This is a genomic window from Actinomadura pelletieri DSM 43383, assembly GCF_003634705.1.
Taxonomy (GTDB): domain Bacteria; phylum Actinomycetota; class Actinomycetes; order Streptosporangiales; family Streptosporangiaceae; genus Spirillospora; species Spirillospora pelletieri.
On the sequence record NZ_RBWU01000002.1, the window covers coordinates 1,312,661 to 1,427,290 of the forward strand.

The window sequence follows — 114,630 nt, forward strand, 5'->3', positions numbered from 1 at the left end:
TGGTGGTGCCCGAACCCCTGGAGGGCGCGCCGCAATGGGTCGTCGACGCGTATCCGGGCATTCCGGCGGCCGTCGGGTGCGCCACGCTGTTCACCGTCGTGAACACGGCGATCGTCGCGGTGGCGGCGCACGCGGCCAACCCCGAGAGCCGCTGGCGGGACGTCCTGTGGAACCGGGAGAGCCTCCTGCTGGACGTCGTGGAGCTGTGCGTCGGCAGCCTCGTGGCGATCACGAGCGCGCTGTCACTGGGCCTGCTGGCGTTGGCGCTCCCACCGGTGGTCCTTCTGCAGCGCAGCCTGATGCACCAGCAACTCCAGGCCGCCGCGCGGACGGACGCCAAGACCGGGCTGCTGAACGCGACGGCCTGGCAACGGGAGGCCGACACCGAACTGTCCCGGGCCCAGCGCACCAACGGCGCGGTCGCGCTCCTGCTGATCGACATCGACCACTTCAAGCGGGTCAACGACACACACGGCCATCTCATGGGCGACCAGGTGCTCGTCGGAGTGGCGAGCACACTCGGCCACCAGTTGCGCGACTACGACGTGGTGGGACGGTTCGGCGGCGAGGAGTTCGTGGTCCTCCTCCCCGGCGCCGACACCGTCGAGGCCTGCCGCGTGGCCGAACGGCTCCGCGGCCGGGTACGCCGCCTCGCCGTCCCCGCGGAGGAGGGAACGGTGACGGTCACGGTGTCCGTCGGCGTCGCGTTGTTCCGCACCCACGGCGATGACCTCCTGGAACTCCTCACCGCCGCCGATCTGGCCCTCTACCGCGCCAAGTCGTCCGGCCGCGACCGCGTCTGCCTACCGGCCCTGGACGGCCCCGCCACCCCCACCCCCTGAACCCGTTCCACCGCCGAGCATTGCCCAGAACACGCCTCGGGACCCTCTAGGCTTGAAATATGGCCGAGTACATCTACACGATGCAGCGTGTGCGCAAGGCACATGGCGACAAGGTCGTCCTGGACGACGTCACCCTGCACTTCCTTCCGGGCGCGAAGATCGGTGTCCTGGGACCGAACGGCACCGGTAAGTCGACGCTGCTGCGCATGATGGCCGGTCTGGAGCAGCCGTCCAACGGCGACGCGCGTCTCATGCCCGGGTTCACCGTCGGGATGTTGCAGCAGGAACCGCCGCTGAACGAGGAGAAGACCGTCCTCGGGAACGTGGAGGAGGGCGTCGCCGAGACCAAGGCGATGCTCGACCGGTTCAACGAGATCGCCGAGAAGATGGCGACGGACTACTCCGACGAGCTGATGGAGGAGATGGGCAAACTCCAGGAACAGCTCGACCACCGCAACGCCTGGGACCTCGACAGCCAGCTCGAACAGGCGATGGACGCGCTCCGCTGCCCGCCGGGCGACGCCGAGGTGGCGAAGCTGTCGGGTGGTGAGCGGCGCCGCGTGGCGCTGTGCAAGCTCCTGCTCGAAGCACCCGACCTGCTGCTGCTGGACGAGCCCACCAACCACCTCGACGCGGAGAGCGTCCAGTGGCTGGAGCAGTTCCTCGCCAAGTACGAGGGAACCGTCCTGGCCGTCACCCACGACCGGTACTTCCTCGACAACGTCGCCACGTGGATCCTGGAGCTCGACCGGGGCCGCTGCTTCCCGTACGAGGGGAACTACTCGACGTACCTGGAGAAGAAGGCCGACCGGCTGAAGGTCGAGGGCAACAAGGACGCCAAGCGCAAGAAGCGCCTCCAGGACGAACTGGAGTGGGTGCGGTCGAACCCGAAGGCGCGGCAGACGAAGAGCAAGGCCCGTCTGGAGCGGTACGAGGAGATGGCCGCCGAGGCCGCCAAGACCCGCAAGCTGGACTTCGAAGAGATCCAGATCCCGCCGGGCCCGCGCCTGGGCAACACGGTCATCGTCGCGGACAAGCTGACAAAGGGCTTCGGCGACCGGATCCTGATGGACGACCTGTCGTTCAACCTGCCGCCCAACGGCATCGTCGGCGTCATCGGCCCGAACGGCGTCGGCAAGACCACCCTCTTCCGCATGATCGTGGGCGAGGAGCAGCCGGACGCCGGCGAACTCCGGCTCGGCGAGACCGTCCAGGTCTCCTATGTCGACCAGGGCCGCGGCGGCATCGACCCGCAGCAGACGGTGTGGCAGGTCGTCTCCGACGGCCTTGATCACATCAAGGTCGGCCAGGTGGAGATGCCGTCCCGCGCCTACGTCGCCGCCTTCGGCTTCAAGGGCCCGGACCAGCAGAAACCGGCGGGCGTCCTGTCCGGCGGCGAGCGCAACCGGCTGAACCTGGCATTGACCCTCAAACTGGGCGGCAACGTCCTCCTGCTGGACGAGCCGACCAACGACCTCGACACCGAGACCCTCTCCAGCTTGGAGAACGCCCTCCTGGAGTTCCCCGGCTGCGCCGTGATCACGTCCCACGACCGGTGGTTCCTCGACCGCATCGCCACGCACATCCTCGCGTGGGAAGAGGGCTCGAACTGGTTCTGGTTCGAGGGCAACTTCGCCGACTACGAAAAGAACAAGATCGAACGCCTCGGCGCCGACGCCGCCCGACCCCACCGCGTAACCCACCGCAAACTCACCCGCGACTGATCTTTTGCAGGCCCGGCCCACTGCGCTCGCCTAGCGGCTCGCTGTGTTGATTGCAGGACCGGCCCACTTCGCTCGCCTTGCGGCTCGCTGCGTGACCGTTCCTGGGGCGAACGCGACATCGCTTCGCGATCCGCCCGGCTGCGCTCGCCTTCGGCGTTGCTGCGCCGGGCGGGTGACGCGTTCGCGTGCGGGCTGAGGCTGTGTCGAAACGGGCCTTACCCCCTGGCGGTCCGCCTCAGCCCCGCGGGCGGACCGCCGCCGGCCGTTCCATTCGGCTGGGCGGGCTGCTGCCCGGGTCGGCTGCGTCAGGGGGTGCGGGGTCAGTTGCGGTTGGTTGTCTGGTGGTCGCTTTACCGTTCCGGTTGGTCGGACGGTTGCTCGAATCGGCCGCGTCGTGTGGTGCGGGTTCAGGTGTGGCTGATTGTCGGGTGGTCCACCCCTCGTTCCGGTCGGGCGGGCTGTTGCCGGCCGTTCCGTTCGGTTGGGCGGGCTGCTGCCCGGGTTGGCCGCGTCAGGCGTTGCGGGTCGCTTGCGGTTGGTTGTCTGGTGGTCGCCTTACCCTTCCGGTTGGGTGGATCGCCGTTCGGTCGCGTGGCCCGATCGCGTTGCGTTGTGGTCTAGGGGTTTGCTCGCGACTGAGCGTCCGGCGGACCGCCGCTCTTTCCGGTTCGGCGGTTCGCCCTCCGCCTGCTCGGCGGGTGGGCTGTTGCACTGTTTCAGGTCAGCAGGGTGCCGTTCGGCTGTTGTGGTCCGGTTGGGTGGATCGCTGCCTGATCGCACCGTGTCATGCGCTGCGGGTTCGGTTGTGACTGATCGTTTGGGGTGCTGTTCGGGTGGGTGGGCCGCTGGTTCGTCTGTTCCGGCGTGGCGTTTCGGTCCGCGTTCCGGTGTGCTGGGCTGGGCGGGGGGATTGGCGGTCCGCCGTATCGTTTTGGAGCGGTGTGGCTTCCGTTCCGGCGGGGTCGAGGGGAGTGCGCTGAGGCGGTGTATCGGCGGCCGGTAGCATCGGACGGACGGATTCCCGTACCCCCCAGGCGAGGACATGCAGCAGACAGATCTGCCCGCGACCGACTACCGGCACGTCTACGAGTTCCATGTTCGGTTCGGTGACATCGACTCCCAGGGTCACGTGAACAACGTCAAGTTCCTCGGCTACCTGGAGGACGCGCGGCTGGAGATGTTCCACGGCGACCCGGTCCGCAAGGGGGAGCAGCCCGTCCGGGGGATGGTGATCTCCCGGCATGAGATCGACTACCGGCGGCCGTTGCTTCCGACCGTCTACCCGATCCGGGTGGAGTCTTGGGTGACGCAGGCCCGTGCCGCCTCGTTCACGCTGGCCTACGAGGTGCGGGACGACGAGAACGTCTACGCCGAGGCCGTTTCGACGCTGGTCGCGTTCGACCCGGAGAGGAACCGGGCGCGCCGGTTCACGCCGGAGGAACGGGAGTTCATCCGGCGTTACACGGCCCCGACGGCATGACGGCGCTCGCCGGTCCGCCCTCCCCCCTGAACGATCGCCTCCAGCCGGGGGTGCGGCTCCGAGTCGTCCAGATGGCGGACGCGGAGGCGCTCGCCGCGCTGTGCGAGGCGAACCGGGAGCATCTGCGTCCTTGGGAGCCGGAGCGCGACGAGGCGTACTTCACCGTGGACGGCCAGCGCGACAACCTGCATGCTCTGGTCGGGGCGTACGCGCTGGGGGAGATGTGGCCGGGCGTCATTCTGGTGGACGGTGACGTCGCCGGACGGATCACGTTGAACAACGTTCTACGTGGGCCACTGCAAAGCTGTTTCGTCGGCTACTGGGTGGCGCGGGCGCATACCGGGCGCGGTGTCGCGACCGAGGCGGTGCGGCAGGTGTTGGACGTGGCCTTCCACGACCTGGGGCTCCATCGGGTGGAAGCGTTCACGAGGATCGACAACCATGCGTCCCAGCGTGTTCTCGAGCGGAACGGCTTCACGGCCGTGGGAACGGCTCGGCGGCATATCCACGTTGATGGGCGCTGGCACGATGAGCGGCTCTTCGAACGTCTGGCCCCCTGGGACGACGGCATCGCCCTCGTCCCGCCCTCCTGACGCCAGCGCCACGCCTACTTCGTCGACGCGTTCCGCAACCATCAGATCCTCAAGGTGTGGAGACGGTCATTCCGACGTAGTGGGTCGCCTGCGTGTGTCCACGGTGTTCGTCGGTGGGTGGCTTGAGGTGGGAGTAGTAGGGATCATTCTTTCTGGGTATTACCGGAAAGAATGAGTCGCTCTCTTCAGGGAAACCTGTATGTCCCCCTATCTTGCTGCGTGGATCTTCTGGATCTTGATGTTCTTCGCCATTGAGCTGCCTGCCGTGTTCAACCGGCAGGCCGGTGACACGCTGTCCGAACTCGTCTGGAACGTGTTCGCCATTCGGGGCAAGCCCGTCGGGTGGCAGGTGCGTCGGCTGGCCCTCGTCGTGGGGCTCGGGTGGCTGGTCGCCCATTTTCTCACCGGTGGTGCCGTCTGACCCCGCGGTGACAACCGGGCAGTCACGGATGGGTAACAAGCGCAACAGCGATCCGTTTTTCGCCCACGTCTCGCTCTAGTGTCGCGACGCGAATGTGGAGAACCCACGTGAAAGGGGCATAAATGCGGCGCGTCTCACGAGGAGCGATGGCACTGCTGCTCGCCGCGGGGATGACCGGGACCGGGGCGCTGGCGGCGCAGGCGGGCACCGTGAACGGTGACATCCTTGAGCGGCTCAAGGCGATTCCCGGTATGGAGGTGACGGAGAAGACCTCGACACTGCCCGGCTACCGCTGGTTCTGGCTCGAGTACAGGCAGCCCGTCGACCACAAGAAGCCGAAGGGGCAGTGGTTCGAGCAGCGAATCATGCTGCAGCACAAGTCCACGGACCGGCCCATGGTGCTCTACACCAGTGGCTACAACACGCCGGAAGTGATGTTCACGTCCGAGCCGACCGCGCTCGTCGACGGTAACCAGATCTCGCTCGAGTACCGCTACTTCACGCCGTCCCGTCCGGAACCGGCCGACTGGACGAAGGACACGATCTGGCAGGCCGCCACCGACGAGCACCGGCTCATCCGGGAACTAAAGAAGATCTACGGCACCAAGTGGATTTCGACGGGGGCGAGCAAGGGCGGCATGACCGCCGTCTACCACAAGCGCTTCTACCCGCATGACGTCGACGGCAGCGTCGTGTACGTGGCGCCGAACGACTTCGACAACGACGACGATCGTGCGTACGACAAGTTCTTCAAGACGGTGGGGGACGATCCCAAGTGCCGCGCCCACCTTCAGGGGCTCGCGCGCAAGTTCCTCGAACGTCGGCCCGCGATGCTCGAACGGCTCAAGGCCGCCGCGGAGAAGGGCGGCTGGACGTTCGACATCCTGCGCACGGAGGACCGCGCGTTCGAGAACTCGGTGATGGACTACGAGTGGGCGTTCTGGCAGTACAGCCTGCAGTCCGACTGTGCGACCCTTCCGGCGTTGGACGCCTCGGACGACGAGCTGTACAAGTCGCTCGACACCATCGCCGGTCTGTCCTTCTACAGTGACCAGGGGCTCGCCCCGTACATTCCGTACTTCTACCAGGCGGGCACCCAGCTCGGCTGGCCGTCACCGAAGTTCAAGCACCTGCGTCCGCTGCTCCGGTACGAGAGCAGCTACCAGCCGCGCACCTATGTTCCGCGTGACATTCCGATGCGCTTCGACCGCGGCCACGCCATGCGCGACATCGACCGGTGGGTGCGCAAGAACGCGCGTCAGATGCTGTTCGTGTACGGCGAGAACGACCCGTGGGGCTCCAAGCCGTTCCGGCTGAGCAAGGGCAGCCGTGACTCGGCCGTCTACGTCGCCCCGGGCATGAACCACAGCGCTCGCCTCATCGACAAGCTGCCCCCCGCGGAGAAGGCCAAGTCGATCGAGTCCGTCAAGCGCTGGGCCGGTGTCGACCCCGCCGCGCCGACGCTCAAGACCGCTCCGGCCGCCGACGACCCGCTCCAGCTCCAGCGTCCGCCGCTGTAGCAGGACCCGCGGTGTGCCGGCCGTGCACTGACCCCTTGCACGGCCGGCACACCGTTGTCATGGGCGCCGACCGCTCGCCGCCGCCCGACCGCCTCCTAAGGTGCAGCTGGCACGCGGGGTGCCCTGACGACAGGCCGTTGGTCCACGCGATCGTCGCGTTCGGTCTGGCCGAACGGCAACGACGAACGGAAAGCGGCCGTTGTCATGGGGTGGTGAGCCAGGCGGCGGCGTTGGCGGGAAGGACCTCCCCGTGGAGCGGGGCGCTGGTCAGGATCGGGGTGCCGCCGGACGGTAGGCGGAGCGGGTTCTCACCGCAGTTGAGGACGCTGGTGAGCGGACCGCGTTTGAAGACGACCGCCGTGTCAGGGGAGTCGAGCCATTCCAGGTCGTCCGGGAGGTCGTCCAGTAGACGGCGGCGCAGCGACAGAGCCTTGCGGTAGAACACCAGCATGGAGGACGGGTCGGACGACTGCGCCTCGACGGTCATGGACGCCCACCGGTCCGGCATCGGCAACCAGGGGAGGACGCCGTCGGGGGAGAAGCCGTAGGGCGCGGTGGTGCCTGACCAGGGGAGCGGTACCCGGCAGCCGTCCCGGCCGGTCAGTTCCCCGTTCGTGCGCTTCCAGATCGGGTCCTGCCGTGCCTCCGCAGGAAGGTCGGTCACTTCGGGGAGCCCGAGTTCCTCTCCCTGGTACAGGTAGGCCGACCCGGGCAGTGCCAGAAGCATCAGGAGAGCCGCCTTGGCTCTCGCGTGGCCGACGCCCGGCACGCTTTCCTCATATCGGGTGACGTGTCGGACGGCGTCGTGGCTGGACAGAACCCAGGTCGGTGCGGTGACGGTATCGACCGCGGCCGTGATGACGTCGCGGAACGCGTCGGCCGACCAGGGAGCGAGTTGGAGGTCGAACTGGAACACCTGGTGCAGTTCGTCTGGACGCAGGTAGAGCGCGAGGTCATCTGGCCCGTCCGTCCACACCTCGCCTATGGCCATGCGGTCGCCGTCGTACTCGTCCAGGATCTGCCGCCACCTCCGGTACACGTCGTGGACCTCCGGCTGCCCGTACATGGGGCCGTTCAGGATGTGGCGGCCCCCTCCGCCGAGGTCGCGGAACGACTCGTCCTTGAACAGACCGGCCGCCACGTCGATGCGGAAACCGTCCACTCCCCGGTCGAGCCAGAACCGCAGGATCTCCTCGAACTCGCGCTGGACCTCCGGGTTGCGCCAGTTGAAGTCCGGCTGCTCGGGGGCGTACAGGTGGAGGTACCACTCGCCGTCGTCCGTACGTGTCCAGGCCGGGCCTCCGAACGCGGACGGCCAGTCGTTCGGTGGTACCTCCTGGCCGTCATGGCCTTCTGACTTGTCCGAGCGGAAGATGTAGCGGGCACGTTCGGGTGATCCGGGCGGTGCCGACAGTGCCTTCTGGAACCAGGGGTGCCGGTCGGACGAATGGTTCGGAACGATGTCGACGATCATCCGGAGGCCGTGGGCGTGCGCGTCCGCCAGCAGGGCGTCGAAGTCGTGGAGGGTGCCGAACCGCGGGTCGACGTCGCGGTAGTCGGCCACGTCGTACCCGCCGTCCGCCAGGGGAGAGGTGTAGAAGGGCGTCAGCCAGAGCGCGTCCACGCCCAGGTCGCGCAGGTGACCGAGACGGGACCGGATCCCCTGGAGGTCGCCCTCACCGTTCCCGTCGGCGTCGGCGAAGCTGCGCACGTAGATCTCGTACACGACGGCATTGCGCCACCAAGGGATTCGCGTCATACAGGGCGAACTACCCGGTTATGTCGGGGCGTTCACCAGACTCTGGGCGGCCATCGTGAAGTAGTCCCAGAGCTGCTTCTCCAGATGCTCGGGAAGCCCCAGCTCGTCCACCGCGACGCGCATGTGCCGCAGCCACGCGTCGCGCTCCGCCGAGCCGATGACGAAGGGGACGTGACGCATCCGCAGACGGGGATGCCCGCGGCGCTGACTGTAGGTGGTCGGGCCGCCCCAGTACTGGATCAGGAACAGCCGCAGCCTCTCCTCGGCGGGACCGAGGTCCTCCTCGGGGTAGAGGGCGCGAAGGTCGGGGTCGTCCGCGACGCCCTGGTAGAAGCGGTGCACCAGCCGGTGGAAGGTCTTCTCGCCGCCGACCGCTTCGTAGAAGGTCACCTTTTCAGCCATAGCGTCCCCACCCTATGCGAGAGCCCGATGTCCGCGCGCCCCGCCCGATCGGCTACGGGGCGGGGGTGGCGACCGTCACACCCGCCTCGTCGAACGCCCGCTTGACGCGCTCGCGCAGCTCGCGGGCGATGTCGCCCTGCTTGCCCGGGGCGGTCTTCAGCACGACGCGGATGACGAGGGCGTCCCCGGCGAGCGCCTGCACGCCCCATACCGACGGCGGCTCCAGGACGAGGTCCTTCCAGCTTTCGTCGGCGGCCAGCACGTCCGCGGTGGACTGCAGGATCTCCTTGACCTTCTCGGTGTTCTCGTTGATGTCGACGGGGATGTCGAGGACGGCCCGGCCCCAGTTCTGCGACTCGTTGCCGACCTTCTTGATCTCGCCGTTCGGGACGTACCAGACGACGCCGTCGACGTCCCGCATCCGGGTGACCCGCAGCGTCACGGCCTCGACCGTCCCCTTGGCGGAGCCCACGTCGATGAAGTCGCCGACGCCGTACTGGTCCTCCAGCAGCATGAACAACCCGGCGAGGAGGTCCTTGACGATGTTCTGCGCGCCGAAGCCGACCGCGACACCGATGACGCTCGCGCTGGCCAGGATCGGCGCGAGGTTCAGCCCGAGGGAGCCGAGGATGCTGAACGCCGCCGTCCCGAGGATCAGGACGGACGCGATGGAACGCAGCACCGAGCCGAGCGTCTGGGCGCGCTGGGCCCGGCGCTTGTTCAACACGGCGGGGGTGCCCTCGAAGACCGTCCGGGACCGCTCCCGGGCCCGTTCGGTCATCGTGCCCTCGGCCATCCGCACCGTCACATTGGTGATCATGCGGTGGACGATCCGCCGCAGGATCAGGGCGATCACGAACGTGATGACGACCAGGATGAGCGTGCTGATCGGCCGGTCGAGCCAGGTCGAGTAGAACCTGGTGAACCCGCTGTTGTGCGAGATGTTCCAGACGAGCCGGCACGACGTGCTGACGTGATCCCCGCAGACGGCCTCGGGGGTGCCCTCCTGCGCGGGCAGGCCGAACGAAGTGACGGCGAGCGACATGCGAGAAACCCTCCCCGGCCATTGAACCCTTTCACCCCGCCCGCCCGCAGCGGCATGGCACGTGCGCGTCGGACGGGAATGAAACCGTTCATTGTGGCGCCCCGGCACCTCGCCGTGGACCTGCGGCGGGGTCGAGCCGATCGTAGGGGACGTGTCCGACCGGTTCGTACGACCGCCCGCGAGGTGACGCGGCCGGCCGGGGAGGGCTGGTCCCGTGAGCGTGCCCCGCCTGGCCGGAACCGCCGCGCCGGTTCCGGACCACGGCGGGACACGCCCGGTTCACGGGGTACTCGCCCGGGGGTGCCTCAGCGGCGGAGCGGCTGGAGGACGTGCGCCAGTTTCAGGGCGGCGCCGCCGACATCGTCCACGCGGTGCATGCGTTCCCCCCAGGACCACCAGAAGTAGTGGTCCGCGCTCTCGGGAGCCGGGGCGCACGTGACGTCCTCGGCAAGGCTCCCGGCCTCGGGGTTCACGACGCGCAGGAACGCCGGACCCGAGCGGGTCCTGACGACACGGGCCACCAGGCCCCGCGTGTCCAGTTCATGCTCCAGTGCCTCCAGGTAGCCGACGCGTCTGTCGCTGACCACCTTCGCACCCCCTCCGTCGGCGAGTACTGGTCAACTGACCAACTCTGTGCGTCCGTTCGGTCACTCGCGGCGAGACTCGCAACTCTCACGGTGCCGGGTCAAGTGACCACCCGCCCACCGAAGAACCGGATTACCCCACCTCAGAGGAAGTCTTCACCCCTGCGGAGGAAGAATCTCTACCCGCGGTAGGTGGGTGGCATCCTGACCGCCGCTTCTTCCGCCGAATCGCTTGGCGGGCCATGTGACGAGGGTTACGCTGCGTGCGCAAGAGATTATCTGTCGTGGCCATGCCCAACCAGCGGTCGCCGTGGCAGGGGGCTTCCGTCCTTCCCCGGGGGACGGTGTCCCGGCCCGACGGTGAGGAGGCCGGAGTCCGATGTCGGATCCCCCCCGGAAAGAGACGGACGTGGCTCGCCGGATCCGCGCGGCCGGTCTGGCTCGGGGCCGCGCGCCCGTCGAGATCGCGCAGGAGATCCACGAACAGTGCGGCCCGCTGTTCGGCACCAGTCGGATCAAGGCGCACCGGTTGGCCCACGGCGTCGCACTGTCCGACATCGTCGCTCAGGTCAGGGCGCTCTACGAGGTGGACGGCAAACCGCCGCCCCGGCTCGGGGAGACGCTGCTGTCCGCCTACGAGAGCGGCTACAAGAGACCCGGCCCCGAATATCTGCACTATCTGTGCGCCGTGTACCGGGTGGAGCCGGACGCCCTCGACTACCAGAGCCCCTGCATCTGCGGGCGCGGCCACGCCGGTCGCCCCGCCGCCGCGGGCGTTCCGAAACCACGGCCGCCGGAACGCGGCACCGTGACCGGTCCCGACGCGATCGTCGGGGCGATCGTCCCCAGGTCCGACAGACGGGCCCGGGCAATCGTCAACGACCCACGGGGCCCGGACCGCGCCGACGGCCCTCTGAACATCGATGTGGGAGAGGAGGACATCGTGCTTCGTAGGACCCTTCTGCAGCTTCTGGCCGGAGCGGGCGTGACGCTCGACGGTCAGTTCCTCGGTGCGGTCGACAACCTTCGCCGCAAGATGGACGACACCCTCGTCGGCGCGACCGTCTCGCCGACCATGCTCGACCAGTGGGAGGAGACCACCTACGGCTACGGCCGGCAGTACCAGGCGACCCCCTCGCTTCGGATGCTGTGCGACGTCCTGTTGGACTTCAGCGAGGTGCGGCGCATGTGCGACAAGCGCCAGCCGATCGAACTCCAGGAACGGCTGTGCCGGATCGCGGCGCAGCTGTCCGGGTTGTCCGGTCTCATCATGATCAACCTTGGCGACCACCGGTTGGCCCGCTCGTTCTTCCGCACCGCGCGCACCGCCGCCGACGAGACCGGCGACCGCCAGTTGCGGGCCTGGGTGACCGTCCGGGAATCACTCGTCCCGATGTACTACGGCGATCCCCGCGAGGCGCTGCACCTGGCCCGCAAGGCCCAGGATCTCGCCGGCCGGACGCCCAGCGTCGCCGCGGCCATGGCGCCCGCCGTGGAGGCCCGCGCGCTCGGCATGCTCGCGCTGCGCGGACGCAGCGACGCCGCCCCGAGCGCCCGGCGCGCCCTCGTCCGCGGCCGGGCGGTGTTCGATCAGCTCTCCAAGACCGACACCGGCGACCTGGTGTACGGGTTCACCGACCGGCAGATGGCCTTCTACGAGGGCGACACCTTCACCAGCCTCGGCGACCACAAGCACGGCGACGAGGTGCTCAGCCACGCCCTGACCCTGTACTCGTCCACCGACCGCGTCGACCTGACCCTGGTGCGCCTCGACCGGGCGATGTGCAAGCTCCACGCCGGGCACCCGGACGCCGCGCTGGCCGCCGGGCAGGAGGCCATCCACGAACTTCCGCCCGACCACCGGTCCGACATCCTCGTGCACCGCGCCCGCCAGATCGGCGTGGCCGTCGCCGCCAAACACGGCGAGATAGCCGGGCTCAAGGAGTTCAACGAGGCCCTCGCCGGGCCATGGGTGACGAGCCCCACACAGGATCGTCCGTCCGTCCCTCCCTCCGAGCAGGTCTGACCCGGTATGGGCGCCCCCTGGCAGGACCATCCCGCCCGTGCCCTCGTCCGGCTCCAGGACGAGCCCCCCGTGTGGCGCTTCGGCCCCCTCCGGCTGCGCCGCTACCACGCCGCCGACCACGACACCGTCCTCGCCCTGCACCGCGAAGGCCTCGCGCAGGTCGGGCTGCGACCTGGTGACGGCGTCTACTACGACCACGACTTCTTCCGCATGGAGGACATCTACCTCCGCAACGACGGCGAGTTCATCGTCGGCGAACTCGACGGCCGGATCGTCGCGATGGGCGGTCTGCGTCGCGCCGACCTCGTCCCCGGCGGCCGGGCCCGCGCGTTCGGCGGCTACGCCCCCGGAAACCCCACCCTGGACGCCGCGGAGATGGTCCGGCTCCGCGTGCTGCCCGCCGCGCAACGCCGCGGCTTCGGCACCGCCGTCGTCCAGGCCCTCGAAGAACGCGCCGTGGAGTACGGCTACCGCATCCTGCGCGCCGACACCACCGAACTCCAGGCCCCCGCCCTCGCCCTCTACGGCAAGTTCGGGTGGACGGAGACCCGCCGCGAGACCATCGGCGGCATCGTCAACATCTACATCGAGAAACCACTCCGCTGAAAAGACACCCGAGCCGCGGGAGCGTCCCGCCGGTGGCGCGGCCCGGCGAGACCCCCGCGGCTCGGGGTTACGCATTCCCCGGTACAGCCCGGCCCGACTCCACCCGCCCGCCCGGCTCGGCCCGCCGGGCCCGCCCGGCTTGGCCCGCCCGGTCCGCCCGGCTCGGTCCGGCTCGGCTTGACCCGGCTTGGCCCGGGTCGGCCCGGTGGTCGAGCCGGTCGGGGGCGTTCGACCGGGCCGCCATGACGATCGGACATTCTCCGCAGGTATTCCGTTATGCGTTCCACCTCGTCCGGTGGGACGGGCGGGGGCACGGCGGGACGGTCGCCGTCCGGCCCCGCATGGTCGAAGATCCGCGTACGGCGCAGCCCGCCGGGGCGCGGGGGCGGCGGGGGCGGCGCGGCGGGCTTCGGCGGCTGGGTCGGGTTGCCGAGTCGGCTTTGGCCTGCCCGGCTTGACTTGGCCCGGCTTGGCTTGGCCCGGCTTGGCTTGGCCCGGCTTGGCTTGGCCCGGTTCGGTTCAGTCCGCGAGCAGTTCGCGCGGTCGGTCGTCGGAGATCGACAGGCCCGTGTGCGCGGCCATGAAGGCGAGGGTGTCGGCCATCAGGTCGGCGGAGCGGGACACCGAGCGGGACGAGTGGCCGACGTCCGACTCGTTGCGGAGCAGGACGGGCGCGTCCGACGCGGTGGCGTGCTGGAGTGCGGCGCACATCTTGCGGGCGTGCAGCGGGTCGACGCGGGTGTCGCTGCCGAAGGTGGTGAACAGGACGGCCGGGTAGGCGGTGCCCGCGTGGACGTGATGGTACGGGGAGTAGCCGATCAGCCAGCCGAACTCCTCCGGGTCGTCCGCGGTGCCGTACTCGTCGTTCCAGGTCTCGCCCAGCCCGAACCTCTCGTACCTGACCATGTCGAGCAGCGGCGCCGAGCACACGACCGCGCTGTACAGGTCGGGGCGCTGGGTCAGTGCCGCGCCGACCAGCAGGCCGCCGTTGGAACCGCCGGAGATCGCGAGTTGGGCCGGGGTCGTCAGGCCGTCCGCGATGAGCCGTTCCGCGGCGGCGTGGAAGTCGTCGAACACGTTCTGTTTACGGTCGCGCATCCCGGCGCGATGCCAGTCCTCGCCCTCCTCCGACCCGCCGCGCAGGTTCGCGACCGCGTAGACGCCGCCGGCCTCCACCCACGCCAGGATGCTCGCCGAGTAGCCCGGAGTGAGGGAGATGTTGAACCCGCCGTACCCGTACAGGATCGTGGGGCGTGGGCCGGTGAGATCAGGGCGGGACGCGACGAGCATCCGCACCTCGGTCCCGTCCCGGGAGGTGTAGGTCACCTGCCGGGTCTCGATCTCCGGGACGTCGACCGTTCCCGGAGCGGACGCCCATGGCGTCGTCTCCCCGGTGCGGGCGTCGTAGCGCAGGACCGAGGACGGGGTGACGTTGTCGGTGTAGCCGAACCACGCCTCATGGCCGCCCTCGGGCCGTTCGACGATCCCGCCGATGGAGCCAAGGCCGGGGGTGGGAACGGTCCCGAGCCGGTCCCCGGTCTGCAGGTCGTGGACGGTGATCTCGCTGATCGCGTGGCGTGTCCAGCCGGCCAGAAGGACGTCGTCAAGGAGCGCGTAGTCGGTGAGAACGGCCTCCGGGTCCTCAGGGATGATGTCCCGCCAGGTCTCGTAGGACGGGTCGGCGGGGTCGGTGACGCAGAGACGGGACCGGGGCGCGTCGCGGTCGGTGAACACGTAGGCGCGGCCGTCCCGCCCGACATGCAGGCCGGTACTGGCGTCCACACCCTCCTGGACGGCGCGGAGCCGAGGCGTCTCGAGCGACGAGGCGGCCAGGTCGGCGATCCACAGGTCGTTGCGCGGCGCGGTGCCCTGCGACGCCGAGATCGTGAGCCAACGCCCGTCCCGGCTGATCCCGACCCCGTAGTAGTTGGTCTTGTCCCGCCCGGCACCGAAGATCAGCACATCGTCGGTGTCGGGTTCGGTGCCGACGCGGTGCAGGTAGACCCGCCGGTGGTACTGCTCCTCGCTTTCCGGGACGTCCCGTGCCGCGAGGCGGCGGGTGTAGTAGTACGCCTCACCGCCCGGCAGCCAGGCGATGGAGGAGTACCGCGCCCGGTCGATGGGGCCCTCCACCCGTTCGCCGGTCGCGATGTCGAGGACGTACAGGAGCGACTCCTCGTCCCCTCCGGACGAGATCATGTACGCCAGCAGGCGGCCCTCCTTGTCGGGCTGCCAGCCGTCCAGCGTCGTCGTGCCGTTCGGGTCGAGGGCCATCGGGTCGAGGAGGACGCGCTCCGAACCGTCCGGGTCCACCGTGTACAGCACCGGATGCTCCTGGTCGGCGGCGCGGCGCGTGAAGAACCGGCGCTCGCCCCGCCATATCGGCGAGCCGACGCTGCCGGCGCGGAGGAGTTCGCCGAGCCGCCGCCGCAGCCCGTCCCGGCCCGGTAGCGCGTCCATGACCTTGTGGAACAGCCGGTCCTGTGCGGCGAGCCATTCCCGGGTGTCGTCGGTGTCGGCGTCCTCAAGCCAGCGGTACGGGTCCGCGACCCGGTGACCGTGCAGGTCCTCGACGATGTCCTGGCGCTGAGCAGGCGGATACGGCGTCATAGGTTGCACTGTATTGGCCGTTCCGGCCTGGCCGTCGCATACACTTCGAACCGCCGCGAACGGCTGTTTGCGTTCGATCGGCCGTCCGAGGGGGGATTATTGGGGGTAGCGGGCGGCCTCCTCCAGACGCCACACTGATCTGGGTCGGTTCGCCCCGGGGAGGTCCTCATGGCGAGTGCGCAGGTACCGGAGACAATAATCGGGCCTCGGTGCGAGGCGCGCCCAAGCGCGTCCACCGGGGCGAACGAACAACTGAAACCGGTGGAGGGCGTCTGAGATGCGACAGGTCCTCCTCCTGAACGCGACGTACGAACCACTCACCACGCTCCCGCTGCGGCGGGCGGTCTGCCTCGTGCTTCGGGAGAAGGCCGAGATCGTCCACCATGACACCTCGGGCGCGGTCCTGCACTCGGCCACGATGTCGGTCGAGGTCCCGTCCGTGATCCGCCTCCGCCGGTACGTGCGCATCCCGTACCGCACCCGCGTCCCCCTGACCCGCGCCGCGCTGATGCGCCGCGACAACTTCCGCTGTGTCTACTGCGGCCGCCGCGCCGAGACGATCGACCATGTCCATCCGCGCAGCCGCGGCGGCAAACACGTCTGGGAGAACTGCGTCGCGTCCTGCATGACCTGCAACCATCGCAAGGCCGACCGGCTTCTCGAGGAACTCGGCTGGACGCTCAGCGTCACGCCCGGCGTCCCCCGGGGAGCCCACTGGCGGCTCATCGGGCTGATCCACGACGGCGACCCCCAGTGGGCCGCCTACGTGTCCGAACCGGCCGCGTGACCGTATCCTGATGCCGTGCCTCGTTATGACTATCGTTGCCGCGCCTGCGGGTCGACCTTCGAGGTCTCCCGCTCGATGATCAACGCGTCGGATCCGGCGCCGTGCCCCGAGGGGCACGACGACACGGTCAAGCTGCTGTCCACCGTCGCCGTCACCGGCACGTCCCGGGGCGGTTCCCCGCCGCCTCCGACCGGAGGCGGCTGCTGCGGGGGCGGTTGCTGCTCCTGACCCAGGGCCGGGTGTTCATCCGGCCTGTGCCGCGCGCATGAGCGCGCCGGTCTCGGCGGGGTCGTAGTCTTCGGCGACGCCGTGCAGGAGCACCGCCGTGCCCGCCATGTTGTCGGTGCGCATCGGCAGGATCGCCTGGTAGGCGTCCGACCTGTACCAGTCGCGTGCCTTGTCGATGTCGGGGAACTCGATCAGGACGTAGGCGCCGTCGAGCGGGCCCTCCATCACCTCCGGGACGCTGCCGTGGACGAGGAACCGGCCGCCGAACGGGTCCAGGGTGGCCTGGATGCGCTCCATGTACACGAAGACGTCGTCGTGGACCGTCGGCTGCGGGTACAGGTGGGCCAGGGCGTAGGCGGTCATCGCGATCTCCTTCGATGGATGTCGTGCCTCCACCCTGGCGCAGGACGGGGAACGAAGGCGATTACCCGCCAGGTAATGCTCAGCCGTTGAGGCGATCGAGTTGGGAGACGTCCCGGGCGGCGCCGGTGGAGGCCGAGGTGGCCATGGCGGCGTACGCGCGGAGCGCGGCGCTGACGGGGCGGTGCCGGTCGCGGGGACGGTAGCCGCCGAGGTCGGCGAGGAGCTTCTCGCGCCGGACGTCGAGTTCGTCGGCCGGGACGTCGAGTTCGAGGACCCGGTTCGGGATGTCGATGACGACGCGGTCACCGTCCTCGACGAGGGCGATGATGCCGCCGCCCGCCGCCTCGGGGGAGGCGTGCCCGATGGACAGCCCGGACGTGCCACCGGAGAAGCGGCCGTCGGTGATCAGCGCGCACGCCTTGCCGAGGCCGCGGCCCTTGAGGAAGCTCGTCGGGTACAGCATCTCCTGCATACCGGGGCCGCCCTTGGGACCCTCGTAGCGGATCACGACGACGTCACCGGCCTTGACCTTGCCGCCGAGGATGCCCTCGACGGCGTCGTCCTGCGACTCGAAGACGACGGCGGGGCCGGTGAACGTCCACAGTTCCTCGTCCACCCCGGCGGTCTTGACGATGGCGCCGTCGGGGGCGATGTTGCCGCGCAGGACGGCGAGGCCGCCGTCGGCGGTGTAGGCGTGCTCGACGGAGCGGATGCAGCCGTTCTCGCGGTCGAGGTCGAGGGACTCCCAGCGGGCGCTCTGGCTGAACGCGGAGGTGCTGCGGACACCGCCGGGCGCCGCGTGGAACAGCTCCACGGCCTCCGGCAGGACGTCGGGGGAGCGGACGTCCCACTTCGCGACGAACTCGTCGACGGACGCGGAGTGGATGGAGTGGGCGGAGCCGTTGAGGAGCCCGGCGCGGTGCAGTTCGCCGAGGAGGGCGGGGATGCCGCCCGCGCGGTGGCAGTCCTCGATGTGGTACTTGCCGGTGGCGGGGGCGAGCTTGCAGACGCAGGGGACGCGCCGCGACACGGCGTCGATGTCGGACAGGCCGAAGTCGACGCCCGCCTCGGTGGCGGCGGCGAGCAGGTGCAGGATCGTGTTGGTGGAGCCGCCCATCGCCACGTCCAGGGTCATCGCGTTCGCGAACGCGTCGTGGGTGGCGATGCTCAGCGGCAGGACGGACGCGTCGTCCTCGTCGTAGTAGCGGTGGGCGACGTCCACGACGGTGCGGCCGGCGTCCTCGTACAGGCGGCGGCGGGCGGTGTGGGTGGCGAGGACGGTGCCGTTGCCGGGCAGCGCCAGCCCGAGCGCCTCGGTGAGGCAGTTCATCGAGTTGGCCGTGAACATGCCGGAGCAGGACCCGCAGGTGGGGCAGGCGCTCTCCTCCATCTCGAGGAGTTTGGCGTCGGAGAGCGACGCGTCGGCGGACGCGATGATCGGGTCGATCAGGTCGAGCTTGTTGCCGTTCAGCACGCCCTCGACGGGCTTGCCCGCCTCCATGGGGCCGCCGGACACGAACACGGTGGGGATGTTGAGCCGCAGCGCCGCCAGCAGCATCCCGGGCGTGATCTTGTCGCAGTTGGAGACGCAGACCAGGGCGTCGGCGCAGTGCGCGTTGACCATGTACTCGATGGCGTCGGCGATCACCTCGCGGGACGGCAGCGAGTACAGCATGCCGTCATGGCCCATGGCGATGCCGTCGTCCACGGCGATCGTGTTGAACTCGCGGGGCACCCCGCCCGCCTCCCGCACGGCTCCGGCGACGACCTTGCCGACCTCGTCGAGGTGGACGTGTCCGGGCACGAACTGGGTGAAGCTGTTGGCCACCGCGACGATCGGCTTGCCGAAGTCCTCGCGTTCGACGCCGCTGGCCCGCATGAGCGCGCGGGCGCCCGCCATGTTCCTGCCATGGGTGACGGTGCGTGACCTGAGCGGTGGCATGTGGGTGACCTCTCCAGATGGGGTGTGCCGTGACGGCGGTCGCCGACCCGCGCATGGTCCGGCGCGGCGGAGGACGAGACGCTTCGCGTGTGGGTGCAGCGGCGGATCGCGGCGCTGCCGTCGGCCCAGCGGAGGTCGCGCGTGTGCCGGCCGGTGCCCTCGATGCTACCAACCGCGCGGGACCACGACGGAAAGCCGGGACGTGAGGTCTGGTGAACGTCCCGGCTCCCGTGAGACGCCGGCCGGTCCGCCTACCGGTGTGCGGGGCGTACACCGGTCCGGGGCTGGTCGGCGAGCTGGGGGCGGCCCAGGGGAAGGTGGGGCCGCCCTTCGGGTGTTCAGGTGCAGGTGTTCAGTCGGGATACTTCGGCGGCAGGACCTTCTGGGCCGCCTGGAAGATGCGCTGGACGTCGCTGTCCGTCAGGATCTTCGGACGGCGCCGCAGGTAGGCGCGCGCCCGGTTGCCCGCGTAGACGTCGACGTCCCGCACCCGCATGACCTTCCACGGGATGGACGGCCCGTAGATCGCCACAGATGGCTGTACGGGCACGTCGAAACCGACCTGTTCGGCGAGGATGTTGCTCGCCATCTGGGCCTCCCAGCGCGCCTCGTCCAGGCGGTCCTTCTTGTTGAAGGGGCCGTGGAAGAGCTTGAGGTGGGACATGGTGCGCACGGGGAGACGCTTGTCCCACTTCTCGGAGTCGATGGCGTAGACACCGCTCGGCCCGATCACCAGGTGATCGATCCGCCCGTCGCTGACGCCCTCGTCGTCACGCGGGACGGCCCGCGCGTGCAGGACGAGGTAGCCGTTGCGCTGGAGGGACCTCAGCTGCTTCTCGGTGCGCCGTTCCGCGGCCGAGGACTTCTGCCATGCGGTGACGCTGGAGTCCTTACGGGACCGGCGGACGATGTCCACGACGACCGCCAGCACCGCGGCGGCGAGTCCGAGACGCCAGCCGGCCAGGATCCAGAACACGACGCCGGCGACGACGCCGGCGCCCGCGCGCTACAGCAGGCGGCGGGTCTTCGGATCGTCGAGCAGCGCCGCGACGGTGCCCTCTTCAGGTCGCTCCTTCACCGGGGACTGGTGATGGTGCTCACGCGCTTCCTCCGACTCCGTAGCGTTCGACTCGTCCTGGGGATGACCCCTGGTCCTTTGCGTGTTGCCCCGCTCCATGGTCGCCATAGGTGACGCTCCGTATTCCTTTCCCCTTGGGGGCATGATCCTCCGTGCGCAGAGTAATCATCCAGGGGGTTGGCGACTAGTCATGCCGGGTTAATAGTTTTGTCGCCTTCCGTGGGTGATTCACTGCCGTTCTGGGTGGGTACGTAAGTATTCTTCTCCCCTTCTGAGGCTCCGAACCGCCTGCCCGCTTTGATGGCCGTGTACACGGCGTCTAGCGTTCGGATACGTGACACGAACCCATGACCTCGGCGCCACCCGGATGGCGGCGGCCGTGCGCACCGGGGAAGTATCCCCGGTCGAACTCACCGAGCACTACCTGACCCGGATCGATCGGCTGAACGAGCAGGTCGGCGCCTACGTGACGGTCACCGCCGAGCGTGCGCTGGAGGAGGCGCGGCGGGCGGAGAAGGCCGTGCAGGACGCCACCGACCCGGCGGAGCTGCCGCCCCTGCACGGGGTCCCGGTCGCCGTCAAGGACCTGAACATGGTGGACGGCGTCCGCACCACCTACGGCACGGCCGTCTACGCCGACCTGATCGGGTTCGCGGACGACAGCGTGGTCGCCAAGCTGAGGAAGGCGGGGTCGGTGCTGCTCGGCAAGACCGCGGCACCCGAGTTCGGCCTGGCCTGCTACACCGAGGGTGACGTCGCGCCGCCCGCCCGGACCCCCTGGGACCTGACCCGGTCGGCGGGCGGTTCCAGCGGCGGCGCCGCGGCGGCGGTCGCGTCGGGGCTGGCCCCGGTCGCGCAGGGCAGCGACGGTGGCGGCTCCATCCGGATTCCGAGCAGCGTGTGCGGGCTCTTCGGGATCAAACCGACCCGCGGCCGGATCTCGCAGGGGCCGCTGCTCCCCGACCTGTTCGGCCTGTCCACCAACGGACCCATCGCCCGCACGGTCGGTGACGCGGCGCTCCTGCTGGACGTGATGTCGGGTCACATGCCCGGCGACCTGTACGCGGCGCCGCCCGTCGATGGAACGTTCGCCTCGTACGCCGAACGTCCGCCCGGCAGGCTGCGGATCGCGCGGAACCGGGAGCCCGCCGTGCCGGACGCCGTCGTGCACCCCGACTGCGTCGCCGCGTACGACGCGGCGTCCGAACTGCTGGAGGAACTGGGCCATGAGGTCGTGGAGATCCCCCGCGTGTTCGGCCCCGACCTCCTCGACCACTTCCTCACCCTCTGGGGCGTGATGTCGACGTTCACGCCCATCGCCCCGGAGAGCGAGCCCCTGCTCCAACCGCTGACCCGCTGGCTCCGGGCGCGCGGCGGGTCCGCGTCCGCGACGGAGCTCCTCCGGGCGCACTCCGCGTTGCAGGCGGGGCTGCGGGCGGCGTTCCCGGTGATGGACGAGTTCGACGCGATCCTGCACCCGACGCTGGCGGAGCCGCCCGTCCCCGTCGGGTACTTCCACGATGAGGAGCCCGCCGAGAACTTCGAGCGGCAGAAGCGCTTCACGCCGTTCTGCGCGATGTACAACATCTCCGGGCAGCCCGCGGTGAACGTCCCGCTGCACTGGAACGAGGCGGGACTGCCGATCGGGGTCATGCTCGCGGGACGGCTCGGCGGTGAGGGCACGCTGATCTCGCTGTCCGCGCAGCTCGAAGCCGCCCGCCCATGGATCGACCGCAAGCCGGACATCTGGACGGCGTGAGCCCGGCCCCGAACGGGGCATGGGCAGGGTCATGAGCAGGGGGCACACCGACGAGGACCTGACCGCGCTCGCGGAGTCGCACGGGGTCGCGACCCGGTACGCCGACTGGCGCGGACGCGAGGTGCGGGTCTCCCGCGACACGGTGATCGCGGTTCTGGGGGCGCTCGCCGTGGACGCGTCGTCCCCCGCCGCGATCCGCGCGGAGCTGGAACGGCACCGGGAGCCTCGGAGCACCCGGCCGCCGGTCGTGATCGTCCGCCGAACGCCCGGCGACCCGGTGCTCGACAAGATCCTCGACACCCTCCGGCGCCACCTGCGACCGGCGGGTGACATCGACGTGGACATCGACGTCGGTGCCGAGGAGGTCCTCGCCTGCCCGTCCCCGCCGTCCTTCCGGCCGCTGGCCGGGGTGGGGGAGCCGCCGCTCGGCTGGCACCGGCTGCGTGTCCGCTGGGACGGCGCGGAGGCCTTCACGGCGCTGCTGGTGGCCCCGGCGTCGCTGCCCCTCCCGCCCCGGACCTGGGGTTTCGCGGCACAGTTGTACTCGGTGCGCTCCTGCGGGTCATGGGGGCTCGGCGATCTGCGCGACCTGGCGGATCTCGCGGACTGGAGCGGCCGCGCGCTCGGCGCGGGATTCGTCCTGGTCAATCCGATGCACGCCACCGAGCCGGTCCCCCCGGTCGGGCCGTCCCCGTACGCGCCGATGAGCCGCCGCTTCCCCTCGCCGATCTACCTGCGGGTCGAGGACATGCCGGAGTACGCGGCCCTGCCCGCCGAGGAGCGGGAGCGGTTCGCCGCCATGGCCGCCGACCTGCGGGCCCGGCCCGGCGACCTGGACAGGGACGCGGTCTGGACGGCCAAACTCGCGGCGTTCGACGCGATGTACCGGCGGTGCGGTGACCGCAGGGAACCGGGGCTCGACGACTTCCGCGAACGTGAGGGCGAGGCGGTCGAGCTGTTCACGGCGTGGTGCGCCATCGCCGAGGAACAGGGCACCGCCGACTGGCGGCGCTGGCCGTCCCGGCTGCGCGTCCCCGGCGGCCGCACCGTCGCGGAGGACGCGCACCACCGCGCCCGCGCCCGGTTCTACGCGTGGCTGCTGTGGCGGCTGGACGAGCAGCTCACCGCGGCGCAGCGGACGGCCAAGGACGCCGGGATGCCGGTCGGGATCGTCCACGACCTGGCGGTCGGGGTGCCGCACGGCAGCGCGGACGCCTGGATGTTCGGCGGCGAACTCGCGCCCGGCATGAGCATCGGCGCGCCGCCCGACGAGTTCAACCAGCGCGGCCAGGACTGGGGGCTGCAGCCGTGGCGGCCACGCGATCCCGCCGTCGAGGACCACCGGCGGTTCCGGGAGACGGCGGCCGCCGCGCTCCGGTACGGCGGCGGCATCCGGCTCGACCACGCGATGCAGGTGTCGCGGCTCTGGTGGATCCCGGAGGGCGGCTCCCCGGCCGAGGGCACCTACGTCCGGCAGGACCGGGACGCCCTCCTGGCATGCCTGACCTGGGAGGCGACCCGCTTCGACGGCGTCCTGGTCGGGGAGGACCTCGGCACCGTCGAACCGGATCTGCGGGACGCGCTGGCCGACCACGGCGTGCTCGGCACGTCCCTCCTCTGGTTCGAACTCGACCGGGACGGACGGCCCAAGCCCGCGGAACGGTGGCGCGAACGGTCGCTCGCCACGGTCGGCACCCACGACATGCCGCCGATCACCGGTTTCGTCCACGGCGACCACATCGCGCTCCGCGACCGCCTCGGCCTCCTCACCCGCCCCCGCGCGGACGAGGAGGACGAGCATCGGGCGCGCCTGGCCGACTGGCTGGACGTGCTGCGCGCCGAGGGCCTCCTCACCGACCCACCGGCCGAGATCATGGCGGCGCTGGCGGACGGGTCCACCGCCTACGACGAGCAGATCGTGACGGCCCTGCACGACTTCCTGACCCGCACCCCGGCCCGCCTCATCGGCATCTCCCTCGCCGACGCGGTGGGCGAGCGTCGCACCCAGAACCAGCCCGGCACCGTCGACGAGTACCCGAACTGGCGGGTGCCGCTCGCCGACGCCGACGGCGTCCCCGTCCTGCTGGAGGACCTGCGGGCGGCCGACACCCTGCGGCTCTTCAGCCGAGGGCGGAGATGATGCGCCGCGTCACGTCGTGCAGGAGGGTGTCGGGACGCAGGTCCACCGCCGCGACCACCGAGAACAGGGCGGGCAGACCCGGGAGCGGGTAGGGGTCGTCGTCGGCGCTCGCCAGGGCCGCCTTGCCGAGCGGCTGGTGCGCGAGCGACCTGCGGGCACGGTCCCACGCCGACTGCACCTCCGCCGGGGACGGCACCCCGAAGCCGTGCCCGACCGGGGCGGCGTGCCGGAGTTTGACGAGGGCGCCGCCGGCGAAGTCGGCGGCCAGCCTGCACCGCTCGGACAGGTCGGCGCGGACGTGATCGTCCAGTCGGGTCACGACCGTGCACGGGGTTCGGCAGCGCGACGCGCAGTCGCCGAGCGCCGCCGCGACCTCGCTGTGGTGGCGGTCCAGGTAGGCGCGCCAGCCGCGCGGCGGCTCCGTGGCGACGCGGAGGGCCCGCTCGCAGGCGGAACGCTTCGGACGCGTGTGGTCGCAGGCCCGCGGTTCCCCCGGTTCGACCGGGACCCCGAACCGGCTGCCCTCACCCGAGACCGACGCGCCGATCAGGGCCGGGTCACCGGCGTGCCCGAGGACCGGTTCCCAGGCCAGCATGGGCAGGTACTCGCCCGCGATGTGGACGGCGGCGACGAGCGCGGCCATGTCGCGCCGGTACCAGCGGACCGCGATGACCTCCAGCAGGAGGGAGTAGGCGGGGCGCAGGCTCGCGAGCGCGCCGCGCGGTCGTTCTCTCGGCGCCTGCGGCATACGGCTGGCGCGGGCCCGGTCGAGCAGGTCCCGCGGGACGTCGCCGGCCGTCTCCGGCATCCCGAAGTCCTCGGCGTCCAGGTCGAGGACGCGCTGCCCGAACGCGCACAGGGCCGCGACGGCGCCGGAACGGTCCTCGGGGACGACCGTTCCGGCGCCGCCGTCCCGCGTGACCAGCGCCTCCAGGTCCGCGAAGGCGTAGCGCCGTGCCAGCGCCGTCAGCACGTCCCTCGCCGTCTCCACTCCGACTCCTCCCCGTGACCATGCAACGATCGCACGGTCACGGGGTTCGTGCACAGAGACGACGGAGACAGGGAGATACGGACTCAGCCGGACGCGGCGTCCTTCGCGCGGGCGCGCAGCGCGCGGGCGACGCCGTCCCGCCCCTCCGACAGCAGCCGCGCCAGCGCGGGCGGGGGCCGCTCGTCGGCCAGGTACGCCTCGGTGCGGTCGATCGTCGACTGCTCGATCACCAGGAAGGGGTAGGCGACCTCGGCGAACGTCTGGGACATGTCGCTGGTCCACTCCTTCCAGATCCGGCCGACCTCGGCGAAGTAGCGGTCGACGTACGGCACCAGCAGTTCGGCGTGGTCGGGTTCCACGAAGCCGCCGAGCGTCGCCCGGTACACGGCGTTCGGCAGGTCGCCGGACACGATCCGCTCCCACGCCGCGGCCTTCGCCTCGGCGGACGGGATCGCGGCCTTGCAGGCGGCGGCATGCCGTTCCCCGGCGGCGGTGCGGTCGCGCTCGTGCTCGGCGTCGATCTCCGCCTCGCCCGCCCGTCCGGTGACGACGAGGCGGCGCAGCAGCGACCAGCGCAGGTCGGTGTCGACGGTGAGGCCGACGAGCGTCTGTGAGCCGTCCAGCAGCCCCTGGACGAACGCCAGGTGCTCGTCGGACACGGCGGACGCGGTGAACGCCTGCGTGTAGGCGAGCTGGAGGTCCGAGCCGGGCTCGGCCTCGCGGGCCAGGTCGGCCAGGGTGCCGGCGAGCAGCGCCAGCCCCTCCTCGCGCCAGGCCGGGTCGGCGTACTGCTGGACGGCGGTGCGCGCCTGCCGCAGCAGCGTCTGCGTCACCGAGATGTCGGTGACGCCGCGGACGCCCTTGGCGACGAGCCGGACGTAGTCGCGGGTCGCCATCTCGGCGTCGCGGGTCATGTCCCACGCCGCCGACCAGCACAGGGCGCGCGGCAGGCTGTCGCGGACGTCGCCGATGTGCTCGATCAGCGTCCGCAGCGAGTGCTCCTCCAGCCGGATCTTGGCGTAGGTGAGGTCGTCGTCGTTGACCAGCACCAGGTCGGGCCGCTTGCGGCCGACGAGCTGCGGCACCTCGGTCCGGGCGCCGACCACGTCCAGCTCGACCCGCTCCCGCCGGACGATGCCGTCGGGCGTCCGGTCATAGAGACCGATGGCGAGCCGGTGCGAACGGAGTGTCGGGTAGTCGGCCTTGGCCTCCTGCAGGACGGCGAACGACGTGAAGTTCCCGTCGCCGTCCACCTCGTACTCGGGCCGCATGGTGTTGACACCGGCGGTCTCCAGCCACTCCCGCGACCACGAGGCCAGGTCACGTCCCGACGTCTCCTCCAGCGCGCCGAGCAGGTCCGTCAGGACCGTGTTGCCCCAGGCGTGCCGGTCGAAGTAGCGCCGCACCCCCTCCAGGAAGTTGTCAAGCCCGACATAGGCGACGAGCTGCTTCAGGACGGACGCGCCCTTGGCGTAGGTGATCCCGTCGAAGTTCACCTCCACCGCCCGGATGTCGGGAATGTCGGCGGCGATCGGGTGGGTGGACGGAAGCTGGTCCTGCCGGTACGCCCACGCCTTCTCCAGGTTCGCGAACGTCGTCCACGAACCCGTCCACTTCGTGGCCTCGGCCTGGCACAGCACGCTCATGTACGTGGCGAACGACTCGTTCAGCCACAGGTCGTCCCACCAGCGCATGGTGACGAGGTCGCCGAACCACATGTGGGCCATCTCGTGCAGGATCGTCTCGGCGCGCCGCTCGTAGGCCGCGTCGGTGACCCGCGACCGGAAGACGTAGTCCTCCAGGAACGTGACCGCGCCCGCGTTCTCCATCGCGCCCGCGTTGAACTCGGGCACGAACAGCTGGTCGTACTTGGCGAAGGGGTACGGACGGCCGAAGACCTTCTCGAAGTAGGCGAACCCCTGGCGCGTCACGTCCACGATCGCGGGCGCGTCCAAGTGCTCGGCCAGCGACGCCCGGCAATACACCCCGAGGGGGATGACGGTGCCGTCGTCGCGGCGGTACTCGTCCCGGACGACGTGGTACGGCCCCGCGATGAGCGCCGTGATGTACGTGGAGATCTCCGGGGTCGGCAGGAAATGCCACGTCCCGCCCTCGGCCGACTCGGCGGCCTCGTTCGTGACGACCTCCCAGTTCTCCGGCGCCCTGACGGTCAGCTCGAAGGTCGCCTTGAGGTCGGGCTGGTCGAAGCAGGCGTACATGCGGTGCGCGTCGGCCGTCTCGAACTGGGTGTAGAGGTACACGCCGTCGTCGACCGGGTCCACGAACCGGTGCAGGCCCTCACCCGAACGCGAGTAGGCGCAGTCGGCCTCGATCCGGAGTTCGTTCTGCGCGGCCAGGTCCGGCAGCGGCATCCGTCCCGCCTCCGCGTCGTAGGACGCCGCGTCCAGTGCCTTCCCGTTCAGCGTGACGGCGCGTACGTCGGCACCGTGCAGGTCGATGAACGTGGACGCGCCGGGCTCGGCGCACCCGAAACGCACCACCGTGGTGGAACCGAAGCGCGTTTCCTCACCCGTCGTCAGATCAAGCTCGACCATGTACGACTCGACGGTGAGGAGCCGGGCCCGTTCCCGCGCTTCGTCGCGCGTGAGGTTGCCTGCCACATGAACTCCTTGGTCGGTTAATCGTCTGCCGCCCCCATGTCTACCAACCGGAGGCCTGTACGGCCCGTCCGCCACGACCTCCGGAACCCTTCCCGCCGCCGGGGAATCAAGCCGGGCGGACCCGGGTTGTCGGGTGCGATACCCCGTCACGTGTCTAGGAGGCAACGTTGGCCGACAACGCTCTCACACCGGTGGACTTCTGGTTCGACCCTTTGTGCCCCTGGGCGTGGATCACTTCCCGCTGGATTCTGGAGGTTGAGGAACAGCGCCCGATCCAGGTGCGCTGGCATGTGATGAGCCTCAGCGTGCTCAACGAGGACAAGGACATCCCAGAGCAGTACAGGCAGGGACTCAAGGACGCCTGGGGCCCGGTTCGGGTGTGCATCGCCGCCGAGCAGAAGTACGGCCCCGAGGTCCTCGGCCGCCTCTACACCGAGATGGGCACGCGCCGCCACCATGAGCGGCAGGCCTTCGACCGCGCCTTCTTCGAGGCGTCGCTGACCGCGGCCGGCCTCGACCCGGCGCTCGCGGACGCCGCCGAGACCACCGACTTCGACGAGGCGCTGCGCGCGTCCCACAAGGACGGCATCGACCGTGTCGGCCAGGAGGTCGGCACCCCGGTGATCGAGGTCGAGGGCAGTGCCTTCTTCGGCCCGGTCGTGACCCCCATCCCGCGTGGTGAGGCCGCCGTGAAGCTGTGGGACGGTGTGGTCGCGGTCGCGAGCACACCCGGGTTCTTCGAGCTCAAGCGCACCCGTACGGAGGAGCCCGGCTTCGACTGAGCGGGGACGCGTCAGCGACGCGGCGACCGATCGGCGAGATCACCCCGGACGCGGTACGAGGGCCGGTACGAGGGGGCCAGTGCGACCTTGCTCACAAGTTAGTTCTAAGTTGCTATTGCGAGAATATTGCAATTGCACTACCCATGCCGACAAACTGGTCGTGCCAGCTACACACAGGTTCCCGCTGGCTGCACAGAGGTAGGGGTGATCCAGTCGTGCACGTACCGGACGGTTTCATCAATGCGCCGGTGTCCGTGGCGGCGGGGGTGGTCGCGGTGGCCGGAGTCGGGGTCGCGCTGCGCGGTGCCCGGCGCGAACTGGACGACCGGACCGCGCCGCTCGCGGGGCTCACGGCCGCGTTCGTGTTCGCCGCGCAGATGCTGAACTTCCCGGTGGCGTCCGGGACGAGCGGGCACCTGCTCGGGGGCACGTTGGCGGCGATCCTCGTCGGGCCCTACACGGGTGTCCTGTGCGTGTCGGTCGTCCTGCTCGTCCAGGCGCTGCTGTTCGCCGACGGCGGCCTCACCGCCCTCGGTGTCAACATCACCGTCATGGCGCTGGTGACGGTGCTGGTCGGGTACGGCCTGTTCCAGCTGGTGCTGCGCGTGCTGCCGAAGAACCGGTCGTCGGTCGGCGCGGCGGCGTTCGTCGCGGCCGTCGTCTCGGTGCCCGCCTCCGCCCTGGCGTTCACCGGGCTGTACGCCGTCGGCGGGACGACGGACGTGTCGATCGCGAAGGTCGCCGCGGCGATGGTCGGCGTCCATGTGCTGATCGGCATCGGGGAGGCGCTGATCACCGCGGTGACCGTGTCCAGCGTGCTCGCCGTCCGGCCCGACCTGGTGCACGGCGCGCGCGGGCTGATCGAGCCGCCGCGGCTGCGCACCGTCGAGGCGACCGAGCCGAAGGCGGGTCCCGGTGGGCCCGCGGAGCCGTCCAGGGCCTGAGAAGGAGCACGACATGACCACCAAGCGGTTCTTCATCGGGTTCCTGCTCGTCTCACTCGTCCTGGCGGGGATCGTCAGTTACTACGCCAGCGCCGATCCCGACGGTCTGGAGAAGGTCGCCGAGGACAAGGGCATCAACGCCGAGGAGAAGGACCACGGCCTGAAGGACTCCCCGCTCGGCGACTACGGCGTCAAGGGCGTCGACAACGCGCGGCTGTCCGGTGGGCTGTCCGGCGTCATCGGTGTCGGCGTCGTCCTGCTCGCCGGCGGTGGGCTGTTCTGGTTCGTCCGGCGGCGCGGTTCCTCCGACGCGGCGCCGCGGCGGGAGGAGAACGTGGCCTCCGGGACGTCCGGGACGGGCTGATGGGCGCGGGCCATGCCGCCGGGGCGGCGAGCCGGCTGTACGTTCCGGGCGCCTCGCCCGTGCACCGTCTCCCTCCCCAGTGCAAGCTCGTCGCCGTCCTCGCGTTCGTGCTGCTGGTCGTCGCGACGCCACGGGAACGGTTCTGGGCGTTCGGGCTGTACGCGTTGCTCCTGGCGGCCGTGGCGGCGACCGCGCGGATCCCGTTCGGCACGGTCGCGCGGCGGGTCGTCATCGAGGTCCCGTTCGTGGCGTTCGCGGTCCTCATGCCGTTCGTCGCGAGCGGCGAGAAGGTCGGCGTCCTGGGGCTCGAGCTGAGCGAGAACGGTCTGTGGGGCGCGTGGAACATCCTCGCCAAGGGAACGCTCGGCGTCGTCACCTCGATCCTGCTGGCCGCCACCACCGAGCCCCGGCTGCTGCTGCTCGGCATCGACCGGCTGCGGATGCCGCCGCTCCTCACGCAGATCGCCACGTTCATGCTCAGATACGGTGACGTCGTCGCGGCGGAACTCGGCCGGATGAAGGTGGCGCGGGCGTCCCGCGGCTTCGAGGGCCGCGACCTGCGCGCCACCCGCGTCCTCGCCAAATCGATCGGAGCGCTGTTCCTGCGCTCGTACGAACGGGGTGAGCGGGTGCACCTGGCGATGCTGAGCCGCGGCTACGACGGGCGCATGCCCGTCGTGCACGATGTCAGCGCGACGGCCGCGCAGTGGACGGCCGCCGCGGCCCTTCCGCTGGCCGCGGCGTGCGTGACGCTGGCCGCCTGGACGATGCCATGACCGCGGACCTCGGGCAGGCCCCCGCCGTGCCGTCCCTCGACGTCCGGGGCCTGGCCTACGCCTACCCGGACGGAACCCAGGCCCTCTACGGCGTCGACCTCACGATCGACCGGGGTGAGCGGGTCGCGCTGCTCGGGCCGAACGGCGCCGGAAAGACCACGCTCGTCCTGCACCTGAACGGCATCCTGCACGGCGGCCTCGGCGAGGTCAGGGTCGGCGGCCTCGCCGTCGACCCGAAGGACAGGCGGACGCTGCGCGAGATCCGCCGACGCGTCGGCATCGTCTTCCAGGACCCCGACGACCAGCTCTTCATGCCGACCGTCCGGGAGGACGTCGCGTTCGGGCCCGCCAACCTCGGGATCCGCGGCGCCGAACTCGACCTCCGGGTCCGAGACGCGTTGAACCGGGTCGGCATGCTGGGCGTGGCCGACCGTCCGCCGCAGCACCTCAGCTTCGGGCAGCGCCGTCGTGTCGCGGTCGCCACCGTCCTGGCGATGGAGCCCGAGATCCTGGTGCTGGACGAGCCGTCCTCCAACCTCGATCCGGCGAGCCGCCGCGAGCTGGCCGAGATCCTGTTGAGCCTGGACGTGACGGTTTTGATGGTCACGCACGATCTCCCGTACGCGGCGGAGCTGTGCCCACGGTCGGTGATCCTCTCGGGCGGGGTCATCGCCGCGGACGCGCCGACCCGCGACGTCCTGATGGACGGCGAGCTGCTCACGTCCCACCGCCTGGAACTGCCCTTCGGGTTCGATCCGGCCGCCACGGCCCGCTGAGGCGCCCGGTCCTGTCAACAGCGGCGGGCGCCGGTGGTGGATGTTCACGGCGAATGCGCACCCGCGGTGAATTTTCGGTTCGGGGTTTCGGGTTGCACGGGGTGTCGTCGCCTTGCCACACTCAGGAAGACCACCAGTAATGGTAACGGTTTTCATTCCGAAATGAGGCAAACGTGAAGGTTGCGTTCGTTGGCAAGGGCGGCAGCGGCAAGACCACCCTCTCGGCGCTCTTTGCCCGCCATCTGGCCGGGCGAGGGCTGCCCGTGGTGGCCATCGACGCCGACATCAACCAGCACCTCGGCGTCGCGCTCGGCCTGGACGAGGCGCGCGCCGCCAAGGTGCCGGCGCTGGGCGACCGGCTCACCGAGATCAAGGAGTACCTGCGCGGGGACAACCCCCGGATCTCCTCGGCGGCGGCGATGGTGAAGACGACCCCGCCCGGATCCGGCTCGCGGCTGCTGCGGTTCCGCGGGGACGATCCCTTCCACGAGACGGGCCACGACGTCGACGGGATCACGCTCATGGCCACCGGCCCGTTCAACGACGACGACCTCGGCGTGGCGTGCTACCACTCCAAGACCGGTGCGGTCGAGCTGTACCTCAACCACCTCATGGACGCGCCCGGCGAGTACGTCGTGGTCGACATGACCGCCGGGGCCGACACGTTCGCGTCCGGGTTGTTCACCCGCTTCGACGTGATGTTCCTGGTCGCCGAACCCACCCGCAAGGGCGTCAGCGTCTACCGGCAGTACACCGAGTACGCCCGCAACTACGACGTGGCCATCCGTGTCGTCGGCAACAAGGTGCAGATCGACGAGGACGTCGCCTACCTGCGCGAACACGTCGGCGACGACCTGCTGACCTGGGTCGGCCAGTCCGCCGCCGTCCGCGCCTTCGAACAGGGCCGCCACGGCATTCCGCTGGAGGACGGCAACGCCGCCGCCCTCGACCGAATGCGCGCCGAAGTGGACACCCACGTCCAGGACTGGGACAAATTCCAACGGCAGGCCGTGGAGTTCCACGTCAAGAACGCGCGGAGTTGGGCGAACAAGGCGACGGGTGAACGCCTGGAGGAGCAGGTGGACCCGGAATTCCGTTTCCCGGCCGCCTACGCCGGGTGAACGACGTCTATCGGCGGACGGAGATCAGCACTACCCTTCCCGCATGACGATGCGGCGGATCTTCATGATGGCCGGCGGCGCGGTGCTCCCGGTCGCCGTGCTCACCCTGCTTCTCAACAACCAGTGGGTCGTTGACGCCATCCAGGAAAGCGACTTCCAGTATGACGAGGGGATCGGCCCCCTCGTCATCTGGGCCCATTCGCTCGCCTGGCGGTTCAGCCCGCAACCCGGGCTGGAATGGAGCACCGTCCTGGTCGCGGACTTCTCCGTGGTGCTGTTCTTCGTCCTGCTGGCACTGTTCGTGGCGGGCGCCGGCCGCATCATCGACCAGAACCGCGGTCCGCTCGGCGCGCTCGTCGTCGGCTGGTGGGCCGCGATCGTCGCGGGCGGGGTCGCCGGGCTCGTGTACGGCGCCCTGGCCCACTGGACGGCCGACTACATCCCGTCCACCCTGTCGCAGGCCGTCTTCACCAGCATCGCCCGGGGCGCGGCCGCCGGTTTCGCGTTCGGCTGGCTGCCCGGCCTGGGCGCCATGGGCGGCTTCGCCTTCGGCCGTCCCCGCACCCCGGCGACGCAGCAGCCCTACGGCGCCCCGCAGTACCCGCCGCAGCAGCCGTACGCTCCCCGACAACACGGCGTGCCGATGCCGCAGCACCAGATGCCGCACCCGCAGCAGCCGCAGCAGCCGCCGATGCAACCGCACCCGTCCGCGGTCCCGTACGTCCCGCCGCAGGGACATCCGCAACAACAGCCGTGGCCCGCGCCGGGACAGCAACAGCCGGGCGCGCACGTCCCGCAGCAACCGGGTCCACCGGTACCGCAACAGTTCGGCCCACCGCCCGCCCCACCGCAACAGCCCGCCCCGGCGCCGCAACAACCCGCACCGCCGCAACAACCCGCCCCGGCGCAACAACCGGAGGCGCCTCGGCAACCGGAGGCCGCCGCGGACACCCCGGAACCGGCCGAGGCCGAGCAGGAGCCGTCCGCGAACCCCTGGGACGGCGACGACCCTGATCTCGCCGACCGGACGATCATCGACCGGCGGCGCGACGAGGAGTAGGCCGCCGCAAGATCGACGTCCCGGTCCTGCGAGAATCGACCCCATGCGCGTGTTTCTTGGGACCGACCATGCCGGCTTCGAGCTGAAGGAGCACCTGGTCTCCTGGCTGAAGGAGAACGGGCACGAGGCCGTCGACTGCGGCGCGTTCGCCTACGACGCCGTGGACGACTATCCGCCGTTCGTCCTACGGGCGGCCGAGCGCACGGCCGCCGAGCCGGGCACGCTGGGCATCGTGATCGGCGGTTCCGGAAACGGCGAGGCGATGGCGGCGAACAAGGTCAAGGGCGTCCGGGCGGCCCTGGTCTGGAACGAGGACACCGCCAGGCTCGCCCGCGAGCACAACGACGCGAACGTCATCAGCCTCGGCGCCCGCCAGCACGACCCGGAAACCGCGACCCGGTTCGTCGAACTGTTCATCGAGACGCCCTACTCCGGTGACGAGCGCCATACCCGCCGCATCACCATGCTCGGCGACTACGAGACCACCGGCGAACTCCCCCCACTGCCGTCCGCCCGCTGACCGCCCGGATCGCGGAACGAACCCGCTCTTCCACAAATCGCTCAGGACGCCTGGCGGAGAGCAGGGTGCGGTAACCGGATCGCCATGGGTAGCGGCTCGGGGCGGGACTGCGGAGGCCTCGGTGCGGTTGCCGGTCATCAAGGTTGGCGACTACGGGACATCGCGGGGGCTCTCGCGATCATCCTTTGAGCGCCGACCCGGTCGGGGCGCGGAGCAAGCCGCTCACCGCGAGGCGGTCAGGAGTGGGGGTCGCCGGGGGAGTGCTTTTCGGGCGGAAGTGCGGAGGGCGTCGGACGGGGGCCGCGTTTGTTCAGGCGGCGGCGTTCGTTCTTGGCGGCCTTCGTTCGCTTGGTGGGCTCGCTTGAGGGTCGGGCCTGGTCGAAGTCGTTCTTCGGTGCCTGGTCGCCGTCGGGGATCGGACGGGAGACGTCCCGTGCCCGCATCGCCGCGTCCACCGTGATCCGCATGCTTGGCTGCCCCATATGTCCACGACTCCTCTCAACATCCCCCGTACCCGGATATTACGGAGCTGGACCGGTGCAAAGGGGCCTCACTGGTCTGGATGCCGACGTGGGGTGGTGAATGCTCGGTACAGTGCCGGAGTCATGCTTCAACGACTGGTCCAGCTGCTTCCGCCGCGACTGCGCGCCGTACTGCGCAGAGTCCCGGTGCTCGTGGTGCTGTACCGCTGGCTCCGGCGGGGGAAGCTGACCCGGGAGCGGTACGTGTTCGCGGCGCTGGCGGTTCTCGCGGTGGCGGTCGGGCTCGCCACGGCCAGCGACACGCGCGGCCTGGCGCCGTCCGGGGTGTTGGTGCTGATCGTGCTCGGCGGCGGGCTGCTGCTGAAGGTGCGGACCCTGGTCGTGCTGCTCGGCATCGTCGTGGCGATGGTGGCCTACAACGCCTGGCATGACGTTCCCGCGATCGGCGTCGGGATGGTCGCCACGTTGACGATCACCGCGGTGCTCGCGCTCACCCTCGCCCGGACGCGGCAGAAGCTCGGCGTCCAGGGGCTGCGCGGCGACTCGATGCTGCTGGAGCTGCGGGAGAGGCTGCGGCGCCAGGGCGAGATGCCCAAGTTGCCGGACGGCTGGCGCTCGCAGGTCGTCCTGGTGCAGGCCGGGGGGTCGTCGTTCGGCGGCGACTTCGTGGTGTCGTCCTCCGACGGCGACGTCCTGGAGGTCGCGCTGGTGGACGTGTCGGGCAAGGGCACCGACGCGGGTACCCGAGCGCTGATGCTGTCGGGGGCCTTCGGGGGGCTTCTTGGATCGGTCCAGCCCGATCGTTTCCTGCCCGCCTGCAACGCCTACCTGCAACGCCAGCGGTGGGACGAGGGCTTCGTCACCGCCGTGCACGTCGTCGTCGACCTGCGCACCGGCGAGTACACCGTGGAGTCGGCGGGCCATCCACCGGCGGTCCAGTTCGACGCGAGCAGCGGCGAGTGGCGGGTCAGTTCGGCCAAGGGCGTCGTCCTCGGGGTCGTCCCCGACCTGAAGTGCGTTCCGGAGCGTGGAACGTTGCGGTCTGGTGACGCGCTGCTCCTCTACACCGACGGGCTGGTGGAGTCCCCGGGCAGCGATCTGGACGCCGGGATCGACCGGCTGCTCGGCGAGGCCGAGCGTCTCGTCCCGCAGGGGTTCGGCAGCGGCGCGAAGGAGCTGGTGGCGACGATGGCCGCGGCCCGCGACGACGACTGCGCGCTCGTCGTGATCTCCCGCGTCTGAACGGTCAGCGGCGCCTGTTCCCGTTCTTGGGCTGGTCCTGCGCCAGCCCGACGAGGAGGGCGCCGATGAGGACGGTGCCCGCGGCGACGCCGGCGGCGGCCAGCAGCCGGGTGCGGGTGGACGGCGCGGCGGTCACCACCCCGGTCGGGGTGAACGCCCTGGTGTCGGCCTCCACCGGCGCGGCGGCGGTGAGCCGGTTCGGGGCGGCGGGTGGCCAGGCGTCGTTCGGTGGCTGCTCGACGAGGGAGAGCAGCAGGTCCGACGCGGTCGGACGGTCCGCCGGGTCCGTCGCCAGGGCCGACCGCACCGCCGGAACGAGCGCTTCCGGCAGCCCGGACATGTCGGCCGTGTCGGCCGCCGTGCGGAGGGTCGCCGGGTCGCCGCCGATCGGCATCCGTCCCGTGCCCGCGTGCGCGATGAGGCAGCCCCAGGCGAACACGTCGGCCGCGGGGGTCGCGGGCCCGCCGACGAGGACCTCCGGGGCCATCCAGCCGGGGGTGCCGAGGACCGCGCCGGACGCCGATCCGCCGAAGCGCCCGGGGCCCGTCGAGTCCTGGCTGCGCGCGATGCCGAAGTCGATGACGCGGCAGCCCGACAGGGTGAGCATCACGTTGGCGGGTTTGAGGTCGCGGTGCACGAGACCCGCCGCGTGGATCGCGGCGAGCGCCGACGCGACGCCGACGGCGACGCCGTGCAGGTCGGGCGCGGGGAGCGGGCCGTCGTGGACGAGCCGGTCGTGCAGCGACACGCCGCCCACGTACTCGGTGACGAGGTACGGGCGCCCGTTCTCCTCACCGTGCGCGAGGACCCGCGCCGTGCAGAAGGAGGCGACGCGACCGGCCAGGTACGCCTCGTCCCGGAAACGTTTCCGGTAGGTCGGGTCACCGGCGAGGTGCGGGTGGATGGTCTTCACCGCGACGCGTCCGCCGGACACCGGGTCGGCGCCGAGGTAGACCGTGCCCATGCCGCCCGAGCCGAGACGGCCGAGCAGCGTGTGCCCGCCGACCTCACGCGGATCGGCGGGTTCGAGCGGTCTGATGTCTGCGTCCATGATCTTCCCGGGTGTCTCCCCGCTTCGTGTCCGTCCATCCCCGTTCGGCGGCGGAATATCTCGCGTCACACCAGGAAGTGCGGTAACGCGTTCGTCACGTCCGTCCGGAATGTGGTGATGTTTCGCAGAGCAATGGTCCGGTAACAATGTGTTCTGCGTTCACCCCCCAGGCGCTGGGACGTCGCGCGGAGCCCCGGAGCCGCGTGGGAGCCGGAAAGGGGGAGGGGCGCCGGGGTGCGGATGTTCGGGGGGAGGCCGTCGCCGTCGGGCTGGTCGCTGCGGGCCCGGGTGACCGCGGTCGTGGCCCTCGTCGTCTTCGTCCTGCTGGCGCTCGGCGCCGCCCTCTTCTACCTGGTCGTCCGCGGTGTCGTGTACGACGAGCTGCGCGAGCGCGCCGACTTCGTGATCAACGATCTGACCGTGTACGTGCGCGTCGCCGACCCGCACGCCATGCTGCCCGTCCGGGACGCCGACTTCACGCTTCTCCAGGTGGTGGACGTGGAGGGCGCCGTGGTCGCCTCCAGCGCGACGCTGCGCGGCCGGGCCGCGCTCGAGGTGCCGCTGCCGGGCGAACCGGGACGGTCCGTCCAGCGCACCGTCTCCCTTCCGGGCGAGGGGAGGGTCTATCTCGTCTCCGAGAGCGTCCTGACCCGGCACGGCGTGCGGATCGTGCACGCCGGCGCGCCCATCACCGTGTTCGGCCGGTACCGGGCCCTGTTCCTCGGCCTGCTCGCGGCCGGGGCGCTGCTCGGCACCGCCGTGGTCGCCTGGGTCGTGGCGGTGTCGGTGCGGCGGGCGTTGCGTCCGGTTCGGGTGATGTCCGGCGAACTCGCCCAGATCACCGGCCGGGGCGCGGGTCGCCGGGTGACCGTCCCCCGCCCGAACGACGAGGTGTCCGAGCTGGCCGAGTCGGTGAACGTGGCGCTGAGCCGGTTGGAGTCCGTCCTGTCGCAGCAGCGCGGCTTCGTCGCGGACGTGTCGCACGAGCTGCGCAGCCCGCTCACCGGTCTGCGCGCCCAGCTGGAGGTCGCGCTGGAGCATCCGGAGGACGAGGACTGGCCCGCCGTCGCCCGTGCCGCGCTCGCCGACGCCGACCGGTTGCAGGGCATCGTCAGCGACCTGCTGATCATGGCCAAGCTCGGCGCGGGCGTGCATGTCGCGCGGGAGCGGGTCGACCTCGGCGAGCTGGTCCGGTCGGAGACGGCCCGCCGTCCCCGGCGGGTTCCGGTCGAGGTCCACGCGGCCGACGGGGTCATGGTGCGGGTCACGGCGCACCACATCGTCAGGCTGCTGACGAACCTGCTCGACAACGCCGAGCGGCACGCCGCGTCGCGGGTGTGGGTGAGCGTGGCCGCGGACGGGGCGGACGCCGTCCTGGAGGTCGTGGACGACGGCGCCGGGATCGCGCCCGAGGACCGCGAGCGCGTCTTCTGGCGGTTCCAGCGGCTCGCCGAGGGCCGGGAACGCGACCGCGGCGGCACCGGGCTCGGCCTGACGATCTCCCGGGACATCGCCCGCGCGCACGGCGGGACGCTCGTCGCCGCGGACAGCGACAAGGGCGCAAGGCTCGTCCTGCGTCTCCCGCTCGACCAGAGCTGAGACACCGGGTGTTCAGGCCAGCGGCGGACGGCGGGTTCCGTGCCGGGTGGCCTGCTCGAAGGCGTGTCCGATCCGCAGGACGGACAGGTCCGCGTGATGCGGCCCGACGATCTGCAACCCGACCGGCAGCCCGCCGCCGGTGAATCCGGCGGGCACCGACAGCGCCGGAGACCCGGTCGCCGAGACGAGGAAGCACGATCGCATCCATTCCAGGTAGTCGGGCATGGGCTGCCCGGCGATCTCCGCCGGGTACTCGATCCCGGCGTCGAACGGCGGCACCTGGCTGACCGGCAGCAGCAGCGCGTCGTAGCGTTCGAAGAACTTCCGGACGCGGTGGAAGAGGGCCGTGTGCAGCGTCTCGGCCCGTCCGAGGTCGGCGCCGGTGAGGCCGCGCCCCGCCTCGATGTTCTTCGCGAGGGAGGTCTTGAAGTCGGCGCGGCGCTCGTTCAGGAGCGGGCCGTGGGTGATGTCCCACTGCCAGGCGCGCAGCGTCCGGAAGACCTCGTCCGCGCCGGACAGGTCGGGGCACGCCTCGTCCACCGTGCAGCCGAGATCCTCGAACGTCATCACCGCCGGTGCGAGGACGCCGGCGACGGCGGGGTCGACGGGCACCTTCCCGCCGAGGTCGGGAGACCAGGCGATCCGCAGCCCGGCGACGTCCCGGTCGAGCGGGCCCGCGAACACGTGGCCGGGCGTCTCCAGGGCGATGGGGCTGCGCGGGTCGGGTCCCGCGAGGACCGACAGCAGCAGCGCGGCGTCCGCGACCTCGCGGGCCATCGGACCCTGCACCCCCATCGTCGTCCAGCCCGCGGCGACCGGCCATGACGGCACCCGGCCGGGCGACGGACGGAACCCGACGACGTTGCAGAACGACGCGGGGTTGCGCAGCGAGCCGCCCATGTCGCTGCCGTCCGCGATCGGGTGCATCCCGCACGCCAGCGCGGCCGCCGCGCCGCCGCTGCTGCCGCCCGCCGACCGCGTCGGGTCGTAGGGGTTGCGGGTGACGCCGAACACCGGGTTGAACGTGTGCGACCCGGCGGCGAACTCCGGCACGTTCGTCTTGCCGATCGTGATGGCGCCCGCGGCGCGGATCCGCTCGATGACCAGGTCGTCGGTGAGCGGGACATGGTCGGCGAAGATCGGTGACCCGAAGGTGGTGCGGATCCCGGCCGTGGCGTGGGTGTCCTTGTGCGCGACCGGCAGCCCGTGCAGCGGTCCGGTCTCCCGCCCGGCGGCGAGCCGCTCGTCGGCGGCGCGCGCCTGCTCCAGCGCCCGTTCCGCGACCAGCGTCACGATGGCGTTGACCCGCGGGTTCGTCCGCTCGATCTGGTCGAGATGGGCCTGGACGACCTCCCGTGCCGACAGCTCCCGCGCCCGGATCCGGCGGGCGAGGTCCCGCGCGGACGCGAAATGGATCTCTTCGGACACCATGGTCTCCTTCTCGTCGTCGGTCGCGCTCCCAGTGTCCGCCCCCGGCACGCGGGGTGACCTGTCCGGGTGGTCATGATGGTCGTGTGGTGGAACGAGCCGGCGCCCGCGAACTGCTGCGCCGCGTCCTGGACGCGGACGGCTGGACGCCCTGGGACGCGCCGACGGCGGACCCGGCCCCCTCCACCCCGTACGGCGCGGACCTCGCCGCCGCCCGGGAGCGCGGCGGCTGCGACGAGGCCGTCCGCACCGGCGAGGGCCGGCTGCGCGGCCGTCGCGTCGCGTTCGTCGTGTCGGAGTTCCGCTTCCTGGCCGGGTCGATCGGCGTCGCCACCGCCGACCGGATCGTCCGGGCCGTCGAACGCGCCACCGCGCTGGGCCTGCCGCTGCTCGCCGCGCCGTCCTCCGGCGGCACCCGCATGCAGGAGGGGACGGCCGCGTTCGTCCAGATGGCCCGCATCACCGCCGCCGTCGTGGCGCACCGTGCCGCGGGGCTTCCCTACCTCGTCTACCTGCGGCATCCCACCACCGGCGGGGTCTTCGCGTCGTGGGGGTCGCTCGGCCATGTGACGGCCGCAGAACCGGGCGCGCTCATCGGGTTCCTGGGTCCGCGCGTGTACGAGGGGCTGTACGGCGAACCGTTCCCGTCCGGCGTGCAGGTCGCCGAGAACCTCGCGGCCCGGGGGCTCCTGGACGCTGTGATCGGCATCGACGAACTGGCGGAGACGGCGTCCCGGGCGCTGAACGTCCTGTGCGGGCGTCCGCCGGCGACCCTGCCGCCCGCGCCCGGGCCGCCCGGGCCGCCCGCCGGTGCCGCGCCCGAGACGCCGGCGTGGGAGTCGATCGAACGGTCCCGGCGCCCCGACCGTCCGGGCGTCCGCGAGCTGCTCCGCCACGGCGCGGCGGACGTGACCCTGCTCTCCGGAACCGGCGAGGGCGAGGCCGATCGGGGGCTTCTGCTGGCCCTGGCCCGTTTCGGCGCGGCACCCTGCGTCCTGGTCGCGCAGGACCGGTACGGGCAGCGCACCGGGTCCCCGCTCGGCCCGGCCGGGCTCCGGGTCGCGCGCCGGGGCATGCGGCTCGCCGCCGAACTGGGCCTGCCCCTGGTCACCGTCGTCGACACGCCCGGCGCCGAACTGTCGCGGGAGGCGGAGGAGGGCGGGCTCGCCGGGGAGATCGCCCGCTGTCTCGCCGACCTCATGACGCTGCCCGCGCCGACGCTCTGCCTGCTGCTCGGCGAGGGCGCGGGCGGCGCGGCGCTCGCGCTCCTGCCCGCCGACCGCGTCCTGGTCGCCCGGCACGCCTGGCTCTCCCCGCTCCCGCCCGAGGGCGCCTCGCTGCTCGTCCACCGCACCACGGACCGGGCGGACGAGGTGGCGGCGGCGCAGCGGGTCCGGGCGGCGGACCTGCTGCGCGACGGGCTGGCCGACGTTCTCGTGGACGAGCGTCCCGACTCCGCCGACGAGCCGGTCGCGTTCTGCCTCAGGGCCGCGGCCGCCGTCGAACGCGAGCTGTCCGGGCTCGTCCCGGGATCTCCGGCGGACCGCCAGGCCCGCTACCGTCTCTCCGCATGACCGAATCCGCGACCCGGGCCGCCTACGACTCCATGGCCGTCCTCTACGCCGACACCTTCCGCGACGTCATGGACGATCTGCCGCTCGACCGCGCGATGATCGCCGCGTTCGCCGAACTCGTCCGGGGTGCCCTGCCGGTCGCCGACCTGGGCTGCGGCCCGGGATTTCTCACCGCTCACCTGGCGTCCCTCGGTCTGTCCGCGTTCGGTGTCGACCTGTCGCCCGGAATGCTGGCCCAGGCCCGCAAGGAGTACCCGGACCTGCGGTTCGACGAGGGCACGATGGCGTCCCTCGATCTCGCCGACGAGAGCCTGGGCGGCATCCTCGCCTGGTACTCGATCATCCACACGGCCCCGGACGAGCTGCCCCGGATCTTCGCCGAGTTCCACCGCGTCCTCGCCCCGGGCGGTCATGTCCTGGTCGGCTTCCAGACCTGTGAGGCGGGCACGCCCGAGCCCTTCGACCACAAGGTCGCGCTCGCCTACCGCTGGTCGCCGGACGGCCTGTCCGCCGTGCTCCGCCGCGCCGGGCTGGTCGAGGCGGCCCGGTTCGTCCGGCAACCCACCTCGATCCACGAGCGCACTCCCGCAGGAGTTCTCCTGCTCCGCAAACCCTGACCGCCGTCAGGTTCGGGCCCGCTGCGGCGCCCGCGCTTCGAGGTCGTCCTCGACCTCGGCCGTTCGCCCGGTGTCCTGTCGGGTGCGGGGCGCCGGCACCGCGCTCCGCGCGCGCTGCCAGGGCCGTCGCCGCGGGATCCGGCGGGTGCCGCGGCGCCCCCGGCCACGGGGCAGGAGCGAGACGAGCGCACCGGCGGCCGCGACGCCGACAAGGGCGGCGAGGACCCAGACCATGATTTTGAGGACCGGGCATCCCGCCAGGTCCGGCCGGTTCGGCGTACTCGGGACGACCAGGTGCCTGTCGCCCGCCGCGGTCCTGTCCGCCATCTCGTTCGCTTTCCCTCGTCCGGGGCCGACCCTTAATGGTGTAACAGCATGTCATGAAATGACATGGCTCACTTTGTGGCAACCCTTATAGCAGAGCGCGGCGGGGGTCCGTGACTGGTGAGCAGGTCGTTTGGGGGCTTACGATCTGGAGAGTCCGTAGCGAAGGGGACGCCGTGGGAGGGGACGCCGTGCGAGCGCTGATCGTGCAGCATGACCATGTTTCACCGCCCGGACCGGTGGGGGAACGGCTGGTGGCGCGGGGGTTCGAGATCACCGAGTTGCTCGTGGTCCCCGAGGAGCGGCATCACACTCCGGACGTCCGGTGCGACTTTCCGGACCCGCGGGAATGGGACCTGATCGTTCCCATGGGGGCGCCCTGGTCCGTCTACGATCCGAAGGTCGCGTCGTGGGTCGGGCCCGAGCTGGCGATGCTCGCGAGCGCGCACGAGGCGGGGGTTCCGGTCCTCGGGATCTGCTTCGGCGGGCAGGCGCTCGCCGCCGCGCTCGGCGGACGGGTGGAGCGTGCCCCGCGCGCCGAGATGGGATGGGTGGAGATCGAGACCGACGATCCGGAGCTCGTCGCGCCCGGACCGTGGTTCCACTTCCACTACGACCGGTGGATCCTCCCGCCCGGAGCGGTCGAGATCGCGCGCGACGAGGTCTGCTCGCAGGCGTTCGTGCTCGGCCGGTCCATGGGCGTGCAGTTCCACCCCGAGATCACGCCCGATGAGTTCGGGCTGTGGATGGCGCACGGTGGAGACCCGCACATGCGGGCGGAGGGCGTCGACCCCGACGAGCTGATGGTGGAGGTGAAGCGGACGGAGGCCGAGTCCGCCCGCCGCACCCACACGCTCATCGACGCGTTTCTGGACCGCGTGGCCTGGCGGACGCCTCGATGAGGGCGTCGAAGAGCGCCTGATGGACGGGGTCGTCGGCGGCCGTGTCCTCCGGGTGCCACTGGACGGCCAGGAACCAGGCGCCGTCCCCGGTCTTCCCGGCGTCGGTGAGTTCGGCGGCCTCGATCGTGCCGTCGGCCCCATGGGCCGTCGCCGTGAGGGGCGGTGCCAGCGTCTCGACTGACTGGTGGTGGTAGCAGGACGCGGTGAGCTGCTGCGCGTCCAGCGTCTTGGCCAGAAGCGTCCCGGGCTTGACCGTCACGGGGTGGAGAACGTGCCGGTGCTCCTGCGTCATGTGCTGGTTGAGGGTGCCGCCCAGCACGGTGTTGACGACCTGCAGCCCGCGGCAGACGGCCAGGGTGGGCAGGCCCGTCCGCACCGCGTGGGCCGCCAGGGCCAGGTCGAAGTCGTCCTGCTCGTCGTGCACGTCGTAGAGGGCCTCGTGCTCGGTGTCCGCGCCGTAGTGGCGGGGGTGGAGGTCGCCGCCCCCGGGCAGGAGGAGACCGTCGCAGCGGTCCAGGCGGGACGGGTCGAACGGCGTCGCCGGGTGCATGACGAACGGCTCGCCGCCGGCCCGGAAGACCGCCTCGACCAGGGCCTGGGCGGCCACCTCGGCGCGGTAGCGGAGGGCGGAGGCCGACTCGGAGAAGCGCGCCGGCAGCGCGATCAGGGGGCGGGTCACAGCTCGATCCAGGTGGTCTTGAGGTCGGTGTACTTGTCGAGGGCGTGCAGGGACTTGTCACGGCCGTGGCCCGACTGCTTGACGCCGCCGAAGGGGACGCTCATGTCGCCCTCCTCGTAGCAGTTCACCCAGACCGTCCCCGCCCGGAGGGCGCGGGAGACCTTGTGCGCCGTGGACAGGTCGGACGTCCAGACGGCGGCGGCGAGGCCGTACTCGGTGTCGTTGGCCAGGGCGATCGCCTCGTCGAGTTCGTCGAACTCCAGAACGGCCAGCACCGGGCCGAAGACCTCCTCGCGGGCGATCCTCATGTCCGGCTTGACCTGGTCGAAGACCGTGGGGGAGAGGAACCGGCCGGCCGCCTGCCCGCCCGCCCGGAGGCGAGCGCCGTCCGCCTTGGCGGCCTCGACGTGCTCCAGGACGCGGGCGTGGTGCCGTGCGGAGACCAGGGGACCCATCTCGGTGGCCGGGTCCAGCGGATCGCCCGTCCGCAGGCTCTCCGCGCGGGCCACCACCCGGTCGACGACCCGGGACGCGATCGAGCGGTGCACCAGCAACCGGGACGGCGCCGTGCACATCTCGCCCGCGTTGAAGAAGATCCCCCACGCGGAGGTGTCGGCGGCGGCGTCCAGGTCCGGGGCGTCGGGAAGGATGATGTTGGGCGACTTGCCGCCGAGTTCCAGCCACACGCGCTTGAGGTTGGTGTTCGCGGCGTACCGCAGGAAGTGACGTCCGACCTCGGTGGAGCCGGTGAAGGCCAGGACGTCCACGCCCGGGTGCTCGCCGAGGGCGCGCCCGGCGACCTCACCGGGGCCGTTGACGACGTTGAACACCCCGGGCGGCAGCCCGGCCTCGGTGGCCAGCGCGGCCAGGTGCAGCGCGGACAGCGGGGACTCCTCGGCCGGTTTGAGCACGGCCGTGCAGCCGGACGCCAGGGCCGGGGCGATCTTCCAGGCGGCCATGGTCAGCGGGAAGTTCCACGGGACGACGGCCGCGACCACGCCCACCGGTTCGCGGGTGACCAGGGCCAGCGACGAGGCGGACGTGCGGGGCGACTCGTCCAGCTGCTTGTCGACGGCCTCGGCGTACCAGCGGAGGCAGTTGATGACGGCGCGCAGCTCGATGCCGTTCGCCTCGGTGACCGGTTTGCCCATTTCCAGGCTGATGAGAAGGGCGAGCGTCGCGCGGTCGCGCTCGATCAGGTCGGCCCAGCGCAGCAGGGCCGCCTTGCGCTCGGCGGGGGACAGGCGCGGCCAGGGGCCGGTGTCGAAGGCGCGGCGGGCGGCGGCGACGGCCGCGTCGACCTCGGCCGTTCCGGCGGACGCGATCTCGGCGATCGTCGCGCCGTCGCGCGGGGCGATGACGGGGGTCGAGCCCGTGCCGGTGAACTCGCCGTCGATGTGGTGGCCGGTGTGCGGGGCGAGCCCGGCGGCACGGGCGCGCCATTCCTCGTACGAGAGGTCGGTCACGAGCCCTCCTCCAAGTGTCGTTTGATCCCGAACAGTATCGCTGACATCTTGACCGATGCCATCCCCGCTCCTAGATTATTTGGGATCAAACGATATGGAGGTGGAGCGATGGCAACCGTCGCGGGCGTCGCCGTCGAGCCCGGACACTGGATCGGCGGAGAGCGCACCGGCTCCCACGCGACTTTTTCCAGCGTCTCGCCGATCGACGAGCGACCGATCGCCGAGATCGCGCGGGGTGGGGCGGAGGAGGTCGACGCGGCGGTGGACGCCGCGCGTCGCGCCTTCCCCGCCTGGGCCGCCACGAGCCGTGAGGAGCGGGCGCGGCTGCTGCACGCCATCGCCGACGGCGTGGAGAAGCGGATCGAGGAGCTCGCCCAGGTCGAGACCGCCGACAACGGAGCGCTGATCCGCTCCCACCGGCGCGGTGTCATGCCCCGGGTCGCGCACAACTTCCGGTTCTTCGCCGACTGGCTGCTCAAGCTCGGCCACGACGACTTCGAGACCCGGGGTCACACCAACCACGTGAGCTGGGACCCGGCGGGCGTCGCCGCGCTCATCACCCCGTGGAACGCGCCGCTGATGCTCGCCACGTGGAAGATCGCGCCGGCGCTGGCGGCCGGGAACACGGTCGTGCTCAAGCCGGCCGAATGGACGCCGCTCACCGCGTCGCTGCTGGCCGACATCACCGCCGAGGCCGGGCTGCCGGCCGGCGTGTTCAACGTCGTCCAGGGCTACGGCGCGGAGGTCGGCGGGCCGCTGACCGCGCACCCCGACGTCCGGCGGATCAGCTTCACCGGGTCGGTGCCCACCGCCCGGACCATCGCGGCCGCGGCGGCCCCCAACCTGACGCCGCTGTCGCTGGAGCTGGGCGGCAAGTCGCCGCTGCTGGTCTTCGCCGACGCCGACCTCGACCTCGCGGTCGATCTCGCCGTCGAGCAGTACGACAACGCCGGGCAGGTCTGCCTCGCCGCGACGCGGTTGCTCGTCGAGTCGTCCATCGCCGAGGAGTTCACCGCCCGGTTCGTGGAGAAGGCGTCGCGGATCAAGCAGGGCGACCCGCGCGACGAGGCCACCGACATCGGGCCGCAGATCCACCGCCGCCACCTGGAGCGCGTGGACGGGTTCGTCCAGCGCGCCAAGGAGGCGGGGGCGCGCGCGCTGATCGGCGGCGGACCGAACGAGGAACTCGGCGGCCTCTACTACCGGCCCACCCTCTTCACCGACGTCCCCGAAGGCGCCGAGATCCTCACCGAGGAGGTCTTCGGCCCGGTCCTGACGCTCCAGACGTTCGACAGCGAGGAGCAGGCCGTCGCGATGGCGAACGGCACCAAGTTCGGGCTCGCCGCCACCGTCGCCACCGGCGACCCGGAGCGCGCCCGGCGTGTCACCGAGCGGCTCGTGGCCGGGACGGTGTGGGTCAACTGCTTCTTCGTCCGCGACCTGAAGGCGCCGTTCGGCGGCTCCCGCCAGTCCGGCGTCGGACGCGAGGGCGGCGACTGGAGCTTCGACTTCTACTGCGACCTGAAGAACACGGTGACGGCGCCATGGGCGAAGTAGTCGGTGCGGGACTCCTCGCGCACGTTCCCACGATCGTCCTGCCCGAGGTCACCCGGCGTGAACTGAACGGCGGGCCGGACACCACGCTGGTCCCCGGACTGCGCAAGCTGCGCGAGGACGTCTTCGAGAAGGACGACTACGACACCGTCGTCGTCCTCGACTCGCACTGGGCCACGACGGTCGAGTTCGTCACGACCGCGCACGACCGCCGCGCCGGACTGTTCACGTCCGAGGAACTGCCGCGCGGCATGTGCCGGATGCCGTACGACTTCCCCGGCGACCCGGAACTGGCCCGCGCGGTCGCGCGCTACGCCGACAAGCACGGGACGTGGATCACCCCGATCGACGACCCGTACCTGCCGATCTTCTACGCCACCGTCAACCTGTGGACGCATCTCGGCGTGCGCGACGACCCGTACCTCGGCGACCCGGGCAAGCGGTGGATGTCGATCGGCGTGTGCCAGACCGCCGACACCGAGGACTTCCTGCGCCTCGGCCGCGCCCTCGGCGACGCGATCGCCGCGACCGACCGGCGCGTGCTGCTGATCGCTTCGGGCGCGATGTCGCACACGTTCTGGCCGCTGCGGGAGATCCGCGACCACGAGGCGTCCGACCCCGTGCACATCTTCTCGCCGGAGGCACGGGCCGCGGACGAGGAGCGCATCGGCTGGCTCAAGAAGGGCGACCACGCCCGGATGCTCGACACCATGCCGGAGTTCCTCAAGTTCAAGCCCGAGGCCCGCTTCGGCCACTATCTGATGATGCTCGGCGCCCTGGGGGAACATGCCTGCAAGGCCCCGGGACGCCTCTACAGCGAGTACGAGAACTCGGTCGGAACGGGTCAGGTGCACATCTGGTTCGACCGCCCTGAGAACGGATGGACCGCATAAATGCCTGAATACCGACGGATTCTGCTGGACGGCGCCGCCACCCAGGTCATCCGGGACGGCGACGACCTCGTCAGCGCGGACGGCCGCACGGTGCGCGCGGACGAGGCCGTTCACCTGCCGCCGTGCGAGCCGTCCAAGGTCGTCGCGGTGCACCTCAACCACCGCAGCCGCGTCGAGGAGTTCCAGACGACGCTGCCGCCCGCGCCCACGTACTTCCACAAGCCGATCTCCGCGCTGAACGCGCACGGCGGCGCGGTCGTCCGGCCCGAGCGGTGCAAGTACCTCAACTACGAGGGCGAGATCGCGATCGTCATCGGACGGACGGCCCGCAACGTCTCCCCCAAGGAGGCCGGCGACTACATCGCGGGCTACACGGTCGCCAACGACTACGGCCTGCACGACTTCCGCGACACCGACGCCGGGTCGATGCTGCGGGTGAAGGGCTCCGACACCCTCTGCCCGCTCGGCCCCGGCCTCGTCACCGACTGGGACTTCCACGGCAAGTACCTGCGGACGTACGTGAACGGCGAGCTGGTGCAGGACGGCAGCACCGACGAGATGGAGTGGGACATGCACTACCTCGTCGCCGACATCGCCCGCACCATCACGCTGTACCCGGGTGACGTGCTGCTGTCCGGGACGCCCGCGAACTCGCGTCCCGTCCAGCCGGGCGACGTCGTGGAGGTCGAGGCGGAGGGCCTCGGCCGGCTCCGCAACCACATCGTCGCGGGACCCGTGCCGATCCGGGACGACTGCGGCGCGCAGCCGACCGAGTCGGAGGAGGTCATCTCCACCACGTTCGGCGGAGACTGGGAGTTCCGCGGCATCCGGGCCCCGCGCAAGTAGAGGCGTCCGGAACGAGTACCCCAAAGGCCCTCATGTCCTCGGCTCTCCGGCCGGGACATGAGGGCCTCGTCGTTAGGACAGGGTCGTCAGGACAGGGCGTCAGGACATGAGGGCTTCGCCGCGCTTGACCACCTCACGGCAGAAGGCGCCGACGCCGTCCGGGTCGTCGGTGAACTGGGACGGCTTGATGCAGAACGTGGTGAACCCCGCCTCGACCTGCTCCGGAATGCTCTCCAGGGCCGGTTCGAGCGGCGACACCGAGTCGTCGTCGGGGAACACCGGACGGCAGCCGCCGATCATCTCCAGGTCGGCGGCGTCGCGCCCGGCGGCGGCCATGGCGGCGCGCAGCCGCTCCATCTCCTCGGGCGTCGGACGGCCCAGCGGGTGGAACCCGTGCCCGTACTTCACGATCCGGTCGAGCAGTCGCTGGTGCAGGTGCTGCCCGCCGAGCCACATGCGCGGCCCCTCCGGACGGTACGCGCGGGGCTCGAAGTAGACGTCGTCGAAGGAGAAGTGCGTCCCGTGGTAGGAGACGGGCGAGCCGCGCCACAGCAGCTCCCAGATCTCCAGCTGCTCGTCCAGGATCTTGCCGCGCTTCTCGAACGGCACGCCCAGCGCCGCGTACTCGTCCCGGCTCCAGCTCACGGTCGGCTGGACGACGAGGCGTCCCTCCGAGACCAGGTCGAGCGTGCCGATGTCGCGGGCCAGGGCGAGCGGGTGCCGCAGCGGCGCGAGGACGGCCGCGGCGGCGAGCCGGATCCGCGTCGTCACCGAGGCGATCGCGCCGAGCAGCATCAGCGAACTCGGCCACGGGGTGAACGGATCCTGGTTGCCGGGGTAGGCATAGTCCCGGGGGTTGCCCATCACGCCGTTGGCGCCCGCGTCCGGGCCGAGCACGATGTGCTCGCTGATCATGACGGCGTCGAACCCGGCGTCCTCGGCCTCCCGCGCCCAGCGGACGAGGGTCGGCAGGTCACGACCGGTGGTCAGGGTCCAGTTCTCGCTCAGCACGAGCACGAAGCGTGGCGTCATCCCGTCATCGTATGGGCCCAAACGATCGCGGGCAAGGGTGCGGTGGAGGTCAGCCGCGGGAACGGCGTCCCGACCGGCGGGGCGGGGGCGGGGAGGCGGCCCGCTGGGTGGCGCGGCGGTCGTCGCCGAACTCCTCCAGGTGCTCGATGATCGACCGCAGCGTCTCCGCCAGGCTCCGGTTGTCGGCCTCCTCGAGCCGCTCCACCACGAAGGCCTCCTCGGCGTTGAACGCCGGGAACAGCTCCCGCATCAGGTCCTGCCCCTTGTCGGTGAGCCGCAGCAGGACGAGCCGCCCGTCCGTCGCGTGCGAGCCGCGCTCGATCAGGCCGCGTCCTTCCAGCGTCTTGGCGACGCCGGTGAGGGTGCCCTTGGAGATCCCCGCCTCCTCGGCGACATGGCGGGTCTCCATCTCGTCCCAGATCCACACGACCCAGAGGACGACGAACGCCGTCCAGGTCAGGTCCGCGCCGCGCAGCACCGAGCTCTCGAAGTGCTGCCGGATCGCGGCGGCGGCCCGGTAGATGTTGGAGACCGCCATCATCGCGTCGTGCCGCAGCGGCACGTCGCCGAGCCGCCGTTGGATGGCCTGCTCGGTCTCTTGCAGTGTGTGGTGACCCGTCACGTGCGTCCTTCTTCCAGGAACCCGGCGCTGACGGCCCTTTCGGGGGCCGGAAGGCGAATCTATCGCCGCCTCGGCCCCCGCCGACCGTGGTTCGACTTCGTTCGGTTCCCGAAAGCGGAGGTCAGGCGAGACGACGGCCGCCGTTCCAGACCACGCCCACCTGACGGTAGTAGGCGCCGATCGGCTCCTCGATGGTCAGCAGCGACATCTCCTCGGTGGGAGCGTCGAAGAGGGTCAGCTCGGCCTCGCCCGCCCAGGCCTGGCCCGCCTCGAAGCTTGCGGCGCCCGCCTCGACCAACTCGTTGAGGGCCGGGGCCTGGCCGGGCTCGATGGACGGCAGGAACCGGTGGTGCGCCATCGGGTGACCGTTGACGAACCCGTTCGTCTCGGACGGCTCCCGCAGCGTCACCACGGCCTCGGCGAGACGGCGGTCGGCGGCGGCCAGGGTGGCGCCGAAACGGGCGCCGGGCTCCAGGCGCGGCGCCGGGCCGTAGGGGTGCGGACGGGTCTGGTGGATCGAGCCGAGCTTCTTCGGATAGCCCTGGTGCAGGCCCCGGCCGATGGCGAAGTCCTTGTCGACCCAGATGTAGACGCAGCGGGAGTACGTCCGCCCCTCGAAGGAGCAGCGGACGACGACGAAGCACTCCTTGTACTGGGCCCGGATCGGGTCGAGCAGCTCCTCGCGGGACTCCGAGCAGGACTGCCAGTCGGCCCAGATGATCGCGACCGCGCCCGGGTCCTCGGGCGCGGGCGACAGCGGCTCGGGGAGCAGTTCGGCGACGCGCGCGGGGTCGGTGCGATACTCGACCGTGAGCAGGTCACCCGAGTAGTGCCACGGTGGGCTCGGGATCAGCGACGAACGCCCCGTCGCGGTCTGGGGATACAGGAAGCCTCGCACGGTCGCCACCACATTCCTCCCGGGAATATCGTTTGGGTCCGTACGATAGTTCCTTTCGTCCGTGTCCGCCACCTCGGGCCTGGGGGAACGAGGGGAACGTTCGGACGGGTGTCTTGTCAGAAACGTTCGTCCACCATATGGTTTGACCCCAAATGACTTGAGGGAGTGCGTGTGAGCCGACCGGTCGAAGACGTGGTGAGGGAACTGGCCGCCGACGGGATCGACGTGGTCCGGGTGTCCTATCCCGACCTCATCGGCATCGAACGGGCCCGGGACGTCCTCGTCGAGCGGCTGCCGGGGGCCGTCGACCACGGGCTGTCGTTCTGCCGGGCCGTCTACCACACCACCCCGCAGGGCGACACCGTCGAGGTCCCCGGCGGGATGGACGCGGGCCTGCCCGACATCCGCGTCCGCCCCGACCTGTCGACCCTCGCGAAGATCCCGTGGGAGGAGGGCGTCGCGTCCTGCCTGGGCGAGGCGTACGAGCCGTCCGGCGACGAGCTGTGTCCCGAAGGGCCCCGGGAGGTCCTGCGGCGCGCCCTCGCCAAGCTCGGCGAGCTGGGCCTGAACGCCGTCGCCGGGCCGGAGTTCGAGTACTACCTCTGCGAGCCCGACCCCGCCTCGCCCACCGGCTGGCGCCCGTACGCCAACGCGCCCGGCAACGTGTACACCTCCAGCCGCAAGGGCGATCCGGACGGACACGTCCTGCGCGTCCTGCGGCATCTGCGCGACTTCGGCCTCGACGTGACCATGGGCAACCACGAGTTCGGCGGCGGCCAGTTCGAGATCAACCTCCATCACTCCGACGCGCTCGACGCCGCCGACCGGGCGTTCCGGTTCAAGACGGCCGTCCAGGAGATCGCCCGGACGGAGGGGCGGCTCGCCACCTTCATGGCCAAGCCGTTCAACGACCAGGACGGTTCCGGGTTCCACGTCCACCTGTCCTGCCTCGACGCCGACGGGCGCAACGTCTTCGAGGGCTCGCAGGGGGACGGTCTCTCCGAGACCGCCCACCATGCCATCGGCGGGGTGCTGGAGCACGCGCCCGCCCTCGCCGCGCTGCTCAACCCCACCGTCAACTCCTACAAGCGGTTCGGCCCCGACAGCCTCGCCCCCTGGCTGATCGACTGGGGTCTGGACAACCGCAGCTCGATGGTCCGCATCCCGCCCGAGCGCGGCGCCGCGACCCGGATGGAGGTCCGGCTCGGGGACGCCTCCGCCAACCCGTACCTGGGCATCGCGGGCCTGATCGCCGCCCTCTACCTGGGCGTCCGCGACAAGGCGTCCACGCCGCCGCCGCTGGAGGGCTACGGCTACGACGCCGCCAAGTCCCCGGCGCTGCCCCGCGACCTGTCCGCCGCCCTCGACGCCCTCGCCGCCGACGAGGCCCTCATCGAGGTGCTCGGCGAGCCGTTCGTCACCGCCTTCCTCACCTACAAGCGGGACGAGGTCAGGCGTTTCAGCCGCCACGTCACCGACTGGGAGTTCCGCGAGTACTCGTACCACCTCTGAGCGTCGCCTCGGAGCACCGCCGAAGGGAGACCCGGTGCCGAACGAGACCTTGGCCGTCGATCTCGCCGACCTCGACAACTTCATGGACGACGAGACCCCGTGGCGGATGTTCGAGGCGCTGCGCCGCGCCGAACCCGTCCACTGGAATCCCGAGCACGACGGCGGCCGAGGTTTCTGGTCGCTCACCCGGCACGCCGACATCGTGGCCGTCGACCGCGACTCCGGCACCTTCACGTCCGAGAAGTTCGTCAACCTCGAAGAGGTGGACGAACGCCAGGCCGCGATCCGCCGCTCCATGCTGGAGACCGACGGGCCGCGTCACATGGCGCTGCGCCGCATCATGCAGCGCGAGTTCACGCCCCGCGCCATCGCGGGCTACGCCACGTTCCTGCGCGGGCTCACCGGCCGCACCCTCGACGCGGCCCTCGCCAAGGGCACGTTCGACTTCGTCGCGGAGGTCGCCGCCGACTTCCCCATCAACGTGCTGGCGCGCATGCTGGACGTCCCCGACGACGACACCCGGCGCCTCATCGACTGGGGCAACCGGATCATCGCCAACACCGACCCCGAGTACGCCGACGTCCTGCTGCACAGCGAGGAGAGCGAACGGTACCGCGACCTGCCGTTCCGCAGCCCCGCGTCGCTGGAGGTCTTCGAATACGGCCGCGAGCTGGCCGCCCGGCGCCGTGGCGGCGCGGGCACCGACCTCATCAGCCGCCTGGTCAACCAGACCCCGATGGACGGCGAGCCCCTCTCCGACCGCGACTTCGACAACTACTTCCTGCTGCTCGTCGTCGCGGGCAACGAGACCACCCGGCATGCCATCACCCACGCGATGCGCGCCCTGATCGACCATCCCGAACAGGCCGAGCGGCTGCGCGCCGACCTTGACCTCATGCCCACCGCCGTCGAGGAGTTCCTCCGCTGGGCGTCGCCGGTGTACCACTTCCGCCGCACCGCGACCCGTGACACCGAGCTGCACGGAACGCCGATCCGCGAGGGCGACAAGGTCGTGCTGTGGTTCGCGTCCGGCAACCGCGACGAGTCGGTCTTCACCGACCCGGACCGTTTCGACGTCACCCGCGCCCCCAACGACCACATCACGTTCGGGAAGGGCGGCCCGCACTACTGCATGGGCGCCGCCCTCGCCCGCCTGGAGATGCGGATCATGTTCGAGGAGCTGCTGCCGCGCCTGGCCGACATCCGCGTCTCCGGTGACGTCCGCCGCGTCCGCTCCAACTTCGTCAACGGCATCAAGCACATGCCCGTGACCGTCACCCTCGCCTGAGACCCCTGTTCACTCATAGACGCCGGGCAGGCCGAACTGGGGGAACCAGGCCTCGTCGATGAAGCTGGTGACGTGGGCGATGCCGGAACGGGTGACGGTGAGGACCTGAATGGAGTGCGCGTGCAGGCGCCCGTCGTCGCGCCGCAGGTACATGGCGAAGGCCGGCTGACCGTTCGCGCGAGTCGGAACGAGCCGGTTGTGGCCGGGGCCGCGTGACAACCGTGCGTCGAGCAGACGGGCGATGGCGTCCCGTCCGGCGAACCACTGCGGGACGGGCGGCATCTCCCAGGTCGCCTGCTCGGTCAGCAGCCGGGTGATCGCGGGGATGTCCACCGCCTCGAAGGCCCTGGCATAGCGGTCGAGGAGTTCGCGCTGCGCCGGCTCGTCCGGCTCGGTGATCTCGTCGCTGGCGGGAACGAGCCGCTCCAGACGGGCCCGCGCGCGCAGCAGCGTGCTGTTCACCCCCGTGCTGGTCATCTCCAGCAGCTCGGCGACCTCGGCCGCCGGCCAGGCCAGCACATCGCGCAGGATCACCACGGCCCGCTGCCTGCCCGGCAGGTACTGCAACGCGGCGATCAGCGCCAGCCGCAGCCCGGCCCGGGACGCCACGATCGCGCCCGGATCCTCCGGAACGCGGCCGATCAGCCGATCGGAGAGCGGTTCGAGCCAGCTCACCTCCGGGGCGCGCATCCCGGGCGGCGGCGGATGCTCCGTGGGCCCGGCGAGCCCCGAGGGCATGACCCGCCGGCTGCTGTGCGCCAGGGCGTTGAGGCAGGCGTTGGTGGTGATCCGGTACAGCCACGTCCGCAGGGACGCCCGGCCGTCGAACTCGGCGTACGAACGCCAGGCGCGCAGGTAGACCTCCTGAACCAGGTCCTCGGCGTCATGGACCGAGCCGAGCATGCGGTAGGCGTAGGCCAGTAGTTCGCGCCGGTACGGGTCGGTCAGCCGCGCGAACTCCTCGGTGCCCGTCTCATCGGTCTTCTCATTGGTCTTCATAGGACGTACCTCCCCATGTACTGACAGCGGGCGGCGGTCGAAGTCGTCGGGTGCCGTCCGGTGAATTTCGGAACCCGGCCGGTTCGTACAGGTGAACACCTGAGATCCGGAGGGAACACGCATGGCGCAGGGGAAGAACGGCTGGCTGCTCGGCCTGACCGCGGCGGCGTCGCTGATGGTGGCGCTGGACGCGACGGTGGTGACGACGGCGCTGACCAGGATCCGGCTGGACCTGTCCGCCACCCTGGAGCAGCTCGAATGGACGGTGAACGCCTACAACCTGACCTTCGCCGCGCTGCTGATGACCGGGGCCGCCCTCGGCGACCGGTTCGGGCGCAGACGGATGTTCGCCGGCGGGCTGGGACTGTTCACGGCCGCCTCGGCGGCGTGCGCGCTCGCCCCCGGAATCGGCTGGTTGATCGCCGCCCGCGCCGTCCAGGGAGCCGGGGCGGCGCTGATCATGCCGCTGGCGATGGCGCTGCTGAGCACCGGATTCCCGCCCGAACGGCGCGCCAAGGCCCTGGGGATCTTCGCGGGGTTGACCGGTCTGGCGGTCGTGGCGGGGCCGGTGGTCGGCGGGATCGTCACCGAGGGGCTGGCCTGGCAGTGGATCTTCTGGCTCAATGTGCCGATCGGGCTGGTCGTCATCCCGCTGGTGCTGCGGCGCGTCCCGGAGAGCCGGGGGGCCGGGGTCTCCTTCGACCTCGGCGGCGTCGTCCTGGTGACCGGAGGGGCGCTCGGCCTGGTCTGGGGCCTGATCCGCGCGGGCGCCGTCGGCTGGGACGCGTTCGAGGTGGTCGGGGCGCTGGCGGCAGGAGCGGCGCTGTCGGCGGCGTTCGTCGCGTGGGAGTTGCGCGTCCGGCAGCCGATGGTGCCGATGCGGCTGCTGCGCTCGCGCGGCTTCTCCGCCGGCAACGCCGCCGGGCTCTTCATGTACGCGTCGCTGTACGGCTCGTTGTTCTTCATGGCCCAGTTCATCCAGTCGGGCCTCGGACACGGGCCGATGGGCACCGGGTTGCGCCTGGTGCCCTGGACGGCGACGGTGACCGTTGTGGCGCCGCTGGCGGGGACGCTGGTGAACCGCGTGGGCTCGCGGACGCTCACCGCCGCGGGGCTGACCATGCAGGCCGCCGGAATGGGGTGGATCGGGCTCGTCGCCGAACCGTCGATGGCGTACGCGCAGCTGATCGCGCCGATGGTCCTCGCGGGCGCCGGGGTCAGCATGGCCATGCCCGCCGCGCAGACCTCGGTCATCAACGCCGTCGCGCCGCAGGAGATCGGCAAGGCGTCGGGCGTCTTCAACACGCTGCGGCAGTTCGCCGCCGTGTTCGGCGTGGCGGTCCTCGCGGTGGTGTTCACCGCGCGGGGCGGCTACGGCACCGCGCAGACCTTCACCGACGGATTCGCCCCGACCGTCGCCGCCAGCGGCGCCCTGTCCCTGGCCGGGGCGCTCGTGAGCCTCGCGATTCCCCGGCGGGGCCGGACGGGTCCGGCGCGGGCGACCGCCCCAGTCGCCGCAAGGGCCCCGCGCACCGAACCGTACGCGGAGCCCCGAAGCCGTGGCTGAAGGTGGGTCAGAGCGGCAGACCCGTGAAGATCATGACCTTCTCCTCGGTGTAGTCGGCCATCGCCGAGCGCAGGCCCTCGCGGCCGACACCGGAGTCCTTCACGCCGCCGTACGGCATCTGGTCGGCGCGGTAGGACGGGACGTCGCCGATCACGACGCCGCCGACATCGAGTTCGCGGTGCGCGCGGAACGCGATGTCGAGGTTCCGGGTGAACACGCCCGCCTGGAGCCCGAACGCGGAGTCGTTGACCAGGGCGAACGCCTCGTCCACGCCGTCGACGGGCTGGACGAACATGACCGGTCCGAAGACCTCCTCGCGGGACACCTTCGCGTCGGCGGGCACGTCACTGAGGACGGTCGGCGCGTACGCGGCGCCCTCCCGGGTGCCACCGGTGAGGATCTTCGCGCCCGCGGCGACGGCCTCGTCCACCCACGCCTCGACGCGCTCGGCGGCCTCCTGGCTGACGAGCGGGCCGACCTGGGTCTTGTCGTCCCACGGGTCGCCGGTGACGAGGGCGCCGACCGTCTCGACCAGCTTCGGCACGAACTCCTCGTAGACGGACCGGTCGACGTAGACGCGCTGGACGGCGATGCAGCTCTGCCCGGCCTGGTAGTTGGAGAACAGGCCGATCCGCTTGGCGGCCCAGTCGAGGTCGGCGTCCGGCAGGACCACGGCCGCGCCGTTGCCGCCGAGTTCCAGGGTGACGTGCTTGCGCGGCGCCCGGTCGTTGATGGCCCAGCCGACCGGCACGGAGCCGGTGAACGACACGATCGGCAGGCGCGGGTCGTCGACCAGCGCGGACGCCCGATCGTTCGGCACCGGCAGGACGGAGAACATCCCGGCGGGCAGGTCGGTCTCGGCCAGCAGCTCGCCGAGCAGCAGCGCCGACAGCGGTGTGGCGGGCGCGGGCTTGAGGACGATCGGGGTGCCCGCCGCGATCGCCGGGGCGACCTTGTGGGCGGCGAGGTTCAACGGGAAGTTGAACGGCGAGATGCCGAGCACCGGGCCCTTCGGCACGCGGGTGATGTAGGCCATCCGGCCCTCGGCGGCGGGGTCGGTGTCGAGCCGCTGCGTGGTGGCGCTGAAGCGGCGGGCCTCCTCGGCGGCGAACCGGAACGTGGAGATCGCGCGGGTCACCTCGCCGCGCGCCCACAGCAGCGGCTTGCCGTTCTCCCCGGTGATCAGCCGGGCGACCTCCTCGGACCGCTCGGCGAGCCGCGCGGACACATGCGCGAGCGCCTCGGCCCGCACGTGCAGGGGCAGCGCGGCGGCCTGGGCGCGGACGGCGTCCGCGGCGGCGACCGCCTCCTCCACCTGCTCGGGCGTCGGCACGGCCGCCGTCCCGACCACGCGGCCGTCATAGGGATGCGTAACGGTCAGCTCACCGTCACCGGTTTCGGGCCGGCCGGCCAGCCAGAATGGGGTCACGTTCATACAGTCACGCTATCCCCGGCGGGCCCGATTGCGAGTCTCCATGATGTCCAATCCGGTCGCCCTCCCTGGACGTGATGGAGAGCGCGATCCACAGTTCGGCCCGCACGGCCGGGTCGTCGAGGTCGCGGCCGAGGACCTCGGCGGCCTTGCGGGTCCGCGCCCGCAACGTGTGCCGGTGGACGCCGAGGGCCCGCGCCGCCGCCTCACCCTGCCCGTTGGCCGCGACGTACGCCCGGACCGTCTCGACCAGATTCTCTTCCTGGAGCGGCCCGAGCAGTGTGGCGGCGAAGGCGCGGGCGGCGCCCGGGTCCAGCAGGCGCAGCACGCCCTGCCCGGGGAGCGCGGAGTAGTGCAGGATGTCCCGCCGCGCACGGACCGCCGCCGCCAGGGCGTCCTCGGCCTGCCGCAACGCGCCCGCGAGATCGTCCGTGGCCGGGTCGCTGACCCCGAGCGGGCCGGTCGCCGCGAGCAATGCCTCGACGGTGTCGGCGGCCTCGGCCGGGACGATCACGGCGGCGTGCCCGCCGAGCGGCAACGTCAGGCAGCGCTCCCCCGCGGGATCGGACTCCAGGACGTCCAGTACCGCGATCCCGCCCGCGCAGGCCAGCACGCGGACCGGGCCGCGCGGCGCGGCGGGCGCGTCACCGGGCCGTCCGAGCAGCAGCGCGGCCAGCGAGGCGCGCAGGTCGCGGTCGGCGCGCGGGGCCTCCGACTGGAGCGTGAGCAGCGCGACCGCCGCGCCGACGATCGTGTGCGCGGCGTGCGGGAGCGGCGCGCGCGTGCCGACGGCGAGGAACGCGGGCGGACGTCCGCCGATCCCGATCCGCTGCACGACGATGTGGTCGTCCGGGACGGCCAGCGCCACGCTCGCGGTCGCCCCGCCCTCCGCCGGGCGGCGCCGCAGCCGGGCCAGCTCCGGGACGAGCGCCTCGGCGCGGCCGTGGGCGGCGGTGGGCTCGGCGTGCCGGACGGCCCCGGACGGGTCGAACAGCAGCGCCCATCCGCCGAGCAGCCGCGCCAGCCGTGTGACGAGCGCGCCGGGCCCGGTGAGCGCGGCCCTGGTCAGCTCCCGCTGCGCCTGGAACGCGCGGGTGACGTCCTCGTACCACTCGGCGGCCAGCATCCGGGAGACGGCCTTCCCGATGGAGATGAACGGCGTCGGGCGCGGCACCTCCAGCAGGACCAGGCCCTGCTCCCGTGCCGCCGCGACCAGCTCGGCCGGAACGACCTCGTGGATGACGCCGACCGCGAACCCGAGCCCGGCGACGCCCCGTCCGACCAGCCGGGACACGTACCGCGCCGCGTTCGCCCCGGTCAGCCGCATCCCGGTGGTGAGGACGAGCTCGCCGCCCTCCAGGAACGGCGTCGGATCCTCCAGCTCGCTGACCGCGACCCACACGACCGGCGCGTCCGGCGGCGGGCCGGTCAGCGACCGCAGGCCGAGTTGCGGAAGGGCGGCCACGGAGGCCAGCGTGGGCGGCATCGCAATCCCTGTGCAAAGTGTCTATCCCAAGGGGCGGATTTCGCCGTCCCGTACGGTTCATCGTAGGCGCCCGCCGACCTATGTTCAGGCCATGACCAGCCAGGACCCAGCCCCGACCGTGACCGGTGAACGCCCGCCCGCCGAGCCGCGCCTGCCCCAGGAACGCCGTCTCGTCACCGAGATCCCCGGCCCGCGCTCCCAGGAACTGCACAAGCGCCGGACCGCGGCGGTGCCGCCGGGGGTCGGCAGCGTACTGCCGGTGTACATGACCGACGCGGACGGCGGCGTGGTCGTCGACGTGGACGGCAACTCCCTGATCGACTTCGGCTCCGGCATCGCGGTCACCAACGTCGGCAACGCCAACCCGCGCGTCGCCGCGCGGGTGAAGGCCCAGGCCGACCGGTTCACCCACACCTGTTTCATGGTCGCGCCGTACGAGTCGTACGTCGCGGTGTGCGAGAACCTCAACCGGATCACACCCGGCGACCACGAGAAGCGCTCGTTCCTCGTCAACAGCGGCGCGGAGGCGGTGGAGAACGCCGTCAAGATCGCCCGGTATGCCACCGGACGGCAGGCGGTCGTGGTGTTCGACCACGGCTACCACGGCCGGACGTTGCTCACGATGACGCTGACCGCCAAGAACCTGCCGTACAAGCACGGCTTCGGACCGTACGCCCCCGAGGTGTACCGGATGCCGCTGGCCTACCCGTACCGCTGGCCGACCGGCCCGGAGAACTGCGGTCCCGAGGCGGCGGCGCAGGCGATCGACCAGATCGGCAAGCAGATCGGGGCCACGAACGTCGCGGCCCTGGTGATCGAGCCGATCCAGGGCGAGGGCGGGTTCATCGAGCCCGCGCCGGGTTTCCTGCCCGCGCTCGCCGAGTTCTGCCGCGCCAACGGCATCCTGTTCATCGCCGACGAGGTGCAGACGGGCTTCGCGCGGACGGGCGACATGTTCGCCTGCGAGCACGAGGGCGTCGTCCCCGACATCGTCGCGACGGCGAAGGGCATCGCCGGGGGCCTGCCGCTGGCGGCCGTCACCGGCCGCGCCGACATCATGGACAAGGTGCACGGCGGCGGCCTCGGCGGCACCTACGGCGGTAACCCGCTGGCCTGCGAGGCGGCCCTGGCCGTGCTGGAGGAGATCGAGGACGGCAAGCTCACCGAGCGCGCCCGCCGGATCGGGGAGATCATGCTGCCCCGGCTGCGCGCCCTGGCCGAGACCCGTCCCGAGATCGGGGACGTCCGCGGCCGCGGAGCGATGATCGCGATCGAGTTGGTGCGGCCGGGCACGAAGGAGCCCGATCCCGAACTGACCGCGCGGATCGCGCGCCGCTGCCACGAACAGGGCCTGCTCGTCCTGACCGCCGGGACGTACGGGAACGTCCTGCGTTTCCTGCCGCCGCTCGTCATCCCCACGGACCTGCTGACCGAAGGCCTCGACCTGCTGGAGGCCGCCTTCACGGGCTGACCTGCGCGAACAGCGACCGCCGACCTCCGAACCGGGGTCGGCGGCGCTGTCATGTCCGGGTCACGACCGGGTACTTGTGAACCCCGCCACTCCGTTACGCGTCCGTTATTGACCCTGGTTATCGGGCCCCGTACGTTCGCAATACGTTTGGGCCCAAATTTTCCGAACGGGCAAGACGAAGGGCGAGGCACTAACACATGGCTAACTCGGACGCAACCCCGGACCTGGTGCTGCTGAACGGCGAGGTCCTCACGGCCGACGCGGAGTTCTCCGTGGCGCAGGCGGTGGCGATCACCGGCGGCACCATCACCGCGGTCGGCGGCACCGAGGAGATCCGCGCGCTGGCGGACCCGCGCACCCAGGTCGTCGACCTGCGCGGCCGCACCGCGCTCCCCGGGATCAACGACTCCCACCTGCACGGCTGCGCGTTCGGCGCGGCCCGCCCGCCGCTCGCGGTGGACGTCGGCTACCCGGCCGTCCGGTCGATCACCGACATCCAGGCGGCCGTGAAGGAGGCCGCGGCCCGCATCCCCGAGGGCGAGTGGATCCGCGGCGGCGGCTGGGACCCCGGCTACCTGTCCGAGTGCGCCGACGGCGGCCGGATGCCCGACCGCGCGGACCTCGACGCGGTGGCGCCCGCCCACCCGGTCTACCTCCAGGACTTCAGCGGCCACCTCACCTGGGCCAACTCCCGCGCCCTCGAACTGGCCGGGGTCACCCGCGACACCCCCACCCCCGAGGGGGGCGTCATCCACACCGACGGCGCCGGCAACCCGACGGGCCTGCTCGCCGAGGGCGCGCAGCTGCTGATCCAGGGACGGCTGCCCGCCTACACCCGCGACGAGGTCGTCAGGGCCATCCAGGAGTGCGTCGCCGTCCTGCACCGCGAGGGCATCACCAGCTACACCGAGCCGGGCCTCGGCCCCGGCGGCAAGAGCCTGTTCGCGGGCGCCGCCGACCAGCTCACCCTGGACGTCTACGGCGACCTCGCCCGCGCCGGCGACCTCGGCGCCCGCGTCAGCGTCCTGCTGATGCTGACCGGCATGGGCGGCTCGGCCGCCGCGCTCGCCGAGGGCCTCGCGAACGCCCGGATCCCCGACGACGTGGACCCGCGCCTGCTCCGCGTCATCGGCGTGAAGCTGTTCGCCGACGGCACCCCGCCCAACAAGACGGCATGGATGCGCGACGAGTACAAGGGCGGCGGGTTCGGCTGCCTGTGCGTGCACGGCGCCGCCGACGCGTTCCGCACCAACGAGCTGAACGAGATGGTCCGTCTCGCGCACGTCGCCGGCCACCAGCTCGGCGTGCACGTCACCGGCGACCGCTCGCTCGACGCCGTGGTCGACGCCCTGGAGGCCGCGCAGGTCGCGCACCCGCGCGAAGACCCGCGGCACTACGTCATCCACGCCGACCTCCCGGGGCCGCAGAGCCTCCGCAAGCTCGCCGAACACCGCTTCGGCGCGAACATGAACCCGGCGATCAAATGGACGATCGTCGACATGCTGGAAGAGATGCTCGGCCCCGAACGGGCCGCCTACCAGTACCCCGTCCGCTCGGCGATCGAGGCGGGGATCCCCGTCACCGCCAGCTCCGACGCCCCCGTCACCTACCCCAACTGGCGCCAGGGCATCGCGGCGATGATGCTGCGCGAATCGAAGGCCAGCGGTCGTGTGTTCGGCCCGGAGGAACGCGTCGGTCTGCCCGACGCCGTCCGCGCCTACACCTCCAACGCCGCCTGGCAGGACTTCGCCGAGGACTGGAAGGGCACCCTCGAACCCGGCAGGGTCGCCGACGTCACCGTCCTCGACGGCACCATCACCTCGCTCGACCCGCACGACCTCCCGGACGTCCCCGTCGCGATGACCGTCTTCGACGGCAGGGTCGTCCACAGCACCGAAGGTCTCTGACATGCGAATCGCACACATCCTGGCGGCCGCCGTCCTGGCGCTGCCTTTGGCCGCATGCGGCTCTTCCGACTCCGGCTCCGACTCGGGGCCCATCAACATCGGGTCCGTCTCGTCACTGAGCGGCGCGGTCACCTTCCCCGAGGCGTCGCAGGCCGCCCGCGCCGTCTTCGAGGAGGTCAACGCGAAGGGCGGCGTCAAGGGACGCAAGATCGCCTACACCGCGGCCGACGACAAGGGCGACCCGTCCAGCGCCGCGCTCGCCGCGCGCGACGTCATCCAGAACAAGAAGGCCGTGGCCCTCGCGGGCGGTGCGAGCCTGGTCGACTGCCAGGTCAACGGCCCCATGTACCAGCAGAACAAGATCACCGACGTGCGGGGCATCGGGGTGGACCCCGGCTGCTTCAAGTCGCCGAACATCTCCCCGGTCAACACCGGCCCCTTCTTCGGCTCGACCGTGACGCTCTACTACGCGTCCGAGACGCTGAAGATCGACAAGATCTGCGCGTTCTTCGTCATCATCGGCGGCACAGCGAACGCCTACAAGGAGGGCGTCGAGCGCTGGTCCCAGATCACCGGCAAGAAGCTGTTGATCAACGATCTGAGCCTGTCGGCGTCCACCACCGACTACACCCCCTACGTCCTGCGGGCGCGCGCCGCGGGCTGCAAGGCGGTCCTGTTCAACGGCGTCGAGCCGATGTCCATCGGCTGGGTCAAGGCCGCGCAGGCGCAGAAGATCAACGACATGAAGTGGCTGTTCCTCGCCTCCACCTACACCGCGGAGGCGTCGAAGGCGCTGGGCGACGCCGGCAAGAACGTCGTGGCCCTGTCGGAGTTCGAGCCGTACACCGAGGCCGACTCTCCGGCCAACGCGGACTGGATCGCGACGATGAAGAAGCACAACGTGCCTCTCACCGCGTTCGCCCAGGGCGGCTACCTCGCGGCCAAGCACCTCGTCACCGTCCTGGAGGGCATCAAGGGCGACATCACCCGCGAGTCGGTGACGGAGGCGATGAAGAACCTCAAGCCTCTGGAAACGCCGATGACGGGTATGCCGTTCGCGTTCGGGTCCGGTGACACCCACGCGTCCAACCTCGCCGCCAAGTTCGTCCAGCCGGACGGCAAGGGCGGTTGGACCGTGCTGACCGACCAGTGGATCAAGCTGCCCAATGCTTGAGGGAGCCATCGCGGGCCTGGCCGGGGGCGGCGCGTACGCCGCTCTCGGCCTGTGCCTCACGCTGATGTTCCGGCTGGTCCGAGTCGTCAACTTCGCGCAGGTCGCGATCGGCGTGATCGGCGTCTACACGATGGCGGTCACGGCCGAGCACGGCTGGCCCTACGGCCTGGCCGCGCTCGCGGGCCTGCTCGCCGCCACCGTCTGCGCCGCCGTGCTCGGCTGGGTGATGGGCAAGTGGTTCGGTGAGGCGGGCGCCGACCAGCGTTCCGCGATCTCGATCGCGTTCCTGGTCAGCCTGCTCGCCGTCTCCTACCTGGCGTTCGGCACGGACCCGCGCCGTATGCCCGGCAAGTTCGGCGGCTCGCTGTTCAGCGTCGGCGACATCACGATCACGCAGGCGGCCGCGGTGTGCGTCGTCGGGTCGATCGCGGTCGCGGGGGGCGCGTGGCTCGTCCTCACCCGGACCGTTCTCGGGCTGCGGCTGCGCGCGCTGTCGGAGCGTCCGACGACCGCGGAACTGCACGCCATCCCGTCCCGCCGCCTCGGCGTCGGGATGTGGGCGGTCACCGGGCTGCTGTCGGCGGCCGTGCTGCTGGTCATCGCGCCGCAGCAGACCAGCGACCAGACCTCGCTGGCCCTGATGATCATCCCGGCGGGGGCGGCCGCGCTCGTCGGCGGGTTCCGCAGTCTCGGCCTCACGGTCGCGGGCGGACTCGGACTCGGCGCGTTGCAGGGAGCGCTCGCGCACGTGTCCGAGCTGCAGCAGTACCGCGACACGGTGCCGTTCCTGGCGATCCTCGCAATCTTGATCTGGTCCCAGAGGCGGGAGGTGTGGGATGCGGCGCGTTGATCTCACCATGTTCACCCAGCCGGGCGCGGCGCTGCTGGTCGTCGTGGTCGCCGCGATCGCCGTACCGCAGTACTGGCTGTTCCTCGCGACGTCCGCGCTGGTGTCGGCGGTCTCGCTGCTCGGCCTCGGCATCGTCGGCCGCGCCGGTATGAACTCGCTGTGCCAGCTGTCCTTCGCCGCCGTCGGCGCTTGGGTGGTCGCGCAGCTCAACGTGTGGCAGGCGCCCGGGACGCTGATCCTGTGGACGCTCGCGGGCGGCCTCGTCGCGATGCCGTTCGGCGCGCTGATCGGGCTTCCGGCGCTGCGCCTGCGCGGCGTGCACCTGGCCGTCGTCACGCTCGGGTTCGCCGCCGCCGCGGACGTCGTCGTGTCCGCGATCAACTTCCCGGGCGTCGACAGCTACCAGCAGGTCATGCGACCCGAGTTCATCGCGACCGACCGGCAGTACTTCGTCTACGCGGGTGTGCTGTTCGTCGTGCTCGCGCTCGCCGTCGAATGGCTCGGCCGCACCCGGATGGGCGCGGCGTGGCGGGCGGTCAAGTTCTCCGAACGCGCCACCGCCGCCGCGGGGACGAGCGTCGCCCGCGCGAAACTGTCGGCGTTCGCGCTCAGCGCGTTCGCGGCGGGCGTCGCGGGCGGGCTGCTCGCCGGACAGGTCGGCATGATCACCGCGCAGAACTTCGGGACGATCGCCTCGCTCGCCCTGTTCGTCGTCGCCGTCATGGCGGGCAGCGAATACGTGTTCGGCGCCCTGTTCGGCGGTTTCCTCATCATGTTCGTGCCGGAACTCTTCCGCCGGGCCGGGGTCTCCCAGGACTGGGCGAACGTCCTGTTCGGCATCGGCGCCGTCCAGGCGCTGTCGCAGGGCAGCAGCATCAGCGAGGGATTCGCCCGCCGACTACGTGCCCGAAGGCCCGCCCCCGTGCCGCCGCCACGGGAGGCGTCGGACGGTGGCACCCCTCCGCTCGGCACCAAGCCGCTGCTGAAGGCCGAGGGGCTCGGTGTGCGGTTCGGGCAGGTCGTGGCGTTGCAGGACGTGGACCTCGTCGTCCCCGAGGGCACCGTCATGGGCCTCATCGGACCGAACGGCGCGGGCAAGTCCACGCTCACCGACGCGCTGTCGGGGTTCCTCAAGGACGCGACCGGGACCGTCACGCTCGACGGCCGCCGCCTGGACGGGCTGCCCGTCCACCGCCGCTCCGCCGACGGGCTGCGCCGCACTTTCCAGCAGGACCGCGTCCCGACCGGTCTCACCGTCGGCGCCTACCTGCGCTTCGCCGCGCACCGCTCGGTGTCCCACGAGGAGCTGGAGGAGGTCCGCGCGTTCCTCGGGTGCGCCCCGGAGAAGGCGCACGTCCTCGACCTGGACGTCGGCAGCCGCCGCCTGCTGGAGGTGGCCGCCGCGATCCTCGCCCGGCCCAAGCTGATCGTGCTGGACGAACCCGCCGCCGGGCTCGCCCACGCCGAGTCGCTCGCGCTCGCCGAACGGCTCATCGAGGTCCCGGCGAAGTTCGGCGCGTCCGTGCTGCTCATCGAGCACGACCTCGACATGGTCCGGCGGGCCTGCGCGACGATCGTCGTCCTCGACGCGGGCGCGGTCATCGCCGAGGGGCCGCCCGCCGAGGTCCTCGCCAGACCCGAGGTCGCCCGCGCCTACCTGGGAGACGAGGTCGCACTCACATGAGCGAAGCGAAACGGGGGGCGCGGGGGAAGGCCCCCTCGCTGGGAGCAGGCATGAAAGAGCTGAAACTGGAGGACGTGTCGGTCGGGCGGGGAGGCGCCCCGATCGTCCGGGACGTGAGCCTGACCGTCACGTCCGGGGAGGTCACCGTCCTGCTCGGCCCGAACGGCGCCGGCAAGACGACGCTGCTTGAGGCGATCGCTGGCGTCCTGCCGATCACGTCGGGGCGACTGACCGGCGACGGCGACGACCTGTCCGGCCTCGACCGGGTGTCGCGGGCCAAGCGCGGCATCGCGCTCGTCGAGCAGGGGCGGACGGTCTTCAGCGGCCTCACCGTCGCGGAGAACCTGCGGGTCGTGCGGCGCGGCACCGGCGGCGACCGCGCCCTCGACCTGTTCCCCGAGCTGGGCAAGCGCATGGACACCCAGGCGGGTCTGCTGTCGGGCGGTGAGCAGCAGATGGTGGTGCTGGCCCGTGCCCTGTCGATGTCACCGTCGGTGCTGCTGATCGACGAGATGTCACTCGGCCTCGCGCCGGTCATCGTGAAGCGGCTGCTGCCGGCCGTCCGGGCCCTCGCCGACGCGGGCGCCGCGGTCCTGCTCGTCGAGCAGTTCGCGACGCTCGCGCTGGAGATCGGCGACACCGCGCACGTCCTCGCGGGCGGGCGCCTCACCCACAGCGGGCCCGCCGCTCCGCTGCGCAAGTCCCCGGACGTCCTGCACGCCGCCTACCTTGGTGAGCCCGCGGGCCAGAGTTGAGGAGACGTCATATGCAACGGGTTCTGATCGTCACGGGCGGCGGCAGCGGCATCGGCGCCGCGGTCGCCGCGGGCGCCGCCGCCCGCGGCGACCGGGTCGTCATCTGCGGGCGCCGCAAGGAGGCGCTCGAACGGGTCGCCGCCGAGACCGGCGCCGAACCGCGCGTCTGTGACGTGTCCTCGCCGGAGGCCGTCACGGACCTGGTCGGCGATGTCGTCGCCGCGCACGGACGCCTGGACGGGCTCGTCGCCAATGCGGGCATCGTCCGCAACGGCGGCGTCCTCGACCTGTCGCCGGAGGACTGGGACGCCACCATGCGGACCAACCTCACCTCGGTGTTCCTGCTGGCCAAGGCCGCGCTGCCGCATCTGATCGAGACCAACGGGTCGCTGGTCGCGGTGTCGTCGGTCGCGTCGCTGCGCGTCCCGCTGGGATGCGCGGCCTACGCCACGTCCAAGGCGGCGCTGACCATGCTGGCGCAGACGATCGCGGTGGACTACGGGCCGCGCGGCGTCCGGGCCAACGTCGTGTGCCCCGGCTGGGTCCGCACCGAGATGTCCGACATGGAGATGACCCACTTCGGTGAACCGCACGGCATCGGACGGGAGGAGGCCTACGACGAGGTCACCCGGCTCGTGCCGCAGCGTAGGGCCGCCGCCCCCGAGGAGATCTCGGCGGCGATCCTGTGGCTGCTCGGGCAGGAGGCGTCCTATGTCAACGGCGCCGTGCTGAGCGTCGACGGCGGTACCGTCCTGCCCGACCCCGGCACCATCCCGTTCGACTTCCAGGTCAGGCTGCGGTAGCGGCGAAGGCCTCCTTGTACAGGTCGGCGAGGATGGCGTAGGAGCGCAGCCGGTCGGCGTGGTCGAAGACCTGGGTCACCACCATGACCTCGTCCACGCCGGTCCGCGCGATCAGCTCGTCCAACCGCCGGCGGACGGTCTCCGGGCCGCCGATCACCTGGTCCGCGAGCCGTGCGTCGATCATCTGCCGGTCCAGCTCCGTGTACGGGTAGGCCGCCGTCTCCTCCGGGGTCGGCAACGGGCCGGGGGCGCCCCGCCGCAGGCGCAGGAACGCCAGCGCCTGCGGCCGGGACATCTCCCACGCCTCGGCGTCGGTGCCGGCGGCCATCACCGACACGCCGATCATCGAGTACGGCTCGTCCAGCGCGCCGGGACGGAACGACTCCCGGTACAGGTTCAGGGCGGGCACCGTGTTCTGCGCGCTGAAGTGGTGCGCGAACGCGAACGGCAACCCGAGCAGCCCCGCGAGCCGGGCGCTGTACCCGCTGGATCCGAGCAGCCACACCGGCGGCTCGTTGCCCGCGGCGGGCGTCACCGTGCTGTCGGCCGCGAAGTAGGCGCGCAGCTCGGCGACCTGCTCGGGAAAGTCGTCCACCGACAGCGCCTCGGGGGAGCGTCGCAGCGCCAGCGCGGTGGCCTGGTCGGTGCCGGGCGCCCGGCCGAGCCCGAGGTCGATGCGCCCCGGGTACAGCGCCTCCAGCGTTCCGAACTGCTCGGCCACCACCATCGGCGCGTGGTTCGGCAGCATGACCCCGCCGGATCCGACCCGCATGGTGGACGTCGCCGCCGCGACCTGCCCGATCAACACGGCCGTCGCGGAGCTGGCGATTCCGGGCATCGCGTGGTGTTCGGCCAGCCAGTACCGGTGGAAGCCGAGCCGTTCGGTGTGCCGGGCCAGGTCGAGGGTGTTGCGCAGCGCCTGGCCGGACGTGGAACCGCTGACGACGGGGGAGAGATCAAGGACGGAGAAAAGAACGCTCATAACGGGCGTCAACCCGCGTCGAGCGCGCGGTCTTCCCTATCCGAGCCACCTGGCGAGGAGGTAGACGGCCATGAACACGCCGAAGATGAGGCCCGGTATGCCGGGAACGGCGATGCTGATCCACGACCAGTTGACCAGCGAACGCGCCCGCCGCGGATTCTCCGGGAACACGGTCTCCGCGCGGGTGTAGAGCAGCGCGGCGACGACCATGAGCGGAAAGAAGACGAGCATCGTGGCGACGCCGAGGACGAACGCGGCCGCCTGACCGGACCGGGTGTACGTCCCGTCCGGGCCGATGCCGAAGGCGAGCGAGGAGGCCGGCGACGGTACCGAGGCGGAGGAAACCGCTTCTGTCATTCGAGCACTCCGTTCCGTAGGGGAAGTGACCTGGATCATACGCTCGCCTACCGTCCTGCGGGGAGACGAAACATCGCCGACGCCGACCTCGATACCCGGCGGGGCGCACAAGAGAACAGCGAGAGGGGTGCCGTGAGCGAGTCGATGGTCGGATCCGAGTACGCCCGCACGCGGGACATCGTCGTGGTGCTGGCCGTCCTGCTCGTCCTCATGGCGGTGCTGGTGATCGTCCTCGTCCAGGTGTGGCCCCCGGGCCCGCGGGTCACGCCCGACGGGCGGGCCGAGATCACGCCGACGTCCACGACGGTGCACCTGCCGGGATGGTCGCCGACCGTGTCCCGGGAGACGAGCCTGTTCGTGATCGTGATGGCGGCGGGCGCGCTCGGCGCGATCGCGCACGTCCTGCGGTCGTTCTACTGGTATGTCGGGAACCGTGCGCTGCGCCGGAGCTGGCTGGTGATGTACCTGCTGCTCCCGTTCGTCGGCGCGCTGTTCGGGCTGGTGGTGTATCTCGTCGTGCGGGGCGGGCTGACCTCGCCGCTGGGCGGCGCGTCCGACATCAACCCGTACGGGGTCGCGGCCATCGCCGCGCTCGTCGGCCAGTTCTCCCGTGAGACCGCGGAGAAGTTCCGCGCGGTGTTCGGGACGCTTCTCGCGCCGGCGCCCCGGGGACGTGACCACGAGCCGACACCGAGCGTCACGGGCGTGGAGCCGTCGAGCGGTCCCGTCGGAACCGAGGTCGTCATCCGGGGCACCGGGCTGGCGGACGCGACGGGCGTCCGGTTCGGCGCGGCGCGGGCGGTGGTCGTCGACGTGACGGACACGCTCGTCCGGACGACCGTCCCGGCGGGCGCCGTCTCGGGACCGCCCGTCGTGCACACCCCGACCGGCGCGGCCACGAGCCCGGAGCCGTTCACGGTGGAATGAGCCACCCGACGAGTTGCTCGGTCTCTCGTTACTTGGTGTCTCGCCGGTGCCAGGCGTCGTACGCGGCGCCGGGGAACACGCGGGGCAGTTGCGAGGTCGGCAGGCGGCCGAGTTCGGCACCCGTCCTGGCCACGCCGAACTGGCGCTCGGTCGCGTACGCGGCGCGGTGCAGGCTCTGCGGACCGGCGACGAGGCAGGTGTAGCGGGTGCCGGGAAGCTCCTCGTCGGGGATCGCGGCGCCGACGGCGAGGCTGTTGGACACCGTCACCCAGGTGCCGAGGCCCGCGACCTGCCGTTCGGCGCCCTGGTCCTCCCAGCGGTGCTCCAGGATCGGCTTGGAGAAGATCGGGACGAGCAGATGGGAGACGCCGGCGGACTGGAGTTCGCGCTCCCAGCCGATGGAGCGTCCGAGGTCCTCGCAGATCAGGACCGCGAGACGGCCGAGCGAGGAGTCGAGCACGCTGATCGTCGAGCCGGGGCGGGCGTACTCCACGGCCGTGCCGGACGGCGGCGCGTCCGGCAGCCGCCACAGTCTCATCTGCGCGGCGTCGAGCGTGAAGCCGGAGAGCTTGTCCTGGACGAGCAGTTCCTCGCCCGTCCAGCGGTCGATGAGGACGGCGCGGTTCGGCGGGGGGTCGTCGCCGCCGAGCGGGCCGCTGCCGAGCATGAGGAACCGCAGCGGGCGCCGGTCCCGGTCGCGTCCGGCGGTGTCGAACGCGACCTCCTTCCACAGGTCCAGCAACGCGTCCGACAGCGACGTCTCCGGCATCACGGCGAGTTGCGCGCCGGACTCGTCCAGGCGCCTGACGATCGCCTTGATCCGGCTGCGCAGCCCGGCGGAGTCCATGGGGCGGAGCCGGTACACGGTCATCCCGTGCCGCTTCTCGAACTCGACCTCCACGTCGTCGAGCGTCTCCAGCACCGGCGCGCAGCCGACCGTGACCGGTTCGTCCCGGCTGAAGTGGGGGTCGTGCACCGCGGGCAGCACCCGGTGTTCGATCTTGTTCCAGGCGTCCTGCGGAACGCGGTGGACGCCGAAGAACTCGGCCTTCGTGCGCAGTCCGAGCGGGCGGCCGGGGAACGCGCAGCGGGGGAGCAGCGCGCCCGTCGTACCCGGCCCGTTCAGCCTGCCCTCGGTCAGGTAGTTGATGAGCGTCCTGGCCATGGCGGGCGCCTCGTAGCTCGGCGCGTACGGGTTGGCATGGGCGAGCGCGATGTCGAGCCCGAGCATGATGGTGAAACGGCCGCGGTCGCCGTGGTCGGCGATGATCTCGGCGGTCGTCGCGGGGTCGAGGACGCCCGAGTCCAGCACGGTCTCGGTGATCTCACCGGCCCGCCGCCGGATCCGCTCGTCGGCGTACCAGCGCGTGGCCGTCCAGTCCTGGAAGACGTCGTCGGCGATGGAGTCATAGAGCCGGACGAAGAGATCAGCTGGTTCGGCCGGATGGTCGGCGGCGGCCAACTGATCCGTCATAAGCGCCCCCGGGGTGATAAGGCGATTACAGGTGGTGGCTCGATGCTAACCGTCGTGGACCTCCGTTTCAGTGTCGTCCGCAACAGAGACGGTACTTCGGTATCACTTGACATTCACTTGGCATGGTGCGCATGCTGGAGGGGCTCGGCGGTACTCGTCGACTTGGGAGAGTGACCATGAGCGCTGAATTCGTCTCCGTACCCGACCGCCGGGCGGAGGTCCGGCGCCTCATCGACGCGATGGAGCATGCCAAGATCATCAGCGATGGGCACTTCAGCGCGCTCGGGATGCTGATCAACGACGCGTCGCTCAGTGCCGACGAGCCCGCCCTGGTCGAATGTCAGGACGGGCTCCAGTGGCTGCACCGCCACTACATCGACGTCGACGGCCTGGACGGTGCGCAGCGCGAGCAGCGTGGCCGCATCCTCGGGCTGATCGACGTCGTGCACTGGGCGCTCAGGCGGCTGCCGTCCGGGCTCCAGCTCGCACTCCAGCCCGACGGGCACGCCGCCCGTTTCCTGCTCGCGGTGTTCCGCCGCCAGGGGCTGTCCAACAAGGAACTCGCCGCCGAGCTCGGCACCGACGAGACCGAGATCAGCAGGGTCGGCCGCAAGCTGCTGGCGGCGGGCGTGGTGTGGCGGCGCAAGGAGTGGCGGCACAACGCGTGGGACCTCACCCCCCGCGGTCGCCAGTACCTGGAGACGTCCGGGCTCCTTCCCGACGAGGAGACGCCGTCGGTCCGCCGTGCCGAGGTCGCCCGTCCCGGCGACGCCGTGCCCCGGTCCCCGGACGCCGTTCCGCGCCGCGAGACGCCCGGCCGGCGGACCGCACCGCCGGAGCCGAGGCGTCCCGCGCACGGCTGAGGCTCCCCGCTACGGCGCGGGACGTTCCAGCAGGGTGATCAGGCGGGCCAGATCGTCCGCGCCGTGGCCCTCGGCCACGGCGCGGTCCAGCAGTTCGCGCATCGGAACCAGCAGACCCGGGTCCACGCCCTGCTCGCGGCTGGTGGTCAGCAGCCCGGGGAACGCGATCTGACTGGTCGCCACGCTTGAGACGTCGGTGCCGAACTCGCCGGTGTCCACCGCCCGCGCGTACTCGGGGAACGACGCCATCATCGCGGTCAGCCACGCGGTGACCATCGGCGCGAACCTCGCGGCCTCGACCTTCTCCGACCGGACGAGCGCGACCGCGTGGAAGAAGCCGCCGAGCATCCCGTACATCGCGTCCAGCAGCGCGAGGTCGAACAGCGGCGCCATGCTCGGGTCGCCGCCGACGAACTCCGGCCTGGCGAGCGCGCCGAGCACCTCCCGGTACTCGTCGAACGCGGCCTCGTCGCCGCTGTAGAGGATGAGCGCGTCCGGCCCACCGATCATCGGCGGAACCGCCATGATGCCGCCGTCGACATACCGGCCGCCGTGCCCGACGACGCGGTCGGACATGGCCCGCGCCTGCCGGGGTGTGCCGCTGGTGAGCTGCACGATCGTCCGTCCGGCCAGGGTGTCCCCGGTGAGGATGCCCGCCAGGTCGGCGTACACCGACAGGCACACGATGACCAGCGGTGCCGCGGCGACCGCCTCGGCGGCGGTCGCCGCCACCGTCGCGCCCCTGGCCGCGAGCGGCTCGGCCTTGGCCGGCGTGCGGTTCCAGACGGTGACGTCGTGCCCGTGCTCCACCAGGGTCTCGGCGAGCGCCGCTCCCATCAACCCCAGGCCGAGGACGCTCACCGATGTCTTCACAGTCATGATCATTCCCTTCTGGCTCAGGGAACGAGTCTGTCGACGGCGGGTTCGGGAAACCTTCGGGTCGCATTACGGTGGCGGATATGCGTTCCGGGGTGCACGTGCGGTTGGGGGTGCCCGTGCGGTTCGGAGTGCTCGGCCCCCTGGATGTGCGGACGGTGGACGGCGCCCCGGTGAAGGTCGCCGACCGCAAGGTCCGCGCGCTTCTCGCCGACCTTCTCGCGCACGCCGGACGCGCCGTCCCCGCCGACCGGCTGATCGACGACCTGTGGGGCGACGACCTGCCGGCCGATCCGGCCGCGACCCTCCGGGCCCGCGTCTCCCAGCTCCGCCGCGCCCTCGACGACGCCGCGCCCGGCGCCCGCGATCTGGTCGAGAAGAGCCCGCCCGGATACCGTCTGAACGCCCGCCCCGACGACGCCGCGCGGTTCGAGGAACTCCTCACCGACGCGCGCGCGACCACCGACCCGGCCGTCCGGGCCGCGCTGGTGACGGACGCCCTGTCACTGTGGCGGGGCCCCGCCTACGCCGACTTCGCCGACGCGCCGTTCACCGCGCCCGAGATCGCGCGCCTGGACGAGCTGCGCCTCGCGGCCGTGGAGACGCGCGCCGAGGCCCGGCTGGAACTCGGCGACCACGAGGCGCTGACGGCCGAACTGCGCGCCCTCGTCGAGGAGCATCCGCTCCGGGAACGGCTCCGCGCGGTCTACATGCGCGCCCTGTACCGCGCGGGCCGTCCCGCCGAGGCGCTCACGACCTACGAGGACCTCCGGCTGCGGCTCGGCGAGGAACTCGGCGCCGACCCGGGCCCGGCGCTCGCCGACCTGCACCTGTCCATCCTGCGCGGCACCTTCGCCGCCCCGCGCGACCTGCCCGCAGAGGTCACCTCGCTGGTCGGTCGGGACGCCGACGCGAGCGAGGTCGTGGGCCTGCTGAGCGGGTCCCGGCTGGTGACGCTGAGCGGGCCGGGCGGAGTCGGCAAGACCCGGCTGGCCCTCGCCGTCGCGAGGCGGACGAGGGAGCGGCATCCCGACGGCGTCCGGCTGGTCGCGCTGGACGAGGGACTGGAAGCGGGCGCCTCCCTCGACGATGTCGCGTCGTTCGTCGCCGGTGCCCTGGGAGTGCGGGACGACGCGGGCCTTACGGGCGACCCGGCGGCCAGGCTCGGTGCGGCGCTACGCGGGCGGCGGGTGCTCCTCGTCCTGGACAACTGCGAGCACGTCGTGGAACCCGTGGCCCGCCTGGTCGCCGGGCTGCTGCGTGACACCTTCGAACCGCGCGTCCTCGCGACGAGCCGCGAACCGCTCGGGATCTCCGGGGAACGGCTCTGGCACGTCCCGCCGCTGAAGGCGGACGCCGCCGCCGAACTGTTCACCGAACGCGCCGCCATCACCGTCGACTCGGCCGCGACCCGGACGGCGGTCGCGGAGATCTGCGCGCGGCTCGACGGCATCCCGCTCGCCCTGGAACTGGCCGCCACCCGCGTCCGGGCGCTCGGCGTCCAGGAGCTGGCGACGCGGCTCGACGACCGGTTCCGGCTGCTGGCGTCCGGCAGACGGGACGCGCCCGCGCGGCAGCGCACGCTCCGCGCCGTGATCGACTGGAGCTGGGAGCCGCTCGGCGAGGCGGAACGGGCCGTGCTGCGGCGGCTCGCGGTCCACTCGGGCGGCTGCGCGCTCGACGCCGCCGAACAGGTCTGCGACGCCGACGTCGACGTGCTCGCGCGCCTCGTCGACAGGTCACTGGTCATCGTCGCCGAGGGCCCCCGCTACCGGCTTCTGGAGTCGGTCGCCGCGTACTGCGTCGAGCGGCTCCACGAGGCGGGGGAGTACACGCATGCGCGCCGCCGCCACGCCGAGTACTACGCGACGTTGGCCGAGACCACCGACCTGTGCGGCCCCGAGCAGGGGGAGGCGCTGCGGCGGTTGCGGGCCGAGTCGGGGAACCTGCGGACCGCCCTGGACCACGCCGTCCGGGACGGCGCCGCCGACCTGGCGTTGCGGCTGGTCAACGGGATGGGCTGGGCCTGGTTCCGGTGGGGGCGGTCCGGTGCGGCGAGCCGCGCGTTCGAGCGGGCCCTCGCCGTCCCCGGCGGCGACCCGGAGAGGACCGCCATCGCCAGGACGTGGCACACCGGTTTCGCGATGCTCGAAGGCGACGGCCACGACCGCGGCCGGCGCTGCCGCGACGCCCTCGCCGCGCACGCCCGAAGGAACCCGTGGGCCGAGTGGTTCCTCGGCGTCACCCGGCACGGGTTCGGTGACCTCGACGCGATCGACGAACTCGTGTCGTCCGCGCTCGACGGGTTCCGCGACATCGACGATCCGTGGGGCGAGGCGGCGGCGCTGTCCACCCGGGCGGCGCAGGCGCTGAGCGCGGGGGACCTGTCCCAGGCGACCGTCGACGGCGAACGCGCCCTGGAACTGTTCCGCAGGACGAACGACCGCTGGGGACGGCTGCGGGTGATCGAGACCCTCGGCCATCTCGCCGAGGTGACCGGCGACTATGACCGCGCCGCGCGGCTCCACGAGAGCGGGCTGCGCGACGCCGAGGAACTCGGGTTGGTGACGGAGATGGCCGCCGCCGTGTCCCGCCTCGGCCGTATCGCGCTGCTCAACGGCGACCTAGACCGCGCTGACGCCCTGCACGAGCGCGGCCGGAGGCTGGCGGCCGGTGAGTCGCATCGCCGGTTGGAGCACTTCGCCGAGATCGGGCTCGCCCTGTCGGCCCGCCGCCGCGGCCGGCTGGACGAGGCGGAGACGATCCTGCGCGGCTGGCTGGACTGGTGCCGCGACATCGACGGCGCGCCCGGCCTGGCGTTCCTGCTGGCCGAGCTGGGCTTTGTCGCCGAACAGCGCGGCGACGCCCGCCAGGCCCTCGACCTGCATGCCGAGGGCCTGGCCGCGGCCCGCGCCACCGGCAATCCGCGGGCGGTCGCCCTGGCGCTGGAGGGCATGGCCGGGGCGCTGTCCCTCGCGGGCCGTGACGCGGAGGCCGCGGCGTCGCTGGACGCCGCGGCCTCCGCCCGGGAGGCGGCCGCCGCGCCGCTGCCCGCGGCGGAACGCTGGGACGTCGACCGGATCGAGCGGCGCCTCAGACGCGGTCGGCCGCGATGAGCAGATACTGGAAGCTGCCGCCCTTGTAGGCGTCCAGGAAGGCCGACTCGATCCCGGTGGCCAGGGACGACTTCGCGCGCAGCTCCCAGTACGGGATCGTCGAGGCGGTGAGGTCCACCACGCTGACCGGGACGAGCCGGTTCGCCGCCAACTCCCTGAAATACGTGCTGCGCGGATGGATGTCACAGATGTAGTGCGCATTGATCTCGCTGACGGCCCGTGACGGCAGACCGTAGGCGTCGTTGTAGCAGCCGGTGATGCACACATACCGCCCGCCGCGCCTCAACAGCCGGGCATGTTCGGCGAACAGCAGGGAGAGCTCCACGTACATCGTGCTCTCGTTGTTCCAGGCGGCCTGATAGGCACCGGTCGCGAAGCCGGTGTCGAGCATGTTCTTGAAGTGGAAGGTCACCTTGTCGTCCACGCCGCGCCGTTCGGCCTGCTCGGTGGCGAACGCGACCTGCGATTCGGAGATCGACACGCCGTCCACCCGGCAGCCGAACCGCTGGTGAGCCATCAGGCTGGACCCGCCGCGTCCGCAGCCCGCGTCCAGCACCCGGTCGGCGGGCCGGAGCGGGCCGAGATGGTTCATCAGCAGGTCGGCCTGCGCGGTCTCCAGCCGGTGCAACTCGGCGATCGTCCGCTCCTCGCGGGTGTCCTCCGGGCCGTCCAGCACGGTCCAGTCCACGACGCCGACGCCGTAGTGGTGGTGGTAGATGCCGTCGACCTCGCCCAGCCGCAGGTTGACCGGGTTCCGCTCGGCGTTCCAATAGTCGGCGACGGAGTGCTGGTAGAGGCTGGTGAGAACCGCGGAACCGTCAGTGGAGCCCATATCAGAATGATCCTTTCGACATGTCGTCACTTGTAGCGGTCGGAGGATCCGTGCCAGTCGAAGCCGCCGGCCATCCAGCCCTGCACGCCTAGCAGGAACCGCTGGAGCTCGGGGGACGGCAGCGCGGCGAGCTCCTTCTGACTGGCCTCGAAGCCCCGGACGAAGTGGTTGTGCAGCGCGACGGCCGCCTCGGCCGCCTCACGGAGCGTGCAGCCCTCCTCCTCGGCGATCAGCAGGACCACGTTGCAGTCGGGCAGCGCGTCGGCCGCCTCCTTCTCCGCCGAGACCAGGTCGTTCACGATGACGGCGGCGGTGCCCGCCTGCATCACCGCGCGGTGGACGCGCGGCTCGTAGAACAGGTTCGCGTCGAGCTGGTAGCCGCCGACGATGTCGATCAGCGTCATCGACGTGTAGAAGCTGTCGTGCTGCCGCGCGGCCAGGTACCGCCACACCGGGGGCCGCTCACCGGTGTGCCGCCATGCCGCGTACGCGGCCCAGCTCACGTACATCTGGAACGTGGTGGTGCAGATCCGCATGACCTGAGAAGGGTGGCTTGCGAGGCGCCGCACGTGTTCGACGGCCGAGCGCAGCGCGACGAGAACGGGATCGGCGCGGATCGCGTCCTCCAGCTGGTCGGTGTACCTTCCGGCGGGCGGCGGCGGGTCCATCGCCGACATCACCAGGGCCAGCCGGGGCGGCAGCTCGACCGGCGCGGCGCCGAGGTCGGTCTCGTCGGCGTAGTAGTCGTCGCTGGTCCACCAGGCGGCGTTCATCTTGGCGCCGAGCAGCAGCGCGTCGACGTCGTCGGTCTCGGGATGGGCGAGGACGGCCAGCCGCCCGAACCCGGTGTCGCGGAACCGGTCGAGCCGGTCGGCGTAGATCCCGACCTCCTCGGCCCAGGCGACGAGCCGGTCGTTGACCTCGCGGGCCAGGTCGTCGTCGACGCGCGCCGTCAGCGGGCAGTACAGCGGGGGGAAGGAGCCGTCGCCCCATTCCCGTTCGGCGTACCCGGGGGAGAAGTGGCCGCCCTTGCGCGTCGGACTCGGAAGACTCGGCAGAGTCGGCAGAGTCGGAAGTGGAGGCGCCGAAGGCGCGACGACGGTCCCCGGCGAAGGGCGCAGCAGGTCCGTGACACGCGCCGCCGACGTACCCAGACCGCTCGGGCCGGACAGGAGCCGGTCGACCCTCTCCGCAAGCTGCTCGGCCAGCCGCTCGTCCATGATCGTCCCCTCGCCGGAAGGCGTCTCCAGGGAGCCGTGTGGCTCCGGGGAACAGTTACTCATAGCTTTGCTTCGACTACAACAGGCTATGACCTTTCCCGGTGGTGACACAATGTGACCGGTTGGTTGCTAGCTCATATCGGCACGGTCAGCAACGCCACACCGCCGACCGCGCCGGCGGGAACGACCACGCCATGTCGCCGCCATGCGATGCTGGGCGGGTGGCGCGTGCACCCGGAGGTCGCCAGATGGATCAGCAGGCCCGGCCCGCCGACGTGCGGCGGCGCATCGCCCGTACGGACGTGCTGCTCGCCGACCCGCGGCTGGTCGAGGCGGCGGGACGGCTCGGCCGCGGCGTCGTCAAGGCGGCCGTCGTCCGGGCCCAGCACAGGGCGAGAACGGGAGAGATCCCTCCGGAGTCGGTCGCCGACGCGGCGGTGGAGGAGCTGCCGCCGACCGCGTCCGGGCTGCGTCCCGTGCTCAACGCGACCGGCGTCCTCCTGCACACCAACCTCGGCCGGGCGCCGCTGTCGGACGCCGCCCGGGACGCCGTGGCCGTGGCGTCCGGCGCCACCGACGTCGAACTCGACCTCGACACCGGCCGCCGCGCGAGACGCGGGCGGTCCGCGCTCGCCGCCCTGCTGGATCGGGTGCCGCAGGCGGAGGCCGCGCATGTCGTCAACAACGGCGCCGCCGCGCTCGTCCTGGCCGCGACCGCCCTCGCCGCCGACCGGGAGATCGTGATCAGCCGCGGCGAGATGGTGGAGATCGGCGACGGCTTCCGCATCCCCGAACTGCTCGCCGCGACCGGCGCGCGGCTGCGGGAGGTCGGCACCACCAACCGGACCACCCCGGACGACTACGCGGCGGCGGTCGGCGACGCGACCGGCTTCATCCTCAAGGTCCACCCGTCGAACTTCCGCGTCACCGGCTTCACCCGCGGCGCGGACGTCGCCGAACTGACCGGTCTCGGCGTTCCCGTCGTCGCGGACATCGGCTCCGGCCTCCTCGCCCCCGAACCGCTCCTTCCGGACGAACCCGACGCCGCGTCCATGCTCAAGGCGGGTGCGCACCTCGTCACGGCCAGCGGCGACAAGCTTCTCGGCGGCCCCCAGTGCGGGATCGTCCTCGGCCGCGACGACCTGGTGCGGCGCCTCGCCCGGCATCCGCTGGCCCGCGCGCTGCGGGTCGGCAAGATGACGCTCGCCGCGCTGGAGGCCACCGTCCGGGGCCCGCGCACCCCGACCGACGCGGCCCTGCACGCCGACGTGGCCTCGCTGCGGGAGCGGGCCGAGCGTCTCGCCGCAAGCCTGCGGGACGGTGATGTGGACGCCCACGCCGTCGACGGCGACGCGGCGGTCGGAGGCGGCGGCGCACCCGGCGTCGTCCTGCCGAGTGCCGCCGTGGCGCTGCCCGAACCGTACGCGGCGCGGCTGCGGCGGGGGACACCGGCCGTCATGGGACGGGTCGAGGACGGACGCTGCCTCCTCGACCTCCGCTCGGTCCCACCCGACCAGGACGACGTCCTCGCCGGAGCCGTCCTCGCGGCCGGACGCTAGACCTCGGTCCCCGTCTCGTCGGTGATTCCGGCCCGCTCCCGGTACTCGCGGACGAGCGCCGCCGCGGCGGGCCCGCGCGGCCGCCGCCCCGGGCGGATGTCGCACGCCAGGGCCTTCGCCTCCTGGATGTGCGTGTTCGGGTCCAGGCTCAGGTGCAGCAGTTCGTTCGCCGCGTCACCACGGCTGTAACCGTTCGGGCCCCAGTGGTAGGGCAAGCCGATCTGATGCAGGGTCCGGCCGTCCACGACGAGCGCGGGCATCCGCTCCGTCACCAGTACCCGCGCTTCCACCACGGCGCGCGGGCTCACGATGGTCGCCCACCCGCCGTGCTCCAGGTTCCGCATCGCCGCCAGTTCCGGCGACACCTCGCAGAAGAACTCCGGCTGCAACTCGGCCAGATACGGCTGCCACCGCGACATGCCGCCCGCCGTGTGATGTTCGGTGAGCCGGTACGTCGTCCCCACGAACGGGTACACGTCCGCGCCGGGCTCCCCGTCGACGGGCCCGTAACGGTTGTCGGGATGCGCCGGCGGCAGATGCCGGATCGGATTGCGCTGCTGCCCGTACAGCGGGTTCGTGAACGGCGACTCCTGCGGTTCGTAGTGCGCCGGGAGGGGGCCGTCGGTCAGCCCCGCCGGGACGTAGAGCCACGCCTTGCCGTCGGCCTGCATGATGAACGGGTCGTTGCCCGCGAGCGCGTCCGGGCCCGTGGCGCCTTCGGGGGGCTCGTGGTCGGGCGGCCGGTCGGCGATGAAGTCGGGCACGTCGTGGCCCGTCCATCTGCGCTGTTCCGCGTCCCACCAGACGAGGGCCTTGCGTTCGCTCCACGGGTTGCCGTCAGGGTCGGCGGACGCCCGGTTGTAGATGATGCGCCGGTTCATCGGCCACGCCCATCCCCACTCGGGAGCGACCCAGTTCTGGTCCCGGCCCGGTTTCCGGCGGGCGGTCTGGTTGACGCCGTCCGTGTAGCAGCCGCAGTAGATCCAGCAGCCGCAACTGGTGGAACCGTCGTCCTTGAGCTGTGTGTAGGACGAGAGCGGATTCCCTTCGCCGTCGAACCCGTTGATCTCCGCCAACACCGCCTCGGCGTCCGGCTCGTCGAGGGGCCCCTCGGTCGGGTAGTCCCACGTCAGATCCAGCACCGGGCGGTCCATCTCGTCGGACGACCCCGCGAGCTTCTCCCGGATGATCCGGCCCAGGTGGTACATGAACCACAGGTCGCTGCGCGTGTCCTCGACCGGCTCGACGGCCTTGTAGTGCCATTGCAGCATCCGCTGCGTGTTCGTGAAGCTGCCGTCCTTCTCGGTGTGCGCCGCGGCGGGCAGGAAGAACACCTCGGTGCCGATGTCCTCGGTGCGCATCTCGCCCGTGTCGATCTCGGGGCCGTCCTTCCACCAGGTCGCCGACTCGATCAGCGAGAAGTCGCGGACGACGAGCCAGTCCAGGTTCGCCATCCCGAGCCGCTGGATCTTGGCGTTGGCCGACCCGACCGCCGGGTTCTCGCCCAGCAGGAAGTAGCCCTTGCACTCGCCGTCGATCTGCGCCATCGACGTCTCGTACGTGCTGTGCGTACCTGTCAGACGAGGCAGGTAGTCGAAGCAGTACTCGTTGTCCTCCGTCGCCGCGTCGCCCCAGTACGACTTCATTAGGCTGACGAAGTACGCGCGTATGTTGCCCCAGAAACCCTTTCGCGCCGCCTCCGCCTCGATGAACGTGGCCAGGTCCTCGTTCGAGTGCGCGTGCGGCATCGGGATGTAACCGGGCAGCAGGTTGAACAACGTGGGGATGTCCGTCGAGCCCTGGATGGACGCGTGGCCGCGCAACGCCAGGATGCCGCCACCCGGACGGCCGATGTTGCCGAGCAGCGTCTGCAGGATCGACGCCGTCCGGATGTACTGAACGCCGACCGTGTGCTGCGTCCAACCGACCGCGTAGGCGAACGCGGTGGTCCGATCCGGTCCGGAGTTCTCCGTGACCATCTCGCAGACCTTCAGGAACTGCTCCTTCGGGACGCCGCAGACCCGTTCCACCATCTCCGGCGTGTACCTGGCGAAGTGCCGCTTGAGCACCTGGAACACGCACCGTGGATGCTCCAGCGTCGGGTCGCGTTCCGGGTGGCCCTCACCGATCCCCGCACCGCCCGAACCGTGCGCCTCACCCCGTCCCGCCTCCGACACGCGGGACTCCCACTGCATGTCGCGTTGCCCTGCCGCGGACTGGACGTTCATCCCCGCGTACTGCCACGAGTCGGTGTCGTAGCTGCGCTTCTCCCGGTCGAGCCCGGAGAACACGCCGTCGAGATCCTCGGTGTCGCGGAAGTCCTCGGACACGATCACGGACGCGTTCGTGTACGCCACCACGTAGTCACGGAAGTACTTGTCGTTCTCCAGTACGTAGCGGACCATCCCGCCGAGGAACGCGATGTCGCTCCCGGCCCGCAGCGGCACATGCGCGTCCGCGAGCGCACTCGTCCGAGTGAACCGCGGGTCCACATGGACGAGTTTCGCCCCACGCGCCTTCGCCTCCATCACCCACTGGAACCCGACCGGATGGCACTCGGCCATGTTCGAGCCCTGGATGACGATGCAGTCGGCGTTCTGCAGATCCTGCTGGAACGTGGTCGCGCCGCCGCGTCCGAACGAGGTTCCCAGACCGGGAACGGTGGAGGAGTGTCAAATACGCGCCTGATTCTCGATCTGCACCGCGCCGAGCGCGGTGAACAGCTTCTTGATCAGGTAGTTCTCCTCGTTGTCGAGGGTGGCGCCGCCGAGGCTCGCGAAGCCCAGCGTCCGCCGCACCCGCAACCCGTCCGCGCTCTCCCACTGCCAGCCGCGCCGCCGCGCCTCGATCACCCGGTCGGCGATCATCTCCATCGCGGCGTCGAGTTCGAGCGGCTCCCACTCGGTGCCGTACGGCCGCCGGTAGAGCACCCGGTGCTCGCGGGCCGACCCGGTGGTCAACTGGAGCGTGGCCGACCCCTTCGGGCACAGCCGTCCCCGGCTGACCGGCGAGTCGGGGTCGCCTTCGACATGGGTGACCTTGCCGTCCTTGACGTACACGTTCTGCCCGCAGCCGACCGCGCAGTACGGGCAGACGGACTTGACGACCCGGTCGGCCTCGCTCACCCGCGGCGTGATCCGCTCGGTGCCCGCGCTCTTCGCCGCGGCCCCACGCCCCAGCGGATCGTCGCCGGTGAACTGGCGGTAGACGGGCCACGACCCGATCCAGGTACGAACGCCCACGTCACACCACCCCTCACCTCGACGCGCCGTCCACCTACCCGGCGCCCCTCCCGCGAAACCCCCGCGAACCTGGCGAGGCCGTCCTACGTACAAGTCAGCGGACCCTCCGGACAGCGGGACTGCGCATGCGAAGCAACGACGACGGCTGGCTGCGACTCCTGGCCGAACTGGAGGACGACTGCCAGGCGTGCCACGGCACCGGCAGCACGGCGAACGCCCGGTGGCGGGCCTGGCACCAGCGCGCCCACGAACTGATCGCGGTGGCCGAGGCCGCGCACCGCGCCAACGAACTGACCCCGGTCCCGCACACCACCTCGGACGGGCCCGCCATCGTCACGGCGGTGGAACGCGCCATCGAGGACCACATGAGGGCCCGTCCCGCGGACCCCGAGCAGACCCCCTGTGGCACGTGCCACGGCACCGGCAGACAACTCACCCCCGCGGGCCGCATGTTCACCGACCTCCTGGCCCGCCACGGCTTCGTCCGCAACACGTAGATCGATCAAATCGGATTGATAGATCAAACCAGTTTGTTCTACACTCTCCACGTGTCCACCGTCACAGCACAGGCGCCCGAGTTCCTCCAACTGACCGGACACCCGATCCGCTGGCAGTTGCTGACCGAGCTGACACACAGCGACCGGCAGGTGCGCGAACTGGCCACGCTGATCGGTCGACGCCAGAGCCTGGTCTCCTACCACCTGGCCCAGCTGCGCGAAGGCGGGCTCGTAAAGGTGCGGCGCAGCTCGGCCGACGGCCGCGACACCTACTACCGCCTTGACCTGGAGGCCTGCCGCGACCGTCTCACCGAGGCGGCCACCGCCCTTCACCCCGGCCTGCGCCTCGCCCCGGCCCCACCACCTCCGCCCACCCCGCACCCACCCGTCCGGGTCCTCTTCCTGTGCACGGGCAACAGCTCCCGCTCCCAGATGGCGGAGGCGATCCTGGAACAGGTGGGCGGCTCCCATTTCGAGGCCGCCAGCGCCGGGAGCCACCCGAAGCCCCTGCACCCCAACGCCGTTCGCGTGATGCGCGAACGCGGCCTCGACATCGGCGGCCGCCGCTCCAAACACCTGGGCGAGTTCACCGACCGGACGTTCCACCACGTGATCAGCCTGTGCGACCGCGTTCGGGAAGTGTGCCCCGACTTCCCCGGCCGACCCAGGACCGCGCACTGGAGCATGCCCGACCCGGCGGCCGAGGGAACGGACGACGCGACCACCTATCCGGCATTCGTCCGTACCGCGTCCGAACTGAACACCCGCATCCAATTCCTGCTGTCCATGACCTGACAAGATCAAGGGGCAAAGAAATGCCGGAAGATCTGACGAATCTCGTGAACGTCCGCTACATGGTGAACGACGTCGAATCAGCGGTCGATTTCTACACCGAACACCTTGGCTTCACCGTCAGGACGAACGCGGCACCGGCGTTCGCCGACGTCGTCCGTGGCAATCTGCGGCTCCTGCTCAGCGGCTCGACCAGCTCGGCCGGCCGCCCCATGCCGGACGGCGCCCGCCCGGCACCCGGCGGCTGGAACCGCATCCACCTCATCGTCCCCGACATCACCGCCGAAGTGGACCGCCTCCGAAACGCGGGCCTCACTTTCCGAAACGAGATCGTCACGGGCCCGGGCGGAAAACAGATCCTGCTGGAAGACCCGTCCGGCAACCTGGTCGAACTCTTCCAACCGGCCGCCTGACAACCACCGAGCACCGGCGGCCCTGACCGGGCCCGCCGGTGTTCACGCATGCCCGGCGACCGTTTCCGGCCAGCACCCGATGCGCGTACACCTGCTCATCGACCCTCCGCACCCCCCGACCCCCGATTGGAACGATTTTTTGTCAAAGACCCGGTATTGACGCCCGATGATCGATGATCAAGGCGACTGAAGCGCTTTCATTGGACAATTGAAATGGATCGAAAAGTTGAAAACCGCAGATTGACGGTACTTAACTGTAAGAGTTACCATCTCTTCGGATCTTGGATCTGTCATCGCCGGTGTCCGTCCGATCCAGACCTCCGGCCCCGCTTCTTCAGTCTCTCGAAGAGGTGGAAGCTCCTACTGTTGAGCAGAGGAATCTCATGCGTAGAGGTATCGCAGCTTCTGTCGCTGTCACCGCGCTCGCCATGACCGCGGTGTCCACCACCCCCGCATCCGCGTCCGAAGAATTTCTCGAGCGCGGCCCCGACGGAGTCACCATCGACATCGCCACGGTCAACGGCAGCGGGTGCCCGCTCGGTACCGCCGCGGTGGCCCTGTCAGAGGGGGCCGAGGCGTTCACCATCACCTACAGCAAGTACCTCGCCCAAACGGGCGGTTCGTCATCGCCCATCGACGAGCGCAAGAACTGTCAGATCAACCTGAAAGTGCACGTTCCCCAGGGCTTCACCTACGCCGTCTCGCAAACGGACTACCGCGGCTTCGCCAACTTGCAGGCCGGTGCTGTCGGTACCCAACGCGCGAGCTACTACTTCCAGGGCGATTCGCGCACCAGGAACTTCTCCCGCAATGTTACGGGCCCCACCAAGGCGACCTGGCAGTTCACCGACGAGGTGGATCTGGAGGCGCTCGTATGGTCGCCATGCGGTGAGCAGCGCAACTTCAACGTCAATACGCAACTGCTGGTGGACGTGGGGGAATCGGACCCTTCGAAGGTCAGTTACATCAGCATGGACTCCGTCGACGGCAGCATCAACACCACGTACCACTACTCCTGGAAGCGTTGCGTCAAACCAGGAAACTGATCCCGGCCAAGCGCAGGGAGTGACCACCTAGACGGCGGCCGCACACCGGAAGAAGTGTCCAAGACACCGATCGGTTCAACCGGGCCATGCCCTCCCACAACGGGCACGGCCCGGTCCCGCCACCCCCGCGAATCCTCCCGCCTTGCTCATGCACAGCCAGAAGGCGCCGCTCAGAGCATCGATTCAGACAGGCGCCTCGTCCTCGACGCGTGATTCCCGACGACGCCCGCCCAGGAACGTCCCAATGGCATTGGGACATGGGCACGGACGCGCCCTTTGTGATCGGAGCGGTGACTACCTTCCGGGGAGTGCGGAAGCCGACCGTCAAGACCGGCGGCGGGCTTGTGGATCGCCCTGAGAATATGGCCGTCCTGGAAGAGGAAGTTTCGCGACGGCTCGCCTGCCAGGATCGTCCGGTGACCCTCACAACCTGGGAGCACGACGGTGACCATTGGTGCATGCTCGTCACGCTCAACGCGGAAGGCCGCTACTTCGAGCTGAGCGAAGCCCGCACCATGCCAACCCCAGACGGCGTGCTCATGCCAGGCCGGACCGTCGTGACGGTCCACGCTTACGCCTCGGCCGAAGAGAAGCCTTCCATGGCATCCTTCGACGAGCACCAGCAAGTGCCGTTCGAAGTGCTCAAGCAATTCATCCGTCAAGTCAGCGAAATACTCGACACCACGCCCTGACCGGGCGCGATTCCGAGGTCACCGGACGCCGCACAGAAGCATCAACGATGCGGGTCCTCCGGCGACTCGTCATCTGTGCCGATCTTGCGTCCGAGAAAATACCTCTCGGTGTTGGGGCCGTCCCGGCCCGGATCGCCCAAGCCGGCGATGACCCACGCGGCGACCAGCACTCCGACCCCGAGCCCCAGCGAGGTCACGGCGAGCGGTCGAGCCGAAGCGCGTGCGCCCTCACAGTCGGGGCCGTCCCCGAAGAGGGTTCCGTCATAGGTGCTCTCATCGGAGTTTCCAAAGAAGGCCGTGCCACACGACTGACCATCCTGCTGAATCGGCCTGAACCCGAGGATCAGTCCGAGCACGAGAAACACGCCTCCGACGATCCGTAACCTCTTCACCACCGTACGCGTTCTCTCCATAACGGCACCCTGGCACGGCCGGCCGAAGTGTGGAAGCAGTTCGTTCCAACCGGACTAGATCGGCTCGAGACCGTCCGTTCCGCGATTGCTCCATGCGGGCCTTGGTGACAAGATGATCACGTGGTGGATCCTCGAAGGGACAATGCCGCGTAGGCGTCCCGCGACGATGCGTGCCCGCTCAAGGGGCTGGCGCGATCCGCAGATCAAGTACCGGGATGTGGACCGGCTCTCGGGAGCCGCGAACGCGGCGATCCGGAAGCTGGAAGCCAAGAGATTCCTCCCCGGGACGACAGCGGCGGCCATACGGGCATGGTCTTCCTATGCCCATCGCCCCGAGGGGCTTTGCCGCAGCTCAGTTCACGTGGTCGGCTGGCCTGTAATCAACTGGGTGGACGTGTATTTCTGCCGATGCACGGTGTTCGAAGCGCGCGCCGACCTCAACAAGATCATGCTCAGCCTGCCCGGCGAGGTCGCTCACGAGTTGCGCCGCGTCGTGAACGCCTTGGACGAGGTCCTGTTGACCAAGGCCCGTTTCGAGCCACCAGACTCGATCGACCTGCTGCGTTAAGCCCCCTCAACGGCAGTGCCCTACAGATCCGCTACAACGATGCACGGGCACGGAAGCGTTGACGATCTAGAGGAAGGACAGAGCCCAGGTGGGGGGCGAGTGTCCTGGCTGCTGGAACTCGCCGAGTTGGAGGCGCGCTCATCAAGGCTCAGGATGTGGGAGTCATCGGTCATCCTGGGGCTGTTCCAGCCACCGGACGACACGCGAGGTCGCCGTGCGTGACAGCAAGGGCCCGAACGACCCCCGCGTCACACCCCCGGTCGAGCGGTTCCGCCGACTCGCCGCGCCGACATCAAGCGCGGAGCCCACGACCTCCCCTGACAGCCACCCCGCACATCACGACGAGAGCCCCAGAACCGAGCGGTACGGCCGGGCTCTCTAAACTTGTTCTCCAACCTCAGGTCGTTGGGTGTGCTTGCCGGTGGGGAAAACGCGGTGCGTACTGCCGCCACGCTGGTCAGACTTGCGGACATGACTGAGAAGATCACCCGCATCAACCCCGAGCTCCTGCATGAGACGCCCGGCTATCACCACATCACGGTGGTGGAGGCAGGGCGTACGGTCTACCTGGCGGGACAGTGCCCGCTGGATCGCAACGGTGACCTCGTCGGTTCCGGTTCCTCGAGATGCAGGTCGACCAGGTGATCGCGAATGCGCTCACTGCCCTGGCGGCGGCGACTGCCCAGCCGCAACACGTAGTGCGGTCGGTGATCTACGTGCGGAGCGACGAAAGGGAGCATCTCGGAGCCGTCTGGCGTCGGCTCACCGAGTCTGCCCTGGGCCCGGCGTTCACCACCGCCAGCACGCTGTTGGGCGTTGCCCAGCTGGGCTTTCCCGGACAGCTTGTCGAGGTCGATCTCACCGCGGCGCTGCCTGACTGATTCTGAACGGCGGTATCGAACTGGGTAGCCCAGCTCTGGGCATCCGCCGGACGCGGGGCTGCCTTCGACTGATTGACCAGGAATCCCGTCCGTACGCTGGCTTGGCCGAAGCCGGGAAGGTCGTCAGCGGAACGGGTATGGCTGCCATCCGCCGCGCGGCTTGCGTAGGGTGAATGTTCTCGCATCGCCAGATCGACTGGCTGAATCTGAAACCGAAAACGTTGTCGGCGATTCCTGTTCTTTTGGCTGAGGCTCTGCGCTCGCTGCTAGGACCTGGTAGGCGCGTGTGCGTCCGAGCCCGATGGCGCGGGCTGCGGTCTCGATACTGGCTTGTCAGAGGCGGTTCGCCTGCAAGGTAAGCCAGATCGGCGCCAGCTCCCGTGTCGTGACGATCGACCTCCGCCGACTCCTTGGCATCGAACCGAGCTAGCCGGGCCGTCCAACGAAGGTCCGGTTCCCGTCCGGGAGCCGGACGTTCCGTGTCGCGGATGCAAGGTAGGTCGCCGTGCCGATCTTCGCCGGGGACGGTCAGACCATGATCACGAAATTGGTGATCGAACCAGGATGCCGCTCAGGCGTGCCCGATCCCAGTGACGAATGATGATCTGGGAAGGGGCTCTCAAGATCGCCCTACAGGGCTTTGGCCTGGGGAAATGAGAGAGCGGGCGACGGGAATCGAACCCGCGTAGCCAGTTTGGAAGACTGGGGCTCTACCATTGAGCTACGCCCGCGAGCGGATGGAGGGCCTTGGCCCTCGATCGCCATCCCGTAGCGTACAGGGTTTTCGGGGGTGGACGTGTCGGTGGGGCGACACGCGCGGGGCTGATCGGGACTAGACTGCTCGCGTCATCGTGTTCGGCGGTGGCGTGCGGGCTGTAGCGCAGTTTGGTAGCGCACTGGCTTTGGGTGCCAGGGGTCGTGGGTTCAAATCCCGCCAGCCCGACCGGAGGCCGTCCCCGGCCGGGCCGCTCGGCGGTCAGTGTGAGGGCGCCAAGAGGGCGCGGGCCGCTGTCGCGGCGGTGTTGATCGCTTTCGGTAGGTTCCCGGGGTTGCGGCCGCCCGCGTTCGCGATGGGGCCCTTGCCGCCCGCGCCGCCGCCGACCTCGCGTGCGGCGGTGGTGAGGAGGTCGCGGGCCTGGACGTGCGGGCCACCGGCGGCGACCAGGATGGCCTTTCCGCCCGATTCCGTGCCGAGGATGACGATGCCGTCCTGGCCGCGGTGGGTGAGGATCGTGGTCGCGATCGTGCGGAGGTCGGTGGCGGTCATGTGGGGGACGGTGTCCGCTACGAGCCACCCGCCGGGAACCTGTTCCGCGTGAGAGGCGAGGCGGGTCGCGTGGGCGTTCAGTTGGGTTCGGTGCAGGGTCTCCAGGTGGCGTTGGGTTTCCGCGAGTGTCTCCAGGCGTTGCCGTAGGCGGTGTGGGGCCTCGTCCGGGGTGACGTGGAGGAGGGCCGCCAGTTCGGTGAGGAGGTCGCGCTGGTGGTCGTAGTGGCGGAGGGCGTCGGCGCCGATGAGGGCTTCGATGCGGCGCAGGCCCGTGCCGATCGACTGTTCGCTCACGATGTGGACGGGGCCCGCCTGGGTGCCGTGGCCGACGTGGGTGCCGCCGCACAGTTCGCGGGACGCGTCGCCGATGTCCACGACGCGAACGGTGTCGCCGTACTTCTCGCCGAACAGGGTGAGTGCGCCCGCCTCTTCCGCTTCGGTGCGGCTCGTTTCCCAGACGCGGACTTCCGGGTCGTCGAGGAGGTAGTCGTTGACCAGGGTCTGGACGACGGCGGTGTCGACGGGGGAGAAGTGCGCGAAGTCGAAGCGGAGGCGGCCCGGTTCGACGCGTGAGCCGCGTTGGGTCGCGTGGTCGCCGAGGAGCCGGCGCAGCATCGCGTGGAGGACGTGGGTGGCGCTGTGCGAGCGGGCGGTCGCCGCGCGGCGGTCGGCGTCCACGATCGCCTCCGCGTCGCCGGGGCGTGCCTCGCCGTCCAGGACGCGGGCCGTGTGGACGTGCAGGCCGTCGAGGCCGAGGCGGGTGTCGAGGACCTGGAGTGTCGCGTCGGACGTGCGGAGCGTGCCGGTGTCGCCGACCTGGCCGCCCGACTCCGCGTAGAACGGGGTGCGGGAGAGGACCACCTCGATTTCCATGCCTTCGGTGACGTCTGGGAGGGGGCCGTCGGGGCCGAGGATCGTGAGGATGGTCGTTTCCGTGGTTGTCGTGGAGTGGCCGACGAAGTCGGTGGGGCCGTGTTCGGCGGTGATGCGGCGGTAGGTGTCCTGGCGTGCGATTGTGTTGTTCTTGTGGCCTCGGCTCGTGTGTTGTGCCTGGAGACGTTGTTTTTCGAGGAGTTCCGCGAATTCGTTCTCGTCGACTGTGAGGCCGGCTGAACGTGCGGCGTCGATGGTCAGGTCGATGGGGAAGCCATAGGTGTCGTGCAGGACGAATGCGGTGTGGCCGGAAAGGGTTGTGGTTGTTTTCTCGATGGCGGATTCGAGGAGTTGGGAGCCCTGGCGGAGCGTTCGCTCGAAGCTCTGTTCTTCCGCTGTGACCACCTGCTGGATCAGGTCGGCGTGGTGGGTCAGTTCGGGCCAGGTTGGGCCCTGGTTCTCGATGACCGTCGAGGTCAAGGGTGCTAGGACGAGGTCGTCCATGCCGAGCTTGCGTGCGTGGCGGATGGCGCGGCGCATCAGGCGGCGCAGCACGTAGCCTCTGCCGTCGCGGGAGGGGAGGACGCCGTCGGCGATGAGGAACGCGATCGATCGCGCGTGTTCCGTGACGATGCGGGTGGACGTGTCGTCGCGGCCCGCCATTTCGCGGACGAGCCGGAACGTGGGCGCCAGGAGGTCGGTTTCGCATTCGGTGTCGACGTTCTGGAGGATCGCCGCGAGGCGTCCCAGACCCAGGCCCGTGTCAATGTTCCGTGCGGGCAGTTCGCCGAGAATGGGATATTCGTCTTTTCCCGGACCCTCTCCGCGGAGGTTCTGCATGAAGACGAGGTTCCACAGTTCTTGGTAGCGTTCGCCGTCGACCGCGGGTCCGCCTTCGCGTCCGAAGGACGGTCCCCGGTCGTAGTGGATTTCGGACGACGGTCCGCACGGCCCGGGAACTCCCATCGACCAGTAGTTGTCCTCCATGCCGAGGCGCTGGATCCGTTCGGAGGGGACGCCGATGCGTTTCCAGAGCCCCACGGACTCGTCGTCGTCCACATATACGGTGATCCACAGGCGTTCGGGTTCGAGGTTGTAGTGGCGGGTGAGAAGCTCCCACGCCCAGGCGATCGCGTCCGCCTTGAAGTAGTCGCCGAAGGAGAAGTTGCCGAGCATCTCGAAGAACGTGGAGTGGCGCGTGGTGCGGCCCACGTTCTCGATGTCGGACGTCCGCGCGCACTTCTGTACGGACACCGCGCGTGAATGGTCGGGCTTCGTCTCGCCGAGGAAGTAGGGCTTGAACTGGTTCATGCCCGCGTTCGTCAGCAGCAGCGTGGGATCGGACGGAATGAGCGGGCTGGACGGCACGACCCGATGGTCGCGTTGTTGAAAGAAGTCCAGAAACGTCGAACGAATGTCAGTCGAACGCATGGAACGGCCTCACGAGGTCGATGGGATGACGGCGCACACCGCCGAGCCGGGCCGGGCACGACTGCTCGTTCCCCAGCTCGGCGCGGCTAGCTCGCCGTCCCACCTCGTGAAGGTCCATCACCGCCAAGCTACCGCGCAGGGCGGCGGATGGCACACGGAATTCCTGTCGCCCTCGGGCGGGCCGGGTCTCTAGGGTGAGCCCACGTGTACGCCTATGTGGGTCCTGCGGAGCTGCTTGACCAGGTGCGTCCCGGGGCGGAGGGGGAACCGGTCACGTCGGCGGCGGACGTCGAACGGCTTCGCCGTGACGAGCCGTTCACCTATGTCGTGGCGCTCGACGGCACGCTCCGCATCGCCCCGCGCCGCAGCGAGCACGTCGTGTGCGCCGGCGGGCGGCACGTCCTGGCCGCCGGGGAGATCACCTTTCACGGCGCGGTCGTCACCGAAGTCAGCAACCAGTCGACCGGGTACTGTCCCGGCGAGAAATCCTGGGCCGCGGTCGCGGACGCGCTCGACCGCGCGGGCCTGGAAAGACCGGACGGCTTCACCCACGTGTTCGTTTTCCGGCATTGCCCCGGGTGCGGGGAACTCAACGTCGTGAAGGACGCCTACTACGTCTGCGTCTTCTGCGACTCAGATCTTGCGCCCGGGTGAGCGAGAAACCTCCCCGTAAGGATCAGGAGGTCTTCTTCAGACCCTCCAGTTCGGCGGCGTGGGAGTCGTACTCGGCGCGGGCGGCGTCGATCGCGTCGATATGAGACTCGGCCCACGCGACAAAGGTGTTGGCCGCCTCCATGAGCGTCTCGCCCATCGGGGTGAGTGAATATTCGACGCGCGGCGGCATCACCGGATAGACGGTGCGAGTGACGATTCCGTCGCGTTCCAGCCCGCGCAGTGTGACGGTGAGCATACGTTGGCTGATCCCGTCGATGTCGCGCTTGAGTTCGGTGAATCTCTTGGTGCGCTCACCCAACATCGCGATGACCATCAACGACCATTTGTCGCCGATCCGGTCGAGGACCTCGCGGGCCCGGCAACTCGCCGAGTGCGGGTGCAGTCCCATGGTTCTCTCCAGGTGACCAGGGCAGGAAAAAGTGCCTTCTTGTGCCGACTTCGAGGGTGTCCGCACCATGGAGACGGTTCCGATCAGGAACCGCCTTACCGTTCGTAACCCTTCACCGCCCTAGGAGACACGATGACGACCGAGCTTGTCGAGATCCCCGGTTACGTCGCGGGCACCTGGACGATCGACCCCGTCCACTCCGGTGTCGGCTTCACGATCAGGCATCTCATGGTCAGCAAGGTGCGCGGCCGCTTCGGGACGTTCGAGGGGACCGTCGTGACCGGCGCCGATCCGTTGGAGTCGTCGGTGACCGCGTCCATCGACCTGGCCTCGATCGACACCGGTAACGCCCAGCGTGACGAGCACGTCAGGGCCGCCGACTTCCTTGATGTCGCCACGTACCCCGCCATGACGTATCGCTCCACCGGCGTTCGTCGCGAAGGCGGCGACCACGTCTTGGACGGCGAGTTGACGCTGCGCGGGACGACCAGGCAGGTTCCGCTGAAGCTGGAGGTCGAGGGGTTCGGCCCGGACCCGTTCCGGCAGGACGACCCGTTCAAGGGCGCCCGAGCCGGGTTCACCGCCACCGGGGAGATCAACCGGCTGGACTTCGGGGTCGGGGACCGCGCCACCATCCCGGGCGGCGCGCTGGGGCTGGGGGAGAAGGTCGAGATCGTCCTGGAGATCCAGGCCGTGCTGCGCGCCGACTGACCCCATGAGCGCAAAGGGGAGGGCCCCTGACCGGCGTCCGGTTGGTCAGGGGCCCGATGTCTCGGCTGTCTGAAGGGGCTGGGAGGGTCCCCTCTGCGAACAGCTCAGCCGAGACCGTTCTTGATGGCGGAGATGAGCTCACCGTTGGCGGTGTCGCCGCTGAGCTCCCAGAAGAAGGTGCCGCCGAGACCCTCGGAAGCGGCCCACTTCACCTTTCCGCCGATGGTGGCCGGCGTGTCGTAGCTCCACCACTGGTTTCCGCAGTGCGCGTAGGCGGTACCGGCGATGGTGCCGTTCGACGGGCACCTGCCCTTGAGGTCCTTGTAGTCCTCGATGCCCTGCTCGTACTTGCCGGGCGCCGGGCCGGTGGCGGTGCCGCCGGGCTCCTTCTGGGTGACACCCGTCCAGCCGCGGCCGTAGAAGCCGAGGCCCATCACCAGCTTGTCGCCGGGGACGCCGAGCTTCTTCAGCTTGGCGATGGTGTCCGCCGTGTTGAAGCCCTCGTGCGGGATGTTCGGGTAGGACGTGAGCGGCGAGTGCGGCGCCGTCGGGCCCTTGGCGTCCCAGGCCCCGAAGTAGTCGTACGTCATCGGCAGGTAGTAGTCGACGTACTGCGACGCGCCCTTGTAGTCGGTCTTGTCGATCTTGCCGCCCTCGCTGGCGTCGGCGGTGATCGCCGCCGTCACGAGGTTGTCGTTACCGAACTTGGCCCGCAGTGCGGACAGCAGCTTCTTGAACGCGTCCGGCCCGCTCTCGTCGCAGGTGAGACCGCAGGCGTTCGGGTATTCCCAGTCGATGTCGATGCCGTCGAACACGTCCGCCCAGCGCGAGTCCTCGACCAGCTTGTAGCAGGAGTCGGCGAACGCGGCGGGGTTCTGCGCGGCCTGGCCGAAGCCGCCGGACCAGGTCCAGCCGCCGAACGACCACAGCACCTTCAGATTCGGGTGCTTCTTCTTCAGCTTGCGCAGCTGGTTGAAGTTACCGCGCAGCGGCTGGTCCCAGGTGTCGGCGACACCGTCGACGCTCTGGTCGGCGCCGTAGGCCTTCTCGTAGTCGGCGTACCCGTCGCCGATGGTGCACCGGCCGCCCTGGACGTTGCCGAACGCGTAGTTGATGTGCGTCAGCTTGCTGGCGGAACCGCTCGTCTCGATGTTCTTGACGTGGTAGTTCCGTCCGTAGACGCCCCAGTTGGTGAAGTAACCGATGACCATGTCGCCGGCGCCGGATCCGTCGCCGTCGGGGGTGGTCACGGAAAGCGTCTGGGACGCGGGGGAGCTGTTCCCGGCGGCGTCGTGCGCCTTGACCGTGAACGTGTAGGCGGTCTTGGCGGCAAGTCCGGTAATGGTGGCGCTGGTGCCCGTCACGGACGCGGCCTTGGTGGTGCCGCGGTAGACGTCGTAGCCGGTGACGGCGACGTTGTCGGTTGACGCGTTCCAGGCCAGGGAGACGGTCGTGGGAGTCGTGCCCGTGGCGCGCAGACCGCTGGGAGCGGTGGGAGCTTCGGCGTCGTCGCCGGGGCCGCTGCCGCCGTCGCAGGACGCGCCGTTGATCTTGCAGGTGGTGAAGAAGCCGGAACCGGTTCCGTTGAACCCGAAGCTGGTCTTGTTACCGGCGGCGAGGTTGCCGTTCCAGGTCGGGTTGGTGAACGTGTACACGTTCCCGGAAACGGTCTGGCTGGCGTTCCACACCGAGCTGATCGACGTCCCGGACGGCAGCTCCGCTTCGAGCTTCCACCCGCTCAGGGGTGCGTCCGTGCCGTTGGTGATGGTGCACGTGCCTCCGAAGCCGCTGCCCCAGTCCTGGGTTTTCGTACATTCGGCCGTGACCGTCCCGGCCGACGACGCCGGCGGCGCCGCCAGAAGGGCGGTGGCGGCCGCCAGGGTTGCTGCGCCGGCGAGTGTGATGACTCGCCGTCCGCCCTGTCGTGACATGATTCTCCGTTCGTTCGGCCCCCGAGCAAACAGGAATCCCCGCTCAATTCTTAGGAAACTTTCCTAAGAATTGGGTGGATCGTAACCGGGTGGAACGATGCCTTCAAGAGCCGGCGAGGGGGTCCGAGCGTACCGGCGCCGGTGGTCTATTCGGCTGCCTGCACACATACGGGACGGCAGGGGCGAAATAAATTTCAGGTCGATCCGAACCACCCGGGAGCGTCGAGCCGCCACGGGTCGTCGGGCGTGACCTGCCGGAGGTCGCGCTCCAGGGCCCGGACGCGGTCGGCGCCGAGCCGCCGGACCCAGTCGTCCCGCACCCGCTCGAAGATCCGCGCCGAGCGGGTCAGCGAGTCCACGCCCCGCGCGGTCAGCCGGACGACCTTGCGCCGGGCGTCGGACGGGTCGGCGACGCGCTCGACGTAGCCGGCGCGCTCCAGCGACTCGACCATCTTGCCCGCCGCCTGCTTGGACACGCCGAGCCTGCGGCCGAGTTCGACGGCCGTCGTGCCGTTCGGGCCGATGGCCTGGAAGACGAACCCGTGCATCGGGCGCAGCTCGGGATGTCCCTGGACGGCCAGCTCGGCGTGCACCTCGTCGACGATCATGCGGAAGGCGAGCAGGAGCCGCAGCGGCAGCTCGAAGCCGGGTGCGTCGTCGGGCTCGTCCGTGGACGCGCCGGAGTCGCTTGACATGAAAGACAACCTCGTTGACTATATGGACAACCGCATTGACCAATCTAGGGGATCGGGGCCCATGACGCTCATCCGCACCACCGAGAACCGCCGTACCGACACGCGCAACGCGACCATGACCACGTTCGCGACGCCCACCCAGGGCGGCACGACGGGCATCGCCGTCTGGCGTGTCGACATGGGGCCCGGCCGGACCGGCCCGCTGCACGCCTTCGACACCGAACAGGTCTGGACGATCCTTGAGGGCACCGCCACCGTCGACCTGGACGGCCGCAAGCTGGAGGCGGGCCCCGGCGACACCGTCGTCCTGCCGCCCGACGTTCCGCGCCAGGTGACCTCGGGGCCGGACGCCGGGTTCACCGCCATCGTCGCCGCCCACGCCGGCTGTCTGGCCTACGACCCGCGCGCCCGCGTCGACGAGACCAAGTGCGAACACGAACCCCAGGGCGATGCGCGCCAAGTGCCGCCCTGGGCGGAATGACCGCCATCCCCGCGTGACCGCCATCCCCGCGTGAGCGCCGGCCCGCGTGGTCGGCACCCTGCGCGCCCGGCATCGGGGGTCCGGACGCTCAGGCGCCCAGATAGGCGAGAACCGCCAGAACGCGGCGGTTGTCGTCCTCGGACTGCGGCAGCCCGAGCTTGGCGAAGATGTTGTTGGTGTGCTTGCTGATCGCCTTCTCGGTGACGAACAGCTTCCCGGCGATCGCCGCGTTCGACCGGCCCTCGGCCATCAGCCCGAGCACCTCGCGCTCGCGGGGGGTCAGCTGTTGCAGCGGCTCCTCGCGGGCGTGCCGGGTCAGCAACTGGGCCACCACGTCCGGGTCGAGCGCGGTGCCGCCGTCCGCGACCCGGCGCACCGCCTCGACGAAGACCTTCACGTCCGAGACGCGGTCCTTCAGCAAATAGCCGATTCCGCCTGTGCTGTCCGACAGCAGTTCGCGTGCGTAGAGCTGCTCCACGTGCTGCGACAGCACCAGCACCGGCAGGCCCGGAATCTCCTTCCGGGCCTCCAGCGCCGCCTTCAGTCCCTCGTCGGTGAACGTCGGCGGAAGCCGCACGTCCACCACCGCGACGTCCGGACGGTGCGTGGTCAGCGCCCGCAGCAGGGACGGGCCGTTGTCCACCGCCTCGACGACCTCGAAACCGAACGCCTCGAGCAGGCGGATCAGCCCGTCTCTGAGGAGGGCGAGATCTTCGGCGATGACAACGCGCACGGCAGCTCCATGGTCACGACGGTCGGCCCGCCGGGCGGGCTCGTCACGGCCATGGTCCCATCGAAGGCGGCCAGCCTGCGCTCGATCCCCCGCATACCGGACCCGTTCGCGAGGTCGGCGCCGCCCGTCCCGTCGTCCCCGACGATCATGAGCAACCGGCCGTCCGCGTGCTCGATCTGGAGCCAGGCGTTCCGGGAGCCGGAGTGCTTGACGACGTTGGCGAGCATCTCCGCGACCGCGAAGTACGCCGCCGACTCGACCGGCGCGTCGGGACGTCCCGGCAGGTCGATCCGGACGTCGACGGGCAGCGGCAGGGTCAGCGCAAGCGCCCGCACGGCGCCGTCCAGCCCCCGCTCGGCCAGCACCGGCGGATGGATGCCGCGGACCAGGTCCCGCAGCTCCGTGAGCGCCGACCCGCTGGCCGCGCGGGCCTCGGCGAGCAGCTGCCGCGCCGTCTCGGGGTCGTCCCGCATCATCTCCTCGGCGAGCCCGATGTTCATGCTCAGCGCGACGAGCCGGGCCTGAGCGCCGTCGTGCAGGTCCCGCTCGATGCGGCGCAGTTCGGCGGCGGACGCGTCCACCGTCTCCGAACGCGTCTCCGCCAACCGCTGGACGCGCTCGGTCAGCGCCGCCCGCGTCGGCGCCAGCAGCGACTGGCAGAACAGCGCGTGGACCCGCAGCAACGCCGGCCCCAGCGGGACGGACACCGCCGTCAACGCGGCCCCGAGGACGATGGAGCCGATGACGCCGAACGCGCCGTACTCGTCCAGCATCCAGAACGGCCCCCACCCGTAATCGGTGATCTGCGCCAGCCACGGCGCGACGAGCACGCCCTCCAGACCGTAGATCGTCACCCCGGTCGCCAGGACCCCGAGGACGAGCGCGACCGGCACGTTCAGCAACGTCCAGAGCAGGTCACGCCACGACGCCGGGTCGGAGAGCGTCCATCTCAGCCGCCCGAACAACCCGAGCCCGCCCGCGGGCTCCGGCCGGTACGGGACCGGGATCTCCACCCCCGACCACTCGGCCGCCCACGCGCGTTGCAGGTTGGCGACGGTGCGGATCGCCTGGAACATGACGGGGACGAGCACGACGCCGATCCCGAGTGGAATGAACGCGAGCGACAGCACCGTGAGAATGAACAGCGAGAGGTTCCCCACGTAGGCCATCACGATCTGGACGATCGCGCGGACGAATGTGGTGAAGGCGCGCCGCCCGTACGCTCCGAATCGCGGCCCTATGGCCAGTTCGCGGTCGCTCACCTGTTCCTCCACGGCTGCTCTGTCCGGTTGGTCCCGACTCCGTCCATTGTGGTCGACCGGCGTCCTGCGCACGGTGGTGTTAAACCCCCTCTCACCGGCGCCGGAGGTGGAGTTAGACCTACCCTGCCCTTCGTGCGATTCGTGTTCCTGGACCCGGACGGCGGGCAACGCGACTGGCTGTACGTCGTCGTCGGTGCGAGTACCGGGATCGTCTACCAGCAGCAGTACGGCGGTACCGCGAACCTGGTCGGCGAGGTGGAGGGCTATCTCGTTCCCATCGACGGCGTCGACCACGTGAGCGGCCGGGACGGGCGGGCCGAACTCCGTGAGATCTTTGAGGGGGCGACGCGGGGGTCCGGTCGCACGGGCGCCGAACTCACCGCCGATCGGCTCGACCGCGTCCGGTCGGCGGTCGGCGTGATCCACTATTGGACGTCCGGCAGGACGCGCGAAGGGACCACCGACCGCGTTCCGCTGCGGATCGACGAGAGCCGTGTCGACGAGCTGGACGAGGCCTGGATCCCCGTCCACACCCCGGACGGACCGGGCGTCCTCGTATGGGACAACTCAGACTGAAATCAGACTGGAAGCGAAACGAGCCGTGACAGCGACCACCAGCCAGACGTCCGCAGGCCATGACGGACCGCCGCCCATCACCCAGCGCATCGCCGAGGAGATCGGCGTCGGCGAGGGGCAGGTGCGGGTCGCGGTGGAACTCCTCGACGGCGGGGCGACCGTCCCGTTCATCGCCCGCTACCGCAAGGAGGCCACCGGAACGCTCGACGACGCGCAGCTGCGCGCGCTGGAGGAACGGCTGCGCTACCTGCGCGAGCTGGACGAGCGCCGCGCCGCGATCCTGGAGTCGATCGAGTCGCAGGGCAAGCTCACCGACGAGCTCAGGGCGCAGATCATGGCCGCCGAGTCCAAGGCGCGGCTGGAGGACATCTATCTGCCGTACAAGCCGAAGCGGCGCACCAAGGCGCAGATCGCCCGGGAGGCCGGGCTGGAGCCGCTCGCCGACCTGCTGATCGGCGACCCGTCCCACGCCCCGGGCACCGCCGCCGCCGGCTACGTCGACGCGGACAAGGGCGTCGCCGACGCCGCCGCGGCCCTGGAGGGGGCCCGCGCCATCCTCGTCGAACGTTTCGGTGAGGACGCCGACCTCATCGGCGCGCTGCGCGAACGCATGTGGACCCGGGGCCGGATGGTCTCGCGCGTCCGGGACGGCAGGCAGGAGGCGGGCGCGAAGTTCTCCGACTACTTCGAGTTCGCCGAACCGTTCGCGAAACTGCCGTCGCACCGCGTCCTCGCGCTGTTCCGCGGCGAGAAGGAGGAGGTCCTCGACCTCGAACTGGTGCCGGAGGACGAGCCCGCCGAGCCGGGCGCGCGCAGCTCCTTCGAGGTGGAGATCGCGAACCGGTTCGGGATCGTCGACCAGGGGCGTCCGGCCGACGCGTGGCTGGCCGACACCGTCCGCTGGGCGTGGCGCACCCGGATCCTCGTGCACCTCGGCATCGACCTGCGCACCCGGTTGCGCCAGGAGGCCGAGGACGAGGCGGTCCGCGTGTTCGCCGCCAACCTGCGCGACCTGCTGCTCGCCGCGCCCGCCGGGACCCGCGCCACCATGGGCCTGGACCCGGGCCTGCGCACCGGCGTGAAGGTCGCCGTCGTGGACGGCACCGGCAAGGTCGTCGCCACCGACACGATCTACCCCCACGAACCGCGCCGGAAGTGGGACGAGTCGATCGAAACCCTGGCGCGGCTCGCCCGCGAGCACAACGTCGACCTCGTCTCCATCGGGAACGGCACCGCGTCCCGGGAGACCGACAAGCTCGCCGCCGACCTGATCGCCCGGCATCCCGACCTCAAGCTCACCAAGATCATGGTGTCGGAGGCGGGCGCGTCGGTGTACTCGGCGTCGGAGTACGCGGGACGCGAGCTGCCCGAGCTGGACGTGTCGTTGCGCGGCGCCGTCTCCATCGCCCGCCGCCTCCAGGACCCGCTCGCCGAACTCGTCAAGATCGACCCGAAGTCGATCGGGGTCGGCCAGTACCAGCACGACGTGTCCGAGGTGAAGCTGTCCCGCTCCCTCGACGCCGTCGTGGAGGACTGCGTGAACGCCGTCGGCGTCGACGTCAACACCGCGTCCGCGCCGCTGCTCACCCGCGTGTCCGGCATCGGCGAGGGGCTCGCCGACAACATCGTCGCCCACCGCGACGCCAACGGCCCGTTCCGCAGCCGCGGCGGGCTGAAGGACGTCCCGCGGCTCGGCCCGAAGGCGTTCGAACAGTGCGCCGGGTTCCTGCGCATCCCCGGCGGGGACGACCCGCTCGACGCGTCCAGCGTGCACCCGGAGGCGTACCCGGTCGTCCGCCGCATCCTCGACACGGCGGGCGGCGACATCAAGGGCCTCATCGGCAACACCGCCGTGCTGCGCTCCCTGAAGCCCGCCGACTTCGTCGACGGCTCCTTCGGGTTGCCGACCGTCACCGACATCCTCGCCGAGCTGGAGAAGCCCGGCCGTGACCCGCGTCCGGCGTTCCGTACCGCGACGTTCAAGGAGGGCGTCGACACGCTCGCCGACCTGCGGCCCGGCATGATCCTGGAGGGCGTCGTCACCAATGTCGCCGCGTTCGGCGCGTTCGTGGACGTCGGCGTCCACCAGGACGGGCTCGTCCACATCTCCGCCATGTCCGACAAGTTCGTCGAGGACCCGCGGGACGTGGCCAAGCCCGGCGACATCGTCCGCGTCAAGGTCCTGGACGTGGACCTGCAGCGCAAGCGCATCTCGCTGACGCTGCGGCTGGAGGACGAGCAGCGCGACCGTGGCGGACGCCCGAAGCGCGGCGCCCAGAACCAGCGCGACGGCAAGGACGGCCCGGGACAGGGCCAGGGGCGCGGCCAGGGACGCGGACAGGGACGCGGCCAGAACCGCGGCCAAGGCCAAGGCCAAGGCGGCCAGAACCGCGGCCAGAATCGTGGGCAGGGTCGCGGTCAGGGCGGTGCTCAGGGCGGTGCTCGGGGCGGCGGAGCCATGGCCGACGCCCTCCGCCGCGCCGGACTCGACAAGGGCCTGCCCGGCACGGACCGCAAGGGACGCTGACGGTCAGTCGCCGAAGCCGATCCACCGGCCGTCGGTCCCCGTCTCGGTCGGGGGCCGCGGCCGGACGGGGCGGCGCGGCGACGTCCGTCCGGGCCGGTCGCCGGGCTCCTGGTCGAGGACCTCCCGCGCGAGCGGGGGGCGCTGCGGTGGCACCGCCGCCAGCGACGTCCGCCGGTTCACACGATCGGGTTCCGGCACGCCCGGGCTCGGGCGGGGGTCGCCGAAGGGGTCGCGGTCAGGCCGCTCGTCGTGCCGCGCCGGATCCAGCGGCTCGTCGGCGACGGGCCTGTGCTGCGGGAACAGCAGGACGGCGACCACGCCGAGCACGAGGGCGCCGAGCCGCATCGCCGAATGCGCAGGGTCCCGCGGCCACGCCTCCTCGTACAGGAACGTGCCCATCGTCAACAGGTACGACTTCGCGGCGACCGTCATCACCGTCGCCACGATCGCCACCCGGCACCGCTGGAACGCCGTCACCAGGATCCCGAACCCGATCGCCGCCGAGACCACCGTCAGGTACGGCCAGGGCGTCGCGGCGATCCATACCGTGGCGGCGTCCGGGTCGTGGCCCCACCCTTTGATCGCCAGCTCGGCGGTCCCGATCGGGAAGCCCGCGCCGAGGCCGTAGGCGATGCCGGTGACCGGGCGGGCGTGCCGCCCGTCCGGCCGGTGGTCCCCGAAGGCCAGGATCAGCAACGGCACCGCGACCCCGGGCACGGCCACGAACACGATCTTCCAGGCGGGCGCCCCCGCCGACGTGACCGTCTCGTCCCCGCGCAGCGACGCGATGAGCAGCAGGATCGCCCCGCCGATCAGCAGCAGGCTCGACCATTCGCGCGGGGTGAGCCGCTCCCCGAACAGCGCCAGCGCGATCAGCAACAGCGGGACGATGCCGGACATGCAGATCGGCACAGCGGTGGACAGCGGCAGCTCGCCCAGCGCCCTGATCTGTAAGGCGAGCCCGCCGAGCACGAACGCGAGCCCGGCCAGGAAGACCGGGTCGCTCATCATCGTCCGGATCATGTGCGGGACACGGTCGCCCCGCAGCGGGGGCATCCGGTCCGCCGCCGCCTTGAAGAAGGCGAACCCGAGGTAGTAGAGACCGGTCGCACCGAAGGCCGCGGCTATCTCGTTCATCGCGGACGAGTATGGGCCTTCTGGGTGCTCTATGTCACTGACCGTATGGGATTGATGACGCGGATTCGTCCATCTCGGGGCCTCCGATGTCCGCAGCCGGCGCCGCTACCCCATAGACTTGGCCGCGCGAAGGCGCGGAGCCGTGTTTCGGTGTGCCCGCGCCGCTGAGAGACTTGCCGGCCGGGTAACCGATGCGGGCGGGCCGAACGGGGCCGGTCGCGTCCAGGCCGAGGCTCGCAGAGCACGAAGGAAGCACGCGTCGAACGCCGCGGCGAGACAGCGCCCGATCAAGGAGACCGACCCCAGTGAAGACCGATGTCGAGGAGCTGACCCCCACGCGGGTCAAGCTCACCGTCGAGGTTCCGTTCGACGAGCTCAAGCCGAACCTCGACAAGGCGTACAAGGAGATCTCGCAGCAGGTGCGGATCAAGGGCTTCCGGCCCGGCAAGGTCCCCGCACCGCTGATCGACAAGTACGTCGGGCGGGGTGCGGTCCTGCAGGAGGCCGTCAACGACGCGCTTCCCGAGCTGTACGGCCGCGCCGTCGAGGAGTCCGAGATCTTCGTTCTCGGGCAGCCCGACGTCGAGGTGACCGAGCTGGAGGACGGCACCCAGTTCGCGTTCACCGCCGAGGTCGACATCCGGCCGAAGTTCGAGGTGCCCGACTACGACGGCCTCGAGGTCGTGGTGGACGACGCCGAGGTCACCGACGAGCAGGTCGAGGAGACCATCGGCAACCTGCGCGAGCGGTTCGCGTCCCTGACCACCGCCGAGCGGGCCGTCGAGGAGGGCGACTTCGCCACCGTCGACCTCGTCGCCCGCATCGACGGCGAGGAGGTCGAGGACGCGTCCACGTCCGGCTACTCCTACGAGGTCGGCAGCAAGACGGCCATCGAGGGCCTGGACGACGCGCTCGTCGGCCTCGCCGCCGGTGAGGACGCCACGTTCACCGGCACCCTGGTCGGCGGCGAGCACGCCGGCGAGGAGGCCGAGATCACCGTCACCGTGCAGAGCGTCAAGGTCAAGAACCTGCCCGACCTGGACGACGAGTTCGCCCAGCTCGCCAGCGAGTTCGACACCATCGACGAGCTCCGCGAGGACGTCCGGACGCGGCTCGGCCGCCAGGTGCGGGCGCAGCAGCTGAACCAGGCGCGCGACAAGGCCCTTGAGGCCCTGCTGGAGAAGGTCGACATCCCGCTCCCCGACAAGGTCGTGGACGAGGAGATCAGCCGCCGCAACCAGCAGCTCGAGCAGCAGCTCCAGATGGCGGGCATGACCAAGGCCGACTACCTCAAGGACGAGGAGAAGTCCGAGGAGGAGTTCGACTCCGACGTGGCCGACGCGGCCCGGCTCGCGGTCAAGGGCGGCTTCGTCCTCGACCAGCTCGCCGTCCAGGAAGAGCTGAACGTCGAGAACGAGGAGCTCAGCGAGTACGTCGTCTCGCAGGCGATGCAGATGGGCGTGCAGCCGCAGCAGCTCGCCCAGTACCTCACCGAGAACAACCAGCTCCCGGCGATCGTCTCGGAGGTGCTGCGCAGCAAGGCGCTGAACCTCGTGGTCGAGCATGTCACGGTCAAGGACGAGTCGGGCAACGTCATCGACGTCGAGGCCGTCCAGCGCGAGCTGAGCGGCGAGACCGTCGAGGCCGAGACCGCCGACGAGACCGACCAGGCCGAGGCGCCCGAGGCGACCGAGGAGACGGCCGAGGCCGCCGCCGAGGAGTCCCCGGCCGCCGAGACCGAGGACGCCGAGAGCAAGGCCGCCGAGGGCGACCAGAAGGACTCCTGAGCCCGGCCGGCCGTTCCGTACGCGTCGTACGCGCCCCGCATCCGTCCCACCGGGTGCGGGGCGTGTCGCGTTCGGAAGGATCGCGTTATTCCATGACACGCCGGGTGGCGCTCGGGTACGCCCCTGGCGAAAAGGCGGCCCCCCGGGCTTAAGCGGGCCCGTCAGCGCGTTAATGTCCAATCATCCGAACCGATTAAAAGGACCGGAGGAACACCCGGTGAGCATGCCTCCGACTTTCGACGAGTCGTCGCGGATCCAGGCGCGGGTCGCCGAGGCGCCCCTGTTGCCTCTGGGCGACCAGCTGTTCCAGCGGCTGCTGCGCGAGCGGATCGTCTTCCTCGGCCAGCAGGTCGACGACGACATCGCCAACCGCATCTGCGCCGAACTCCTGCTGCTGTCGGCCGAGGACGGCCGCCGCGACATCACGATCTACATCAACTCGCCCGGCGGCTCGGTGACCGCCGGTATGGCGATCTACGACATCATGCAGTACGTCCCGAACGACATCGTCACGGTCGGCATGGGCCTCGCGGCGTCGATGGGCCAGTTCCTGCTGTGCGCGGGGACGCGCGGCAAGCGCTACGCCCTGCCGCACGCGCGGATCATGATGCACCAGCCGTCCGGCGGCATCGGCGGCACCGCCTCCGACATCAAGATCCAGGCGGAGCAGATGCTGTACGTCAAGCGGACGCTCGCCGAGAAGATCGCCGAGCACACCGGGCAGGCGCTCGACCAGATCGAGCGCGACTCGGACCGCGACCGCTGGTTCACCGCCGACGAGGCCAAGGACTACGGGTTCGTGGACCACGTGGTCCTCAGCGCCGACCAGGTGCCCTCCGAGGGCACCGTCTCCTGACGACCTGACCAGATATCCGGAGGCACACAGTGAGCGACCTCAACCGACCCGGTTTCCACGATCTGGTCCGGTCCGGCGTCCAGGCGGGCGGGTCCCCCGCGCCGGTCGAGAACCGCTACATCATTCCGTCGTTCGTCGAGCGCACCACGTACGGGGTCAAGGAGATGAACCCGTACAACAAGCTGTTCGAGGAGCGGATCATCTTCCTCGGCGTGCAGATCGACGACGCGTCCGCCAACGACGTGATGGCCCAGTTGATCACGCTGGAGTCCATCGACCCGGACCGCGACATCAGTATCTACATCAACTCGCCCGGCGGCTCGTTCACCGCCATGACGGCGATCTACGACACGATGCAGTTCGTCAAGCCCGACATCCAGACGGTGTGCATCGGCCAGGCGGCGTCCGCCGCGGCCGTGCTGCTCGCCGCCGGAACGCCGGGCAAGCGGGCCGCGCTGCCCAACGCCCGGATGCTGATCCACCAGCCGGCGACCGAGGGCACCTACGGCCAGTCCAGCGACATCGAGATCCAGGCGCGCGAGATCATGCGGATCCGGGAGCTGCTGGAGACCATCCTGGCCGAGCACAGCGGCAAGAGCATCGACGAGGTCCGCAGGGACATCGAACGCGACAAGATCCTCACGGCGGACGAGGCGAAGGACTACGGTCTCATCGACGACGTCTTCGCCAGCAGGAAGCGCAAGGCCGAGGTAGTGTCGTCCTGAGACGACACGAGGACGCGGGAGATCCCCGAGCCCGGGCGTCACACTTCCGGGCGAGGGGCTTCCCAAGTCCGTTGGAGGCGGTAACGTCGAATCCAACGTCGAGAGCCTTCGGGACGCAACCGAGCTGCGCCGCAGCCTCCAAGGCGGCCGGCCCCACGAAAAGGAGACAGTTGGGTGGCACGCATCGGCGACGGTGGTGATCTGCTCAAGTGCTCGTTCTGCGGGAAGAGCCAGAAGCAGGTCAAGAAGCTCATCGCGGGTCCGGGCGTGTACATCTGCGACGAGTGCATCGATCTCTGTAACGAGATCATCGAGGAGGAGCTCTCCGAGACCTCCGACCTCAAGTGGGACAATCTGCCCAAGCCGCGGGAGATCTACGAGTTCCTCGACTCCTACGTGATCGGGCAGGAGACGGCGAAGAAGGCGCTGTCCGTCGCCGTCTACAACCACTACAAGCGGATCCAGTCCGGTGACACCGGCCGCGACGACCCCGTCGAGATCGGCAAGTCGAACATCCTGTTGCTCGGCCCCACCGGATCCGGGAAGACGCTGCTCGCGCAGACGCTCGCCAAACTCCTCAACGTCCCGTTCGCCATCGCGGACGCCACGGCGCTGACGGAGGCCGGATATGTCGGTGAGGACGTCGAGAACATCCTTCTCAAACTGATCCAGGCGGCCGACTACGACGTCAAGAAGGCCGAGACCGGGATCATCTACATCGACGAGGTCGACAAGGTCGCCCGCAAGAGCGAGAACCCGTCGATCACCAGGGACGTCTCCGGGGAGGGCGTCCAGCAGGCCCTGCTGAAGATCCTGGAGGGCACCACCGCGAGCGTCCCGCCGCAGGGCGGCCGCAAGCATCCCCACCAGGAGTTCATCCAGATCGACACCACCAACGTGCTGTTCATCTGCGGTGGCGCCTTCGCCGGTCTGGAGAAGATCGTCGAGTCGCGGGTCGGCAAGCAGGGCATGGGCTTCGGCGCGCAGATCCGCTCCAAGTCCGACTTCGACGAGTCGTCGGCCGTTCTCGGCGACGTCATGCCCGAGGACCTGTTGAAGTTCGGCATGATCCCCGAGTTCATCGGACGGCTTCCGGTCATCACCTCGGTGCACAACCTCGACCGCGAGGCCCTCATCAACATCCTCACCGAGCCGAAGAACGCGCTGGTGCGCCAGTACCACCGCCTCTTCGAACTCGACGGCGTCGACCTGGAGTTCACCGACGACGCGCTGGAGGCCATCGCCGACCAGGCGATCCTGCGCGGCACCGGGGCCCGCGGGCTGCGCGCCATCATGGAGGAGGTCCTCCTGTCGGTCATGTACGAGGTGCCGAGCCGCCAGGACGTCGCCCGCGTCGTGATCACCCGCGAGGCCGTCCTCGAACACGTCAACCCGACCCTCGTTCCCCGCGACCGTCCCAAGCGCGAGCCGCGCGAGAAGTCCGCCTGAGCGGGGAGCAGAACACCTAACCCGACACGCCCCCGACCCTCGGTCGGGGGCGTTCGGCCTTGTCGGCTCCTGCTGAAGCGGATCAGAGGCCGCCCTCGAATAGGTCAACCCGACTCTCGTCCCTCGGGACCATCCCAGACGCGAGCCTCGGGAGAAGCCGGCCTGTTCGGGGAGTGGAGCACTTCACCCGGGCACGCCCTCGACCTTGGTCGGCCTCAACTGGGGACGGATCCGAGGCTGTCCTCGAACACGTCAATCCGACTCTCGTTCCCGGGACCGTCCCCGACGTGAGCTGCGGGAGAAGTCGGCGTGAGCGGGGAGTGGAGCACCTCACCCTGGCACGCCCTCGACCTTCGGTCGGGGGCGTTCGGTCTTGTCGGCTCCTGCTGAAGCGGGTAAGAGGCCGTCCTGGAATAGGTCAACGCGACTCTTATTCTTCGGGATCGTCCCAGACGTGAGCCGCGGGAGAAGTCTGCGTGAGCGGGGAGTAGAGCACCTCACCCTGGCACGCCCTCGACCTTCGGTCGGGGGCGTTCGGCCTTGTCGGCTCCTGCTGAAGCGGATCAGAGGCCGCCCTCGAATAGGTCAACCCGACTCTCGTCCCTCGGGACCATCCCAGACGTGAGCCTCGGGAGAAGTCGGCCTGTTCGGGGAGTGGAGCACTTCACCCGGCACGCCCTCGACCTTGGTCGGCCTCAACTGGGGACGGATCCGAGGCTGCCCTCGAACACGTCAATCCGACTCTGGTTCTTCGGGATCGTCCCCGACGTGAGCTGCGGGAGAAGTCGGCGTGAGCGGGGAGTGGAGCACCTCACCCTGGCACGCCCTCGACCTTCGGTCGGGGGCGTTCGGTCTTGTCGGCTCCTGCTGAAGCGGGTAAGAGGCCGTCCTGGAATAGGTCAACGCGACTCTGGTTCTTCGGGATCGTCCCAGACGTGAGCCGCGGGAGAAGTCGGCGTGGGCGGGGAGTGGAGCACCTCACCTGGCACGCCCTCGACCCTCGGTCGGGGGCGTTCGGTCTTGTCGGGCGGGTCAGTGGCGGGTGGACTCGCCGAGGCCCGCCTCGCGGGCGACGACGATCGCCTGGGCGCGGTCCGCGACGTGCAGCTTCATGAAGATGTTCGACACGTGGTTGCGGACGGTCTTCTGGCTGAGGAACAGCGTCGCGGCGATCTCGGGGTTGCTGCGGCCCTGCGCGATGAGCCCGAGGACCTCCCGTTCCCGGTCGGTCAGCTCGGGGAACGCGGCCCGTTTCGGGTCGGGCATGTCGCTGAAGTAGGTGAGGACCCGGCGGGCGATCTCGGGGCCGTAGATGGCCTCGCCCGCGGCCACGGCCCGCACCGCGCGGGCGATCTCCTCGGCGCCCGACTCCTTCAGCAGGTAGCCGCGGGCGCCCGCGCGCATCGCGGCGAAGACCGAGTCGTCGTCGCGGAACATCGTGAGGACGAGGACGCCGATGCGCGGGCTGGTCCGGGTGATGGTGCGGGTGGCCTCGATGCCGTTGCCGCCGGGCATGTGCAGGTCCATCACGACGACGTCGGGTTGCAGCTCAGCCGCGAGCCGCACCGCGTCCGGCCCGTTCTCGGCCTCGCCGACGACGTCCACGCCGAGCGCCTGCAGCAGCCCCTTCAACCCCTGCCGGAACACCGGATGATCATCGGTGATGAGGACCCGGATGGTGTCGGTCATTACCCCCGCCTCTTCCCCATGGAAGGACGATGGTACCCGGCGACCGGGGCCGCGGCGGCGAGCGGGAGATGGGCCGTGACCACGGTGCCGCCGCCGTTCCTGGACATGATCTCGCAGTTCCCGCCGACCTCCGCCGCCCATTCCTTCATCGCGGCCATGCCACGTCGCGGCCTCGAATGTCCGCCGTTGCGGGCCGAGTCGGGCAGGCCGGGGCCGGTGTCGGCCACCATCAGGTGCAGCTCGACGTCCCGCGCGAGCCGGACCATCGCCGTGCTCGCCGGGGCGTGCAGCCGGACGTTCGTCAACGCCTCCTGGGCGATGCGGTACGCCGCGACCTCCACCGCCGCGGGCAACTCCAGATGCTCGCCGTCGAACCGGACGTCGACCCGTTCGCAGCAGCCCTCGGCGACCGACTGGATGGCGGCGACGAGGCCGAGATCGTCCAGCGCGGGCGGGCGCAGGCCGTGGGCGAGGTCGCGGATCTCCCCGACCGCGGTCGCGAGCCGTTCCCGAACGTCGGCGAGCAGCGGGTCGGCGCGCTCCGGTTCGCGGGCGAGCGTGAGACGCGCGGCGTCCAGCGACATCGCGAGGCTGGCGAGCGTCGGCCCGAGCCCGTCGTGCAGATCACGCCGCAGCCGCCGGCGTTCCTCCTCACGGCTGGCGAGGATCCGCTCCCGCGACCGCTGCAGATCGGCGGTGAGACGACGGAGGTGAGGGATGGTCGCGGCACGTGCCGCCACGGCCCCCGCGGTGAACGCGCCGGCCAGCACGGCAGCGCGTGCCAGTGCCGCTCGCATCCCGTCCCTCTCGTTCGCACCCGCCGCCGCGGGTGTTCCCCGCCACCCTTTCCGGCGAGGCGACCCGGTGTCAGGTGACCTGTGTCCCGATCGCGGCGGGAAACCATCGCGCGTGGAATTCTCAGTCCTCCACGTCCTTGCGGATGTTGCGCATGACGGTCGCCAGGTCGATGCTCTCGGACGGTCTGCCCGCCCGCATGACGATCCCCATGGTGGTCCTCGTGGACCAGGCCGCGAGCTGGCCGGTGGAGTAGGTGGTCCGCCCCGTCGGGCCGATGATCTGGATCTGGAGGACCGTGGACAGGGCGACGCCGTCGCCCCCCGCGTCGGAGATCTTCACGGTGCTGGGGGAGTAGATGGTTTTCTCGATGCCGCTGAACGCGGTCGAGACGGCGCCGTTGAAGTCCTGCACCGGATACTTCAGGTCGTGCTCGCCGGTGCCGCCGACGAACAGGTACTTCTCCTCGCCCGTCCCGTAGATCGCGCTGACGCGCTGCTGGACGTCGTAGTCGGTGGCCTCGCTCAGGACGGTGTTCAGCCTGCTGATCGTTTCCTTGGCGTTCGCCTCGGCATCGGTGTCGCGGGTCAGCCCGCCCGCGGACAGCGGCGTGGACAGGGTGTGCGACGTCCGTTGCAGGTAGACGACGTATCCGCCCACGCCGACCAGGAGGACCATGACGACACCGACGAACAGGCACCCGAGGAGTTTGCGCCCGCCGGACCCACCACGGCGCGGCGGCCCGTACGGCGCGCCCGGGTACGGCCCGCCGGGGTGCGGGGGCACGCCCGGAGGCATCGGCCCGCCGCCGGGCCGCATCGGCCCACCCGGGGCAAAGGGCCCACCCGCCCCCACAGCCCCGCCTGGCCCCATCGGTCCGCCCGGTCCTACCGGTCCGCCCGGTCCACCTGGAGCCGCCGGCCCGCCTGGTCCTGCGGGTCCGCCTGGTCCTACCGGCCCGCCTGGTCCTGCGAACCCGCCTGGTCCCACCGGCCCGCCTGGCCCCATCGGTCCGCCCGGTCCTACGGGTCCGCCTGGTCCTGCCGGTCCGCCCGGAGCCGCCGGCCCGCCTGGCTCCACCGGTCCGCCTGGTCCTGCCGGTCCGTTCGGAGGTGCGGGCTCAGCCGGTCGCATCGGCTCGGGCGGGGGGACGGGGCCGTCGGGTGGGGGAGGGGGGTTCCAAGCGCTCAACTTCGTCTTCCTTCCTCTGGTGGGACGGCGAGAGGCTCGGCGGGGTGCTCGCCGGTCGGAATTGTCGCGTACGCGCGGGCCCTGCGGAGCTGCACATGAGACTCGTCCGGTCCCCGTAGAATCGTCAGCCGTGACACAGCCCAGTACTGAGCGCGGCCATGGGGCCGCCGCGGACGTCGACCTGCCCACCCAGTATCGACCGGCGGACGTTGAGGGCCGCCTCTACGAGCGGTGGGTATCGGCGGGGCTGTTCGACGCGGGGGAGGACGGTCCGCCGTTCTCGATCGTGATCCCGCCGCCGAACGTCACCGGTTCGCTGCACATGGGGCACGCGCTCGACCACTCCATCCAGGACACCCTCGTCCGGCGGCGGCGCATGCAGGGGCATGCGACCGTGTGGATTCCGGGCATGGACCACGCGGGCATCGCGACCCAGAACGTGGTGGAACGCGAACTGGCCAAGGAGGGCGTGTCGCGGCACGACCTCGGCCGGGAGGCGTTCGTGGAGCGGGTGTGGCAGTGGAAGGCCGAGTCGGGCGGGCGGATCCTCGGCCAGATGCGCCGCCTCGGCGACAGCGTCGACTGGACGCGTGAGGCGTTCACGATGGACGACGACCGCGCCACCGCCGTCCGGACGATCTTCAAGCGGTTGTTCGACGACGGGCTGATCTACCGCGCGGAGCGCATCATCAACTGGTGCCCGCGCTGCCTGACGGCCCTGTCCGACATCGAGGTCGAGCACGAGGACGTCGACGGGGAGCTGGTCTCGATCCGGTACGGGTCCGGCGACGACGAGCTCGTGGTCGCGACCACGCGGGCGGAGACGATGCTCGGTGACACGGCCGTCGCCGTCCACCCGGACGACGCCCGGTACAAGCACCTGGTCGGGCGGGAGATCGAGCTTCCGCTGACCGGCCGCCGGATCCCGGTCGTCGCCGACGAGCACGTCGACCCCGAGTTCGGCACCGGCGCGGTGAAGGTGACCCCGGCGCACGACCCGAACGACTTCGAGATCGGGCGGCGGCACGGGCTGCCGTCGTTGACGGTCATGGACGAGCGGGGCGTCGTGACCGCGTCCGGGCCGTTCGAGGGCTTGGACCGGTTCGAGGCGCGTCCGGCGGTCGTGGCCGCGCTGCGGGAACAGGGCCGGATCGTCAAGGAGATCCGCCCCTACGAGCATTCGGTCGGGCACTGCCAGCGCTGCGCCACCGTCGTGGAGCCGCGCGTGTCGTTGCAGTGGTTCGTGAAGGTGGAGTCGCTGGCACGGGAGGCGGGCGACGCGGTCCGGGACGGTCGTGTCACGATCCATCCGCCGGAGATGGCGGCCCGCTACTTCGAGTGGGTCGACAACATGCACGACTGGTGCATCAGCCGGCAGCTGTGGTGGGGCCACCGCATCCCCGTCTGGTACGGCCCGGACGGGGAGGTCATGTGTCCGGAGCCCGGCGAGGAGCCGCCCGCCGGGTGGACGCAGGACACCGACGTCCTCGACACCTGGTTCTCGTCCGCGCTGTGGCCGTTCTCGACGCTGGGCTGGCCCGCCGAGACCGCCGAGCTGAAGCGGTTCTATCCGACGTCGGTCCTGGTCACCGGGTACGACATCCTGTTCTTCTGGGTCGCCCGGATGATGATGTTCGGCCTGTACGCGATGGACGGCGTCCAGCCGTTCGACACGATCGCGCTGCACGGCATGGTCCGTGACCAGTTCGGCAAGAAGATGTCCAAGTCGTTCGGGAACGTTATCGACCCGCTCGACTGGATCGACGCGTACGGCGCCGACGCGACCCGGTTCACGCTGCTGCGCGGCGCGAACCCGGGCGGGGACGTTCCGGTGGCCGAGCAGTGGGCGCAGGGGTCCCGCAACTTCTGCAACAAGCTGTGGAACGCGACCCGGTTCGCGCTGATCAACGGCGCGCACGTCCGTGGCGCGATGCCCACCGAGATCTCCACGGTGGACGCGTGGGTCCTGTCGCGGCTGCACGCGGTCATCGCCGAGGTGGACGAGTACCTGGAGTCCTACGACTTCGCCAAGGCGTGCGAGACGCTCTACCACTTCGCGTGGGACGAGGTCTGCGACTGGTACGTCGAACTGGCCAAGGTCCAGCTCGCCGACGAGCGGGCCGAGGCGACGCGGCGCATCCTCGGCGAGGTGCTCGACAAGCTGCTGCGGCTGCTGCACCCGGTGATCCCGTTCGTGACCGAGGAGCTGTGGACGTCCCTGACCGGCGGCGAGACGATCGTGACCGCGCCGTGGCCGACGTCCGAACCGGAGCGCGCCGACCGGGACGCCGAGGTCGTCGTGGAGTCGTTGCAGCGGCTCGTCACGGAGGTCCGGCGGTTCCGCGCCGACCAGGGCCTCAAGCCGGGCCAGAAGGTCGCGGCGGTGCTGGAGTGGGGCGACTCGCCGCTGGCGGCCCACGAGCAGGGCGTCCGCGCGCTGCTGCGCCTCACCGAGCCGGGCGACGCCTTCTCGGCGACCGCGTCCCTGCCGGTGGAGGGCGTCACCGTCCGGCTCGACACCGCCGGCGCCATCGATGTCGCCGCCGAGCGCAGGCGGCTGGAGAAGGACCTCGCCGCCGCCCGCAAGGAGGTCGAGCAGGTCGGCCGCAAGCTCGGCAACGAGGCGTTCATGGCCAAGGCGCCGGAGGCGGTCGTCGCGAAGAACCGGGATCGGCTCGCGCATGCGGAGGCCGACATCAG

General features: G+C 70.6%; 100 protein-coding genes, 2 tRNA genes and 1 pseudogene (2 of these 103 only partly in view). 61 read left to right on the top strand and 42 right to left on the bottom strand.

Going from position 1 to position 114,630, the window contains the following annotated elements; genetic code table 11:
• The 6 genes from BZB76_RS12550 to BZB76_RS12575 form a co-directional block, all read left to right on the top strand.
• On the top strand, positions 1–842 hold the 3' portion of the coding sequence (locus tag BZB76_RS12550; protein WP_121434420.1) for a sensor domain-containing diguanylate cyclase. Its footprint begins 448 nt before the window's first position; only the last 842 of its 1,290 coding nucleotides appear in the window; its start codon lies beyond the left edge, outside the window; its stop codon occupies positions 840–842.
• A 59-nt stretch (positions 843–901) separates the two neighbouring features.
• A complete protein-coding gene (ettA, locus tag BZB76_RS12555) occupies positions 902–2,566 on the top strand; it encodes an energy-dependent translational throttle protein EttA (RefSeq protein ID WP_121434421.1) in 1,665 nt (554 codons plus the stop codon).
• 1,042 nt (positions 2,567–3,608) lie between these two features.
• Entirely contained in the window at positions 3,609–4,046 is a 438-nt protein-coding gene (locus tag BZB76_RS12560; RefSeq protein WP_121434422.1) for an acyl-CoA thioesterase, read from the top strand.
• Positions 4,043–4,639: a GNAT family N-acetyltransferase gene (locus tag BZB76_RS12565; protein WP_121434423.1), complete on the top strand. Its 597-nt coding sequence runs from the start codon at positions 4,043–4,045 to the stop codon at positions 4,637–4,639. Before BZB76_RS12560 ends, BZB76_RS12565 begins: the two co-directional genes overlap by 4 nt.
• A 199-nt stretch (positions 4,640–4,838) precedes the next feature.
• Positions 4,839–5,060: a hypothetical protein gene (locus BZB76_RS12570; protein ID WP_121434424.1), complete on the top strand. Its 222-nt coding sequence runs from the start codon at positions 4,839–4,841 to the stop codon at positions 5,058–5,060.
• 146 nt (positions 5,061–5,206) lie between these two features.
• Positions 5,207–6,580, top strand: coding sequence for a S28 family serine protease (locus BZB76_RS12575; protein WP_246006902.1), 1,374 nt, complete (start codon positions 5,207–5,209; stop codon positions 6,578–6,580).
• Between the two features lie 202 nt (positions 6,581–6,782).
• Here the strand turns inward: BZB76_RS12575 and BZB76_RS12580 are convergent, their stop codons facing one another.
• From BZB76_RS12580 to BZB76_RS12595, 4 genes and pseudogenes are all read right to left on the bottom strand, one after another.
• Positions 6,783–8,339, bottom strand: a complete 1,557-nt coding sequence (locus BZB76_RS12580) for a glycoside hydrolase family 13 protein (RefSeq protein WP_121434426.1) — start codon at positions 8,337–8,339, stop codon at positions 6,783–6,785.
• A gap of 24 nt (positions 8,340–8,363) precedes the next feature.
• A pseudogene (locus BZB76_RS12585) lies at positions 8,364–8,729 on the bottom strand (globin); the annotation flags it as partial.
• A 64-nt stretch (positions 8,730–8,793) separates the two neighbouring features.
• Positions 8,794–9,786: a mechanosensitive ion channel family protein gene (locus tag BZB76_RS12590; RefSeq protein WP_121434428.1), complete on the bottom strand. Its 993-nt coding sequence runs from the start codon at positions 9,784–9,786 to the stop codon at positions 8,794–8,796.
• Between the two features lie 305 nt (positions 9,787–10,091).
• Positions 10,092–10,373 carry a hypothetical protein gene (locus tag BZB76_RS12595; protein WP_121434429.1) on the bottom strand — a complete coding sequence of 94 codons (282 nt, stop codon included), beginning with the start codon at positions 10,371–10,373 and terminating at the stop codon, positions 10,092–10,094.
• 376 nt (positions 10,374–10,749) lie between these two features.
• Here BZB76_RS12595 and BZB76_RS12600 point away from each other — a divergent pair, with 376 nt between their 5' ends.
• Entirely contained in the window at positions 10,750–12,396 is a 1,647-nt protein-coding gene (locus tag BZB76_RS12600) for an NsdA family TPR-like regulatory protein (protein WP_420534772.1), read from the top strand.
• Between the two features lie 6 nt (positions 12,397–12,402).
• Entirely contained in the window at positions 12,403–13,002 is a 600-nt protein-coding gene (locus BZB76_RS12605; RefSeq protein ID WP_121434430.1) for a GNAT family N-acetyltransferase, read from the top strand.
• Positions 13,003–13,521: 519 nt separating this feature from the next.
• On the opposite strand, the gene BZB76_RS12610 is transcribed toward BZB76_RS12605, so the two are convergent.
• The gene (locus BZB76_RS12610) at positions 13,522–15,612 is read right to left on the bottom strand and encodes a prolyl oligopeptidase family serine peptidase (protein ID WP_121434431.1); all 2,091 of its coding nucleotides are present in this window, start codon (positions 15,610–15,612) and stop codon (positions 13,522–13,524) included.
• A gap of 277 nt (positions 15,613–15,889) precedes the next feature.
• Here BZB76_RS12610 and BZB76_RS12615 point away from each other — a divergent pair, with 277 nt between their 5' ends.
• Complete coding sequence (locus BZB76_RS12615) at positions 15,890–16,399, top strand: HNH endonuclease (protein ID WP_121434432.1); 510 nt, start codon at positions 15,890–15,892, stop codon at positions 16,397–16,399.
• Between the two features lie 15 nt (positions 16,400–16,414).
• A complete protein-coding gene (locus tag BZB76_RS12620) occupies positions 16,415–16,627 on the top strand; it encodes an FmdB family zinc ribbon protein (RefSeq protein ID WP_121434433.1) in 213 nt (70 codons plus the stop codon).
• A gap of 15 nt (positions 16,628–16,642) precedes the next feature.
• Here BZB76_RS12620 and BZB76_RS12625 read toward each other — a convergent pair whose 3' ends face one another.
• From BZB76_RS12625 to BZB76_RS35840, 4 genes are all read right to left on the bottom strand, one after another.
• Positions 16,643–16,990, bottom strand: a complete 348-nt coding sequence (locus BZB76_RS12625) for a DUF1330 domain-containing protein (RefSeq protein WP_121434434.1) — start codon at positions 16,988–16,990, stop codon at positions 16,643–16,645.
• Positions 16,991–17,069: 79 nt separating this feature from the next.
• Complete coding sequence (ilvD, locus tag BZB76_RS12630) at positions 17,070–18,932, bottom strand: dihydroxy-acid dehydratase (protein ID WP_121434435.1); 1,863 nt, start codon at positions 18,930–18,932, stop codon at positions 17,070–17,072.
• Positions 18,933–19,284: 352 nt separating this feature from the next.
• Positions 19,285–19,908, bottom strand: coding sequence for a nuclease-related domain-containing protein (locus BZB76_RS12635; protein ID WP_246006904.1), 624 nt, complete (start codon positions 19,906–19,908; stop codon positions 19,285–19,287).
• Positions 19,909–19,938: 30 nt separating this feature from the next.
• Positions 19,939–20,118 carry a hypothetical protein gene (locus BZB76_RS35840; RefSeq protein WP_246006905.1) on the bottom strand — a complete coding sequence of 60 codons (180 nt, stop codon included), beginning with the start codon at positions 20,116–20,118 and terminating at the stop codon, positions 19,939–19,941.
• A gap of 226 nt (positions 20,119–20,344) precedes the next feature.
• On the opposite strand from BZB76_RS35840, the gene BZB76_RS12640 reads away from it, so the two are divergent.
• Together BZB76_RS12640 and malQ are read left to right on the top strand one after the other, a co-directional pair.
• On the top strand, positions 20,345–21,769 hold the full coding sequence (locus tag BZB76_RS12640) for an amidase (protein WP_121434436.1): 1,425 nt from the start codon (positions 20,345–20,347) through the stop codon (positions 21,767–21,769).
• Between the two features lie 31 nt (positions 21,770–21,800).
• Entirely contained in the window at positions 21,801–23,909 is a 2,109-nt protein-coding gene (gene malQ, locus BZB76_RS12645) for a 4-alpha-glucanotransferase (protein ID WP_121434673.1), read from the top strand.
• Here the strand turns inward: malQ and BZB76_RS12650 are convergent.
• Both BZB76_RS12650 and pepN read right to left on the bottom strand, forming a co-directional pair.
• Positions 23,890–24,900, bottom strand: a complete 1,011-nt coding sequence (locus tag BZB76_RS12650) for a hypothetical protein (RefSeq protein WP_121434437.1) — start codon at positions 24,898–24,900, stop codon at positions 23,890–23,892. The genes malQ and BZB76_RS12650 overlap by 20 nt on opposite strands.
• An 83-nt stretch (positions 24,901–24,983) precedes the next feature.
• Positions 24,984–27,521, bottom strand: coding sequence for an aminopeptidase N (gene pepN / locus BZB76_RS12655; protein WP_121434438.1), 2,538 nt, complete (start codon positions 27,519–27,521; stop codon positions 24,984–24,986).
• Positions 27,522–27,688: 167 nt separating this feature from the next.
• Between pepN and BZB76_RS12660 the strand changes: the two genes are divergently transcribed.
• The 8 genes from BZB76_RS12660 (at position 27,689) to BZB76_RS12690 (ending at position 33,864) form a co-directional block, all read left to right on the top strand.
• Positions 27,689–28,303 carry a mycothiol-dependent nitroreductase Rv2466c family protein gene (locus tag BZB76_RS12660; protein WP_121434439.1) on the top strand — a complete coding sequence of 205 codons (615 nt, stop codon included), beginning with the start codon at positions 27,689–27,691 and terminating at the stop codon, positions 28,301–28,303.
• A 215-nt stretch (positions 28,304–28,518) separates the two neighbouring features.
• Complete coding sequence (locus tag BZB76_RS12665) at positions 28,519–29,247, top strand: energy-coupling factor ABC transporter permease (RefSeq protein ID WP_170180609.1); 729 nt, start codon at positions 28,519–28,521, stop codon at positions 29,245–29,247.
• 13 nt (positions 29,248–29,260) lie between these two features.
• Positions 29,261–29,611 carry a PDGLE domain-containing protein gene (locus BZB76_RS34755; protein ID WP_170180610.1) on the top strand — a complete coding sequence of 117 codons (351 nt, stop codon included), beginning with the start codon at positions 29,261–29,263 and terminating at the stop codon, positions 29,609–29,611.
• Positions 29,611–30,387, top strand: a complete 777-nt coding sequence (cbiQ, locus tag BZB76_RS12670) for a cobalt ECF transporter T component CbiQ (RefSeq protein WP_121434440.1) — start codon at positions 29,611–29,613, stop codon at positions 30,385–30,387. The genes BZB76_RS34755 and cbiQ overlap by 1 nt, the downstream gene beginning before the upstream one ends.
• The gene (locus tag BZB76_RS12675) at positions 30,384–31,163 is read left to right on the top strand and encodes an energy-coupling factor ABC transporter ATP-binding protein (protein WP_121434441.1); all 780 of its coding nucleotides are present in this window, start codon (positions 30,384–30,386) and stop codon (positions 31,161–31,163) included. The genes cbiQ and BZB76_RS12675 overlap by 4 nt, the downstream gene beginning before the upstream one ends.
• Before the next feature lie 173 nt (positions 31,164–31,336).
• The gene (locus BZB76_RS12680; protein WP_121434442.1) at positions 31,337–32,284 is read left to right on the top strand and encodes an ATP-binding protein; all 948 of its coding nucleotides are present in this window, start codon (positions 31,337–31,339) and stop codon (positions 32,282–32,284) included.
• Between the two features lie 43 nt (positions 32,285–32,327).
• A complete protein-coding gene (locus BZB76_RS12685; protein ID WP_121434443.1) occupies positions 32,328–33,344 on the top strand; it encodes a hypothetical protein in 1,017 nt (338 codons plus the stop codon).
• Between the two features lie 43 nt (positions 33,345–33,387).
• Positions 33,388–33,864, top strand: coding sequence for a ribose-5-phosphate isomerase (locus tag BZB76_RS12690; RefSeq protein WP_121434444.1), 477 nt, complete (start codon positions 33,388–33,390; stop codon positions 33,862–33,864).
• 236 nt (positions 33,865–34,100) lie between these two features.
• Here BZB76_RS12690 and BZB76_RS12695 read toward each other — a convergent pair whose 3' ends face one another.
• Positions 34,101–34,346 (bottom strand): hypothetical protein, encoded by a 246-nt coding sequence (locus BZB76_RS12695; protein ID WP_147449420.1) that lies wholly within the window; start codon positions 34,344–34,346, stop codon positions 34,101–34,103.
• Positions 34,347–34,469: 123 nt separating this feature from the next.
• Here BZB76_RS12695 and BZB76_RS12700 point away from each other — a divergent pair, with 123 nt between their 5' ends.
• Entirely contained in the window at positions 34,470–35,588 is a 1,119-nt protein-coding gene (locus BZB76_RS12700; protein WP_121434446.1) for a PP2C family protein-serine/threonine phosphatase, read from the top strand.
• Positions 35,589–35,592: 4 nt separating this feature from the next.
• Here BZB76_RS12700 and BZB76_RS12705 read toward each other — a convergent pair whose 3' ends face one another.
• Entirely contained in the window at positions 35,593–36,639 is a 1,047-nt protein-coding gene (locus BZB76_RS12705; RefSeq protein WP_121434447.1) for a serine/threonine-protein kinase, read from the bottom strand.
• A 240-nt stretch (positions 36,640–36,879) separates the two neighbouring features.
• Between BZB76_RS12705 and BZB76_RS12710 the strand changes: the two genes are divergently transcribed.
• The gene (locus BZB76_RS12710) at positions 36,880–38,238 is read left to right on the top strand and encodes a sensor histidine kinase (RefSeq protein WP_121434448.1); all 1,359 of its coding nucleotides are present in this window, start codon (positions 36,880–36,882) and stop codon (positions 38,236–38,238) included.
• 12 nt (positions 38,239–38,250) lie between these two features.
• Here the strand turns inward: BZB76_RS12710 and BZB76_RS12715 are convergent, their stop codons facing one another.
• Positions 38,251–39,669 carry an amidase gene (locus BZB76_RS12715; protein ID WP_121434674.1) on the bottom strand — a complete coding sequence of 473 codons (1,419 nt, stop codon included), beginning with the start codon at positions 39,667–39,669 and terminating at the stop codon, positions 38,251–38,253.
• 83 nt (positions 39,670–39,752) lie between these two features.
• Between BZB76_RS12715 and BZB76_RS12720 the strand changes: the two genes are divergently transcribed.
• Positions 39,753–41,240 (top strand): carboxyl transferase domain-containing protein, encoded by a 1,488-nt coding sequence (locus tag BZB76_RS12720; RefSeq protein WP_420534773.1) that lies wholly within the window; start codon positions 39,753–39,755, stop codon positions 41,238–41,240.
• Positions 41,237–41,857 (top strand): class I SAM-dependent methyltransferase, encoded by a 621-nt coding sequence (locus tag BZB76_RS12725; RefSeq protein ID WP_121434449.1) that lies wholly within the window; start codon positions 41,237–41,239, stop codon positions 41,855–41,857. The genes BZB76_RS12720 and BZB76_RS12725 overlap by 4 nt, the downstream gene beginning before the upstream one ends.
• A gap of 6 nt (positions 41,858–41,863) precedes the next feature.
• Here BZB76_RS12725 and BZB76_RS12730 read toward each other — a convergent pair whose 3' ends face one another.
• Entirely contained in the window at positions 41,864–42,184 is a 321-nt protein-coding gene (locus BZB76_RS12730; RefSeq protein WP_121434450.1) for a hypothetical protein, read from the bottom strand.
• Between the two features lie 188 nt (positions 42,185–42,372).
• Between BZB76_RS12730 and BZB76_RS12735 the strand changes: the two genes are divergently transcribed.
• Entirely contained in the window at positions 42,373–43,083 is a 711-nt protein-coding gene (locus tag BZB76_RS12735) for a type 1 glutamine amidotransferase (protein WP_121434676.1), read from the top strand.
• Here the strand turns inward: BZB76_RS12735 and BZB76_RS12740 are convergent.
• Positions 43,037–43,762 (bottom strand): gamma-glutamyl-gamma-aminobutyrate hydrolase family protein, encoded by a 726-nt coding sequence (locus tag BZB76_RS12740; protein WP_121434451.1) that lies wholly within the window; start codon positions 43,760–43,762, stop codon positions 43,037–43,039. The genes BZB76_RS12735 and BZB76_RS12740 overlap by 47 nt on opposite strands.
• A complete protein-coding gene (locus tag BZB76_RS12745) occupies positions 43,759–45,228 on the bottom strand; it encodes an aldehyde dehydrogenase family protein (protein ID WP_121434452.1) in 1,470 nt (489 codons plus the stop codon). The genes BZB76_RS12740 and BZB76_RS12745 overlap by 4 nt, the downstream gene beginning before the upstream one ends.
• A 108-nt stretch (positions 45,229–45,336) precedes the next feature.
• Between BZB76_RS12745 and BZB76_RS12750 the strand changes: the two genes are divergently transcribed.
• Genes BZB76_RS12750 through BZB76_RS12760 form a run of 3 tightly spaced genes read left to right on the top strand, consistent with a single transcriptional unit; the run spans position 45,337 to position 48,521 of the window.
• Positions 45,337–46,785, top strand: coding sequence for an aldehyde dehydrogenase (locus BZB76_RS12750; protein WP_121434453.1), 1,449 nt, complete (start codon positions 45,337–45,339; stop codon positions 46,783–46,785).
• Positions 46,773–47,675 carry a 3,4-dihydroxyphenylacetate 2,3-dioxygenase gene (locus BZB76_RS12755; protein ID WP_121434454.1) on the top strand — a complete coding sequence of 301 codons (903 nt, stop codon included), beginning with the start codon at positions 46,773–46,775 and terminating at the stop codon, positions 47,673–47,675. The genes BZB76_RS12750 and BZB76_RS12755 overlap by 13 nt, the downstream gene beginning before the upstream one ends.
• The gene (locus tag BZB76_RS12760; RefSeq protein ID WP_121434455.1) at positions 47,676–48,521 is read left to right on the top strand and encodes a fumarylacetoacetate hydrolase family protein; all 846 of its coding nucleotides are present in this window, start codon (positions 47,676–47,678) and stop codon (positions 48,519–48,521) included.
• A 99-nt stretch (positions 48,522–48,620) separates the two neighbouring features.
• On the opposite strand, the gene BZB76_RS12765 is transcribed toward BZB76_RS12760, so the two are convergent.
• From BZB76_RS12765 to BZB76_RS12775, 3 genes are all read right to left on the bottom strand, one after another.
• Positions 48,621–49,553, bottom strand: a complete 933-nt coding sequence (locus tag BZB76_RS12765; protein WP_121434456.1) for a TIGR03619 family F420-dependent LLM class oxidoreductase — start codon at positions 49,551–49,553, stop codon at positions 48,621–48,623.
• 49 nt (positions 49,554–49,602) lie between these two features.
• Positions 49,603–50,175 carry a MarR family winged helix-turn-helix transcriptional regulator gene (locus BZB76_RS12770; RefSeq protein WP_117401880.1) on the bottom strand — a complete coding sequence of 191 codons (573 nt, stop codon included), beginning with the start codon at positions 50,173–50,175 and terminating at the stop codon, positions 49,603–49,605.
• A gap of 121 nt (positions 50,176–50,296) precedes the next feature.
• Complete coding sequence (locus BZB76_RS12775) at positions 50,297–51,082, bottom strand: acetoacetate decarboxylase family protein (RefSeq protein ID WP_121434677.1); 786 nt, start codon at positions 51,080–51,082, stop codon at positions 50,297–50,299.
• Positions 51,083–51,244: 162 nt separating this feature from the next.
• Here BZB76_RS12775 and BZB76_RS12780 point away from each other — a divergent pair, with 162 nt between their 5' ends.
• Both BZB76_RS12780 and BZB76_RS12785 read left to right on the top strand, forming a co-directional pair.
• A complete protein-coding gene (locus BZB76_RS12780; RefSeq protein WP_211342959.1) occupies positions 51,245–52,585 on the top strand; it encodes a glutamine synthetase family protein in 1,341 nt (446 codons plus the stop codon).
• Between the two features lie 34 nt (positions 52,586–52,619).
• The gene (locus BZB76_RS12785; RefSeq protein WP_246006906.1) at positions 52,620–53,873 is read left to right on the top strand and encodes a cytochrome P450; all 1,254 of its coding nucleotides are present in this window, start codon (positions 52,620–52,622) and stop codon (positions 53,871–53,873) included.
• A gap of 9 nt (positions 53,874–53,882) precedes the next feature.
• Here BZB76_RS12785 and BZB76_RS12790 read toward each other — a convergent pair whose 3' ends face one another.
• Positions 53,883–54,872, bottom strand: a complete 990-nt coding sequence (locus BZB76_RS12790; RefSeq protein WP_121434457.1) for a sigma-70 family RNA polymerase sigma factor — start codon at positions 54,870–54,872, stop codon at positions 53,883–53,885.
• A gap of 121 nt (positions 54,873–54,993) precedes the next feature.
• Here BZB76_RS12790 and BZB76_RS12795 point away from each other — a divergent pair, with 121 nt between their 5' ends.
• Entirely contained in the window at positions 54,994–56,439 is a 1,446-nt protein-coding gene (locus BZB76_RS12795) for an MFS transporter (RefSeq protein WP_121434458.1), read from the top strand.
• Between the two features lie 7 nt (positions 56,440–56,446).
• Here the strand turns inward: BZB76_RS12795 and BZB76_RS12800 are convergent, their stop codons facing one another.
• Together BZB76_RS12800 and BZB76_RS12805 are read right to left on the bottom strand one after the other, a co-directional pair.
• Complete coding sequence (locus BZB76_RS12800) at positions 56,447–57,874, bottom strand: aldehyde dehydrogenase family protein (RefSeq protein ID WP_121434459.1); 1,428 nt, start codon at positions 57,872–57,874, stop codon at positions 56,447–56,449.
• 4 nt (positions 57,875–57,878) lie between these two features.
• On the bottom strand, positions 57,879–59,357 hold the full coding sequence (locus tag BZB76_RS12805) for a PucR family transcriptional regulator (RefSeq protein WP_121434460.1): 1,479 nt from the start codon (positions 59,355–59,357) through the stop codon (positions 57,879–57,881).
• 91 nt (positions 59,358–59,448) lie between these two features.
• On the opposite strand from BZB76_RS12805, the gene gabT reads away from it, so the two are divergent.
• The 7 genes from gabT (at position 59,449) to BZB76_RS12840 (ending at position 68,001) form a co-directional block, all read left to right on the top strand.
• The gene (gene gabT / locus BZB76_RS12810; RefSeq protein ID WP_121434461.1) at positions 59,449–60,828 is read left to right on the top strand and encodes a 4-aminobutyrate--2-oxoglutarate transaminase; all 1,380 of its coding nucleotides are present in this window, start codon (positions 59,449–59,451) and stop codon (positions 60,826–60,828) included.
• Positions 60,829–61,025: 197 nt separating this feature from the next.
• The gene (locus BZB76_RS12815; protein WP_121434462.1) at positions 61,026–62,735 is read left to right on the top strand and encodes an amidohydrolase; all 1,710 of its coding nucleotides are present in this window, start codon (positions 61,026–61,028) and stop codon (positions 62,733–62,735) included.
• A gap of 1 nt (position 62,736) precedes the next feature.
• A complete protein-coding gene (locus BZB76_RS12820) occupies positions 62,737–63,909 on the top strand; it encodes an ABC transporter substrate-binding protein (RefSeq protein WP_121434463.1) in 1,173 nt (390 codons plus the stop codon).
• Positions 63,902–64,759 (top strand): branched-chain amino acid ABC transporter permease, encoded by an 858-nt coding sequence (locus tag BZB76_RS12825; protein ID WP_121434464.1) that lies wholly within the window; start codon positions 63,902–63,904, stop codon positions 64,757–64,759. The genes BZB76_RS12820 and BZB76_RS12825 overlap by 8 nt, the downstream gene beginning before the upstream one ends.
• On the top strand, positions 64,746–66,443 hold the full coding sequence (locus BZB76_RS12830) for a branched-chain amino acid ABC transporter ATP-binding protein/permease (RefSeq protein WP_121434465.1): 1,698 nt from the start codon (positions 64,746–64,748) through the stop codon (positions 66,441–66,443). Before BZB76_RS12825 ends, BZB76_RS12830 begins: the two co-directional genes overlap by 14 nt.
• 50 nt (positions 66,444–66,493) lie before the next feature.
• The gene (locus BZB76_RS12835; RefSeq protein ID WP_117401891.1) at positions 66,494–67,198 is read left to right on the top strand and encodes an ABC transporter ATP-binding protein; all 705 of its coding nucleotides are present in this window, start codon (positions 66,494–66,496) and stop codon (positions 67,196–67,198) included.
• An 11-nt stretch (positions 67,199–67,209) separates the two neighbouring features.
• Positions 67,210–68,001, top strand: a complete 792-nt coding sequence (locus BZB76_RS12840) for an SDR family NAD(P)-dependent oxidoreductase (protein WP_121434466.1) — start codon at positions 67,210–67,212, stop codon at positions 67,999–68,001.
• On the opposite strand, the gene BZB76_RS12845 is transcribed toward BZB76_RS12840, so the two are convergent.
• Together BZB76_RS12845 and BZB76_RS12850 are read right to left on the bottom strand one after the other, a co-directional pair.
• Positions 67,988–68,983 (bottom strand): LLM class flavin-dependent oxidoreductase, encoded by a 996-nt coding sequence (locus BZB76_RS12845; protein WP_121434467.1) that lies wholly within the window; start codon positions 68,981–68,983, stop codon positions 67,988–67,990. The two genes, BZB76_RS12840 and BZB76_RS12845, sit on opposite strands and share 14 nt — an antisense overlap.
• 36 nt (positions 68,984–69,019) lie before the next feature.
• Positions 69,020–69,340, bottom strand: coding sequence for a hypothetical protein (locus BZB76_RS12850; protein ID WP_121434468.1), 321 nt, complete (start codon positions 69,338–69,340; stop codon positions 69,020–69,022).
• A gap of 132 nt (positions 69,341–69,472) precedes the next feature.
• On the opposite strand from BZB76_RS12850, the gene BZB76_RS12855 reads away from it, so the two are divergent.
• Positions 69,473–70,267 carry an IPT/TIG domain-containing protein gene (locus BZB76_RS12855; protein WP_211342960.1) on the top strand — a complete coding sequence of 265 codons (795 nt, stop codon included), beginning with the start codon at positions 69,473–69,475 and terminating at the stop codon, positions 70,265–70,267.
• A 28-nt stretch (positions 70,268–70,295) separates the two neighbouring features.
• Here the strand turns inward: BZB76_RS12855 and BZB76_RS12860 are convergent, their stop codons facing one another.
• Positions 70,296–71,741, bottom strand: a complete 1,446-nt coding sequence (locus tag BZB76_RS12860) for a carbon-nitrogen hydrolase family protein (RefSeq protein WP_147449421.1) — start codon at positions 71,739–71,741, stop codon at positions 70,296–70,298.
• A gap of 176 nt (positions 71,742–71,917) precedes the next feature.
• Here BZB76_RS12860 and BZB76_RS12865 point away from each other — a divergent pair, with 176 nt between their 5' ends.
• Positions 71,918–72,604 (top strand): hypothetical protein, encoded by a 687-nt coding sequence (locus BZB76_RS12865; RefSeq protein ID WP_147449422.1) that lies wholly within the window; start codon positions 71,918–71,920, stop codon positions 72,602–72,604.
• Between the two features lie 9 nt (positions 72,605–72,613).
• Here the strand turns inward: BZB76_RS12865 and BZB76_RS12870 are convergent, their stop codons facing one another.
• Positions 72,614–73,483: an NAD(P)-dependent oxidoreductase gene (locus BZB76_RS12870; RefSeq protein ID WP_121434681.1), complete on the bottom strand. Its 870-nt coding sequence runs from the start codon at positions 73,481–73,483 to the stop codon at positions 72,614–72,616.
• A gap of 80 nt (positions 73,484–73,563) precedes the next feature.
• Here BZB76_RS12870 and BZB76_RS12875 point away from each other — a divergent pair, with 80 nt between their 5' ends.
• Positions 73,564–76,596: an AfsR/SARP family transcriptional regulator gene (locus BZB76_RS12875; protein WP_121434471.1), complete on the top strand. Its 3,033-nt coding sequence runs from the start codon at positions 73,564–73,566 to the stop codon at positions 76,594–76,596.
• On the opposite strand, the gene BZB76_RS12880 is transcribed toward BZB76_RS12875, so the two are convergent.
• Both BZB76_RS12880 and BZB76_RS12885 read right to left on the bottom strand, forming a co-directional pair.
• Complete coding sequence (locus BZB76_RS12880) at positions 76,574–77,428, bottom strand: geranyl diphosphate 2-C-methyltransferase (RefSeq protein WP_121434472.1); 855 nt, start codon at positions 77,426–77,428, stop codon at positions 76,574–76,576. The two genes, BZB76_RS12875 and BZB76_RS12880, sit on opposite strands and share 23 nt — an antisense overlap.
• 26 nt (positions 77,429–77,454) lie before the next feature.
• Positions 77,455–78,711 (bottom strand): family 2 encapsulin nanocompartment cargo protein terpene cyclase, encoded by a 1,257-nt coding sequence (locus tag BZB76_RS12885; protein WP_211342961.1) that lies wholly within the window; start codon positions 78,709–78,711, stop codon positions 77,455–77,457.
• A gap of 185 nt (positions 78,712–78,896) precedes the next feature.
• Here BZB76_RS12885 and selA point away from each other — a divergent pair, with 185 nt between their 5' ends.
• Positions 78,897–80,207, top strand: a complete 1,311-nt coding sequence (selA, locus tag BZB76_RS12890; protein ID WP_211342962.1) for an L-seryl-tRNA(Sec) selenium transferase — start codon at positions 78,897–78,899, stop codon at positions 80,205–80,207.
• Here selA and fdh read toward each other — a convergent pair.
• Positions 80,204–83,449 carry a formate dehydrogenase gene (gene fdh, locus BZB76_RS12895; RefSeq protein WP_211342963.1) on the bottom strand — a complete coding sequence of 1,082 codons (3,246 nt, stop codon included), beginning with the start codon at positions 83,447–83,449 and terminating at the stop codon, positions 80,204–80,206. The two genes, selA and fdh, sit on opposite strands and share 4 nt — an antisense overlap.
• Before the next feature lie 125 nt (positions 83,450–83,574).
• On the opposite strand from fdh, the gene BZB76_RS12905 reads away from it, so the two are divergent.
• From BZB76_RS12905 to BZB76_RS12925, 5 genes are all read left to right on the top strand, one after another.
• Positions 83,575–83,946 carry a hypothetical protein gene (locus BZB76_RS12905; protein WP_121434477.1) on the top strand — a complete coding sequence of 124 codons (372 nt, stop codon included), beginning with the start codon at positions 83,575–83,577 and terminating at the stop codon, positions 83,944–83,946.
• A gap of 51 nt (positions 83,947–83,997) precedes the next feature.
• Positions 83,998–84,741 carry an arsenate reductase/protein-tyrosine-phosphatase family protein gene (locus tag BZB76_RS12910; RefSeq protein ID WP_121434478.1) on the top strand — a complete coding sequence of 248 codons (744 nt, stop codon included), beginning with the start codon at positions 83,998–84,000 and terminating at the stop codon, positions 84,739–84,741.
• Positions 84,742–84,761: 20 nt separating this feature from the next.
• Positions 84,762–85,151, top strand: coding sequence for a VOC family protein (locus BZB76_RS12915; protein WP_121434479.1), 390 nt, complete (start codon positions 84,762–84,764; stop codon positions 85,149–85,151).
• A 428-nt stretch (positions 85,152–85,579) separates the two neighbouring features.
• Positions 85,580–86,197, top strand: a complete 618-nt coding sequence (locus BZB76_RS12920; RefSeq protein WP_246006907.1) for a DUF4360 domain-containing protein — start codon at positions 85,580–85,582, stop codon at positions 86,195–86,197.
• 257 nt (positions 86,198–86,454) lie between these two features.
• Entirely contained in the window at positions 86,455–86,889 is a 435-nt protein-coding gene (locus tag BZB76_RS12925) for a CoA transferase family protein (protein WP_121434481.1), read from the top strand.
• A 41-nt stretch (positions 86,890–86,930) separates the two neighbouring features.
• Here BZB76_RS12925 and BZB76_RS12930 read toward each other — a convergent pair whose 3' ends face one another.
• On the bottom strand, positions 86,931–87,302 hold the full coding sequence (locus BZB76_RS12930; protein WP_147449423.1) for a hypothetical protein: 372 nt from the start codon (positions 87,300–87,302) through the stop codon (positions 86,931–86,933).
• Between the two features lie 112 nt (positions 87,303–87,414).
• Between BZB76_RS12930 and BZB76_RS34215 the strand changes: the two genes are divergently transcribed.
• From BZB76_RS34215 to BZB76_RS35850, 3 genes are all read left to right on the top strand, one after another.
• Positions 87,415–87,870, top strand: coding sequence for a hypothetical protein (locus BZB76_RS34215; RefSeq protein WP_147449424.1), 456 nt, complete (start codon positions 87,415–87,417; stop codon positions 87,868–87,870).
• Positions 87,871–88,341: 471 nt separating this feature from the next.
• Positions 88,342–88,515, top strand: coding sequence for a hypothetical protein (locus BZB76_RS35845; protein ID WP_246006908.1), 174 nt, complete (start codon positions 88,342–88,344; stop codon positions 88,513–88,515).
• Positions 88,497–88,751 (top strand): RidA family protein, encoded by a 255-nt coding sequence (locus tag BZB76_RS35850; protein WP_246006909.1) that lies wholly within the window; start codon positions 88,497–88,499, stop codon positions 88,749–88,751. Before BZB76_RS35845 ends, BZB76_RS35850 begins: the two co-directional genes overlap by 19 nt.
• A 660-nt stretch (positions 88,752–89,411) precedes the next feature.
• Here BZB76_RS35850 and BZB76_RS12940 read toward each other — a convergent pair.
• A tRNA-Gly gene (locus BZB76_RS12940) sits at positions 89,412–89,482 on the bottom strand.
• 138 nt (positions 89,483–89,620) lie between these two features.
• Between BZB76_RS12940 and BZB76_RS12945 the strand changes: the two genes are divergently transcribed.
• Positions 89,621–89,694, top strand: a tRNA-Pro gene (locus BZB76_RS12945).
• A 33-nt stretch (positions 89,695–89,727) separates the two neighbouring features.
• Here the strand turns inward: BZB76_RS12945 and alaS are convergent.
• Positions 89,728–92,322: an alanine--tRNA ligase gene (gene alaS / locus BZB76_RS12950; RefSeq protein ID WP_121434483.1), complete on the bottom strand. Its 2,595-nt coding sequence runs from the start codon at positions 92,320–92,322 to the stop codon at positions 89,728–89,730.
• 204 nt (positions 92,323–92,526) lie between these two features.
• Here alaS and BZB76_RS12955 point away from each other — a divergent pair, with 204 nt between their 5' ends.
• Positions 92,527–92,976, top strand: coding sequence for a hypothetical protein (locus tag BZB76_RS12955; protein WP_121434484.1), 450 nt, complete (start codon positions 92,527–92,529; stop codon positions 92,974–92,976).
• Between the two features lie 22 nt (positions 92,977–92,998).
• Here BZB76_RS12955 and BZB76_RS12960 read toward each other — a convergent pair whose 3' ends face one another.
• The gene (locus tag BZB76_RS12960; protein WP_121434485.1) at positions 92,999–93,385 is read right to left on the bottom strand and encodes a winged helix-turn-helix transcriptional regulator; all 387 of its coding nucleotides are present in this window, start codon (positions 93,383–93,385) and stop codon (positions 92,999–93,001) included.
• A gap of 132 nt (positions 93,386–93,517) precedes the next feature.
• On the opposite strand from BZB76_RS12960, the gene BZB76_RS12965 reads away from it, so the two are divergent.
• A complete protein-coding gene (locus BZB76_RS12965; RefSeq protein WP_121434486.1) occupies positions 93,518–94,096 on the top strand; it encodes a YceI family protein in 579 nt (192 codons plus the stop codon).
• Between the two features lie 104 nt (positions 94,097–94,200).
• On the opposite strand, the gene BZB76_RS12970 is transcribed toward BZB76_RS12965, so the two are convergent.
• Positions 94,201–96,027, bottom strand: coding sequence for a glycosyl hydrolase family 18 protein (locus BZB76_RS12970; protein WP_121434487.1), 1,827 nt, complete (start codon positions 96,025–96,027; stop codon positions 94,201–94,203).
• A 194-nt stretch (positions 96,028–96,221) separates the two neighbouring features.
• The gene (locus BZB76_RS12975) at positions 96,222–96,722 is read right to left on the bottom strand and encodes a MarR family winged helix-turn-helix transcriptional regulator (protein WP_121434488.1); all 501 of its coding nucleotides are present in this window, start codon (positions 96,720–96,722) and stop codon (positions 96,222–96,224) included.
• 61 nt (positions 96,723–96,783) lie between these two features.
• On the opposite strand from BZB76_RS12975, the gene BZB76_RS12980 reads away from it, so the two are divergent.
• Complete coding sequence (locus BZB76_RS12980; protein WP_121434489.1) at positions 96,784–97,203, top strand: cupin domain-containing protein; 420 nt, start codon at positions 96,784–96,786, stop codon at positions 97,201–97,203.
• Between the two features lie 88 nt (positions 97,204–97,291).
• Here the strand turns inward: BZB76_RS12980 and BZB76_RS12985 are convergent, their stop codons facing one another.
• Together BZB76_RS12985 and BZB76_RS12990 are read right to left on the bottom strand one after the other, a co-directional pair.
• Positions 97,292–97,936 carry a LuxR C-terminal-related transcriptional regulator gene (locus tag BZB76_RS12985; protein WP_121434490.1) on the bottom strand — a complete coding sequence of 215 codons (645 nt, stop codon included), beginning with the start codon at positions 97,934–97,936 and terminating at the stop codon, positions 97,292–97,294.
• Entirely contained in the window at positions 97,888–99,198 is a 1,311-nt protein-coding gene (locus BZB76_RS12990; protein WP_246006910.1) for a sensor histidine kinase, read from the bottom strand. Before BZB76_RS12990 ends, BZB76_RS12985 begins: the two co-directional genes overlap by 49 nt.
• A gap of 132 nt (positions 99,199–99,330) precedes the next feature.
• Here BZB76_RS12990 and BZB76_RS12995 point away from each other — a divergent pair, with 132 nt between their 5' ends.
• Positions 99,331–99,774 carry a DUF6210 family protein gene (locus tag BZB76_RS12995; RefSeq protein ID WP_121434491.1) on the top strand — a complete coding sequence of 148 codons (444 nt, stop codon included), beginning with the start codon at positions 99,331–99,333 and terminating at the stop codon, positions 99,772–99,774.
• Positions 99,775–99,799: 25 nt separating this feature from the next.
• The gene (locus tag BZB76_RS13000) at positions 99,800–102,301 is read left to right on the top strand and encodes a Tex family protein (RefSeq protein WP_121434492.1); all 2,502 of its coding nucleotides are present in this window, start codon (positions 99,800–99,802) and stop codon (positions 102,299–102,301) included.
• A gap of 3 nt (positions 102,302–102,304) precedes the next feature.
• On the opposite strand, the gene BZB76_RS13005 is transcribed toward BZB76_RS13000, so the two are convergent.
• The gene (locus tag BZB76_RS13005; protein WP_121434493.1) at positions 102,305–103,438 is read right to left on the bottom strand and encodes a hypothetical protein; all 1,134 of its coding nucleotides are present in this window, start codon (positions 103,436–103,438) and stop codon (positions 102,305–102,307) included.
• A 305-nt stretch (positions 103,439–103,743) separates the two neighbouring features.
• Here BZB76_RS13005 and tig point away from each other — a divergent pair, with 305 nt between their 5' ends.
• From tig to clpX, 4 genes are all read left to right on the top strand, one after another.
• Complete coding sequence (tig, locus tag BZB76_RS13010; protein WP_121434494.1) at positions 103,744–105,225, top strand: trigger factor; 1,482 nt, start codon at positions 103,744–103,746, stop codon at positions 105,223–105,225.
• Positions 105,226–105,448: 223 nt separating this feature from the next.
• Entirely contained in the window at positions 105,449–106,081 is a 633-nt protein-coding gene (locus BZB76_RS13015; RefSeq protein ID WP_117401997.1) for a ClpP family protease, read from the top strand.
• 62 nt (positions 106,082–106,143) lie between these two features.
• Complete coding sequence (locus BZB76_RS13020; protein WP_121434683.1) at positions 106,144–106,806, top strand: ATP-dependent Clp protease proteolytic subunit; 663 nt, start codon at positions 106,144–106,146, stop codon at positions 106,804–106,806.
• 174 nt (positions 106,807–106,980) lie between these two features.
• Complete coding sequence (gene clpX / locus BZB76_RS13025) at positions 106,981–108,255, top strand: ATP-dependent Clp protease ATP-binding subunit ClpX (RefSeq protein ID WP_117401921.1); 1,275 nt, start codon at positions 106,981–106,983, stop codon at positions 108,253–108,255.
• A gap of 1,032 nt (positions 108,256–109,287) precedes the next feature.
• On the opposite strand, the gene BZB76_RS13030 is transcribed toward clpX, so the two are convergent.
• From BZB76_RS13030 to BZB76_RS34760, 3 genes are all read right to left on the bottom strand, one after another.
• Positions 109,288–109,944, bottom strand: coding sequence for a response regulator transcription factor (locus BZB76_RS13030; protein ID WP_121434495.1), 657 nt, complete (start codon positions 109,942–109,944; stop codon positions 109,288–109,290).
• Positions 109,944–110,741 (bottom strand): sensor histidine kinase, encoded by a 798-nt coding sequence (locus tag BZB76_RS13035; RefSeq protein WP_121434496.1) that lies wholly within the window; start codon positions 110,739–110,741, stop codon positions 109,944–109,946. Before BZB76_RS13035 ends, BZB76_RS13030 begins: the two co-directional genes overlap by 1 nt.
• A 121-nt stretch (positions 110,742–110,862) precedes the next feature.
• Entirely contained in the window at positions 110,863–111,558 is a 696-nt protein-coding gene (locus BZB76_RS34760) for a hypothetical protein (protein WP_170180611.1), read from the bottom strand.
• Between the two features lie 502 nt (positions 111,559–112,060).
• Between BZB76_RS34760 and BZB76_RS13045 the strand changes: the two genes are divergently transcribed.
• On the top strand, positions 112,061–114,630 hold the 5' portion of the coding sequence (locus BZB76_RS13045; RefSeq protein WP_121434497.1) for a valine--tRNA ligase. The gene runs 40 nt beyond the window's last position; the window shows 2,570 of its 2,610 coding nt (coding positions 1–2,570); its start codon is at positions 112,061–112,063; its stop codon lies off the right edge, out of view.

Coding starts and splice junctions, on each gene's coding strand:
- ettA (WP_121434421.1), top strand. CDS start 902: ATGGCCGAGTACATCTACACGATGCAGCGTGTGCGCAAGGCACATGGC.
- BZB76_RS12560 (WP_121434422.1), top strand. CDS start 3,609: ATGCAGCAGACAGATCTGCCCGCGACCGACTACCGGCACGTCTACGAG.
- BZB76_RS12565 (WP_121434423.1), top strand. CDS start 4,043: ATGACGGCGCTCGCCGGTCCGCCCTCCCCCCTGAACGATCGCCTCCAG.
- BZB76_RS12570 (WP_121434424.1), top strand. CDS start 4,839: ATGTCCCCCTATCTTGCTGCGTGGATCTTCTGGATCTTGATGTTCTTC.
- BZB76_RS12575 (WP_246006902.1), top strand. CDS start 5,207: ATGGCACTGCTGCTCGCCGCGGGGATGACCGGGACCGGGGCGCTGGCG.
- BZB76_RS12580 (WP_121434426.1), bottom strand. CDS start 8,339: ATGACGCGAATCCCTTGGTGGCGCAATGCCGTCGTGTACGAGATCTAC.
- BZB76_RS12590 (WP_121434428.1), bottom strand. CDS start 9,786: ATGTCGCTCGCCGTCACTTCGTTCGGCCTGCCCGCGCAGGAGGGCACC.
- BZB76_RS12600 (WP_420534772.1), top strand. CDS start 10,750: ATGTCGGATCCCCCCCGGAAAGAGACGGACGTGGCTCGCCGGATCCGC.
- BZB76_RS12605 (WP_121434430.1), top strand. CDS start 12,403: ATGGGCGCCCCCTGGCAGGACCATCCCGCCCGTGCCCTCGTCCGGCTC.
- BZB76_RS12610 (WP_121434431.1), bottom strand. CDS start 15,612: ATGACGCCGTATCCGCCTGCTCAGCGCCAGGACATCGTCGAGGACCTG.
- BZB76_RS12615 (WP_121434432.1), top strand. CDS start 15,890: ATGCGACAGGTCCTCCTCCTGAACGCGACGTACGAACCACTCACCACG.
- BZB76_RS12625 (WP_121434434.1), bottom strand. CDS start 16,990: ATGACCGCCTACGCCCTGGCCCACCTGTACCCGCAGCCGACGGTCCAC.
- ilvD (WP_121434435.1), bottom strand. CDS start 18,932: ATGCCACCGCTCAGGTCACGCACCGTCACCCATGGCAGGAACATGGCG.
- BZB76_RS35840 (WP_246006905.1), bottom strand. CDS start 20,118: ATGGCGACCATGGAGCGGGGCAACACGCAAAGGACCAGGGGTCATCCC.
- malQ (WP_121434673.1), top strand. CDS start 21,801: ATGAGCAGGGGGCACACCGACGAGGACCTGACCGCGCTCGCGGAGTCG.
- BZB76_RS34755 (WP_170180610.1), top strand. CDS start 29,261: ATGACCACCAAGCGGTTCTTCATCGGGTTCCTGCTCGTCTCACTCGTC.
- cbiQ (WP_121434440.1), top strand. CDS start 29,611: ATGGGCGCGGGCCATGCCGCCGGGGCGGCGAGCCGGCTGTACGTTCCG.
- BZB76_RS12675 (WP_121434441.1), top strand. CDS start 30,384: ATGACCGCGGACCTCGGGCAGGCCCCCGCCGTGCCGTCCCTCGACGTC.
- BZB76_RS12685 (WP_121434443.1), top strand. CDS start 32,328: ATGACGATGCGGCGGATCTTCATGATGGCCGGCGGCGCGGTGCTCCCG.
- BZB76_RS12690 (WP_121434444.1), top strand. CDS start 33,388: ATGCGCGTGTTTCTTGGGACCGACCATGCCGGCTTCGAGCTGAAGGAG.
- BZB76_RS12695 (WP_147449420.1), bottom strand. CDS start 34,346: ATGGGGCAGCCAAGCATGCGGATCACGGTGGACGCGGCGATGCGGGCA.
- BZB76_RS12700 (WP_121434446.1), top strand. CDS start 34,470: ATGCTTCAACGACTGGTCCAGCTGCTTCCGCCGCGACTGCGCGCCGTA.
- BZB76_RS12705 (WP_121434447.1), bottom strand. CDS start 36,639: ATGGACGCAGACATCAGACCGCTCGAACCCGCCGATCCGCGTGAGGTC.
- BZB76_RS12710 (WP_121434448.1), top strand. CDS start 36,880: ATGTTCGGGGGGAGGCCGTCGCCGTCGGGCTGGTCGCTGCGGGCCCGG.
- BZB76_RS12715 (WP_121434674.1), bottom strand. CDS start 39,669: ATGGTGTCCGAAGAGATCCATTTCGCGTCCGCGCGGGACCTCGCCCGC.
- BZB76_RS12725 (WP_121434449.1), top strand. CDS start 41,237: ATGACCGAATCCGCGACCCGGGCCGCCTACGACTCCATGGCCGTCCTC.
- BZB76_RS12730 (WP_121434450.1), bottom strand. CDS start 42,184: ATGGCGGACAGGACCGCGGCGGGCGACAGGCACCTGGTCGTCCCGAGT.
- BZB76_RS12750 (WP_121434453.1), top strand. CDS start 45,337: ATGGCAACCGTCGCGGGCGTCGCCGTCGAGCCCGGACACTGGATCGGC.
- BZB76_RS12755 (WP_121434454.1), top strand. CDS start 46,773: ATGGGCGAAGTAGTCGGTGCGGGACTCCTCGCGCACGTTCCCACGATC.
- BZB76_RS12760 (WP_121434455.1), top strand. CDS start 47,676: ATGCCTGAATACCGACGGATTCTGCTGGACGGCGCCGCCACCCAGGTC.
- BZB76_RS12765 (WP_121434456.1), bottom strand. CDS start 49,553: ATGACGCCACGCTTCGTGCTCGTGCTGAGCGAGAACTGGACCCTGACC.
- BZB76_RS12790 (WP_121434457.1), bottom strand. CDS start 54,872: ATGAAGACCAATGAGAAGACCGATGAGACGGGCACCGAGGAGTTCGCG.
- BZB76_RS12795 (WP_121434458.1), top strand. CDS start 54,994: ATGGCGCAGGGGAAGAACGGCTGGCTGCTCGGCCTGACCGCGGCGGCG.
- BZB76_RS12800 (WP_121434459.1), bottom strand. CDS start 57,874: ATGAACGTGACCCCATTCTGGCTGGCCGGCCGGCCCGAAACCGGTGAC.
- BZB76_RS12805 (WP_121434460.1), bottom strand. CDS start 59,357: ATGCCGCCCACGCTGGCCTCCGTGGCCGCCCTTCCGCAACTCGGCCTG.
- gabT (WP_121434461.1), top strand. CDS start 59,449: ATGACCAGCCAGGACCCAGCCCCGACCGTGACCGGTGAACGCCCGCCC.
- BZB76_RS12815 (WP_121434462.1), top strand. CDS start 61,026: ATGGCTAACTCGGACGCAACCCCGGACCTGGTGCTGCTGAACGGCGAG.
- BZB76_RS12820 (WP_121434463.1), top strand. CDS start 62,737: ATGCGAATCGCACACATCCTGGCGGCCGCCGTCCTGGCGCTGCCTTTG.
- BZB76_RS12825 (WP_121434464.1), top strand. CDS start 63,902: ATGCTTGAGGGAGCCATCGCGGGCCTGGCCGGGGGCGGCGCGTACGCC.
- BZB76_RS12830 (WP_121434465.1), top strand. CDS start 64,746: ATGCGGCGCGTTGATCTCACCATGTTCACCCAGCCGGGCGCGGCGCTG.
- BZB76_RS12835 (WP_117401891.1), top strand. CDS start 66,494: ATGAAAGAGCTGAAACTGGAGGACGTGTCGGTCGGGCGGGGAGGCGCC.
- BZB76_RS12840 (WP_121434466.1), top strand. CDS start 67,210: ATGCAACGGGTTCTGATCGTCACGGGCGGCGGCAGCGGCATCGGCGCC.
- BZB76_RS12845 (WP_121434467.1), bottom strand. CDS start 68,983: ATGAGCGTTCTTTTCTCCGTCCTTGATCTCTCCCCCGTCGTCAGCGGT.
- BZB76_RS12850 (WP_121434468.1), bottom strand. CDS start 69,340: ATGACAGAAGCGGTTTCCTCCGCCTCGGTACCGTCGCCGGCCTCCTCG.
- BZB76_RS12860 (WP_147449421.1), bottom strand. CDS start 71,741: ATGACGGATCAGTTGGCCGCCGCCGACCATCCGGCCGAACCAGCTGAT.
- BZB76_RS12865 (WP_147449422.1), top strand. CDS start 71,918: ATGAGCGCTGAATTCGTCTCCGTACCCGACCGCCGGGCGGAGGTCCGG.
- BZB76_RS12870 (WP_121434681.1), bottom strand. CDS start 73,483: ATGACTGTGAAGACATCGGTGAGCGTCCTCGGCCTGGGGTTGATGGGA.
- BZB76_RS12875 (WP_121434471.1), top strand. CDS start 73,564: ATGCGTTCCGGGGTGCACGTGCGGTTGGGGGTGCCCGTGCGGTTCGGA.
- BZB76_RS12880 (WP_121434472.1), bottom strand. CDS start 77,428: ATGGGCTCCACTGACGGTTCCGCGGTTCTCACCAGCCTCTACCAGCAC.
- BZB76_RS12885 (WP_211342961.1), bottom strand. CDS start 78,711: ATGAGTAACTGTTCCCCGGAGCCACACGGCTCCCTGGAGACGCCTTCC.
- selA (WP_211342962.1), top strand. CDS start 78,897: ATGGATCAGCAGGCCCGGCCCGCCGACGTGCGGCGGCGCATCGCCCGT.
- BZB76_RS12905 (WP_121434477.1), top strand. CDS start 83,575: ATGCGAAGCAACGACGACGGCTGGCTGCGACTCCTGGCCGAACTGGAG.
- BZB76_RS12915 (WP_121434479.1), top strand. CDS start 84,762: ATGCCGGAAGATCTGACGAATCTCGTGAACGTCCGCTACATGGTGAAC.
- BZB76_RS12920 (WP_246006907.1), top strand. CDS start 85,580: ATGACCGCGGTGTCCACCACCCCCGCATCCGCGTCCGAAGAATTTCTC.
- BZB76_RS12925 (WP_121434481.1), top strand. CDS start 86,455: ATGGGCACGGACGCGCCCTTTGTGATCGGAGCGGTGACTACCTTCCGG.
- BZB76_RS12930 (WP_147449423.1), bottom strand. CDS start 87,302: ATGGAGAGAACGCGTACGGTGGTGAAGAGGTTACGGATCGTCGGAGGC.
- BZB76_RS34215 (WP_147449424.1), top strand. CDS start 87,415: ATGATCACGTGGTGGATCCTCGAAGGGACAATGCCGCGTAGGCGTCCC.
- BZB76_RS35845 (WP_246006908.1), top strand. CDS start 88,342: ATGACTGAGAAGATCACCCGCATCAACCCCGAGCTCCTGCATGAGACG.
- BZB76_RS35850 (WP_246006909.1), top strand. CDS start 88,497: ATGCAGGTCGACCAGGTGATCGCGAATGCGCTCACTGCCCTGGCGGCG.
- alaS (WP_121434483.1), bottom strand. CDS start 92,322: ATGCGTTCGACTGACATTCGTTCGACGTTTCTGGACTTCTTTCAACAA.
- BZB76_RS12960 (WP_121434485.1), bottom strand. CDS start 93,385: ATGGGACTGCACCCGCACTCGGCGAGTTGCCGGGCCCGCGAGGTCCTC.
- BZB76_RS12965 (WP_121434486.1), top strand. CDS start 93,518: ATGACGACCGAGCTTGTCGAGATCCCCGGTTACGTCGCGGGCACCTGG.
- BZB76_RS12970 (WP_121434487.1), bottom strand. CDS start 96,027: ATGTCACGACAGGGCGGACGGCGAGTCATCACACTCGCCGGCGCAGCA.
- BZB76_RS12975 (WP_121434488.1), bottom strand. CDS start 96,722: ATGTCAAGCGACTCCGGCGCGTCCACGGACGAGCCCGACGACGCACCC.
- BZB76_RS12980 (WP_121434489.1), top strand. CDS start 96,784: ATGACGCTCATCCGCACCACCGAGAACCGCCGTACCGACACGCGCAAC.
- BZB76_RS13005 (WP_121434493.1), bottom strand. CDS start 103,438: ATGAACGAGATAGCCGCGGCCTTCGGTGCGACCGGTCTCTACTACCTC.
- BZB76_RS13015 (WP_117401997.1), top strand. CDS start 105,449: ATGCCTCCGACTTTCGACGAGTCGTCGCGGATCCAGGCGCGGGTCGCC.
- BZB76_RS13030 (WP_121434495.1), bottom strand. CDS start 109,944: ATGACCGACACCATCCGGGTCCTCATCACCGATGATCATCCGGTGTTC.
- BZB76_RS13035 (WP_121434496.1), bottom strand. CDS start 110,741: ATGCGAGCGGCACTGGCACGCGCTGCCGTGCTGGCCGGCGCGTTCACC.
- BZB76_RS34760 (WP_170180611.1), bottom strand. CDS start 111,558: ATGCGGCCCGGCGGCGGGCCGATGCCTCCGGGCGTGCCCCCGCACCCC.